This is a genomic window from Deltaproteobacteria bacterium (assembly GCA_035063765.1).
GTDB lineage: Bacteria > Myxococcota_A > UBA9160 > UBA9160 > PR03 > CAADGG01.
The window spans coordinates 1-113,816 of sequence record JAPSFT010000005.1; the positions used below are offsets into that span (position 1 = coordinate 1).

The 113,816-nt window shown below is 73.6% G+C and carries 98 protein-coding genes, 4 tRNA genes and 3 pseudogenes (1 of these 105 running past the window's edge); 59 read left to right on the forward strand and 46 right to left on the reverse strand.

Going from position 1 to position 113,816, the window contains the following annotated elements; translation table 11 throughout:
* The 5 genes from OZ948_03950 to OZ948_03970 form a co-directional block, all read left to right on the forward strand.
* A partial coding sequence (locus OZ948_03950) for an extracellular solute-binding protein (protein MEB2343875.1) occupies window positions 1-1,542 on the forward strand: 1,542 nt, incomplete at its 5' end.
* A 9-nt stretch (window positions 1,543-1,551) separates the two neighbouring features.
* Window positions 1,552-2,655, forward strand: coding sequence for a microcin C ABC transporter permease YejB (locus tag OZ948_03955; GenBank protein MEB2343876.1), 1,104 nt, complete (start codon window positions 1,552-1,554; stop codon window positions 2,653-2,655).
* Window positions 2,656-2,658: 3 nt separating this feature from the next.
* Window positions 2,659-3,726, forward strand: coding sequence for an ABC transporter permease (locus OZ948_03960; GenBank protein ID MEB2343877.1), 1,068 nt, complete (start codon window positions 2,659-2,661; stop codon window positions 3,724-3,726).
* Window positions 3,723-5,339: an ABC transporter ATP-binding protein gene (locus OZ948_03965; GenBank protein MEB2343878.1), complete on the forward strand. Its 1,617-nt coding sequence runs from the start codon at window positions 3,723-3,725 to the stop codon at window positions 5,337-5,339. Before OZ948_03960 ends, OZ948_03965 begins: the two co-directional genes overlap by 4 nt.
* A gap of 34 nt (window positions 5,340-5,373) precedes the next feature.
* Window positions 5,374-6,846: a M20 family peptidase gene (locus OZ948_03970; GenBank protein MEB2343879.1), complete on the forward strand. Its 1,473-nt coding sequence runs from the start codon at window positions 5,374-5,376 to the stop codon at window positions 6,844-6,846.
* Between the two features lie 93 nt (window positions 6,847-6,939).
* Here OZ948_03970 and OZ948_03975 read toward each other — a convergent pair whose 3' ends face one another.
* Genes OZ948_03975 through OZ948_03985 form a run of 3 tightly spaced genes read right to left on the reverse strand, consistent with a single transcriptional unit; the run spans window position 6,940 to window position 9,184 of the window.
* A complete protein-coding gene (locus OZ948_03975) occupies window positions 6,940-7,332 on the reverse strand; it encodes an MAPEG family protein (GenBank protein ID MEB2343880.1) in 393 nt (130 codons plus the stop codon).
* Between the two features lie 42 nt (window positions 7,333-7,374).
* A complete protein-coding gene (locus OZ948_03980) occupies window positions 7,375-8,325 on the reverse strand; it encodes an alcohol dehydrogenase catalytic domain-containing protein (GenBank protein ID MEB2343881.1) in 951 nt (316 codons plus the stop codon).
* A gap of 13 nt (window positions 8,326-8,338) precedes the next feature.
* Window positions 8,339-9,184 (reverse strand): SMP-30/gluconolactonase/LRE family protein, encoded by an 846-nt coding sequence (locus tag OZ948_03985; protein MEB2343882.1) that lies wholly within the window; start codon window positions 9,182-9,184, stop codon window positions 8,339-8,341.
* A gap of 76 nt (window positions 9,185-9,260) precedes the next feature.
* On the opposite strand from OZ948_03985, the gene OZ948_03990 reads away from it, so the two are divergent.
* Window positions 9,261-9,605 (forward strand): superinfection immunity protein, encoded by a 345-nt coding sequence (locus OZ948_03990; protein ID MEB2343883.1) that lies wholly within the window; start codon window positions 9,261-9,263, stop codon window positions 9,603-9,605.
* A 26-nt stretch (window positions 9,606-9,631) separates the two neighbouring features.
* Here the strand turns inward: OZ948_03990 and OZ948_03995 are convergent, their stop codons facing one another.
* From OZ948_03995 to OZ948_04020, 6 genes are all read right to left on the reverse strand, one after another.
* Window positions 9,632-10,309: an SDR family oxidoreductase gene (locus OZ948_03995; GenBank protein ID MEB2343884.1), complete on the reverse strand. Its 678-nt coding sequence runs from the start codon at window positions 10,307-10,309 to the stop codon at window positions 9,632-9,634.
* The gene (hutX, locus tag OZ948_04000; GenBank protein MEB2343885.1) at window positions 10,306-10,842 is read right to left on the reverse strand and encodes a heme utilization cystosolic carrier protein HutX; all 537 of its coding nucleotides are present in this window, start codon (window positions 10,840-10,842) and stop codon (window positions 10,306-10,308) included. Before hutX ends, OZ948_03995 begins: the two co-directional genes overlap by 4 nt.
* Window positions 10,839-12,173, reverse strand: coding sequence for a heme anaerobic degradation radical SAM methyltransferase ChuW/HutW (gene hutW / locus OZ948_04005; GenBank protein ID MEB2343886.1), 1,335 nt, complete (start codon window positions 12,171-12,173; stop codon window positions 10,839-10,841). The genes hutX and hutW overlap by 4 nt, the downstream gene beginning before the upstream one ends.
* Window positions 12,174-12,307: 134 nt before the next feature.
* Window positions 12,308-13,081: an SDR family oxidoreductase gene (locus OZ948_04010; GenBank protein ID MEB2343887.1), complete on the reverse strand. Its 774-nt coding sequence runs from the start codon at window positions 13,079-13,081 to the stop codon at window positions 12,308-12,310.
* Window positions 13,082-13,086: 5 nt separating this feature from the next.
* A complete protein-coding gene (locus OZ948_04015; protein MEB2343888.1) occupies window positions 13,087-14,076 on the reverse strand; it encodes an NAD-dependent epimerase/dehydratase family protein in 990 nt (329 codons plus the stop codon).
* On the reverse strand, window positions 14,076-15,818 hold the full coding sequence (locus OZ948_04020) for a thiamine pyrophosphate-binding protein (GenBank protein MEB2343889.1): 1,743 nt from the start codon (window positions 15,816-15,818) through the stop codon (window positions 14,076-14,078). The genes OZ948_04015 and OZ948_04020 overlap by 1 nt, the downstream gene beginning before the upstream one ends.
* A 258-nt stretch (window positions 15,819-16,076) precedes the next feature.
* Here OZ948_04020 and OZ948_04025 point away from each other — a divergent pair, with 258 nt between their 5' ends.
* A complete protein-coding gene (locus tag OZ948_04025; protein MEB2343890.1) occupies window positions 16,077-17,246 on the forward strand; it encodes a site-2 protease family protein in 1,170 nt (389 codons plus the stop codon).
* Here OZ948_04025 and OZ948_04030 read toward each other — a convergent pair.
* From OZ948_04030 to OZ948_04050, 5 genes and pseudogenes are all read right to left on the reverse strand, one after another.
* Window positions 17,243-18,487 (reverse strand): aminotransferase class III-fold pyridoxal phosphate-dependent enzyme, encoded by a 1,245-nt coding sequence (locus tag OZ948_04030; protein MEB2343891.1) that lies wholly within the window; start codon window positions 18,485-18,487, stop codon window positions 17,243-17,245. The genes OZ948_04025 and OZ948_04030 overlap by 4 nt on opposite strands.
* A gap of 32 nt (window positions 18,488-18,519) precedes the next feature.
* Window positions 18,520-19,866 (reverse strand): NADP-specific glutamate dehydrogenase, encoded by a 1,347-nt coding sequence (gdhA, locus tag OZ948_04035; GenBank protein ID MEB2343892.1) that lies wholly within the window; start codon window positions 19,864-19,866, stop codon window positions 18,520-18,522.
* 260 nt (window positions 19,867-20,126) lie between these two features.
* Entirely contained in the window at window positions 20,127-22,739 is a 2,613-nt protein-coding gene (locus tag OZ948_04040; protein MEB2343893.1) for a carboxypeptidase regulatory-like domain-containing protein, read from the reverse strand.
* A 258-nt stretch (window positions 22,740-22,997) separates the two neighbouring features.
* Window positions 22,998-23,225: pseudogene (locus tag OZ948_04045) on the reverse strand (PKD domain-containing protein).
* A gap of 18 nt (window positions 23,226-23,243) precedes the next feature.
* Window positions 23,244-24,344: pseudogene (locus OZ948_04050) on the reverse strand (PKD domain-containing protein).
* Between the two features lie 330 nt (window positions 24,345-24,674).
* On the opposite strand from OZ948_04050, the gene OZ948_04055 reads away from it, so the two are divergent.
* Window positions 24,675-27,338, forward strand: coding sequence for a LuxR family transcriptional regulator (locus OZ948_04055; GenBank protein ID MEB2343894.1), 2,664 nt, complete (start codon window positions 24,675-24,677; stop codon window positions 27,336-27,338).
* A 195-nt stretch (window positions 27,339-27,533) separates the two neighbouring features.
* The gene (locus tag OZ948_04060) at window positions 27,534-29,609 is read left to right on the forward strand and encodes a tetratricopeptide repeat protein (GenBank protein ID MEB2343895.1); all 2,076 of its coding nucleotides are present in this window, start codon (window positions 27,534-27,536) and stop codon (window positions 29,607-29,609) included.
* A gap of 136 nt (window positions 29,610-29,745) precedes the next feature.
* Here OZ948_04060 and OZ948_04065 read toward each other — a convergent pair whose 3' ends face one another.
* The 5 genes from OZ948_04065 to OZ948_04085 all read right to left on the reverse strand — a co-directional run bounded on the left by OZ948_04065 (window position 29,746) and on the right by OZ948_04085 (window position 33,008).
* Complete coding sequence (locus OZ948_04065) at window positions 29,746-30,561, reverse strand: SDR family oxidoreductase (GenBank protein MEB2343896.1); 816 nt, start codon at window positions 30,559-30,561, stop codon at window positions 29,746-29,748.
* Between the two features lie 82 nt (window positions 30,562-30,643).
* Window positions 30,644-31,057, reverse strand: coding sequence for a hypothetical protein (locus tag OZ948_04070; GenBank protein ID MEB2343897.1), 414 nt, complete (start codon window positions 31,055-31,057; stop codon window positions 30,644-30,646).
* Complete coding sequence (locus OZ948_04075) at window positions 31,057-31,461, reverse strand: hypothetical protein (protein MEB2343898.1); 405 nt, start codon at window positions 31,459-31,461, stop codon at window positions 31,057-31,059. Before OZ948_04075 ends, OZ948_04070 begins: the two co-directional genes overlap by 1 nt.
* A 34-nt stretch (window positions 31,462-31,495) precedes the next feature.
* Window positions 31,496-32,515, reverse strand: coding sequence for a class I SAM-dependent methyltransferase (locus tag OZ948_04080; GenBank protein ID MEB2343899.1), 1,020 nt, complete (start codon window positions 32,513-32,515; stop codon window positions 31,496-31,498).
* A gap of 34 nt (window positions 32,516-32,549) precedes the next feature.
* A complete protein-coding gene (locus OZ948_04085; protein MEB2343900.1) occupies window positions 32,550-33,008 on the reverse strand; it encodes a carboxymuconolactone decarboxylase family protein in 459 nt (152 codons plus the stop codon).
* 147 nt (window positions 33,009-33,155) lie between these two features.
* Here OZ948_04085 and OZ948_04090 point away from each other — a divergent pair, with 147 nt between their 5' ends.
* The 3 genes from OZ948_04090 to OZ948_04100 all read left to right on the forward strand — a co-directional run bounded on the left by OZ948_04090 (window position 33,156) and on the right by OZ948_04100 (window position 38,432).
* On the forward strand, window positions 33,156-33,569 hold the full coding sequence (locus OZ948_04090; GenBank protein MEB2343901.1) for a nitroreductase family deazaflavin-dependent oxidoreductase: 414 nt from the start codon (window positions 33,156-33,158) through the stop codon (window positions 33,567-33,569).
* A 99-nt stretch (window positions 33,570-33,668) separates the two neighbouring features.
* The gene (locus OZ948_04095; GenBank protein ID MEB2343902.1) at window positions 33,669-36,575 is read left to right on the forward strand and encodes a hybrid sensor histidine kinase/response regulator; all 2,907 of its coding nucleotides are present in this window, start codon (window positions 33,669-33,671) and stop codon (window positions 36,573-36,575) included.
* A 48-nt stretch (window positions 36,576-36,623) separates the two neighbouring features.
* Window positions 36,624-38,432 (forward strand): hypothetical protein, encoded by a 1,809-nt coding sequence (locus OZ948_04100; protein ID MEB2343903.1) that lies wholly within the window; start codon window positions 36,624-36,626, stop codon window positions 38,430-38,432.
* Here the strand turns inward: OZ948_04100 and OZ948_04105 are convergent.
* From OZ948_04105 to OZ948_04115, 3 genes are all read right to left on the reverse strand, one after another.
* The gene (locus tag OZ948_04105) at window positions 38,429-39,061 is read right to left on the reverse strand and encodes a response regulator transcription factor (protein MEB2343904.1); all 633 of its coding nucleotides are present in this window, start codon (window positions 39,059-39,061) and stop codon (window positions 38,429-38,431) included. The two genes, OZ948_04100 and OZ948_04105, sit on opposite strands and share 4 nt — an antisense overlap.
* Window positions 39,062-39,187: 126 nt before the next feature.
* Window positions 39,188-40,060, reverse strand: a complete 873-nt coding sequence (gene arsM / locus OZ948_04110; protein MEB2343905.1) for an arsenite methyltransferase — start codon at window positions 40,058-40,060, stop codon at window positions 39,188-39,190.
* 376 nt (window positions 40,061-40,436) lie between these two features.
* Entirely contained in the window at window positions 40,437-41,276 is an 840-nt protein-coding gene (locus tag OZ948_04115; protein MEB2343906.1) for a sulfotransferase, read from the reverse strand.
* A 426-nt stretch (window positions 41,277-41,702) separates the two neighbouring features.
* On the opposite strand from OZ948_04115, the gene OZ948_04120 reads away from it, so the two are divergent.
* The 3 genes from OZ948_04120 to OZ948_04130 all read left to right on the forward strand — a co-directional run bounded on the left by OZ948_04120 (window position 41,703) and on the right by OZ948_04130 (window position 44,827).
* Entirely contained in the window at window positions 41,703-42,371 is a 669-nt protein-coding gene (locus OZ948_04120) for a TetR/AcrR family transcriptional regulator (protein ID MEB2343907.1), read from the forward strand.
* Between the two features lie 91 nt (window positions 42,372-42,462).
* Window positions 42,463-44,169 (forward strand): thiamine pyrophosphate-binding protein, encoded by a 1,707-nt coding sequence (locus tag OZ948_04125; protein MEB2343908.1) that lies wholly within the window; start codon window positions 42,463-42,465, stop codon window positions 44,167-44,169.
* A 133-nt stretch (window positions 44,170-44,302) separates the two neighbouring features.
* The gene (locus OZ948_04130) at window positions 44,303-44,827 is read left to right on the forward strand and encodes a VOC family protein (protein MEB2343909.1); all 525 of its coding nucleotides are present in this window, start codon (window positions 44,303-44,305) and stop codon (window positions 44,825-44,827) included.
* Window positions 44,828-44,865: 38 nt separating this feature from the next.
* Here OZ948_04130 and OZ948_04135 read toward each other — a convergent pair whose 3' ends face one another.
* Window positions 44,866-45,855: a hypothetical protein gene (locus OZ948_04135; GenBank protein MEB2343910.1), complete on the reverse strand. Its 990-nt coding sequence runs from the start codon at window positions 45,853-45,855 to the stop codon at window positions 44,866-44,868.
* A 67-nt stretch (window positions 45,856-45,922) separates the two neighbouring features.
* Between OZ948_04135 and OZ948_04140 the strand changes: the two genes are divergently transcribed.
* From OZ948_04140 to OZ948_04160, 5 genes are all read left to right on the forward strand, one after another.
* Complete coding sequence (locus OZ948_04140) at window positions 45,923-47,644, forward strand: hypothetical protein (protein ID MEB2343911.1); 1,722 nt, start codon at window positions 45,923-45,925, stop codon at window positions 47,642-47,644.
* Between the two features lie 95 nt (window positions 47,645-47,739).
* Entirely contained in the window at window positions 47,740-48,129 is a 390-nt protein-coding gene (locus OZ948_04145; GenBank protein ID MEB2343912.1) for a hypothetical protein, read from the forward strand.
* A complete protein-coding gene (locus OZ948_04150) occupies window positions 48,126-48,926 on the forward strand; it encodes a hypothetical protein (GenBank protein MEB2343913.1) in 801 nt (266 codons plus the stop codon). Before OZ948_04145 ends, OZ948_04150 begins: the two co-directional genes overlap by 4 nt.
* A gap of 265 nt (window positions 48,927-49,191) precedes the next feature.
* Window positions 49,192-49,521 (forward strand): type II toxin-antitoxin system RelE/ParE family toxin, encoded by a 330-nt coding sequence (locus OZ948_04155; GenBank protein ID MEB2343914.1) that lies wholly within the window; start codon window positions 49,192-49,194, stop codon window positions 49,519-49,521.
* A gap of 1 nt (window position 49,522) precedes the next feature.
* The gene (locus OZ948_04160; GenBank protein ID MEB2343915.1) at window positions 49,523-49,846 is read left to right on the forward strand and encodes a transcriptional regulator; all 324 of its coding nucleotides are present in this window, start codon (window positions 49,523-49,525) and stop codon (window positions 49,844-49,846) included.
* A gap of 27 nt (window positions 49,847-49,873) precedes the next feature.
* On the opposite strand, the gene OZ948_04165 is transcribed toward OZ948_04160, so the two are convergent.
* Entirely contained in the window at window positions 49,874-50,362 is a 489-nt protein-coding gene (locus tag OZ948_04165; protein MEB2343916.1) for a hypothetical protein, read from the reverse strand.
* A 649-nt stretch (window positions 50,363-51,011) separates the two neighbouring features.
* Between OZ948_04165 and OZ948_04170 the strand changes: the two genes are divergently transcribed.
* The 7 genes from OZ948_04170 to OZ948_04200 all read left to right on the forward strand — a co-directional run bounded on the left by OZ948_04170 (window position 51,012) and on the right by OZ948_04200 (window position 52,656).
* A complete protein-coding gene (locus OZ948_04170) occupies window positions 51,012-51,326 on the forward strand; it encodes a type II toxin-antitoxin system RelE/ParE family toxin (protein ID MEB2343917.1) in 315 nt (104 codons plus the stop codon).
* The gene (locus OZ948_04175) at window positions 51,313-51,615 is read left to right on the forward strand and encodes a putative addiction module antidote protein (protein MEB2343918.1); all 303 of its coding nucleotides are present in this window, start codon (window positions 51,313-51,315) and stop codon (window positions 51,613-51,615) included. The genes OZ948_04170 and OZ948_04175 overlap by 14 nt, the downstream gene beginning before the upstream one ends.
* 14 nt (window positions 51,616-51,629) lie before the next feature.
* A tRNA-Ser gene (locus tag OZ948_04180) sits at window positions 51,630-51,719 on the forward strand.
* Between the two features lie 162 nt (window positions 51,720-51,881).
* Window positions 51,882-51,971, forward strand: a tRNA-Ser gene (locus OZ948_04185).
* An 84-nt stretch (window positions 51,972-52,055) separates the two neighbouring features.
* Window positions 52,056-52,145, forward strand: a tRNA-Ser gene (locus OZ948_04190).
* Window positions 52,146-52,189: 44 nt separating this feature from the next.
* Window positions 52,190-52,266: transfer RNA gene (locus OZ948_04195), tRNA-Arg, on the forward strand.
* Between the two features lie 219 nt (window positions 52,267-52,485).
* The gene (locus OZ948_04200) at window positions 52,486-52,656 is read left to right on the forward strand and encodes a hypothetical protein (GenBank protein ID MEB2343919.1); all 171 of its coding nucleotides are present in this window, start codon (window positions 52,486-52,488) and stop codon (window positions 52,654-52,656) included.
* A gap of 108 nt (window positions 52,657-52,764) precedes the next feature.
* On the opposite strand, the gene OZ948_04205 is transcribed toward OZ948_04200, so the two are convergent.
* Window positions 52,765-53,853: a Zn-dependent alcohol dehydrogenase gene (locus OZ948_04205; GenBank protein ID MEB2343920.1), complete on the reverse strand. Its 1,089-nt coding sequence runs from the start codon at window positions 53,851-53,853 to the stop codon at window positions 52,765-52,767.
* Between the two features lie 226 nt (window positions 53,854-54,079).
* Between OZ948_04205 and OZ948_04210 the strand changes: the two genes are divergently transcribed.
* From OZ948_04210 to OZ948_04230, 5 genes are all read left to right on the forward strand, one after another.
* The gene (locus tag OZ948_04210) at window positions 54,080-55,156 is read left to right on the forward strand and encodes a hypothetical protein (GenBank protein ID MEB2343921.1); all 1,077 of its coding nucleotides are present in this window, start codon (window positions 54,080-54,082) and stop codon (window positions 55,154-55,156) included.
* 162 nt (window positions 55,157-55,318) lie between these two features.
* Window positions 55,319-55,972, forward strand: a complete 654-nt coding sequence (locus tag OZ948_04215; GenBank protein ID MEB2343922.1) for a DUF642 domain-containing protein — start codon at window positions 55,319-55,321, stop codon at window positions 55,970-55,972.
* A complete protein-coding gene (locus tag OZ948_04220) occupies window positions 55,914-56,597 on the forward strand; it encodes a PEP-CTERM sorting domain-containing protein (GenBank protein MEB2343923.1) in 684 nt (227 codons plus the stop codon). Before OZ948_04215 ends, OZ948_04220 begins: the two co-directional genes overlap by 59 nt.
* 106 nt (window positions 56,598-56,703) lie before the next feature.
* Complete coding sequence (locus OZ948_04225) at window positions 56,704-57,081, forward strand: metalloregulator ArsR/SmtB family transcription factor (GenBank protein ID MEB2343924.1); 378 nt, start codon at window positions 56,704-56,706, stop codon at window positions 57,079-57,081.
* Between the two features lie 49 nt (window positions 57,082-57,130).
* Window positions 57,131-57,724, forward strand: a complete 594-nt coding sequence (locus OZ948_04230; protein MEB2343925.1) for a histidine phosphatase family protein — start codon at window positions 57,131-57,133, stop codon at window positions 57,722-57,724.
* A gap of 48 nt (window positions 57,725-57,772) precedes the next feature.
* Here the strand turns inward: OZ948_04230 and OZ948_04235 are convergent, their stop codons facing one another.
* The 5 genes from OZ948_04235 to OZ948_04255 form a co-directional block, all read right to left on the reverse strand.
* Window positions 57,773-59,401, reverse strand: coding sequence for a bifunctional 3-(3-hydroxy-phenyl)propionate/3-hydroxycinnamic acid hydroxylase (locus OZ948_04235; protein MEB2343926.1), 1,629 nt, complete (start codon window positions 59,399-59,401; stop codon window positions 57,773-57,775).
* A gap of 23 nt (window positions 59,402-59,424) precedes the next feature.
* Window positions 59,425-60,384, reverse strand: a complete 960-nt coding sequence (locus OZ948_04240) for a fumarylacetoacetate hydrolase family protein (protein MEB2343927.1) — start codon at window positions 60,382-60,384, stop codon at window positions 59,425-59,427.
* A gap of 44 nt (window positions 60,385-60,428) precedes the next feature.
* Window positions 60,429-61,541 carry a VOC family protein gene (locus OZ948_04245; protein ID MEB2343928.1) on the reverse strand — a complete coding sequence of 371 codons (1,113 nt, stop codon included), beginning with the start codon at window positions 61,539-61,541 and terminating at the stop codon, window positions 60,429-60,431.
* Window positions 61,538-62,224 (reverse strand): helix-turn-helix domain containing protein, encoded by a 687-nt coding sequence (locus OZ948_04250; protein MEB2343929.1) that lies wholly within the window; start codon window positions 62,222-62,224, stop codon window positions 61,538-61,540. Before OZ948_04250 ends, OZ948_04245 begins: the two co-directional genes overlap by 4 nt.
* Before the next feature lie 127 nt (window positions 62,225-62,351).
* Window positions 62,352-62,987 (reverse strand): hypothetical protein, encoded by a 636-nt coding sequence (locus tag OZ948_04255; protein MEB2343930.1) that lies wholly within the window; start codon window positions 62,985-62,987, stop codon window positions 62,352-62,354.
* A gap of 265 nt (window positions 62,988-63,252) precedes the next feature.
* On the opposite strand from OZ948_04255, the gene OZ948_04260 reads away from it, so the two are divergent.
* The gene (locus OZ948_04260) at window positions 63,253-65,814 is read left to right on the forward strand and encodes a thrombospondin type 3 repeat-containing protein (protein ID MEB2343931.1); all 2,562 of its coding nucleotides are present in this window, start codon (window positions 63,253-63,255) and stop codon (window positions 65,812-65,814) included.
* A gap of 112 nt (window positions 65,815-65,926) precedes the next feature.
* Here OZ948_04260 and OZ948_04265 read toward each other — a convergent pair whose 3' ends face one another.
* Together OZ948_04265 and OZ948_04270 are read right to left on the reverse strand one after the other, a co-directional pair.
* Complete coding sequence (locus tag OZ948_04265) at window positions 65,927-66,295, reverse strand: DUF1304 domain-containing protein (GenBank protein MEB2343932.1); 369 nt, start codon at window positions 66,293-66,295, stop codon at window positions 65,927-65,929.
* Entirely contained in the window at window positions 66,292-67,746 is a 1,455-nt protein-coding gene (locus OZ948_04270) for an FGGY-family carbohydrate kinase (protein MEB2343933.1), read from the reverse strand. The genes OZ948_04265 and OZ948_04270 overlap by 4 nt, the downstream gene beginning before the upstream one ends.
* Window positions 67,747-67,908: 162 nt before the next feature.
* Here OZ948_04270 and OZ948_04275 point away from each other — a divergent pair, with 162 nt between their 5' ends.
* A complete protein-coding gene (locus tag OZ948_04275) occupies window positions 67,909-68,970 on the forward strand; it encodes an alpha/beta hydrolase (protein ID MEB2343934.1) in 1,062 nt (353 codons plus the stop codon).
* A 131-nt stretch (window positions 68,971-69,101) separates the two neighbouring features.
* Complete coding sequence (locus OZ948_04280) at window positions 69,102-70,289, forward strand: FAD-dependent oxidoreductase (protein MEB2343935.1); 1,188 nt, start codon at window positions 69,102-69,104, stop codon at window positions 70,287-70,289.
* A gap of 6 nt (window positions 70,290-70,295) precedes the next feature.
* Here the strand turns inward: OZ948_04280 and OZ948_04285 are convergent, their stop codons facing one another.
* The gene (locus tag OZ948_04285) at window positions 70,296-72,104 is read right to left on the reverse strand and encodes an NAD(P)/FAD-dependent oxidoreductase (protein ID MEB2343936.1); all 1,809 of its coding nucleotides are present in this window, start codon (window positions 72,102-72,104) and stop codon (window positions 70,296-70,298) included.
* A 165-nt stretch (window positions 72,105-72,269) separates the two neighbouring features.
* On the opposite strand from OZ948_04285, the gene OZ948_04290 reads away from it, so the two are divergent.
* The 7 genes from OZ948_04290 to OZ948_04320 all read left to right on the forward strand — a co-directional run bounded on the left by OZ948_04290 (window position 72,270) and on the right by OZ948_04320 (window position 79,484).
* Window positions 72,270-74,099: a CocE/NonD family hydrolase gene (locus OZ948_04290; protein ID MEB2343937.1), complete on the forward strand. Its 1,830-nt coding sequence runs from the start codon at window positions 72,270-72,272 to the stop codon at window positions 74,097-74,099.
* Between the two features lie 62 nt (window positions 74,100-74,161).
* Window positions 74,162-75,616, forward strand: coding sequence for an ATP-binding protein (locus tag OZ948_04295; protein ID MEB2343938.1), 1,455 nt, complete (start codon window positions 74,162-74,164; stop codon window positions 75,614-75,616).
* A complete protein-coding gene (locus OZ948_04300) occupies window positions 75,613-76,968 on the forward strand; it encodes a sigma-54 dependent transcriptional regulator (protein ID MEB2343939.1) in 1,356 nt (451 codons plus the stop codon). The genes OZ948_04295 and OZ948_04300 overlap by 4 nt, the downstream gene beginning before the upstream one ends.
* A gap of 121 nt (window positions 76,969-77,089) precedes the next feature.
* Window positions 77,090-77,593, forward strand: coding sequence for a response regulator (locus tag OZ948_04305; GenBank protein MEB2343940.1), 504 nt, complete (start codon window positions 77,090-77,092; stop codon window positions 77,591-77,593).
* Window positions 77,594-77,606: 13 nt separating this feature from the next.
* Complete coding sequence (locus OZ948_04310) at window positions 77,607-77,822, forward strand: hypothetical protein (protein MEB2343941.1); 216 nt, start codon at window positions 77,607-77,609, stop codon at window positions 77,820-77,822.
* Window positions 77,823-77,905: 83 nt separating this feature from the next.
* Window positions 77,906-79,075: a serine hydrolase gene (locus tag OZ948_04315; GenBank protein MEB2343942.1), complete on the forward strand. Its 1,170-nt coding sequence runs from the start codon at window positions 77,906-77,908 to the stop codon at window positions 79,073-79,075.
* 166 nt (window positions 79,076-79,241) lie between these two features.
* The gene (locus OZ948_04320; protein ID MEB2343943.1) at window positions 79,242-79,484 is read left to right on the forward strand and encodes a hypothetical protein; all 243 of its coding nucleotides are present in this window, start codon (window positions 79,242-79,244) and stop codon (window positions 79,482-79,484) included.
* 19 nt (window positions 79,485-79,503) lie between these two features.
* Here the strand turns inward: OZ948_04320 and OZ948_04325 are convergent, their stop codons facing one another.
* Window positions 79,504-81,651, reverse strand: a complete 2,148-nt coding sequence (locus OZ948_04325) for a response regulator (GenBank protein ID MEB2343944.1) — start codon at window positions 81,649-81,651, stop codon at window positions 79,504-79,506.
* Between the two features lie 157 nt (window positions 81,652-81,808).
* On the opposite strand from OZ948_04325, the gene OZ948_04330 reads away from it, so the two are divergent.
* Entirely contained in the window at window positions 81,809-82,060 is a 252-nt protein-coding gene (locus OZ948_04330; GenBank protein ID MEB2343945.1) for a GlsB/YeaQ/YmgE family stress response membrane protein, read from the forward strand.
* A 53-nt stretch (window positions 82,061-82,113) separates the two neighbouring features.
* Window positions 82,114-82,689, forward strand: a complete 576-nt coding sequence (locus OZ948_04335) for a hypothetical protein (GenBank protein ID MEB2343946.1) — start codon at window positions 82,114-82,116, stop codon at window positions 82,687-82,689.
* Window positions 82,690-82,729: 40 nt separating this feature from the next.
* Here the strand turns inward: OZ948_04335 and OZ948_04340 are convergent, their stop codons facing one another.
* Window positions 82,730-84,505 (reverse strand): EAL domain-containing protein, encoded by a 1,776-nt coding sequence (locus OZ948_04340; protein MEB2343947.1) that lies wholly within the window; start codon window positions 84,503-84,505, stop codon window positions 82,730-82,732.
* 336 nt (window positions 84,506-84,841) lie between these two features.
* Between OZ948_04340 and OZ948_04345 the strand changes: the two are divergent.
* Window positions 84,842-85,288, forward strand: a pseudogene (locus OZ948_04345) (nitroreductase family deazaflavin-dependent oxidoreductase).
* Between the two features lie 9 nt (window positions 85,289-85,297).
* Here OZ948_04345 and OZ948_04350 read toward each other — a convergent pair.
* Together OZ948_04350 and OZ948_04355 are read right to left on the reverse strand one after the other, a co-directional pair.
* Entirely contained in the window at window positions 85,298-85,999 is a 702-nt protein-coding gene (locus OZ948_04350; protein MEB2343948.1) for a hypothetical protein, read from the reverse strand.
* A gap of 5 nt (window positions 86,000-86,004) precedes the next feature.
* Window positions 86,005-86,406 (reverse strand): hypothetical protein, encoded by a 402-nt coding sequence (locus OZ948_04355; GenBank protein MEB2343949.1) that lies wholly within the window; start codon window positions 86,404-86,406, stop codon window positions 86,005-86,007.
* A gap of 99 nt (window positions 86,407-86,505) precedes the next feature.
* On the opposite strand from OZ948_04355, the gene OZ948_04360 reads away from it, so the two are divergent.
* On the forward strand, window positions 86,506-86,823 hold the full coding sequence (locus OZ948_04360; GenBank protein ID MEB2343950.1) for a PilZ domain-containing protein: 318 nt from the start codon (window positions 86,506-86,508) through the stop codon (window positions 86,821-86,823).
* Here the strand turns inward: OZ948_04360 and OZ948_04365 are convergent.
* The gene (locus tag OZ948_04365; GenBank protein MEB2343951.1) at window positions 86,820-87,173 is read right to left on the reverse strand and encodes a DUF2834 domain-containing protein; all 354 of its coding nucleotides are present in this window, start codon (window positions 87,171-87,173) and stop codon (window positions 86,820-86,822) included. The two genes, OZ948_04360 and OZ948_04365, sit on opposite strands and share 4 nt — an antisense overlap.
* A gap of 26 nt (window positions 87,174-87,199) precedes the next feature.
* The gene (locus OZ948_04370; protein MEB2343952.1) at window positions 87,200-87,601 is read right to left on the reverse strand and encodes a VOC family protein; all 402 of its coding nucleotides are present in this window, start codon (window positions 87,599-87,601) and stop codon (window positions 87,200-87,202) included.
* A 518-nt stretch (window positions 87,602-88,119) separates the two neighbouring features.
* Between OZ948_04370 and OZ948_04375 the strand changes: the two genes are divergently transcribed.
* From OZ948_04375 to OZ948_04390, 4 genes are all read left to right on the forward strand, one after another.
* On the forward strand, window positions 88,120-88,269 hold the full coding sequence (locus OZ948_04375) for a hypothetical protein (protein ID MEB2343953.1): 150 nt from the start codon (window positions 88,120-88,122) through the stop codon (window positions 88,267-88,269).
* Window positions 88,270-89,076 carry a sulfite exporter TauE/SafE family protein gene (locus OZ948_04380; protein MEB2343954.1) on the forward strand — a complete coding sequence of 269 codons (807 nt, stop codon included), beginning with the start codon at window positions 88,270-88,272 and terminating at the stop codon, window positions 89,074-89,076.
* Between the two features lie 151 nt (window positions 89,077-89,227).
* A complete protein-coding gene (locus OZ948_04385) occupies window positions 89,228-89,554 on the forward strand; it encodes a hypothetical protein (GenBank protein MEB2343955.1) in 327 nt (108 codons plus the stop codon).
* Between the two features lie 21 nt (window positions 89,555-89,575).
* Entirely contained in the window at window positions 89,576-91,237 is a 1,662-nt protein-coding gene (locus tag OZ948_04390; protein ID MEB2343956.1) for a formate--tetrahydrofolate ligase, read from the forward strand.
* 100 nt (window positions 91,238-91,337) lie between these two features.
* Here the strand turns inward: OZ948_04390 and OZ948_04395 are convergent, their stop codons facing one another.
* The 4 genes from OZ948_04395 to OZ948_04410 form a co-directional block, all read right to left on the reverse strand.
* The gene (locus OZ948_04395; GenBank protein ID MEB2343957.1) at window positions 91,338-92,675 is read right to left on the reverse strand and encodes a hypothetical protein; all 1,338 of its coding nucleotides are present in this window, start codon (window positions 92,673-92,675) and stop codon (window positions 91,338-91,340) included.
* A gap of 2 nt (window positions 92,676-92,677) precedes the next feature.
* Entirely contained in the window at window positions 92,678-93,448 is a 771-nt protein-coding gene (locus tag OZ948_04400) for an AAA family ATPase (GenBank protein MEB2343958.1), read from the reverse strand.
* Between the two features lie 524 nt (window positions 93,449-93,972).
* Window positions 93,973-94,713, reverse strand: coding sequence for a hypothetical protein (locus OZ948_04405; protein ID MEB2343959.1), 741 nt, complete (start codon window positions 94,711-94,713; stop codon window positions 93,973-93,975).
* 130 nt (window positions 94,714-94,843) lie between these two features.
* Window positions 94,844-95,428, reverse strand: a complete 585-nt coding sequence (locus OZ948_04410) for a nuclear transport factor 2 family protein (protein MEB2343960.1) — start codon at window positions 95,426-95,428, stop codon at window positions 94,844-94,846.
* A gap of 89 nt (window positions 95,429-95,517) precedes the next feature.
* Between OZ948_04410 and OZ948_04415 the strand changes: the two genes are divergently transcribed.
* Together OZ948_04415 and OZ948_04420 are read left to right on the forward strand one after the other, a co-directional pair.
* A complete protein-coding gene (locus OZ948_04415) occupies window positions 95,518-95,967 on the forward strand; it encodes a helix-turn-helix domain-containing protein (GenBank protein ID MEB2343961.1) in 450 nt (149 codons plus the stop codon).
* Window positions 95,964-97,868 (forward strand): chloride channel protein, encoded by a 1,905-nt coding sequence (locus tag OZ948_04420; protein ID MEB2343962.1) that lies wholly within the window; start codon window positions 95,964-95,966, stop codon window positions 97,866-97,868. Before OZ948_04415 ends, OZ948_04420 begins: the two co-directional genes overlap by 4 nt.
* Before the next feature lie 9 nt (window positions 97,869-97,877).
* Here the strand turns inward: OZ948_04420 and OZ948_04425 are convergent, their stop codons facing one another.
* Window positions 97,878-98,315, reverse strand: coding sequence for a CBS domain-containing protein (locus tag OZ948_04425; protein ID MEB2343963.1), 438 nt, complete (start codon window positions 98,313-98,315; stop codon window positions 97,878-97,880).
* 119 nt (window positions 98,316-98,434) lie between these two features.
* Window positions 98,435-98,665 carry a hypothetical protein gene (locus tag OZ948_04430; protein MEB2343964.1) on the reverse strand — a complete coding sequence of 77 codons (231 nt, stop codon included), beginning with the start codon at window positions 98,663-98,665 and terminating at the stop codon, window positions 98,435-98,437.
* A 109-nt stretch (window positions 98,666-98,774) separates the two neighbouring features.
* Between OZ948_04430 and OZ948_04435 the strand changes: the two genes are divergently transcribed.
* Together OZ948_04435 and OZ948_04440 are read left to right on the forward strand one after the other, a co-directional pair.
* Complete coding sequence (locus OZ948_04435; protein ID MEB2343965.1) at window positions 98,775-99,713, forward strand: LLM class flavin-dependent oxidoreductase; 939 nt, start codon at window positions 98,775-98,777, stop codon at window positions 99,711-99,713.
* Between the two features lie 146 nt (window positions 99,714-99,859).
* The gene (locus OZ948_04440) at window positions 99,860-100,873 is read left to right on the forward strand and encodes a hypothetical protein (protein ID MEB2343966.1); all 1,014 of its coding nucleotides are present in this window, start codon (window positions 99,860-99,862) and stop codon (window positions 100,871-100,873) included.
* Window positions 100,874-100,886: 13 nt separating this feature from the next.
* Here OZ948_04440 and OZ948_04445 read toward each other — a convergent pair whose 3' ends face one another.
* Entirely contained in the window at window positions 100,887-102,374 is a 1,488-nt protein-coding gene (locus OZ948_04445; GenBank protein ID MEB2343967.1) for an NAD(P)/FAD-dependent oxidoreductase, read from the reverse strand.
* A gap of 153 nt (window positions 102,375-102,527) precedes the next feature.
* Between OZ948_04445 and mgtE the strand changes: the two genes are divergently transcribed.
* From mgtE to OZ948_04470, 5 genes are all read left to right on the forward strand, one after another.
* A complete protein-coding gene (mgtE, locus tag OZ948_04450) occupies window positions 102,528-103,862 on the forward strand; it encodes a magnesium transporter (protein ID MEB2343968.1) in 1,335 nt (444 codons plus the stop codon).
* Between the two features lie 93 nt (window positions 103,863-103,955).
* Complete coding sequence (locus OZ948_04455) at window positions 103,956-105,278, forward strand: virulence factor family protein (GenBank protein MEB2343969.1); 1,323 nt, start codon at window positions 103,956-103,958, stop codon at window positions 105,276-105,278.
* Entirely contained in the window at window positions 105,275-107,833 is a 2,559-nt protein-coding gene (gene mprF / locus OZ948_04460; GenBank protein MEB2343970.1) for a bifunctional lysylphosphatidylglycerol flippase/synthetase MprF, read from the forward strand. Before OZ948_04455 ends, mprF begins: the two co-directional genes overlap by 4 nt.
* A 129-nt stretch (window positions 107,834-107,962) precedes the next feature.
* Window positions 107,963-108,445, forward strand: a complete 483-nt coding sequence (locus tag OZ948_04465; protein MEB2343971.1) for a YbhB/YbcL family Raf kinase inhibitor-like protein — start codon at window positions 107,963-107,965, stop codon at window positions 108,443-108,445.
* 334 nt (window positions 108,446-108,779) lie between these two features.
* On the forward strand, window positions 108,780-113,816 hold the 5' end (the start) of the coding sequence (locus OZ948_04470; protein MEB2343972.1) for an Ig-like domain-containing protein. Its footprint extends 8,004 nt past the window's final position; the window shows 5,037 of its 13,041 coding nt (coding positions 1-5,037); the start codon lies at window positions 108,780-108,782; the stop codon falls past the right edge of the window.

The following is a 113,816-nucleotide window of genomic DNA, read 5'->3' on the forward strand; positions in this document are numbered from 1 at the left end:
GTGGCCTCCGCCGACGAGCCCTTCAGCCAGTACGGCCTGCTCGCCGAGAGCGTGCAGACGCCGGCCGACCGCTCGTGGGTGCTCTTCACGCTGCGCCCCGAGGCGCGCTGGCACGACGGCCGCCCGATCACCCCCGCGGACGTGATCTGGACCTTCCAGACGCTCCTCGACAAGGGCCAGCCCTTCTTCCGCTTCTACTACGGGAGCGTCGACCAGGTCGAGCAGCGCGGCGAGCGGGGCGTCTACTTCCACTTCGCGCCGGGCACGAACCGCGAGCTGCCGCTGATCCTGGGCCAGCTCCCGGTGCTCCCGAAGCACTGGTGGGCGACCCGCAGCTTCGACGCCGTGAGCCTCGAGCCGCCGCTCGGGAGCGGCGCCTACAAGATCGCGAAGTTCGAGGCCGGACGCTTCGTCGAGTACGAGCGGGTGCCCGACTACTGGGGCCGGGACCTGCCCGTGAACCGCGGCCGCGAGAACTTCGACGTGCAGCGCTACGAGTACTTCCGCGACGCTACCGTCGCCCTCGAGGCCTTCAAGGGCGACCAGTACGACTTCCGGCTCGAGAACAGCGCGAAGGACTGGGCGACCGGCTACGACGTGCCGCCCGTGCACGACGGCCGGATCGTGAAGCAGGAGGTTCCGCACGAGCGGCCGGCCGGCATGCAGGGCTTCGCGATGAACCTGCGCCGGCCCGTGTTCCAGGACGCGCGCGTGCGCGAGGCGCTCGCCTTCGCCTTCGACTTCGAGTGGGAGAACCAGACCCTCTTCTACGGCCAGTACACGCGTACGCGTAGCTACTTCGAGAACTCGGAGCTGGCCGCACGCGGGCTCCCCGGGACGGCCGAGCTGGCGCTGCTCGAGCCCTTCCGCGGGAAGATCCCCGAGGAGGTGTTCACGACGGAGTACCAGCCGCCGGCGACGGACGGCTCGGGCAACAACCGCGACAACCTGCGCCGCGCCGCCGAGCTCTTCAAGGCGGCCGGCTGGCAGGTGGCCGGCGGGAAGCTCGTGAAGGACGGCCAGCCGCTGGCCTTCGAGATCCTGCTCCCGAGCGCGCAGTTCGAGCGCGTGGTCCTGCCCTACAAGGCGAACCTCGAGAAGATCGGGGTCACCGCCTCGGTCCGCACCGTCGACACCGCGCAGTACAAGCGCCGGATGGACACCTTCGACTACGACATGACGCTCTCGGTGTTCCCCCAGTCCGACTCGCCCGGCAACGAGCAGCGCGACTTCTGGGGCAGCGAGGCCGCCGGGCGCGAAGGCAGCCGCAACACGATCGGGATCCGGGACCCCGCCGTCGACGCGCTGGTCGAGCAGGTCATCGCGGCACCGGACCGGGCGAGCCTCGTGGCCGCGTGCCGCGCGCTCGATCGCGTGCTCCAGTGGGGCCACTACGTCGTGCCGAACTGGTACATCGCGAGTGACCGGATCGCCTACTGGAACCGCTTCGGGATGCCCTCGCTGGTTCCCAAGAACGGCCTCCAGCTCGACGCCTGGTGGTGGGACGCGGGGAAGGCGGCGGCGCTGGAAGCGAGGCGCTAGCCCGCGCGCATGGGGGCCTACGTCGTCCGCCGCCTCCTGCTCGTGATCCCGACCCTGTTCGCGATCATGCTCGTGAACTTCGCGGTCGTGCAGGTGGTGCCGGGGGGGCCGATCGAGCAGATCCTGGCCCGTCTCGAGGGCACCGCGGTGGGCGCCACCTCACGCGTCTCCGGTGGCGGCGGCGAGCTCGCTCCGGCCGGGCCGGCCGCGCCGGGCGGCGGCGGCCCCTCGCGCTACCGCGGCGCCCAGGGCCTCGACGCCGAGTACATCGCGCGTCTCGAGAAGGAGTTCGGCTTCGACCAGCCGCCCTGGAAGCGCTTCCTCGAGATGATGCGCCGCTACCTCCTCTTCGACTTCGGCAAGAGCTACTTCCGCGACAAGCCGGTGATGGAGCTGGTGCTCGAGCGCATGCCGGTGTCGATCTCGCTGGGCCTGTGGACGACGCTCCTCGTCTACGCGATCTCGATCCCGCTCGGCGTTCGCAAGGCCGTGCGCGACGGCTCGCGCTTCGACGTCTGGACCAGCGGTGTCGTGATCGCCGGCAACGCGATCCCCTCCTTCCTGTTCGCGATCTTCCTGGTCGTGGTCTTCGCCGGCGGGCGCTACCTCGACTGGTTCCCGCTGCGCGGCCTCGTCTCCGAGAACTGGCGCGAGCTCTCCTTCCCGCGCCTGGCCCTCGACTACCTGTGGCACATGGTGCTGCCGGTCACGTCGATGGTGATCGGCGGCTTCGCCTCGCTCACGATCCTGACCAAGAACTCGTTCCTCGACGAGATCCACAAGCAGTACGTGACGACCGCGCGCGCCAAGGGGCTCGGCGAGCGGCAGGTGCTCTACGGGCACGTCTTCCGCAACGCGATGCTGATCGTGGTGGCCGGCTTCCCGGCGGCCCTGATCGGGATCCTCTTCGCGAGCTCGCTCCTGATCGAGGTGATCTTCTCGCTCGAGGGGCTCGGGCTCCTCGGCTTCGAGGCCGCGATCAACCGCGACTACCAGGTGATGTTCGGGACGCTCTACGTCTTCACCCTGATGGGCCTGGTGCTGGGCCTCGTCGCCGACCTCACCTACACCTTCGTGGATCCCCGGATCGACTTCGAAGGGCGCGAGGTCTAGCGCGTGCTCGGCGAGCTCGGGCGCCGCCGCTTCGAGGCCTTCCGCGCGAACCGACGCGCCTGGTGGTCGTTGTGGATCTTCGCGGCCCTGTTCCTGGGCACGCTGCCGGCCGAGCTCGTCGCGAACGACAAGCCGCTGCTCGTCCGCTACGAGGGCCGCTTCTACGTGCCCGTCCTGCGCAGCTACCCGGAGACCACCTTCGGCGGCTTCTTCGAGACCGAGGCGCAGTACCGGGCGCCCGAGGTGCAGGAGCTGATCCGGGCCAAGGGCTGGCTCGTCTGGCCGCCGATCCCGTACTCCTACGACACCCACGTGCGCGACCTCGCGGGCCCCGCGCCCTCGCCGCCGAGCGCGAAGAACTGGCTCGGCACCGACGACCAGGCCCGCGACGTGGTGGCGCGCCTCGTCTACGGCTTCCGGATCTCGGTGCTCTTCGGGGGCATCCTGACCCTCCTCTCGTCGCTGGTCGGGGTCACGGCCGGCGCGGTGCAGGGCTACTTCGGCGGCCGGATCGACCTCTTCTTCCAGCGCTTCATCGAGATCTGGTCGAGCATGCCGACACTCTTCCTGCTGATCATCCTGGCCAGCGTCGTGCAGCCGAGCTTCTGGTGGCTTCTCGGGCTGCTGCTGCTCTTCTCGTGGATGAGCCTGGTGGCGGTGGTGCGCGCCGAGTTCCTGCGCGCGCGCAACTTCGACTACGTGCGCGCGGCCCGCGCGCTCGGCGCGCGCGACCTGACGATCATGTTCCGCCACATCCTGCCCAACGCGATGACCGCCGCGCTCTCCTTCCTGCCGTTCATCCTGTCGGCGGCGATCACCTCGCTGACGGCGCTCGACTTCCTGGGCTTCGGCCTGCCGCCGGGGAGCCCCTCGCTCGGCGAGCTCCTGAACCAGGGCAAGAACAACCTGAACGCCCCCTGGCTCGGGCTCTCGGGCTTCTTCGTGATCGCGATCCTGCTCGCGCTGCTGGTCTTCGTCGGCGAGGGGGTGCGCGACGCCTTCGACCCGCGGCGGACCTTCCGCGCTGCGCCGCCGCCGCCGGAGCCCGGCGCCGTCGCGGAGGCCGCGTGAGTCTCCTCGAGGTGCAGGACCTCGCGGTGCGCTTCGAGGGTGGCGGCAAGCCGGTCGACGCCGTACGCGGCGTCTCGTTCACGGTCGAGCGCGGAGAGACGGTGGCGCTCGTCGGCGAGAGCGGCTCGGGGAAGTCGGTGACGGCGCTCTCCGTGCTCCAGCTCCTGCCCCCGGCCGCGCGCCATCCGGCGGGCCGGATCCGCCTCGACGGCCGCGAGATGATCGGGGCGCCCGAGCCCGTGCTGCGCGAGCTGCGCGGCAACCGCGCCGCCATGATCTTCCAGGAGCCGATGACCTCGCTGAATCCGCTCCACCGGGTAGGGCGCCAGATCGGCGAGATCGTGACCCTGCACCGGAAGGCCTCCGACACCGAGGTGCGGGTACGCGCGGTCGAGCTGCTGTGCCAGGTGGGTCTCGACGAGCCCGAGCGCCGGCTCGAGGCCTACCCGCACGAGCTCTCCGGCGGCCAGCGCCAGCGCGTGATGATCGCGATGGCGCTCGCGAACGAGCCGGACCTGCTGATCGCCGACGAGCCCACCACCGCGCTCGACGTCACGATCCAGGCCCAGATCCTGGCGCTCCTGCGCGAGCTGCGCGCGAGGACGGGGATGGCGCTGCTCCTCATCACGCACGATCTCGCGATCGTGCGCCGGATGGCGGATCGCGTGTGCGTGATGCAGGGCGGCCGGATCGTCGAGCAGGGCCACGCCGAGCGCGTCTTCACGGCTCCCGAGCACCCCTACACGCGACACCTGCTGGCGTCCGAGCCGCGGGGCGCTCCGGCCCCCGTGGCGCCCGATGCGCCGACGGTGCTCGAGGCGCGGGACCTGCGGGTCTGGTTCCCGATCCGGCGCGGAGTCCTGCGCCGGGTGACCGGCCACGTGAAGGCGGTGGACGGCGTCTCGCTCGCGGTCCGGGCGGGCGAGACGGTGGGCATCGTCGGCGAGAGCGGCAGCGGCAAGACGACGCTCGCCTTCGGGCTCCTGCGCCTCGAGCGCAGCGAGGGCTCGATCCGCTTCCACGGCCGTGAGCTCCAGGGCCTGCCCTGGGCCGCGACGCGGCCGCTGCGCCGCGCGATGCAGATCGTGTTCCAGGATCCCTTCGCCAGCCTCTCGCCGCGCCTGCCGGTCGGGCGCATCGTCGGCGAGGGGCTCGAGATCCACGGCATGGGCTCCCCGGCCGAGCGCGAGCGGCGCGTGATCGAGGTGCTCGAAGAGGTCGGCCTCGACCCCGCGAGCCGCCATCGCTACCCGCACGAGTTCTCGGGCGGCCAGCGCCAGCGCATCTCGATCGCGCGCGCGCTGGTGCTGCGACCCGAGCTGGTCGTCCTCGACGAGCCCACCTCGGCGCTCGACGTGTCGGTGCAGGCGCAGATCGTCGAGCTGCTCCGCGAGCTCCAGCGCCGCCACCGGCTCGCCTACCTCTTCATCAGCCACGATCTGCGCGTCGTGCGCGCGATGAGCCACCAGATCCTCGTCCTGCGCGGCGGCCGCGTGGTCGAGCAGGGTGCGGCGGAGGTGCTCTTCGCGGCTCCCCGCGAGCCCTACACCCGGGCGCTCCTGGCGGCGGCGATCGACCTCGAGGCGGCGCCGGCGGGGGCGGTGGCGACCTGAGGCCTTCGGGTGCACGATCGAAGGGGGAGGACCGATGACCCGAACCATCCTGCGCGCCCTGGGTCTCCTGCTCTCGTTGCTCGTGCTCGCGGCGGTCGTCCTGACCCTGCGCGCGCTGCGCCTGCCCTCGCGCCAGGTCTCGGTGCCGCCGGCACCCGCGCGCGCGGTCGACGCCGAGCGGGTGGCCGCGCACCTGGCCGAGGCGATCCGGATCCCGACGGTCATCACCTCACCCGACCCCGCAGAGCTCGAGGCCGAGCCCTTCCGCGCCTTCTCGGCCTGGCTTGCGGCGACCTACCCGCGCCTGCACGGGGCACTCGCGCTCGAGCGCGTCTCCGGCCACTCGCTCCTCTACACCTGGCAGGGGAGCGACCCCGCGCTCGCGCCGCTGCTCCTGCTCGCGCACCAGGACGTCGTGCCCGCTGGCAATCCCGAGCGCTGGACGCATCCGCCCTTCTCGGGCGCGATCGCCGAAGGCCAGGTGTGGGGGCGCGGCGCGATCGACGACAAGGGGGCGCTCGTCACGATCTGCGAGGCGGTCGAGGCGCTGCTCGCCGAGGGCTACGAGCCGCGCCGCACCGTGATCCTGGCGTTCGGCCACGACGAGGAGGTGGGCGGGCCGAGCGGCGCGGTGAAGATGGCCGAGCGCCTCGCCGCGCGCGGCGTGCGCCCGGCGCTCGTCCTCGACGAGGGCTACGTGCTGCTCGAGCCCGGTACGGTGCCGGGCTTCGACGGCCCGGTGGCTCCGATCGGTGTCGCCGAGAAGGGCTATGCGACGCTCGCGGTGGTGGCGCGTGCGGCCGGCGGCCACTCCTCGACGCCGCCGCGGCGGACGGCGACCGGCGCGCTGGCGCGTGCGATCACGCAGCTCGAGGAGCACCCGTTCCCGATCTCGGTGGGCGGCGTCACGGGCTCGTTCTTCGCGTGGCTCGCCCCCGAGCTGCCGCTCCCCGGCCGGGTCGCGCTCGCGAACGCCGACCTGCTGGCGCCGCTCCTGTCGGAGGCCGTCCGCCGCGAGCCCGGCGTGAACGCGCTCCTGCGCACGACCACCGCGGTCACGATGCTCTCCGGCTCGCCGAAGGAGAACGTCCTGCCGGTCGAGGCGCGCGCGCTCGTGAACTTCCGCATCCTGCCCGGCGAGACGGGTGAGAGCGTGCTCGCACGCGTCCGCGAGACGGTCGCGGCGCCCGACGTCGAAGCGCGCTTCGAGGGCGAGCACCGCGATCCGAGCCCGGTGTCCCCGAGCGACGGTCCTGCTTTCACGCTGCTCCAGCGCACGATCGGGGAGCTCTTCCCCGGCGCCGTCGTGGCGCCCGCGCTGGTCGTGGGCGGGACCGACGCGAGGAGCTACCACGTCGTCGCCGACGCCGTCTACCGCTTCGGCCCCTTCCGCTTCGGCCCCGCCGACATCAAGCTCCCCCACGGCATCGACGAACGGATCGCCATCGACAACCTCGGCACCGCCGTCCGCTTCTACGCCCGCCTGATCGAGAACGCCAGCCTCTGAGGGGGACAGACCCGGCGATCCGGCGATTCTCTGGACGCTTCCGCCCTCGGCTCGGCTCCTCGTAGAATCGCCGGATCGCCGGGTCTGTCCCCCTCAGGCGAGCCAGAGGAGGCCGATGCCGCAGGCGAGGCCGGCGAGGAAGGCGAGGGAGCGGAGGACGTCGAGGTTCGCGAGGTAGGCGATGGGGTGCACGATGCGGGTGGCGAGGAAGCCGAGCGAGAGGTTGGCGGCCGTGGCGCCGCGCGCGGCCTCGGGGTTGGCGAGGTGGAGCACGACCACCGCCGCCGTGAAGAAGCCGAGCGCCTCCCAGGCGTTGGCCTGGGCGGCGTAGGCACGCGCGCCGGCACCCTCGAGCTTCATGGCCTGCAGGCGCGGGTGCTTGTTGTCGATCCCACCGAGCTGACGCATGCGGAAGTAGCCGCCCGAGAAGGAGAGCACGTAGGGCAGCAGGGCGACGATCACGAGGCACCAGAGCGGGGTCGTCACGAACGATCTCCTTCGAGGCGGGTGCGAAGCACGATACACCGTTCAGGCGCAGTCGATCAGCACCTTGAGCGCGCCCGGCCGGGCCGCGTGCTCCAGGGCGAGCGCCCCGTGAGCGAGGGGAATCCGCTCCGACACCAGCGGGTCCACGTCCACGCGGCCGGCCGCGAGCGCCGCGAGAGCGGGCGGGAAGGGGCCGCAACGCGAGCCGACCACGCTGATCTCGTGGATCACGAGCGGCGCCAGGTCGAGCGGCTCGCGGGCGGCGACGGTGCTCTTCAGCACCAGTGTGCCGCGCGGCTCGGTGAGCTCGACCGCGCGCCGGAAGCCCGAGAGGGTCCCGGTGGCCTCGACCACGATCGGAGCCCGCTCGCCGTGGAACTCGGGGCCCGGGAAGGTCTCGATGCCGCGCGCCGCCAGCACCGCGAGCTTCCCGCGATGGCGCCCGATCGCGGTGACGCGTGCGCCGGCGTCGTGCAGCACCTGCGCGATCAGGAGGCCGAGCTTGCCGTCGCCGAGGACCAGCGCGCGCGCGCCGGCCGGCACCTCCACCTGCGCCAGCACCTCGAAGGCCGCCGCCAGCGGCTCGACGAAGACGGCACGCTCGTCGGGGACGCCGTCGGGCACGCGGTGCAGGTTCTCGACCGGCACCCGCACGGCCTCGGCGAAGGCGCCGTCGGCCTCGTGGATACCCATGACGCGGCGCTGCGGGCAGTGGCGGCGCAGGCCCCTCGCGCAGGTGGGGCAGCGCCCGCACGCGAAGTTGATCTCGCCGACCACGCGCTGGTCGCGCCACTCGGCGGGCCCGTCGAGGACGCGGCCCACGAACTCGTGGCCCAGCACGCCGCGAAAGGCCATGTAGCCGCGCACCAGCTCGAGGTCGGTGCGGCAGACGCCGGCGAGCGACACCCGCACCAGCGCCTCGTCGGGGGAGGGCTTGGGGTCGGGCCGCTCGACCAACGCGGCGCGCTGGCCGTCGAACGCGAGCGCGCGCATGCCTTCCCTCCCCCTAGCCCGGCCAGCCGGCTCCCGGCACCTCCACCTCGATCGCCTCGATCCGACCCTGGCGGTCACCGGTCTCGGCGGGATCGTGCGCCCGGGCCGTGCAGACGAAGAGGGTGCGTCGCTCCGGTCCGCCCAGCATGCACGCGATCGCGGAGCGGTCGACGGCGATGCGCTCCGCCACGGCCCCGCCCTCGCGCACGCGCAGGACCTCGTTGCTCACCGGCGACGCCACCCAGATCGCGCCCTCCGCGTCGAGGCAGATCCCGTCGGGCACGGCCTTCTCGAGCGGTGCCCACACGCGCCGGTTCGAGAGCCGCCCGTCGCCGGCGACGTCGAAGGCCGTGAGCCGCGCGCCGAAGCTCTCGCCGACGATCAGGGTGCGGCCGTCGGGCGTGATCACGGTGCCGTTCGGGAACTGCAGGTCCGAGGCGGCGATCTCGGCGTGCCCGCCGGGATGCACGAGGACCAGGTTCGCGGGAGCGGGCTTCGCTCCACCGTGCAGGTCGAAGCCGAAGTTCCCGACGTAGGCGCGGCCGCCCCCGTCGACGACCATGTCGTTGCAGTGGAAGCTCGCGAAGGGCGCGAGATCGGCGACCCGGGCGAGACCGCGAGCCTCGAGCCGCAGCAGGCGGCGGTCCTTCATCGAGACGACCAGCAGCCGGCCCTCGGGATCCCAGCCGAGCCCCGACGGCTGGTTCGGCACCGCGACGATCGTCTCCACGCGACCCGCGAGGTCCACCGCGAGCACGACGCCGGCGTGCATGTCCGAGAGCCACAGCCGGTCTCCGCGCCAGCGCGGGCCTTCCGGGAAGCGCAGGCCGTCGAGCAGGACGCGGGACGCGCGGGGCATCGCGGTAGGATCCCCCCGCTCGCGCCGGCGCGCCAGCACCGCTCGGCCAGGCTTGGGCCGACATCGGGAGGCGACCGTGGACCTCGTGATCTGCCTGCTCTTCGTCGCCTACCTCTTCCCCTTCGCGGTGGCCGCGCGCTACGAGCACGAACGCCTCGGGCGGATCCTGGTCGCCAACCTCGTGTTCGGTGGGACGGCGATCGGCTGGCTCGCCGTGCTGGGCTGGGCGCGCACCCGGCGGTGCGGCCGCCCGAGCCGGTCATGCACGGCCACCTGCGGCGCCCTGCCGCCCCAGGTCACCGCCTGCACGCCCGCGCCCCCGCCCGGCACCACCGGTCCCGTCACCTGGTCCTTCAGCGGCGCGCTCGCTCCGGGCGCCAGCGGCACGGTCACCTACTCGGTCACGATCGTCCCGCCCTGAGGCCGGCGCCCGGGCCTCGCGCCCCGTCAGGACGCGAGCGGGAAGGGCTCGATCGGGGCCTCGCAGCGCGCCTCGCCGGCGTCGACGGCAGCGAGCGCCCGGCCGAGCGTCGCCGGATCGCGCAGCACGCGCTCGATCAGGAGCGCGAGGTCCGCCCGCCGGAGGAAGCCGTGGATCCGGGGGTCGCTGCTGAGGAGGCCCTGCCCGGTCGGCTCGCCGTCGCGGAGTCCACCCGGTCGCAGGATCGTGTAGGGCAGGGCGCTGCCGCGGAGGTGCTCCTCGGCGCGCGTCTTGGCGTCGACCACCGCGCCGAAGGCCGCCCGCGCCCGCTCGGATCGATACGCGGCCATCTCGCCGCAGCCGATCGCGGTCACGAGCACGAATCGTTCCGGGCGCGCGGCGAGCGCCTGGTCGATCACGATCCGGTTGCCGGCCTCGTCGACGGCGCGCGCGCCGCCGCCCCGGCTGCCGAGGGTGGAGACGACCGCCGCCCCGGCGGGCGTGAGCGCGAAGGCACGCCCCACGTCCTCCGCCGCGAGCGCGTCGCCGCGCACGATGCGGACGCCGAGGGCGTCGAGCGCGGCGGCGTCCGAGCCCGGCCGGACCAGCGCCGTGACGCCCACGCCCTGCGCGCGCAGCCGCCGCGCGAGCTCGAGGCCGGCGCCGCGGCTCGCGCCGAAGACGAGGACGGAGCGCCCGCTCATGCGGGCGCCCGTGCGGCGAGCCGGCGCTCGAGGGCGTCGAAGCGCGCGAGCTGGTCCGCGCACAGCTCGCCCGCGTCGTCGCGCCCGACGAAGAGCTTGAACATCGCGCCGCCCGCGGCGTTGAAGAACTGGATCGAAGCGGTCTGCTTGCCCATGAAGGGCCGGCGCAGGAAGACGATCGAGCGGCAGCGCTCCGCCCGCAGGTGGCCCGAGAGCGCCCCCGCGCCCTGCAGGTTGAAGAACCCGTGGCCGAGCGTGCCGGCGGGAAGCGGGCCCGAGAACTCGAAGACGCCGTCCTCGGTGTGCACGATCAGCCGGACCGGGCCCCACGCAGCCACCTCGGCCATGACCTCGCAGAAGTGCTCGCCGCCGGCCTCGCTCCAGAGCTCCTCCGGCAGGCAGCCGATCACGGTGCGCAGCGAGACGCCGTGCTCCGCCGCCACGCTCTCGAGGACCCCGCCCACCCGGCTCGCGAGCCTCGCGCGCAGTGCCTCGAGGGCGCTGCCGTTCGTCCCGGTCTGGATCTCGCTCATGTCGTCGTCCTCCTGGGTTCGTCGGGATGCAAGACGTCGCGCAGGCCGCGCGCGAGGTTCGGCGCCCAGAAGCGGCCCGCCACCGTGAGGCGGAGGCGCGGGCCGGCGCCTTCGAGGAGACCCGCGCGCTGCCACTGGCCGACGAGCGCGCCGGCGCGCTCCCGCGCGTCCGGCCCGAGCGTGGCGAGGTCGAGTCGCCCCACCTCGAGCTGCGCCGCGAGGTGCTGCTGGAGGCGCTCGTCGGCGTCCGGCTCGCGGATCGCGCGCAGGGGCTTGCGGCCCGCCCGCACGAGCGCGGCGTAGGCCTCGAGCTCCGCCGCCAGCGCGTAGGAGTGCTCGGCGAGGGAGCCGCCGGCGCCGGCGCCGTAGCCGAGGCAGTCGGCGCCCTGCTTGATCAGCAGGTTGTAGAGGTTCCGCTCGCGCGTGGCGCGCGCCCAGTGGCTGTTGCTGATCTGGCGCCAGCCCGCGTCCTCGAGCACGCGCGCGCCCTCGCGGTACAGCGCGCCCTGCTCGGGGAGCGGCAGGGCGGGGCCCGACTTTCCGGCCGCGATGGCGCCGGCGAGCGGCGTCGCCGGATAGACGTTCAGCGGGTAGAGGTCGACCCCGTCGAGCTCGAGGTCGATGCAGGCCCGCAGGTCGTCCTGCCAGGTGTCCGGCGTCTGGCCCGGGAGCCCGATCAGGAGATCGGCGACGATGGCGGCGCGGTCGCGGTCGACGAGCTCGGCGAGGAAGCGCAGCAGCTCGTCGCGCGAGGCGCGGCGCCCCTGGCTTCGGCGCACCGCGGTGTCGAAGCTCTGGACCCCGATCGAGAAGCGGTTGGCGCCGGCCTCCAGGCACGCGTCGACCTTCTCGGCGTCGAAGCCGAGCCAGCGGCCCTCGACCGTGATCTCGCAGTCCGGCGCGAGTGGCAGGGCGCCGCGCAGGGCGCGAAGCAGGTGGTGGAGCTCGCCGGCCGGCAGGGCGCTCGGCGTGCCGCCGCCCAGGTAGAGCGCGTGCACCGGCGCCCGGGCGACGCCGGCCGCGGCGCGCTCGCGCTCGAGCTCCTCGATCACGAGCGACGCGTACCCCGCGATCCTCGCCGGCTGGGCCGGACCCCGGTAGAAGCCGCAGAAGAGGCAATGGTTCGCGCAGAAGGGGACGTTCACGTAGGCGACGCGCTTGCCGCGCGGCGCGGGCGTGCCGATCAGGCGCTGCCACGCCTCCTCGAGGGCGTCCGCCGGCACCGGGCGCTGCCCCCGCCACGGCACGAGCGGGGCGCGTCGCGCGAAGGCGTCCCGGATCGGATCGCCGCCGAGCCGCGCGTGGTGGTCGCCGAGCCTGCCTGTCTGCATCGCCAGCCCGCCCCTCGTCGGGTCATCACGCAGCTGGCGGGTGGCTGGCTCGCGCGTAACGGCGGGCAGGATGGGCGCGGCGGCGGCGTCGCGACATGACGGAGATCATGTCGCCGGGCGGACTCCGCCCCCAGTCAGCCGAGGGTCCGGCGCACCATGAGCCGCTCGTAGGCTCCGGGCCAGAGCGTGGCCAGCCAGAAGGAGGCCCGCGCCTCCCGGCCGACCCAGACCGTCCGCCGGCCCGCCGTGACGCCGCGGAAGATGACCTCGGCGGCGGCCTCGGGGCCGAGCTCGCGGCCCACGCCCGTGCGGGCCCCGGCGCCGGCCGGGCGGCCGTCGGCGCCGAGCGCCCGCGCGCCGATGTCGGTGCGCACGAACGAGGGGCGGACCAGCGTCACGCCGAGCCCGTCGGCCGCGTGCTCGGTGCGCAGCGTCGCGAAGAAGCCCTCGAGCGCGTGCTTGCTCGCCACGTAGCCGCTGCGGGTCGCGAGCGGCGCGAAGCCGGCCACGCTCGAGAGCGCCACCACCCGGCCGCGCCGGGCGAGCAGCGAAGGCAGCGCGGCCTTCGTGCAGTGGACGGCTCCGAAGAAGTTCACCTCGACGACGCGCCGCAGCACCTCGACCGCGGTCTCGCGGACACGGCCCACGTGGGTGATCCCGGCGTTGTTCACGAGCAGGTCGATGCCGCCGAAGGCGGTGAGCACGCGATCGATCGCCGTAGTGCACTCGTCGGGAACGGTCACGTCGCAGCGGAGCGCGAGGCTCCGGGCGCCGGCGCGGCCGAGCTCGTCGGCGGTGGCGGCGGCGGCCTCGGCATCGAGGTCGAGCACGGCCACGGCGTAGTCCGCCTGCGCGAAGCGCTTCGCCAGCGCCGCGCCGATGCCGTGCCCGGCGCCCGTCACCACCATCTGCCTCACGATCCGCTCCCGAAGCGGACGCTGCGATAGTGGTCGAAGCACTCGCTGCTCGTGAAGCGCGGACGGAAGCCGAGCTCGCGCACGAGCGCGTCGTTGGCCAGCACCGGGCGGTAGCGCAGGAAGTCCACCTGCTCCGCGCCCCGCGACGAGAGGCCGAGCCGCCGCGCCAGCCCGAGCGCGCCCCCGAGCAGCGGGGCGGGGAGCGGGAGGTAGGGCCGGCCCAGGCGCCGTGCGATCTCGGGCAGGGCGATCGCCCCGTCGCCGCACAGGTTGTAGATGCCCGCCCGGCGCTCGAGGATCCCCTTCGCGATGGCGGCCGCCACGTCCTCGTCCCAGATCAGCACGAAGGGCGCGTCCGAGCCGGCCACCCCGATGATCACGCGCCGCTCGAAGAGGGCGCTGATGGGGCTCGCGACGCGCGCGCCCAGGATCGTCCCCACCCGGAACACGAGCTGGGAGAGGGCGGGGTGCGCCCGGCGGGCCTCGGCGATCGCCTCCTCCGCCAGCCGCTTGTGCCAGGCGTAGGCGAAGTCCTGGTTCCCGCGCAGGGGGTCCGTCTCGCGCAGCGGGACCGGGTTGTCGGCGTGGTAGCCGTAGGCCGCGCCGCTGCTCGTGTAGACGAGCTGGCGGACGCCCGCCGCCACGCAGGCCTCGATCACGTTGCGGGTGCCGAGCACGTCGATCGAGTACTCGAGCTCGCGCGAGCTCTCGGGGCCGGCCACCACCACGGCCGCCAGGTGCACCACGGTGTCGGCCGCGTGGTGCTCGAGCCGCTTCACGAGCCCGGCTTCGCGCACGTCGCCCGTCTCGTAGACGACGCCCGGCTGGCGATCGGCGGCCGCCGGCTCGCGCAGGTCCACGGCCACGATCCGGCCGACCGCGTCGCGCTCGCGCGCGAGGCGCGCCACCACCTGCCGCCCGACGAGCCCGGAGGCGCCCGTCACGAGGACCGAGCGGGCGCCTCCGTCGCGCGCAGGGGCGGCCATCAGGCGGGCTCGAGGTGCATCTTCTTGAAGACGTCGAGGCCGGGCGCCCACATGTGCGCCACCGGGTCCACGTCCACGTGCACGACGGCCGGCCCGCCGCTCGCGAGGCAGCGCTCGAGCGCCGGGCGCAGCTCGCGCCCGCGCGACACCCGCTCGCCGTGCGCCCCCATGCTGCGCGCGAGCTCGTCGAAGCGGATCTCGCAGAGGTCGGTGTTGAGGTTGGCGCCGGGCGGGAGCACGCGCTCGCGCGCCATCGTCTCGGGGTCGAGCCCCATCGACTGGCTGAACTTCACCATGCCCCACTGCCGGTCGCACAGGACCAGGAAGACCACCGCGAGCCGGTGGCGCACGGCGGTCTCGATCTCCTGCACGTGCATGCCCATCGCGCCGTCGCCGAGGATCGCGTAGACGGGCCGTTCGGGGCAGGCGATCTTCGCGCCGAGCGCCTGGCCGGGGCCGGCCCCGAGCATCCCGAACTTGAAGGTGCTGAGCACCGCGCCGGGCGTGCGGTGCTCGTGGTAGAGGTTCGCCCACACGGCGGTGTTCCCACCGTCGATCACGAGCACGGCGTCGTCGCCGAAGAACTCGCGGCACACGAGCGGGACGAAGGCGGAGTGGAGGGGAGCTGCGTCCTCGTCCTTCGCCGCGCCGCGCAGGAAGCTGCGGAGCTGGCCCACCCGCCCGGCCCACTCGTCGATCCGCCGCTGGCGATCGGCGAGGCCGCCGGCGGTGAGGCCCTCGAGCTCGGCGAGGAGCGCCTCGAGGAAGGCCCCGACGTCGGCGAGGACCGCGAGCTCGAGCGGGCGGTTGAGCCCGAGGACCTCCTCGTCGCAGTCCACCTGGACGACGCGCTGCACCTCGGGATCGCCCCAGTAGGGCGGCTTGCCCCACCAGTCGGTCTCGCCGAAGCGCGCGCCGAGGGCGAGCACCAGGTCCGCCTCGCGCCGCACCTCGTCGATCAGCGGCGGGAGCATCGGGATCTTGTTCGGGAGCCGCTCGTCGACGGCGGCCCGGCCGCCCCAGCTCGTCGTCACCGGCGCGCGCAGGATGCGCGCCAGCTCCTCCACGAGCGCTCCCGCGCCCGCGTGCACGGCCCCGCTGCCCACCTGCAGGAGCGGCAGCCGCGCGCTGGCGAGCAGGGCGGCGGTGCGGCGCACGGCGTCGGCCGCGGGCACGAGCCGCTCCGTGCGGCGGTACTGGGCGGGACGCAGCACCGGGGGGGCGTTCTCGAAGCTCCCGTTGAGGACGTCCTCGGGGACCGTCACGTGCACCACCCCCGGCCGCCCCTCGAAGGAGCGCCGGAAGGCGCGCTGCATCGCCTCGGGAATGCGCTCGAAGCTGCGGGCCGCGCCGCTCCACTTCGTCATCGGGCGCATCACGCCCACCTGGTCGAAGTACTGGTAGGTGCCGCCACGGTCAGGCCCGACGATCGGGCCCCGCCGCCAGCTCGTGAGCACGAGCACGCGGTTGCCCTCGCCGTTCTCCACCGCCACGCCCGGGAGCACGTTGGCCGCGCCGGGCCCGTTGCTCGCGATGCAGACGCCGAGCCGCCCGGTCAGGCGCGCGTAGGCGCCCGCCATGTGCGCCGCGCTGGTCTCGTGGCGCGGTGACACCAGCCGGATCCCCTGGCTGCGCAGGCCCTCGGTGAGCCCGAAGTAGGACCCGTCCACGATCCCGAAGACGACCTCCACGCCCTCCGCGCGGAGCATCCGTGCCACCAGCTCGCCGCCGGTCGTCGCCACCGAGGTCTCCTTCCGGACCCCGACGGGCCCCGCCAGTGCTCCGTTCCCGCTCCGGGCCCCTTCGGGCCACCGCCGGACGCCGGGCCGCCCGGCGTCCGAACGGACCCTTGGTAGCGCAGCCCGGTGGACATCCGGAAGCCGGGCGCGCTTTGCACAATCGCCAGGGCCCTTCCGTGCTCGAGGCACCCCGATCGCGCCTGGCCGGGCACTTCCCTTGCAGGACATCTGCTCGACCCGTCGATTCCGGGAGGGACCGCGATGGCCGCCGCCGGCGCCTCGCCGCGTGGCTTCACGCAGCGAGGCATCCCGCTCTTCTCGATCCGCGACATCCAGGTGCGCCTCGATGCGTCCTGGTTCCTGATCTTCCTGCTGATCCTCGCGAGCCTGTCGCTCGGCTACTTCCCGCGCACCTACCCCGGCGCCGGCCTGGCTGGCTACTGGGCCGCCGGCCTGGTCGCCACCCTGCTCTTCTTCCTGTCGATCCTCGCCCACGAGATCGCGCACGCGCTGATGGCCGAACGCGCGGGGATCCGCGTGCCGGCGATCACGCTCTTCCTCTTCGGCGGGGTCTCGCAGATGGAGGCGGAGGCGACGTCACCGGCCACGGAAGCGCGGGTCGCCGCGGCCGGCCCGCTCGTGAGCTTCGCGCTCGCGGCGCTCTTCTGGGCCGTGCATCGCTCGCTCTCCGCCGAGCTGTTGCCACTCGCCGCCGCGGTGCTGCTCTACCTCGCCTGGATCAACGCGGCGCTCGGCGTCTTCAACCTGTTGCCGGGCCTGCCGCTCGACGGCGGCCGCCTGCTGCGCGCGGTGACCTGGCACCACACCGGCTCGCTCCGCCGGGCGACGCGGATCGCCGCCAACGCCGGCAAGGGGCTGGCGGTGGGGATCATCCTGCTCGGCGCGATCGAGCTCTTCACGGGCGCGCTGCTCGGCGGCATCTGGCTGATCCTGATCGGGATGTTCATGCGTTCGATGGCGGAAGCCAGCTACCAGGACCTGGTCCTCGTGCAGGCGCTCGAGGACGTACGGGTGGCGGACGTCGCCGTCGAGAACCCCGTCACCGTGGAGCGCCGCCTCTCGCTGCGCGCGCTCGTCGACGACCACCTGCTCCAGCGCGGCTTCCGCGCCTACCCGGTCGTGGACGGGGGGCGGCCGGTGGGCCTGATCTCGATCGAGGACGTGCGCGGCGTCGCGCCCGAAGCGCGCGACGCGACGACGGTGGGCGAGCGCATGCACCCGCTCGAGCCCGCCCTCCAGGTCGAGCCCGACCTGCCCCTGCGCGATGCCCTGCGCCGGCTCACCCAGGCCCCGGGCGGCCGGCTCCTCGTCCTGCACGACGGCGAGCTGCGCGGTCTGCTCACGAAGAGCGCGCTCCTGCGCTTCGTGCAGATCCGCAACGCGCTCCAGGAAGCCGGAGCGGCCTCCTAGGCCCCGCCGCCGAGGTCGCGCAGCAGGCCGTCGGCCCGCTCGGCGAAGAGCGCGATCTCGTCGTCGCCGAGGACGAGCGGGGGGTAGAGCTTCGGCACCGCGAGGTTCTGCGCCGAGGCCACGACGATCACGCCGCGCTGGAGCATGCCGAGGACGAAGAAGGCGCCGCGGATCTCGTCGGGGAAGTCGAGCGCCCACAGGAGCCCCGTGCGCCGCACGCCGAGCAGCAGCTTCGGGTGGCGGGCCTGGAGGTCCTCGAGCACGCGGCCGAGCCGGTCGCCCATCGCGTTCGCCTGCGGAAGCAGCTTCGCGGTCTCCTCGAGCGCCGTGCGCGAGACCACCGCGCCGACGTTGGACCACGCGTAGGACGAGATGATCCGGTAGGGGTCGTCGCCCCAGAAGTCGAGGACGCCCGGGCGCATCACGACCGCGGCCATCGGGAACAGGCCGCCCGAGAAGCCCTTCGCCGTGACCAGCAGGTCGGGCTCGATGCCGAAGCGCGCGCTGCCCCAGACGTGGCCGAGCCGGCCCATGCCGGTCACGACCTCGTCGATGATGAGCTTGGCGCCGTGCGCGTCGCACAGCCGCCGCACCTCGGCGAAGTAGCCGGGTGCCGGTGCGCGCCCGTCGTAGTCGGTGCGGACGGGCTCGAGCACCACCGCGGCGGTACGCTCGCTGATCGCCGCGGCGAGCGCGCTGGCGTCGCCGTAGGGGACGGCGCGGAAGCCCGGGATCAGCGGCTCGGCCCAGGCGCGCATCGACTCCGAGCCCATCATCGTGAGCGCGAAGCCGGTGACGCCGTGGTAGCCGTGGTCGGCGTGGAGCACTTCGGCCCGTCCGGTGGCGCCTCGCGCGAGCTTGATCGCCTGGTCGATCGCCTCGCTCCCGGTGACGCAGGGCCAGGTCACCTCGAGCCCGGGTGGGGTCGTGTGCGCGAGCGCCTCGGCGAGCCGGGCCTTCGCCTCGCTGAAGAAGAACAGCGAGCCGAAGTCCTGCTCGCGCATCGCCTGCTCCATGGCCGCTACGAGCGCCGGATGGCGGTGGCCGAGGCTGTTCACGCCGCCCACGCCCCAGAGGTCGAGGAAGCGCCGGCCCTCGGTGTCGGTGATCCAGCAGCCCTCCCCGGAGGCTTCGACGACGAGGTAGCCGAGCTTCTCGATCGCCTGGACCCGGCTCACGCCGAAGTAGCGCCCGTACTCGGCGAGGAACCGCTCGCGGGTCAGGGATGCGTTGCGTTCCATCTCGTCTTCTCCTTTGGACGAAGGGCCTGCGGTCAGATGACGCCGAGCGCGCGCACGGCCCTCGCGAGCTGCACGAAGGACGACGTGTTGGCACCGACGACGTAGTTGCCCGGCGCGCCGAACTCGTCGGCCGCGGCGGCGCAGCGGTCGTGGATGTCGCGCATGATGCCGTCGAGCCGCTGCTCGGTGTAGTCGTGGCTCCACGAGTCGCGGGACGCGTTCTGCTGCATCTCGAGGGCGGAGGTCGCGACGCCCCCGGCGTTGGCGGCCTTGCCGGGCGCGAAGAGGACCCCGGCCTCGAGGAAGGTGCGGGTGGCCGTCGGCGTGCACGGCATGTTCGCACCTTCGGCGACGACGCGGACCCCGTTCTTGACCAGCACGAGGGCTGCGTCGCGGTCGAGCTCGTTCTGCGTCGCACACGGGAGCGCGATGTCGGCCGGAACGTCCCAGAGGCTTCCGCCGGCGACGTAGCGCGCGCCCTCGCGCTCGTCGGCGTAGACGCTGATCCGGGCGCGCCGGTCCTCCTTGACGTCCTTGAGCAGGTCGAGGTCGATGCCCGCCTCGTCGACGACGTAGCCGGTGGAGTCCGAGCAGGCGACGACGCGGGCGCCGAGGGCCTGGGCCTTCTCGATCGCGTAGATGGCGACGTTGCCCGAGCCGGAGACGACGACCCGCTTGCCGTCGAAGGACTCCCCTCGCACCTTGAGCATCTCGGAGACGAAGAAGACGGTTCCGTATCCGGTCGCCTCCTTGCGGACACGCGAGCCGCCCCAGCCGAGGCCCTTGCCGGTGAGGACGCCGGACTCGAAGCGGTTGGTGATGCGCTTGTACTGCCCGAAGAGCCAGCCGATCTCGCGCTCTCCGACGCCGATGTCACCGGCGGGCACGTCGGTGTACTCCCCGAGGTGACGGTAGAGCTCGGTCATGAAGGACTGGCAGAAGGTCATCACCTCACGGCGGCTGCGGCCCTTCGGGTCGAAGTCGCTGCCGCCCTTGGCGCCGCCGATCGGCATGCCGGTCAGGGCGTTCTTGAAGATCTGCTCGAAGCCGAGGAACTTGATGATGCCGAGGTTGACGCTGCCGTGGAATCGCAGGCCGCCCTTGTACGGGCCGAGCACCGAGCTGAACTCGACGCGGAAGCCCCGGTGGATCTCGATCCGGCCCTCGTCGTTGACCCAGGGCACGCGGAAGATGATCTGGCGCTCGGGCTCGCACAGGCGCTCGAGCACCTTCGAGTGGACGAACTCGGGGTACTTGTCGACGACCGGCGCGAGCGACTCGAAGACCTCGAGGACGGCCTGGTGGAACTCGGCCTCCCCGGGGTTGCGCCGGAGCACGACCTCGTAGATCTCCTGGAGGTGGGGGGAGAGGGTGGGCATCGGGTCTCCTGGGGCATGGGCACGGAGCGAGCGAGCCTCGCCCCGCTTCGTCGGCACCCCGATCGCATGCAAGGGCGGCGGGAGTGTGCCACGGGATGATCCAGGGCGAGACGGCAGCTCGGCGCGAGAATGCCGGGTGGCCGGATGGAGACCATCGTTGCGCAGGACCCGAGACGGAGACAAGACCTCGGGTGAGGCGCCGCGCCCGCCCCCTCGGGCTTAGCCGTGAAGTCGTCTACCCGACGATCCAGCTCGAAGGATCAGCTCCGCCGGGCGATCGCGGTCCTCTCCGCCCGGGTGCGGCGGCGGCGCCTCCCGATCGCAGCGAGCACCAGGGCGAGCTCCCCACCGAAGCCGCAGGCGGGCGGCGTCTCCCAGTACGGCCAGCCGCTGGCGCACTTGGGATCGGCGCTGTCGGCGAGCCCGTTGCCGTCGTCGTCGCGACCGTTGTCGCATTGCGGGTCCTCGGGCGCGCCTTGCGGGAACGGGCAGCCGGGATCGCCTGCGTCGACGAGGCCGTCGCCGTCGTTGTCCGCACCGTCGTCGCAAGCGTAGGCGGAGCTCGTCTCGTCGGGGTCGAAGACGTCCTCGCAGCCGGGATCCTGCGGATAGGCCGCCAAGCCGTCGCCGTCGTCGTCCGCCGTGTCGTCGCACGGGCCGGAGCCGCGCTCGCTGAGCCAGCTCTCGACGCCGCAGCTCGGGTCGTCGAGGTCGGCGAGCCCGTCGCCGTCGTCGTCGATCCCGTTGCCGCATTGCGGCTCGAGCGAGCCCGGGCCCCAGCTCGGCTCGCGATCGGCGCCGCTCGTCGTGAACACCTGCGACCGCGTGCCGTCCGCCGTGCTCCAGAAGAGGAAGCTCTGGCCACCGCCGAACGAGTAGGTGCCGGCCAGGCTCTGCCCGTCCGGCGACCATGCCGGATCGCGTCCGCCGAGCTGCGCCGTGATCGATCCCGCACCGTCGAGGACGGCGATGATGCCGTCCTCCGGCGTCAGGTCGTCGTAGGTGTACGCGAGCCCCGCGCCATCGGGCTTCGCGGCGGGATCGCCGACGAAGAGGACGCCGCCGCCGCCGGTTCCGAGCAGCGTCTCGACCGGCGGGCTCTGCCCGAGATCGAGCTCGTAGAGGTCCACCTGCACGAGCGTGCCGGCGCCATCGTCCACGCCACGCTCGAAGTAGAGGCGCGTGCCGCTCGGATCGAAGGCGGGGCTCGCGTCGCGCGGGTCGTTCGTCACGTCCTGCGGCGCCGCGCCGTCGAAGGTGACGAGGCGCAGGCCATTGGCGGTGGCGACCGCGAGCCGCGTGCCGTCGAAGGACCATGCAGGCTCGCGCCCTTCGAGCGGAGTCCCGCTGCCCGCTGCCGACTCGACGGGCCGCACGTCGAGGCCCGTGAGATCGGTCGTGTAGACGTGCCACGAGCCGTCGCGATCGCTCGCGAATGCGATCCTCGCGCCGTCCGGCGACACGGCCGGCTCGACGTCGCTCGACGCCGCGTTCGTGAGATTGCGCTCGTAGCCGCCGTCGAGCTCCGCGACGTAGATCTCGTCGTTGCCGTCGCGGCTGCTCGTGAAGGCGACGAAGCCGTCGGCGCGGAAGCGCGCCTCGATGTCGGCGAGCTCGACGACGGGAATCGCGTTCACCGTCACGTCCTGGCTTCGCGGCGCGAACCCGTAGCCGGCCAGCTCCGCAGTGAGCATGTACGTCCCCACCACGGGAACCGCGAGCTGGTAGCGACCGTCCGCATCGGTCACGGCCTGCGCCGAGAAGCCCGGGGCCTCGGCGCGCACCGTGACACCCGCGAGCGGAGCGCCCGAGCCGAACACGGGCGCCGTGACGACGCGACCCGTGATCTGCACCGTGCCGGTGGCGCCGAAGAGGTTCACGCCGTCGGTGCTGCCCGTGAGCTCCGGCACCACGCGGAACTCGAAGCTGACCTTCGCACCCGGCACCGAGAGCAAGCTCACGCCCCAGACCCCGCCGTTCGGAAGGCCGGTGAACGAGTAGCGGCCGTTCGCGTCGGTCGTGGTCGTCTGGTAGACGCCGACGCCGCTCAGCGCGACGACGGCGCCGGCGGCGGGAGTGAGCGCACCGCTCGGCGAGTCCACGACGTAGATCGTCCCGTTCACGCTGGCGAGCGCCTGCGTCGCCGTGCCCGTCTCCCAGTCGAGCGGGGAGAGGTACCCGCCGGGCTGGCCGGGGACGTGCTGCACGTCGCATCCGCCGGCATCGGTGAGCGCGAGATCGGCGTTCTCGTCCGAGAAGGCGAGCTCGCGGCCGTCGGGCGACCAGACGACGCCGTCCAGCTCCGTATGGGTCACCGCGCGCAAGAGCGGACGCGGCGGACCGAGGTCCGGGTCGAAATCGATGGCCTCGGGCGCGCTCGGCACGTTCGAGACGAAGATGCTGTAGAGCGGCCGGGCGTTGATCGGGTGATAGTCCCCGAGCCAGTACAGGAAGGCGATCTTCTGGCCGTTCGGCGAGAAGCGCGGCGAGAAGATGCCGTACGCGGTGAGCAGCACGCGCGCCCCGCTGCCGTCGCCGCGGATCGTCGAGACCTCGTCGAGTTCGTTCCCGAAGATCGGACGGGGCCGGAATCGCAGCAGCGTGTAGCAGCCGGGCGTGCGCTGCGCGGGCGCGATCGCCGCGCAAGCGGGATCGATCTCCGGCGATACGTCTTCGAGGTTGTGATCCGCCACGCGTACGAGGTCCGTGCCGTCGGGCCTCACGAAGTAGATGCCGCGCTCGCCGATGCTGCCGGGGATCGACGGGATCGCGTCGTTCGTGAACGCGATCCACTGTCCGTCCGGCGTCCAGCGCGGCTGGAGGTGGCCGGGGCCGGTGACGATCTGGCGGCGGCCCGTGCCGTCTGCGTTCATCAAGAAGACGCCGGCCGTGAAGTTGTTGGCGTGCACGTAGACGATCCGCGTCCCGTCCGGCGACCAGCGCGCGTGGGCCCCGCCGCTCAGGGTCGCGGTCGAGTTCTGCGTGACGCGAACGAAGCTCTGGGCGGGCGTGTTGAGAACGAGCAGATCGGGATCGAACCCGAACTGCATATCCCCGAAGAGCAGCTTCCCGCTCGCCGTGCCGACCGTCCCGCACACGCGGAAGGTCCGGAACGCGACGTCGGAGTCGCCGTCGTCGTCGGTCACGGTGAGGCTCGCCGTGTACTCGCCGGGCTCCGCGTAGACGTGCACGGGGTTCACGTCGGTCGAGGCTTGTCCGTCGCCGAAGTCCCAGACGTGCGAGACGATCGTGCCGTCGGCGTCGGTGCTCGTGTTCGCGAAGGCGGCCGGCTGGCCCACGAGGGGATCGGCGGGCGGCACGAAGGCGGCGACCGGCGGGAGATTGGGCGGATCGGCCACCTGCGCGCTGCGCGTCGTCGTGGCACTCGCGCCGTCGTCGTCGGTGACGGTGAGGCGCACGGTGTAGGTGCCCGTCGCGGCGTAGACGTGCTCCGGGTTGCGATCGTTCGAGGTGCCGCCGTCGCCGAACTCCCAGCTCCACGCGACCACCGTCCCGTCGGGATCGGAGCTCGTGTCGGTGAAGCGCGCGGGGCCGCCGGCGTAGAGCGTGGCGGGCGGCGTGAACAGCGCGTTCGGATCCTGGTTCGTCACCGGACAGGCGTCGTAGGCTGCGTTCGGCGCGATCGGCGTCTCAGCGCCGCCGAGCAGGCCGAAATGGTCGTCGGCGTTCGTGCCGAGCTCGACGCTTTCGAACGCGAAGGCGACGGCGCCCGTGAGCGCGGTCGTGCTCGGCGCGAAGGTGTCGTAGAGCAGCGCCGACGCGCCCGGATCCGCGAAGAACTGCTTGTAGACGATGCCGAAGACGTCGCCGCACGGGCTGAAGCCCCACTTCGCGCTCGGGTGGTTCAGGTAGCGGGTGGCGGACCCGCCGGTGCGCACGTTCACGAGCGTCTGCGCGAATTCGTCGGGGCTCGTGCCGGTGCGCCACGAGTAGACGAAGCGGGTCGGGTCCGGTCCCCAGCCCCAGCCCGCGATGGAAGGGTTCTGGTTGCGATCCCACTCCCCGTCGAGATCCTCGTCGACGTCTCCGGGCAGGTTGTCGACCGGGAAGGTCTGCGCGTGGACGGCACGGGTCGGGATGTCCACCACGTTCAGCGTGATCTGGTCGACGTTGCGCACGCCGGCGAAGAGATAGGAGCTTCCGTTGTCGCTGAAGCGGTGGCGCACGCTTGCCCAGACCGAGCCGCCGAGCGCCCAGATCTCCCTCGCGCGGCCGTTCACGCTGAGGTCCGTGAGGTCGAAGAGCGCGAAGGACTGGAGCGCGCTCGCGTCCTGATCGGTGGTGGCGAGGCGGTGGTCGTCGGGGCTCCAGGTGAAGTCGTCGGCGACGATGCCGGGATGCAGCAGCGCGCCGTCCGACACGCGCTCGACCCGCCAGGGATCGTGCGGGTTGCTGCCCTGCCGCACGAGCCGGTACCGGCCGCCGGGCGAGGTGATCACGTCGAACGACGGGTTCATCGGACCGATGGCCGGCCGCACGCCGGGGTCCGGCACGAGGTAGGCGCCGGTCTCGGTGCAGCCGCAGTCGGTGCCGTCCAGGGCCGCAGTCGCCGGCGGCACGGGGAGGAGGGCGAGCAGCACGAGGAGAGGGGCGACGCGGAAGAGGGACGCTCGGGGATCAGGCATCGGTCGGGTTCTCCGAAACGGGGTGCGTCGGGCGGATGCTCCCACCCGAGAGTGCTCGCGGTGCTCCCCCGGTGCTTCGGTGGAATCGCCTAGACTCGCAGCCCGCTGCCAGGGAGCGGGTCCAAGGGCGAGCGCGTCGCACGCAGTTGCCGGGGGAAGCGGTTGCTGGGACGGAAGCAGGAGCTCGCCGAGCTCGACGGGACGCTCGAAGCCGCGCGCGTCGGCTCGGCGACGGTCCGTGTGCTCGAGGGGCCCGCGGGTATCGGCAAGACCACGCTGCTCGATGCAGCCTGGGATCGGGCCCAGGGCTTCGAACGACTCCGGATCGTGGCGCGGGAGGCCGAGGCGGAGCTGAGCTGGGCGGGCCTCGCGAGCCTCCTGCTCGCCTGGCCCGACGCCGCCGACCCGGTCCTCGCGCCGATCCGGGCCGTCCTCGATGGCGAGCCGCGGAGCCTCCTCGCGGTCGGCTCGGCCCTGCACGGAGCGCTCACGAGGCGCGCCGAACGGGCGCCGCTGCTCCTCGTCGTCGACGACGCGCAGTGGCTCGACCCTCCGTCCACGGCGGCGCTGGCCTTTGCCGCGCACCGGCTCGGTGCCGATCGTGTCGCCGTCCTCGTCGCCCAGCGCTCGGGCACGCCGCGGCGCTTCGGCGAGGCTCCCGTGCTGCCGATCGGCGCGCTTGCCCGGGACGATGCGCTCGAGCTCGTACGCTCGCGTTTCGCCCTCGGCCGGGACGTCGCTGGCCGCTGCCTCGAGCTGACCGGCGGCAATCCGCTCGCGCTCCTGCATCTCGGGGCGGCGCTCGCCCCGGCCCAGCGTCGCGGCGCTCGCCCGATCGACCCGGTGCAGGCGCTCCCGAAGCGCCTGGCCGACGTCTTCACCGCGACGCTCGCGGCGCTCCCGGCAGCGACGCTGCGGGCGCTCGCCGTGCTTGCCGCCGGCGGCGCGGAGGCACGACTCGAGAGCGTGCTCGCGTCCGTCGAAGCGAAGCCGGCCGATCTCGCCGCGGCCGAGGAGGCCGGCATCGTCGCGATCGACGGCCGGCCGGAGCTCGTCCATCCGCTCTGGGCGGCGGCGGTTCTCGAGCACATCGGCCCGGTGCAGCGCCGGCGCGTGCACCGGGCGATCGCCGAGCATACGAGCGACCCCGACCGGGCCGCGTGGCAGGCGGCGCTCGCCGCCGAGCGGCCCGACGAGGGCGTCGCGCGGGCGCTCGAGGAGGTCGCGCGGCGTTCCGCGTCCCGTGGACTCTCGGTGATGGCTGCGCAGGCCTGGAGCGCTGCGGCACGGTACAGCGAAACGCAAGCGGCCTCGTGCCCACGCGAGATCGCGGCAGCCCAGGCCTCGTGGGACGCGTCGCTGCCGGGAGCCGCGCGCGAGCTCCTCGACGCCGTGATCCCGCGTCTCGAAGACGCACGCGAACGGGCCTCGGCGGTGATGCTGCGCAACCAGGTCCGCGCGTTCACCGAAGATGCACGGGGCGCGGCACTCGCCCTGCGCGACGAGGCCGATCGCGTGCGCGGCGCCGCCCCCGATCTCGAGGCACCGCTCCTGTGCGAGGCCACGATTGCGGCGCTCCTTGCCGCGGATGGGACGCTCGCCCTCGAGCTCTCGTCGCGCGCCGCGGATGCCGCCGTCGACGATGCCCAGCTCGGCACCGCGCGCGTCCTGCGAGGAGTGGTCGCGACGAGTCGGGGCCAGGGCGTCGAACCCACGTCGCTGCAGCTTCTCGAGCGCTTCGGGAGCGCGCCGCCGGTGGATCCCGGCGACCCGGAGATGGAGATCCTCCAGCTCGCGGGCTACCTGCTCCTCGTGAGCGAGCGCTGGCCGGCGGCCGAGCGCGCGCTGCGCGCCGCCGTCGGCGCTGCGCGCCGTCGCGGGCGCGCCTCCGTCGAGGCGTACTCGAGCGCCTGGCTCGCCGAGCTCGAGTTCCGGCGGGGTCGTTGGCTCGACGCGCTCACGGGTGCAACCGTCGACATCGCGCTCAGCGAGGCTCGCGAGGAGGCGCGGGGCGCGCTCGGCCACGCCGTTGCGGCACGCGTGCTCGGCCACCTCGGAGACACCGAGGCATGTCGTGCGCGTGCAGGTCACGCGCTCCGCACCGCGCGGGCGCTCGGCCTCGACAGCATCACCGCGTTTGCCCACGCCGCGCTCGGGGCCGGCGCGCTCGCGGCCGGCGAGGTCTCCACGGCCGCCGCCGAGCTCGGCGCGGTGTGGGAGATCCGTCTCCGTGGGGGCCTCGCCGAGGCGGGGATCACGTGGTTCCAGGCGGACCTGGTCGAGGCGCTCGTGGCGACCGGACGCACGGTCCAAGCGGAGGAGATCGTACGCGACGTCGCGCGCAACGCGCGGGCGACGGGCGGTGCGTGGGCGGCGGCAGCCGCCGCCCGCGGGCGCGCGCTGCTCGGGAAGGGCTCGGCGCGCGAGGCCGTTGCCGCCGCGGAAGCGCTGCCCGCACCGTTCGAGCGCGCGCGGACCCGGCTGGCCCTCGTCGAGCACGATCGGGCAGGCCCGGACGAGGTGGGCCTCGGCGAGGCGCTCGCGACCTTCGAGCGGCTCGGTGCACGGCCGTGGGCCGAGCGCGCGCGAGCACGCCTCGGCCGGGGTGGCGAGGCGGTGTCGTCGCTCGCGCGCCAGCTCAGCGATGCCGAGCTGCGGGTGGCGATGCTGGTCGGCCGCGGTGCCACGAACGCCGAGGCCGGCGAGCAGCTCGTGCTCTCCGTGCGGACCGTCGAGGCGCACCTGCGTTCGATCTTCCGCAAGCTCGGCCTGCGCAGCCGCAGCGAGCTGGTGATCCGCGTGACGCGCGAGGAGGGCGGTGCCTGACCGCCGGGCGCCCCCGGCCCGGCGCCCGTCGCGGGCCGGGGCCCGCCGGCCGTCTCGTGCATGGCCGCGCCGGCGCGGGGCCGGCTCCCCGAAGGGCGGCGCTCACAGGAGGGTCGCGAGGGGCCGCGCGTCGCGGCGCGCCGGCTCCCCGGGGCCTCCAGCAGCCGGTGCGGATCTGCGATACTCGCGCGCCCGATGGACCCCCAGGCCGCACCGCGCCCCTTCCCGCTCCCGAAGCTGCTGCTCTTCTCCACGGTCGTCGTCGTCGGCTTCTTTGCGATCGTCGAAGGCCTGCTGGCCCTGGCCGGCGTCTCGACCCGGCTCGAGCGCGAGGACCCGTTCTGGGGCTTCTCGGGCCTCGTGTCCGTCTTCGAGCGGCACGGCGACGAGTACCGCACCCGCTTCCTCGAGCCGAACCGCGTCTTCAACGACCAGCAGTTCGCGGCCGAGAAGCCCGGCAACGGACTGCGCATCTTCACGCTCGGCGGCTCGAGCGCCTACGGCTACCCGTGGAGCGCCGACGCTGCCTTCAGCGGCGTGCTCGGCGACGTGCTGGCGGAAGCGCTCCCCGAACGGCACGTCGAGTCGATCAACGCCGCCGGCATCTCCTATGCCCTGCACCGCCTGCGCTTCGTGGCACGCGAGGTGGTGGAGTACCAGCCCGACGTCCTGATCCTCTACAGCGGACACAACGAGTTCATCGAGCCGGACTTCTTCGCGGCGCTGAAGAAGCAGACGCCCCGGCGCAACCGGCTGCTCGAGCTGCTCTGGCACTCGCGGCTCTACTCGGGGATGGAGCTGCTGGCGTCGCGGTTCTCGCCCGAGGATCCGGCGAGCGCCTCCGCCGCTCGCTTCGACATGTTCGTCCGGCGCAACGAGACCGTCGCCTACGACGCCGCGCAGAAGCAGGCGATCGTCGATGCGTTCCGCGACGGGCTGCGCGAGATCGCCGGGCTCGCGCGGGCTCACGGCGCGCATCTGGTCCTGATGCCGGTGGTCGCCAACCTCCGCGACTGGCGCCCGGTCCGTTCGGTGGTCTTCGAGAAGCTGTCCGAGGCCGAGTACCAGGAGTGGGCCCGAGCGCTGGCCGAAGGCCGGCAGCAGCTCGCCGGCGGACACCCGAAGGAGGCGGTGGACGCGCTCGAGCGAGCCCGCCGCCTGGCGCCGTCGTACGCAGAGACCTGGTTCCTCCTGGGCCGCGCCTACGAGGCGCTGCAGCGCTGGGACGACGCGCGCTCGGCCTACGCCCGCGCCGCCGACCTCGACGCATCGCCGGTGCGCCGCATCTCGGGCACCAACGATGCGGTGCGCGCCGTGGCGGCCGAGGAGGGCGCCCTGCTCGTGGATGCGGAGCGCCTCTTCGAGGCGCAGAGCGAGCACGGGCTGGTCGGCTTCAACTGGATCGAGGACTACGTGCATCCGACGCGGGAGGGGCACCAGCGGATCGCCTGGAAGCTCTGGCAGGCGATGGCGGAGGCGGGCTGGCTCGGCGGGCAGCCCGCGCAGCGCGAGGTGTTCGATCGGGTGGTTGCCCGGCGCCAGGTGTCGGGCTCCGAGCACAACGCCGTCTGGCTCTTCAACCAGGCCTCGGTGCTGCGCCACCAGGGGTACCTCGACCAGGCGACCGCTCGCTACCGGGATGCCGTGGAGCTGCGTCCGACCTACGCGCCTGCGCAGGCAGGCCTCGGCTACGCCCTCCAACAGAGCGGTCACTACGAGGAGGCGCTCGTGCATCACGAGCGCGCCCTCGCCCTCGGCCTCGACACCGCCGAGTCACGCACCAATCTCGGCACCACGCTCTTTGCGATGGGCCGCCTGGACGAGGCGCTGCGCCACCTGCAGCGCGCCGTCGAGCTCGACTCCGGCTTCGCTCCCGCCCAGATCAACCTGGGCGCGCTCCTCGAGGCGCGCGGGGAGCCGGCGCAGGCGGTCCCGTTCTACCGGCGCGCCGTCGCGATCGACCCGACCGGCGTCGAGCAGGTCAACAACCTGGCCTGGGTCCTGGCGACCGCGAGCGACCCTGCGGTACGCGATGGAGCGGAGGCGGTACAGCACGCCGAGGAGGCTGCCCGCCTGACCGAGCACCGCAACCCGCAGGTGCTGGACACCCTGGCCGCCGCCTACGCCGAAGCCGGCCGCTTCGACGACGCGACGCGCACGGCCGGCCAGGCGATCGAGCTGCTGGCGGGAAGCCCTGACGCGGCGCCGGTCGCCGAGCGTCTCGCGGGCTACCAGGCCGGCCGCCCGTACCACGCCGCGGCTGCCCGGTAGCCAGGCGCTGTGCAGCACGCTCCCTCCTCACGCGGCGCTGGACCTTGGCCCGCTTTCGCGAGGAGGCTGGCGGAGCAGTAGCGGCGCCCATCCGATCGCCCCGGGTCCCAGCCGGGGGGACGCGCCTGCTCGGTCGCTACTGGATGGACCAGCCTCCGTCGCTCGTGAGGATCGCCCCGTTGACGTTCACGCCGTCGTCCGACAGCAGGAACGTGATGGACGCGGCGAGCTGCGCCGCCGTCGCGAGGGTCGGGATCTGGGAGTAGAAGGGCTGCAGCCGAGCCAACCCGGCCGCGGACACCTTCGCCGGGAACGGGATGCCGGTGGCGACGGCGCCGGGTGCGACGGCGTTGACGCGGATGCCCGTGGGACCGTACATGAAGGCTGCGCTCCGGGTCATGCCGATCACGCCGTGTTTGGAGACCGTGTACGCGGTGCCGGATGCGTTGCCGCGCAGGCCGGCCTCCGAGGCGACGTTCACGATCGCGCCGCGGCCGGCCGCGACCATCGCGGGAAGCACGGCGCGCGTCAACTTGAACGCTCCACTGAGGTTCACGTCGAGGACGCGATTCCAGATGGCATCCGTCGTCTCGGCCAGGGGCGAGAAGTCGTCGTTGATGCCGGCCACGTTGGCGAGCCCGTCGATCCGGCGACCCGCCGCGGCGACGATCGCGTCGATGGACGCCTGCTCGGTGATGTCACCGGTGACGAGCACGAGGTCGGCGCCGGGAAGGGACGCTGCGAGCTCGCGGAGGCGCTCGCCGGAGACGTCGAACGCGACGACCCGGCCCCCCTCGCGTGCGATGCGCGACGCGCTCGCGCGCCCGATCCCGGAGCCTGCGCCGGTGACGATCACCGTCTTGCCGGCGAAACGGCCGGCGGTGACCTGCTCCTGCCAGGCCGTGCTCGCGTCCTCGGCGGGCAGCGCGGTCAGCACCTCGTTCTCGGACATCGGCTTCCTCTCTCGCCCCAGCGCCTCGCCGGGGTCCGCGCACACGGTCGCCGATCGGCAGGCCGATGCGCGAGGGCGGACATCAGGAGCGGGTCTTCGCGATCCGGAGCGCCAGCACGCGCGGCGCCGCGTGGAGCGCAAAGGCTCCGAAGCCCGACAGCCACGCGGCGGCCTCCAGGGCCGGTGGGAGCGCCGGGGCCAGGAGCACGCGTGCGGCCTGCAGGGCCAGGCCGGCGTCGAGCAGGACGATCGCGGCGATCGCCGGCACCGGATGGCCGCGTGCCCCGCCCCTGCCGCGGGGGAGGATCCAGTAGGCGACGGCGAACGCGAGCTGCGTGATGCCCCCGAAGAGCATCCACGAGCCATGGAGCTGCGCCCACGCGGGCGAGAACGCCACGAATCCGCTCCTGGCCGTCGCGAGCAGCGCGCCCACGAAGGCGGCGGCGACCACGACCACCAGGGCCGACCGGATCCCGATGCGCGTGAGCGGAGGCATCAGCGGATCCGCGGCCAGAGCGAGACCGCCATCGCGGTGCAGGCAGCGAGCTGCAGCCACGCGGCCAGGGTCAGCGCGACCGCCGCCCAGGGCGCGGGGCCGGCCTGCGCGAGCCACGGCTCGGAGACGGCCCGCAGGGGCACACCGGCGTTGAGCCCGGCGAACGCCAGCCAGTTGAGCGCCGCCGGGCCGCGCGGGTCGGCCCCGGGGTGCTTCGGGAACAGCCACAGGGCGACACCGAAGATGAGCTGGGTGATCCAGCCGACCGTGAGGGCATGGAACAGGCCCAGCCGGACCGCTCCGAGCCAGGCGGGCGCGAGCAGGGCCACGCCGAGCCACCCCGCCAGACCCCCGAGCAGCCAGCCCAGCGCCGCGCGGATGAACCAGCGGGAGACCGGCGGCATCAGGATCCCGGGGTGATCGCCGCGCGCTGCACGATCACGACGGCTTGCGGCCGTAGAAGGCGTGGAAGCTGTCGCCGGGGACGAGCGAGCGGCTGTGGGCATCCTCGAAGCCCGCTTCGCGGAGCTGCGCCACGAGCTCCGGCGGCGCCGGCAGGCGCCCGCAGCCCTGGGTCCCGGCGCTCCAGATGTCGAGCGCCACGGTTGCCGGGCTCCCGCCACGGCACGCGGTCGTGAGCAGGATGCGCCCGCCCGGGACGAGGAAGCGCGCCGCATGACGCAGGAGCGCAACGCGCTCCGTGACGGGGAAGTAGTAGATGTTGTTGTGGAAGGTGACGACGTCGAAGACCGGCTCCGGAGCGCGGTCGCGCACGTCGCCCTTGTCGACCGAGGCGCGCGCCGCGCAGCCCCAGGCGTGCAGGTTGGCGTTGGCGAGCTCTGCGACCTCGGGCTGGAGCTCGAGGCCGAGCGCCGTGAGCTCGCGGTTCCGCTCGGCCGCGTAGCGGATGTAGGTGCCCGAGCCGGCGCCGACCTCGAGAAGGCGGAGCACGCCTCGCGGCGGCACCACCCGGTCGATCGCCTCGTGGACGAAGGGGCGCACGAGGGGCGAGGAGCGTGCGATCAGGACGCCGTCCTGGTCGGCGAGCGTGAAGCGCCGCCCGGCGGCGAAGCGCTCGGGCGACTCGAGCACGAGGCGGTGGTGCAGGGTCGCCACCTCCTCGAGGATCGCCGCGATGGCGTCGTTCCCGGGCCGGGCGAGCGCGCGCGCGAGGCGGCTGCGCAGCCCATAGCACGAGCCGTCGGAGCGGAGCGCGCCCGTGCGCACGCCGAGCTCGAGCCACGTCTCGAGCCAGGCGCGGTCGGCCTGGTCGCGCAGGGCTTCGCCGGCGAGCGTCTCGAGCGAGGCGGGCCCCCGCGCGAGCCGCTGCAGCACGCCCGCGCGGAAGGCGGAGGCCAGCCAGACGACGCGGTAGTACGGGGTCGCCAGGCGCAGGACTGCGAAGAGGGGGCCGAGCTGGCCTCCGCGGACCAGCTCGAGAGCGGTTCGGACTCGCACGATGCCTCCAGGGTGGATCCGCGCGGCGCGCCGCTCAGGGTACCGGCCGCCGATAGCTGCCCGCCTCGGCCCGGAAGGCGATGGCCAGGCGGTTCCAGCCGTTGATGGCCACGATCGCCAGCGTGAGGTCCACGAGCTCCTTCTCCGTGAAGACCGCGCGGGCCGATTCGTAGGCTCCATCGGGAACGTGGGTCTCGGCCACCCGCGTGACGGCTTCGGTCCACGCCAGGGCGGCGCGCTCTCGCTCCGTGAAGAACGGCGCCTCCTCCCAGGCCGACAGCGTGTAGAGGCGCTGCTCGGTCTCGCCCTGGGCACGCGCGTCCTTCGTGTGCATGTCGAGGCAGAACGCGCAGCCGTTGATCTGCGAGGCGCGCGTCTTGACCAGCTCCAGGAGCGACGCCTCGAGGCCGCAGTGGTGGACGTATCGCTCCAGTCCCCGCATGGCCTCGATGCCCTCCGGAGCCGTGGCCTTGTAGTCCATTCGAGCCTTCATCTCCGAGTCCTCCACGCGGCGCTTCCGCCCGCGCACGGCGGCCGCGATCCCCCGCCCCGTGGCAGGGTAGCCCCCCGGGCCGAAAGGTCGGTCGCCAGGGGCCCGCGTCGAGGCAGGCCGGCCCGCGCGCGGAGTAGAATGGGCGCCATGAATCTCCCCTACTTCCTGCGCCGGGTGAATCGCGTCTTCACCAATCCCCTGATGCGGACCTTCGCGTGGCTCGTCCCGCCGCTCGCCGTCGTGCACCACGTCGGGCGCACGAGCGGCCGGGCGTACCGCACGCCCGTGGTCGCCTTTCCTTCGCCGAAGGGCCTCGTGATCCCGCTGACCTACGGCCGCGACGTCGACTGGGCGCGCAACCTCCTTGCCGCACGCGGTGGCGAGGTCGAGCGGACGGGGCGGCGCGTGGCCCTGCGCAACCCGCGGATCGTCGCCTTCGCCGCCGCCGAGGCCCACCTGCCCGCGCCGCTGCGCCCCTTCTTCCGCACCCTGGACCTCCCCGGCTACGTGCTCCTCGACCGCCCCGGCGGCGGGCGCACGCACGCCGCCCGCAGGGCGTGAAGCCCCAGACCAGCGGCCCCGGTCGGGGGGCTGGCTGCATCCGCGTCCGTCCCCGTCGCCCGGTGGACTACGTTCGCTCCGGACGGAGGCTCGATCGCGATGCGGAACCCGACCCGCCGCGGCCGGCTGCTCTTCTGGGGCCTCACGCCCCTGGCACTCGTGGCCTTCGGCCTGCACGTGCACGAGGTCGCGCGCTCGGGGCTCGCGCAGCTCCCGGTCTGGGCGCTGCGGGACCCCGACGGAGGCTACCCGCGGGTCGGCGGCTACCGGGTCGAGACCGACAGCTCGGGAAGCCGGCTCCTGCCCGGCGACCGCCTCCTCTCGGTGGGTACCACGGATCTGCGGGGAGCCGGCTTCATCGGCTTCGACGCCGCGGCGCTCGCTGCGACCGGGCCGCTCGGCGAGGCGCGCCTCGTCTTCGAACGCGACGGCGTCCGGACCGAGGGCTCGATCCGGGCGCGCGCGCGGCCCTATCCATGGTCTCGCGTGCCTCCGCTCGTCGCCTCCTTCCTGTTCTGTGCGCTCGTGCTCCTGCGTGCGCCCGGAAGTCCCGATGCGCAGCGCTTCTTCGCCGCCGTCATGAGCTACGGCATCGTCCAGGCGCAATTCTACGGCGGGCCGGCCTGGCAGACCTGGCTCTCGCTCGGCATCTGGAACCTGGGCGCGCCGATCGCGTCCGTGCTGATGCTGCGCTGGGCCACCTACTTCCCGGCGGAGGTTGCCGCGTCGGCACGGCCCTGGTGGGGCTGGGCATGGCTCGGCCTCGCGCTGTGGATTCCGATCCGGCTCAGCTACCTGCGCGGAGGGCCGCTCCCGCCCGCGTGGCTGCCCCTGGTCTCGCAGGCGCTCCACGCGCTCTTCATCGTCGGCACGATCGCGCTCCTGCTCCGCAACTACGCACACGCCGACCCGGTCGGACGGCGCCGGCTCAAGTGGGTGCTCTGGGGCTGCGCGGTGGGCAGCGCGCCGCTCGTGCTGGCGCAGGCGAGCCTGCTGCTCTGGCCCGGGTGGCAGGGCTTCCCGGCCGCCTTCGCGCTCGGCACCACGTGGACCACGCTCGCCGTGGCCGGCATGCTCGTCGCGATCGCCCGCTACAACATCTTCGACATCGATCGGCTGCTGACGGCGACGGCGTCCTCCACGCTGGTGGGCGCCGCCTTCCTGGGCGGCCTGCTGTTCGTGCTGCCGGAGCTGGCGCGCGCGCTCGCCGCGTGGGCACCGATCGGCGAGGGACCGGCGAGAGCGCTCCTGGCGCTGGCCCTCGCGGCGCCGCTCGTCCCCGCCTACCGGCGGCTGCGGCCGGGCATCGAGCGGATCTTCTTCCCGGAGCAGCGCGAGCGCGAGCGCGGCATGGAGCAGCTCCTGCACGATCTTTCGCAGTGCGCCGCGCGCAGCGAGGTCCTCGACCTGGTCTCCGAGCGGCTGCCGGGCGTGATGCGGCCCCGGAGCTGCGTGGTGTACGCGGCGAACGGAGAGCGGCTCGAGCCGGTTCCGGTGCGCGGCACCGCGCCCTCCGGCTCGCTGCTGCGGCGCGGTCCGCTGACGCTGGCCCTCGAGCGCGATCCGCGGCCGGTCGTCGTCGACGAACGTGCCTTCACGCGCGCGGTCCCGGATCTCGCGCCCGCTGAGCGCGACGAGCTGCTCGCGCGCGAGGCCGCCGTGCTGGTGCCGCTCCGGTGTGGGAAGGATCTCGCGGGCTTCGTGGTGCTGGGTGCCCCGCGCTCGGGCGACGTCTACACGAGCGGCGACCTCACGCTGCTCGCTGCGCTTGCGCAGAAGGCGTCGGCGGAGTTGCTCCATCTGCGCGACGCCGAGACGATCCGCTCCGAGCGGGGCCGGGCCGCGGAGCTGGCGCGGCTGCGCGTCGAGGCGGAGCAGCTCCTCGCGCGCCGTTCGCGCTTCCTGGCCGCCGCGAGCCACGACCTGCGCCAGCCACTGCATGCGCTGCGGGTGCTCGCGAGCCTGCTCGAGGAGCGGATCGGTGCCGGAGAGACCCGGGCGCTCGTCGAACGGCTGCAGCAGTCCGCGGAGGCGCTCTCGGAGATGTTCTCGTCGCTGCTCGATCTCTCGCGCCTCGACGTGGGGGCCGTGGAGCCGCGCCCCGTTGCGCTCGCGCTCGATCCCCTGCTCGAGGGGCTCTGTGCGGAGCTCGCACCGTCCGCGGAGGCGAAGGGGCTCGAGCTGCAACGGGAGGAGAGCGGTCTGGCCGTGCACAGTGATCCCGTGCTTCTCGGCCGCATCGTGCGCAACCTGTTGACCAATGCCGTCCTCTACACCGAACGAGGGAGGGTGCGGGTGGTGGCGCGACCCCGCGGCTCCCGGGTGACCGTCGAGGTCTCCGACACGGGGCCCGGCATCGCGCCCGAGCGCCAGGCGGAGGTCTTCCGCGAGTTCGTCCGTCTCGAACGCGGGACGGGCGGGGGTGGCGGGCTCGGCCTCGGGCTCGCAATCGTCGAGCGGCTGGCGCAGGCGCTCGGCCACGAGGTGGCGGTCGAGTCCGAGCCCGGGCGCGGCTCCACGTTCCGGCTGACGCTCCCGGCGCGCCGCCTCACCCGCCGCGCGCCCGCCGTGGCGGCGGCTGCCGGCCTCGAGGGGCGGGTGGTGCTGCTCGTGGACGACGATCTGGAGGTCCTCGCGGCGACCCGCGACCGGATCACCCGCTGGGGCTGCCGGGTGGTCGCGGCGGCCAGCACGGCCGAGGCCCTCGAGGCGCTCGAGCGTCGCGGCGTCCGGCCCGAGGCCCTGCTCGTCGACTACCGGCTGGCGGCGGCCACGACCGGGCTGGAGGTCGTGGCCGCGATGCGGGCTGCGTTCGGAGCCGCACTCCCCGCTGCGCTGCTCAGCGGCGAAACCACCCCGGAGGCGATGGGGCGCATCCGGGCCAGCGGCCTCCCGCTGCTCCTCAAGCCCGCCGCCCCGGCTCGCCTCCGCGCGCTCCTCGCCGAGCTGCTGCGGCGCGGCGCGAGCCCACCCTCCTCCGAGCCCGGCTCCGCGCGCCCGGACTAGTCCGATCGGGGGAGGCCGCGGCGCGCAGGGCAGGCGTATCGTGGCCCCATGCACGTCGCTTTGCTGCGTCCCGGGATGGTGCGCCTCCTCGCGCTCGGCCTCGTCTTCGGTGCCGCCGGCCTCGTCGCCGCTCCCGCGCAGGCGCGCACGCGCACCTTCTGCGGGGTCGTGAATCGCTCCTGTGGCGGCCACCTCGAGCCGGTCTGCACCTCGGGCGCGGCCTGTGATCCGGGACACACGCGCTACAGCGGGAGCCCGTTCCCGATCACGATCAACTGCCCGTGGCCGGTCCCGGACGTGCGGGTGAGCGCCGGCTGCTACGACGAGCGTCCCGACTGCGGCGACTGCAGCGCCAACGGCCAGATCCCCTGCCCGGAGGAGGCGGAGCCCTGGTGCACCGCCGGCTGCGACCCCGGGCTCGCCGTGCACCCGATCACCACGCTCTGCTCCGATGGCAGCATCGAGCTGCCCGACGCCGGGCCCAACGAGACCTGTGCGCCCGGCCTCGTCGATTGCGAGGAGGGGCTCCAGTGCACGCTCGCGCTGCTCTGCTCCCACGAGCCGGTGCAGGAAGGCGAGACCTGCGACGCCACGGCCCCGTGCGCGTCCGGCCTCTACTGCCAGGCCGGCGTCCCGCAGGTGTGCCGGAGGAAGCGGACCGTCGGCGAGGGCTGCTCCGCCTTCCATCCGTGCGCCGAGGGCCTCTCCTGCGAGGCCTGCTTCACCGAGCTGTGCAACGCGCCGCTCCAGTGCTTCCCGAACGCCAACGAGGGCGCGATCACCGAGCAGCAGTGTCGCAAGCTCTACAGCCCGGTGATCGGGGACGGCGTCACGGGCGGCGACGTCACCCTCACCTGGGCCGGCGGCAACGGAGCCTCGGCGGTCGTCTCGGAGTCGCAGGCCTTCGGCGTGGCCTACGGCCAGAACGGTGAGTACGGCTGCTTCACGAGCCTGTGCTTCGGGGTGAACAGCGACGTCGAGATCACGGGCGCCTTCAGCTCGGTGGGCCTCTCGACCACCTTCGAGGCGGTAGGAGGCAAGTCCTACGTCGTCACCGAGACGGCGCAGACTCCGGCCTCGCTGCTGAGCTTCTCCACCTCGCAGATCTGGGAGCGCCTGAGCGGCGACACCGACTTCCCGCCGGTGCTCGGCGCCCTGAACGGCACCGAGAATGCCCTGGCGGTCGGTGGCGGGCTGAACCCCTCGCCCTTCACCGCCGGGACCCTGTACTGCGACACCGTGCTCGACCCGGTCGCGGTCGACCCCGGCCAGAACCAGCCCCCGCCGCTCGGCCTGCCCCCGCTCGAGTTCGTCGTCAACCCCGACTTCGAGACCGACACCTTCGGCTGGGCCTGTCGCGACGGCGGAGTCTGCGGCTGGGCCTGGGACTCGCCCTTCGCTCCGGGCAGTACGGGATCGGGGCGCGTGACGAGCTCGCCCGCGGGCTCGCCCTCCGAGGTCGGCCGCATCGAGTCGAGCTGCGTGCAGGTCCAGGGCGGCCTGCCGTATCGGCCGTCGGTCTGGATCAAGACCACGGGGGCCGCCGCCGGAGGGGCGAACGTGCGGTGGAGCGCGAGCGAGAGCTGCGCGGGAGAGGAGGTCGGGAACGATCCGCTCGGCTCCTCGCCCGCCGATGGGATCTGGCGCCGGCTCTCGGCCGATCTGGTGGCGCCGGTGGATGCGCGCACGGCGAAGCTCGAGGCGTTCGCCGTGCGCGGCGCCGCGGGCGCGGCGAGCGAGACCTTCGTCGATCACGCCTACGTCCCCGAGCCGGCGTCCGCGGCGGCGGCCGCGACGGCGGCGGCGGTGCTCGCGGTCCTCGCCCGCCGGCGGCGCGGAGCGCGGGCCCGGCGCTAGCGGGGATCCTCGAGGCCCAGCTCGCGCATCACGAGCACCGCCTCGGTGCGGTTGCTCACGTCGAGCACCTCGAAGAGCGTCCGCAGATGGGTCTTGACGGTGCCCTCGGCGATGCCGAGGACCCCGGCGATCTCCCGATTCGTGAGCCCGCGCGAGAGCAGGCGCAGGACGTCGAGCTGGCGCGCCGTCAGCTCGGTCCCCCGGCCTCCCCGCGGCTCCGCCCCGGGAGCGGGGTCCGCCGCCGAGAGCGCGGCGACCGGGACGAAGACGCCGCCGGCGATCACGAGCGCGAGCGCCCGCCGCAGGACCTCGGGGGTCGACGACTTGGGCACGAAGCCGGCGGCCCCTCCCTCGAGAGCACGCCGCATGTCGGCGGGATCCTCGGAGCCGGAGACGATCACCACCGGCACCGTCGGGTGTCGCTCGCGCAGCCGCCGGAACGCGGTCCAGCCATCCGTCCCCGGCATGGCGAGGTCGAGCAGCACCAGCTCGATCTCCGGATCAGCCGCGACCCGTTCCAGGGCGGCGCTCGCGTCGGGTGCCTCCGCGATCCCGGCGGCGAGCTCCGCGAGGACCTCGCGCAGTCCCTCGCGAAACACTGGATGATCGTCACAGATCAGGATCTTCACGCTCGCGGCGAGCCTACCGCAGCAGGCGCAGCGGGACTCGGCACCGGGCACCGGCCGCCGTGCCACACCCCGGCCAGCCCCGCCGCCGGAGCGGGCACGGCGCGACGAGCCGCTTCGTGGCCGGCCTCAGGCGGGCTTGACGGCGAAGACCCGTACGCTCGCGGCGTACTCGTTGAGGTCGTAGCGGCCGAGCAGCTCGCGCAGGTCGCCCTCCCGCGGCGCCGGCGAGGAGCAGCCGCACGACGGGGCCGGCACGGGCGGCGCCGGATCCGCGCACGAGCGCGCCGGTGCATCCAGCGCACGGTAGATGTCGAGATCCGAGCCGGTATCGAGGACCTCGGCGTGGGCGAAGCCGGCGTCGAGCAGCCCGCGGCGATAGGCGTCGATCGGGATCGCACCGGCGACGCAGCCGACGTACGCGAGCAGGTCCGCACCGATCCCTTCGGGGAGCGGCTTGCGGAGCGCGATGTCGCTGATCGCGACGCGGCCTCCCGGCCGCAGCACGCGCGCGATCTCCCGGAACACGGCCTGCTTGTCGGGCGCCAGGTTGATCACGCAGTTCGAGATCACGCAGTCCACCGAGGCGTCGGGGAGTGGCAGCCGATCGATCGTGGCCAGGTGGAACTCCACGTTGGCGAAGGGCCTGCCGTCCGCGCCGCCGCGCGCGGCGTTGCGGCGCGCGCGCTCGATCATCTCGGGCGTCATGTCGATCCCGATCGCCTTCCCGCTCGGCCCGACCTTCGGCGCCGCGAGGAAGACGTCGAGGCCGCCGCCGCAGCCGAGGTCCACGACGGTCTCTCCCGGCCGCAGGTGCGCATGGGCCGTGGGGTTGCCGCACGACAGGCCCATGTTCGCCTCGGCCGGAATCGAAGCGAGCTCCTCGGCGGAGTAGCCGAAGGCACGGGCGACCTGTGCGATCGACGCGTTCTCGCTCGACAGGCTGCTCTTCGCGAACGAGCCGTAGCGCTCCCGGACTGCACGTTCGAGGTGGCTGGACACGATGGTGGTCTCCTTGTGAGTGGATCGGCACGGCGCGCAGTGCACATTCCATAAATCCAAGTTTCTATGATCATAGAATCTTGTCAATGGGGCGGTCCCCCGTGTCGGCCGACAGAGGGCGAAGGCCCCTCCGGGGAGAATCCCTCGGGATCCCCTTGCCCGCGGCCCCGGACCGGACACAGGATCGCGCGCGACGGCGGGCGTGTCGGTGAGCCGTGCCGGCGCACCTTCGCCACGGTGACTACGAGGGCCCCTGCGAGACCGGCGGCGCCGAGGACTGACCGGGCCGTACCCCCGACCGGCGAAGGCGCGGGGAGCCGCGCGCGGGCTGGAGGAGATCACCCCGTTCGCTGCACCCGCCTCCGACTCTCCGCGATCAGGTCGGAGCGGAGAGGCAGGTCCGGGATCGCGCCTGCAGGCGGGCGTAGAGGTCGCCGAGGCGCGCGCGCAGGAAGTCGGCATCCGCCTGCGCGAGGGGCCGCTTGTTCGGAGCGGCGGACACGCCGTCGCCGAGGAGGCCAAGCTGGAAGCCCGGGAGTCCGAGATGGACGCACAGGCGCTCCACCGCACCGCGGTCCCGTAGATCGGTGTCCTCGAGGAAGAAGCCTTCCTGCTCCAGGTACCAGCCCCCGAGCGTCTCGACCTGAGCGGCGAAGAGCTCGATGTCCTCGGCTTCGGGCCATCCCTTCTTGGTCTGCACCGAGGGCCATTGCGCCAGCGGATCCCGGAACAGGAAGACGAATGCGCAGTTCGGGAACAGCTCGCGAAGGGCACGGAAGGTGAGCGGGCTGCGGACGCGGATCTCCTTGAAGCCCAGGCGCCGGGACGGAATCGGCGGGGCGAGCAGATCGAGCAGGGCCTGGCGTACCTGCGTCAAGCTGCTCTGCCAGTCGGCGCGAGCCATGGCGGTCTCGATGCTGAAGTCGTCGCGGCGAAAGGATTCGCTGACCGCCCGCACCCGGTCGCTGCTTCGCTCGGCATCGAGGCGGTGCAGGATCTGATGGTGAGCCTCGACGAGGTTGTCCACGAGGAACTGCCCCGGCTCTCCCCAGATGCAGATCGCGCGCGTCGAGTTCAGGATCCGTTGCAGGGCGGTGGTCGAACTCCGGCCCCAGACACCGAACACGAAGACGTGCCGTTCCTCGCGCACGTCCTCGTAGGCGACGGAGTGATGGCTTGGTCGGGGACGCAGCAGCCGCCGGGCGAGTTTCTTCACGGGTCACGATTCAGGAGGTGGCCGCATCCGGCACGGGACGGCATTCTAACCGGCGAAGCTGCGGCGGCAAGCACGCCGGCTCGCTGCGAGCGGACGCCTCCGCACGGCCACGCCTCGGATTCGCCTGAGCCGGATCGGTGACGGGCATCGCCCGCTTCGGTGGCCGCCACTTCGGGGATCGCTACGCAGCGCGCAGCGCGCAGCGCGAGCGCCGATGGCCGGCGCCTCGCCCCGGCACCGAGCCTGCCGGCATCACGCTCGCGGTGATCCCGCTCGACGGCGCGCTGGCGAGGCGCCACCTGCGACCCGACTCCCGGGCGACGTGCAGGAGCGGCCGCACGCGCTCGCCGGGAACCCCGTTGACGGGCCCCGGGAGCACCGATAACTTGCTTGTTGAATAACAAGCGGCTGTCGGAAGGAGGGCCCATGCGCCGCCTCGCGGCTGCCGCGCGCGGCACGCAGGAAGAGCGCCGCAGCGAGGCGGAGCGACGCCTGGTGGAGGCCGCCGCCGAGCTGATCGGCGAGCTCGGTGTGGCGCGCGTCACGCTGGCCGGGGTGGGCGAGCGCGCCGGCTACAGCCGCGGCCTCGCGACCCACTACTTCGGCTCGAAGGGCGCGTTGATCCAACGCGTCGTCGACCTCGCCACGGCGGAGTTCCGCGCGGCCCTGGGCCGGCGGCGCCGCCCCGCCGCCGCGCTGGACGAGCTCCGGGCCCTGGTGCAGACCTTCTTCGAGATCGTCTCCGCGCTCCCGCCGGTCCATCGCGCCTGCCTGGTTCTGGGCGCCGACGCGGTGAGCGCGGGCGCCGCGGAGGTGCGACCCGCGATGGTGTCGTTCGACCGCAGATTCCGGGAGGAAGTTGCGAAGGGCATCGAGCGCGGGATCGCCGCCGGCGCCTTCCCGCGCTCCACGGACCCCACGGGTCTCGCGGCCGTGGTCGTCGGCATGCTGCGCGGCGTCGCCTTCCAGTCGATGATCGACGGCGAGCTCGACCTGGACGCCTGCCGCGTCGAGGTCGAGCGGCTGCTCGCTGCCCGCCTCGGCCCGGCCGCTGCGCCACGGCCGAAGCGCCCGCGGAAGGGGCGCCCGCGCTGACCCGCGCCGGCGCGGCCGGCGCAAGGACGGAGCGGCCACGGGCGCCGTCGAGCGGCGACCGGGACGCACCCGCAAGGAGAGAGGAGTCACCATGGAAGCGATCACCGGGGGAGAGCTGCTCGCGCGATGCCTGGCGGCGGAGGGCGTCCGCTTCGTCTTCGGGCTGCCGTCGCCCGAGATCGACCCGCTGCTGCCCTGCCTCGCCACCCACGGCATCCGGCTGGTGCCGATCCGGCACGAGGCTGCCGGCGTCCACATGGCGGAGGGGCTCTACAAGTCCACGGGGCAGGTCGCGGCCGTGATCGGGAATCCCGGGCCCGGCTCGGCGAACCTGCTGCCCGGCCTGATCACGGCTCGACACGAGGGCGTGCCGGTCCTGGCGCTCACCTCGCAGCACCGGCTCGGCATCGTCTACCCCTCGACGCCCGCGACCTTCCAGGGCCAGGACCAGCTCGACGTGTTCCGGCCGATCGTGAAGTGGGGCGGGCCCGCGCTGTCGTGGGAGCGGATCCCGGAGGTGCTGCGCCTCGCGTTCCGCGAGATGTGGACCGGGCGCCCCGGCCCGGTCCAGGTGGAGCTGCCGGCTCCCGTCCTCTACGCGACCGGGGATCCCGCGACGGCACCGGTCCTCGCGCCCGGCGCCTACCGCCCGCCGCAGCCGCAGGCTTCCGAGCAGCAGCTCGCCGCGGCGGCCGATCTGCTCGCGTCGGCGAAGCGGCCGCTCGTGGTCGCGGGCTCGGGCGTCGACCGTGCCGGTGCGAACGCGGCGCTGCTCGAGCTCGTCGAGCTCCTGGGCTGCCCCCTCTTGCCGACGATGGCCGCCCGCTCGGTCGCTCCCGCGGACCATCCGAACGCCGTCATGGGCTACTCGCCCGCCGGCGACGCCGCGCGCCGCGAGGCCGACGTCATCCTGGTCGCCGGCTCGCGGCTCGGGAACCTCGATCTTCCCTTCGACAAGTACTGGGGCGATCCGGGCGGCCAGCGGCTGATCCAGATCGATCTCGATCCCCGCAACATGGGCGTCACGCGGCCGCTCGCGCTCGGCATCGTCGCGGACGTCGCCGACGCGCTGCCGGGCCTGCTGCGGGTGCTGCGCGCGCGCGGCCTGCGCCCGCGCGACGCGGCGCGCGCGCACGAGCTCCATGCGGCGACCGAGGCGTGGAAGCTCGAACAGGCGGGATCGGTGCTCGCGTGGTCGGGAGCCGGCATCCACCCGGCGCACGCGATCGGCACGATCGGTGCCGCCTTCGGCCGCGACGCCATCTACGTCGCCGACGGCGGCAACACCTCGCTCTGGGCGTCCGCCGTGCTGCCGCCCACGCGGCCGCGCTCCTATCTCTCGATCCTCGAGCTCGGCATGCTCGGCACGGGGATCCCCCAGGCCATCGGCGCGAAGCTCGGGGCGCCGGAGCGCGAGGTCGTCTGCATCACCGGCGACGGAGCTGCCGGCTTCAACGTGATGGAGCTGCAGTCGGCCGCCCGCGAGGGCCTCGAGGTGACGGTCGTGGTCTGTGCCGAGGGCTCGTGGACGATGGAGATCCCGAACGAGCGCGCGCTCTACGGGAAGACCTTCGGGACCGACATGGGCCTCGTGCGCTGGGACCGCGTGGCCGAGGGCCTCGGCGCACACGGCGAGCACGTCGAGAAGATCGACGAGCTGCCGGCCGCGCTCGAGCGCGCGCGACGTGTCCGGGGCCCGCGCCTGCTCTGCGTGCGCACCGATCGCGAGGCGAACCTTGCCGTCCCGGACGAGATGATGAAGCGCTTCTTCGAGGTCTACGCGGGGGCGACGCCCTGAGCGCCGCGGCGCAGCCCGGCTGTCCGCGCGCTCGCCGCCGGGATCCACGCGGGGCCCGGCCGGCGAAGGCCGGCGCCGCCCCTTCTGGGAGCATCCGGCGCGCCGCCTCCGGCGCGTCGCGCAGGAGGTCGAGATGAGCCGGATCTTCGGGGCCGTGCGCCAGAACGGCTACGTCGTGCGCGACGTGCAGGCGGCGATGCGGCACTGGGTCGCCCGGATCGGCGTGGGCCCGTGGTTCTACTTCGATCGCGTGCGGATCGACTGGTTCCGCCACCGCGGGCAGGACTCCGCCGTCGAGCTCGGCATCGCGCTCGCGAACTCGGGCGACCTCCAGATCGAGCTGATCGAGCAGCGCAACGCCGCGCCGTCCCTGTACCGGGAGTTCCTCGACGCCGGCCACGAGGGCCTCCAGCACGTCGCCTACTGGACGACCGACTACCAGGCGCTCTACGACCGGGCCCTCGCGGCGGGCCACGTCGTGGGGCACGAGGGCCAGATCGGCGGCGCCCAGGGCCGCTTCGCCTACTTCGACACGGGCGGGCCTCCCGGGACGGTCGTCGAGATCTCGGACGTGAGCGGGCCGAAAGGTGCGTTCTTCGAGCACGTGCGGAAGGCGTCCCTCGGCTGGGACGGATCGGATCCGATCCGCGCGATGTGACGCTTCGCGCGGAGCGGAGCGCTCGCCGCCGATCCTGGTCAGCGCCGTCGCCTCGAGTGCAGCACCGCGAGACCCAGCGCGAGGAGTGCCGCCAGACCGGGCTCGGGCACGAAGGTCACCCGCCCGGCGCTGTAGAGCGCGCTCGTGTCCCAGAAGCCGCTCCCGCCGAGCTCGGGAAGGTCGAGCTCGGCGAAGGCGCCTCCGACCCCTGCCGGTCCGAAGCCCAGGATGTCGAAGGAGTCGCCGGGCGCCGGCACGAAGCCGTCGGTCAGGATCATCTCGAGCACGCCGCCGAGCTCCGCACGGCCGAGGACCGAGAGCACGTCGTGCTCGACGCTCGGCTGCGTGCCGCCGAGCTCGATGCGCAAGCGTCCCGTCTGTGTGTAGTCACCGTCGATCGTCAGCATGCCGGGCGACGAGCCCGGCGCGACCACGCCCTCGTTGATCACGTCGACGCCCAGGACGGCCGCGCCTTCGAGCCGCGCCCGCTCGTCGACGATCAGATCCCCGTCGCCGCTCCAGAGCGAGCCGTCCTCGATCGTCGTGACGCCGCGGACGCGAAGGTCGCCGAAGAGGGTCGTCTCGGAGCCCGACTCGAAGCGCAGCGTCTGGGTGGCGATCTGCGATTCGCCGCCGATGCCGAAGGTCGTGATCTCGCCCGCCTGGACGAAGTTCGACGCGATCACGGGCAGGGTTCCGAGCAGCGCCTGCCCTTCGTGTCGCACCGTGCCGTCACCGCTGAACTCGCCGCGGTAGCCGTTCGAGCCGGTGAGCTCGAGCGTCGCGCCGGCGGCGACGGCGACGGCGCTCGTGTCGGCGAAGCTCACGTTCGAGTCGATGCGTGCGAGGCCGCCGGTCACGGCCACGTCGTCCTCGATCGTCAGGTCCTGGCCGGCGATGCCCTCTCCCTCGGAGAACCGGCCGGTCCGAGCCGCTGGCGTGGCCCGCGCCCGCGCGACGCGCTCGGGGCGCCCATCGCGCGGGCGAGCTCGGCGCAGCAGCTCCTCGAGCTCGGGCTTCCAGCGCATGGCGAGAAGGTGGCTTCGCCTTCCGCGCTACGCGCCTGCGTGGTAGGATCCTCGTGCGAGGCTCCCCTTGTCGCACCGGTACGTCACCCTCCTCGCCGTGGTCCTGCTCGTCCGACCAGCGCTGGCCACTGCCTCGCCGTGGATCACGATCGCCGCCGAGGGCGAGGACTCGCCCGACGGGCGCCCGTACGGACCGCTGGTCCTCGCTTCGAGGATCTCCGACGACGGCGCCGTGTCCTTCGGTGACGCGCCGGAGGGAACGCCGCCGAGCCCGCCGTTCACCCTGTGGCGCTGGTCGGAGGCGAGCGGCGCCGAGCACGTGGCCGCGATCGAGGGGGTCGCCTGGAGCTCGTGGGCGCGCCCTGAGCTGTTCGCCAACGGCGCCGGCGACCTCGCGCTGCGCGAGGGCAGTGGTCCGGCCCCGGTAGCCTGCGGCGCGGGGGGCACGAGCGAGCAGGTCCGGGAGCGTCTGCACGGCGCGCCGCGCGGCGGCGATCCGGCGCTCGTGACCGCGACCGGGGCGCCGGCGCCCGGGGCGCCGGACCTCACGATCGCCCGTCTCATCCAGTTCTCCTGGGAAGGCGGTGGCTTCGGTAGGCGGGCCTGGCTCTTTCCCTTCCCCGCTCCTTCGCTCGATCCGGGCGGCGCCCTGACCTTCTATGCCCATACCGCGCACGATCCCTGCTTCCTCGACGACCCGGGGGCGAGCCTGCCCGCGGCGGTGTTCGCGCCCGACGGGGCCGGCGGCAGCGCGCTGGTGGCGCGCGACGGCGATCCGCTGCCCGGCGCCGGCGACGGGGAGGTGATCCGGCTCGATTCGTTCGAGCGCGTCGCCGCCGCGGACGCCGTGTTCGTGTCGTCGTTGCTCGGGGAGATCGAGCGCGGGGAGCCCCAGCCCGGGGCGCTGCTGCGCTGGCGGGGGGGTCTGCTCGAGACCGTCGTGCGCCCGGGCGAGCCGTCCGCCTTCGCGGGCGGCGCGGTCCTCGCCGACGTGGGCCTGCCCGCGAGCAGCCCCTCCGGGACGATCGCGCTCGCGGCCAAGCGTGCGGCCGAGGACGGCACGACCCCCGACCCGGCGGGCGCCGGCATCTGGCTCGGCGATGCCGACGGCGTGGCCGAGCGCTGGCCCCTGGTGGGCGCCGTGCCGGGCGGGCCGGCGGGCGCCGTCTTCGTCGAGGCGAGCGCCGAGAGCGCGCTGCCGGGCGCGATCCGCGTGAACGACGCGGGAGAGGTCGCCTTCGTCGCGAAGTTCCGGACGGCGCCCGGAGCGGAGCCGACCTCCGGGCTCTTCGGCCCCGGGGCGGACGGCTCGCCGGTGTTGCGGCTCACCGCCGGCGCCAGCACGTCCGGCGGGAGCACCCTCCTCTGGTTCGAGCCGCTGCACCTGGCCGAGGACGGGACCCTGCTCGTGCGGGCCGGTCTCCCGGTCGGCCCGGGCGTGTGCTGCCGCTCCTCGGACTACTCCTGGCATCTCCTTCCGCGGGCAGGCGGACCGCGGCTCCTGCTCCGCGAGACGGATCTGGTCGAGGTCGCCCCCGGCGACCTCCGCTCCATCGGCAGCTACCGGATGGCCTACGATACGGCGCTCACCCGCTTCGGCATGGTCTTCGGCGTTGTCGGCCGGCTCTCGCGCGAGCCCACCGCCATCGCCGTGCTCACGGTGCCGGAGCCCCGCGCACCGCTTGCCGGCGCGGGGGCGCTCGTTGCGCTCGGCCTGCGGGCCTCGCGGCGGCGCGCGCGCCGGCCGATCCGTAGGGGAGGCTCCGCACGCACTCCGCTCGCCTCCTGATCCGCTCCGCGGCGCTGGCCCTCGCGGTCGCGCCCGCAGCCTTCGCCGACCGCTTCGACGTCGGCCCCGGCCAGCCGCTCGCCGCGATCGGCGACGTGCCCTGGGACCTGCTCGAGCCGGGCGACCTGGTGCGCATCCACTGGCGCGCCGAGCCGTATCGCGAGAAGTGGGTGATCGGGCGCAGCGGCACGGCCGAGGCGCCGATCGTGGTGCGCGGTGTCCCGGGGCCGAACGGCGAGCGGCCGGTGGTCTCCGGCGACGGCGCGACCACGCCCGAGCTGCTCGACTTCACGGGGAAGGCGCGCGCCGTGATCAAGATCGGCACGGCCAACGTGCCCGACGCGTACGTCCCCGAGCACGTCGTGGTCGAAGGCTCGAGGTCCGCTCCGGCCACGAGTCGTACTCGTTCCATGACGACCACAGCGCGACGCAGGCCTATGCGAAGAATGCCGCCGCGATCTGGGTCGAGAGCGGGCGCCACGTGACGATCCGCGACTGCGTCATCGCGGACTCGGGCAACGGGCTCTTCGCGTCGGCATTCGACGGCGAGACCCGGGACATCCACATCGAGCGCAACCGGATCTTCGTGTACGGCAACGTCCTGGTCGAGCCCGACGGCGCCGGCAACAGCCAGATCGTCCACTACGGCGGTGACAGCGGCGATCTCTCGATCTATCGCAAAGGCATGCTGCACTTCTTCCACAACACGGTGGTGTCGAAGCGCAGCGGGCACACCACTCTCCTGCGCCTCTCCAGCGACGACGAGACCGCGGATGTGCGCGACAACCTGCTCTACGTGACGGCGGAGGGATCCGAGCTCGCACTGCTCGACGGGTCCGGCACCCTGCTGCTCTCCCACAACGGGTTGAAGTTCGGCTGGGTCGAGAGCCACTCCGGCTCGGTCGTCGACGTGGTCGACGCGGGCGGCAACCTGGAGGCTGCCGATCCCGGCTTCGCGGACTCCGCCGCGCAGGACTTCCGCCCGCTGCCGTGCTCGCGCTCGCCGCTGCCGCCCGCCGCGGAGCTCGCGGCTAGACTGCGTCCAGTCGACGACGCTCATGGCAGCACGAAGGAGCGCAGGAGCGAGACATCGAATGCACCGAGGCGTACTGGCGCGATTCCAGAGGCCAGGGTCGTGGCAAGGCCCAGGGTCTTTCGGGAGCACCTCCATCGGATGCTCTCCGAGAACGGGTATCCGGAGCTGCGCAGCCTCGAAGCGCTCCTCGACGCTCTCGGGTTCCGTCTGAGCGTCGAGCTGAAGCCGGCCGGCCCGGTATCGTAGCCGCCGGAGAGGTGGCCGAGCGGTCGAAGGCAGCGGTCTCGAAATTCGTCTCGGCGTCGCGGGGATTTCACGAGGTACTTCTGCAGCTTGCGTCGCTCTACTGCGCCGCGCGATGCCAGCAGGGCTGATCCCCGCAGATCCCTCGTCATCCCTGTTGATTCGAATGGATCCAGGATGATCTCTCTTGATCCCTCTTGATCTCCAAGGCTCCACGAATCCCGCTTGCGATTATGATGACGGATACGTTAGCATTCGACGACGCATGATCGAGGTTCGCGAGTACGTCCCGGAAGGAAGGACCGCGAGCCTCTTCGCCGAGTGGTTCCTCGCCCTTGATTCCCGCGGACGTCAGCTCGTGGACGATGCCGTTGCGCGCATGCGCCTCGGCAATCTCGGTGACTGCAAGCGGGTCGGCGCCGGCGTCGTCGAGCGCCGGATCGACAGCGGGCCCGGCTATCGCATCTACTTCGGAAGAGACGGAGACAAGCTGATCCTGCTGCTCGCGGGCAGCACGAAGCGCCGTCAGCAGAAGGCGATCGCGACGGCCCAGGAGCTATGGCGCGATTACAAGCAGCGCAAGCGAAAGGGAGACTGACATGGCCCTCACCCGAGACTTCCGCGAGACCGTGATGGCCGCCGCTCAGAAGGACGCCGCCTATCGACGCAGCCTTCTGACCCGGGGATTCGCGCTCGCGCATTCGGCCGACGAAGAAGACCGGAACGTCGGCAAGTCGCTGCTCCGCGACTACGTCAATGCCACGCTGGGATTCCAGGCGCTGGCCAAGGAGCTGGACAAGAAGCCGGAGAGCCTCATGCGGATGCTGAGCGATTCAGGGAATCCCCGTCTCAGCAACTTCGCCGAGTTGGTGGAGTGCCTCTTCGAGCACGAGGGAATTTCGCTGCTGGACGAGGAGGCGTAGCGCCCGCCTTCTGGGTCGAGTCCCCGGTCACGATCGCGCCGCCCGCTCGTGGCCGAGGTCTGGGCGCTCCTCCGCCTCCCCGTGATCGCCATGGATCGCCTGCGCGATCACGCGCTCGGTGACCGCCTGGAGATGGGCGCGCAACGTGGTGTGGAGCTGCTGGAACTCCGGCCACAGCACCTCGTCTGCGAAGCGACGCGCCACGCGTGCCATCACCGTCGTGCGGCGCTGCCCGGCGTAGCGGTAGGGACGGATGCCGTAGCGGCGCAGCAGCGCGAGGAAGAGCGCCCGAGACCAGTCGTCGGGAAGCGAGAAGCGGATCTCGACCGGTGGCTCCGCGCGCTCCAGCCTGGCGAGGCGCTGCAGGATCCGCTCCCGCGCGCTTTCGGCCGCGAGCCGTTCCCCGTCGCTCCCGGGGCGGGCAAAGAGTACCTCGATCTTGCGGAGCTTCTCGACGAGCCGCCACTCCTCGTCCTCGAGGCCGCGGGCCCGCGCGCGATCCCTGGCTGCGCTCATCGGGCGTGGCGGCTCGTTGCGCGACGGGCGCGGCTGCGAGGCTTGCCATGGAAGCGTTGCAGCAGCTTGGTGGTGGCCTCGGCGTCGAACGACTCGGGGTCGAACCCGGCCGGTGTCCACTCGGACGCACTGTGGTGTTCGGGATGACGAGGATGCCGAAGTCCGTGCTGCATGGGCGGCGCGAGGGCAGGGCCGCCGGACGATTCGGCTCGCCTTGTGGGCATCCGGGCTCCTCCGCTGCGGGACGCTACCGCCTTCTCGGGGCCGACCGTCAGGCCTCCTGCATGGCCCTGCGAGTGGCCCATGGTCGACGCTGTGCTCGGCGTCTGATTTTGCTTGCATCACGGTCTCGGGCGATCCTGCACGCGGAGAGGTGGCCGAGCGGTCGAAGGCAGCGGTCTTGAAATTCGGCTCGGCCAGCGGGCCGATTCCGTCGCATCGACGGCGCTTTGGCGCCAACTTCGTCCCGTCCGATGCAAGCGGGTTCGATCCCTCCGAACCGTTCTTGCGCCATCGTGATCCGGGCTGCGCCCGATCGATTCGTCGTGATCCTGGATGATCCCTCGTGATCCCCGCCGACGACCGCTCCTGGCAGGACCTGTAGCGTTTAAGCTACGATTCCCCGGTGCCGAGAGAGATCGAAGTCCGGATCTACGTCACGGCAGCCGGCACCGAGCCCTACACCGAGTGGGAGCGAAGGCTCGGGGACCGGATGGCACGGGCCAGGATCCGGGCGCGGATCGGGCGGCTGCGCCTCGGCCACTTCGGGGACGCGAAGCGCGTGGGCCAAGTGTACGAGCTGCGGATCCACGTCGGGCCTGGCTACCGGGTCTACTACGGTCGAGAAGGAGACGCCCTCGTGATCCTCCTCTGTGGAGGAGACAAGGGATCGCAGGAGCGAGACATCGGACGCGCCGAGGCGTACTGGCGCGATTACAGGGGCCGGGGTCATGGCAAGGACTAGGGACTATCGGGAGCACCTGGACGAAGTCCTGAAGGACGACGCGGAGGCGGTCGCCTACCTGAACGCTGCACTCGGGGAAGACGATCCCGAGATCTTCCTCCTCGCGCTGCGCGACGTGGCGCGCACCCGCGAGGGTGGACTCGCAGGCCTGGCCGAGAAGGCACAGCTCAACCGGGAGCACCTCTATCGGATGCTTTCCGAGAACGGCAATCCGGAGCTGCGCAGCCTCGAGGCGCTCCTCGATGCCCTCGGCTTCCGCCTGAGCGTCGAGCTGAAGGCGACGGGCTAGGTATCGTTGCCGCCGGAGAGGTGGCCGAGCGGTCGAAGGCAGCGGTCTTGAAAACCGCCAGGCGCGCGAGCGCCTCGAGGGTTCGAATCCCTCCCTCTCCGCCAGCCCCCTCGCGGCCCTCGCGCGCTGCCCGGCGCCCGCGACCGCCGCCCTCCACGGGGAGGGGCGCCGCGCGGTCCGGAGGCAGGGTCGGCCGCCTCGGACGCGGGGCCGGACCGGCACGGCAGGGCCGGGCGCCGGCGGCTATGATGCCCGGCCCTGTGCGCGGAGAGGTGGCCGAGTGGCTGAAGGCACAGGTTTGCTAAATCTGCATACGGGAAACCGTATCGAGGGTTCGAATCCCTCCCTCTCCGCCAGCGTCACGCCGCGTCCGTGCCCCCCGGCCGCCCCGAGCGGCTCCCCGGCGGCCGGGCGCGCCCTGCAGGAGCCGGAGCTTCTCCGGAGAGATGGCCGAGCGGCTGAAGGCACGCGCCTGGAGAGCGCGTGTACCGGAAACGGTACCGTGGGTTCGAATCCCACTCTCTCCGCCAGCATTCGGATGGCCGGCGGGATTCGCTAGAGTCCCCGGCCTCGAGCGCCCGTAGCTCAGTTGGATAGAGCGTCAGGTTGCGGACCTGAAGGTCGCATGTTCGAGTCATGCCGGGCGCGCCAGTTCCAGGAGGCCCGACGCGGGGTTGCCGCGTCGGGCCTTTGCGCTTGGCGGCGGGACGTACCGCCGGGCGTCACCCAGGAGCGCAACCCGGAAGCCCGCGCGAAGACGACGAACCGCATCCCGCAGCAGGCGGTGGGCGGAGGCGCGATCCTGCGAGCGCCGGCCCCCGGCGAGCGATTCCTCTCGGGCCCGGCCCGGGCGGTGCCGATACCGGCGCCATGCCCGGTCTTCTCGCCATGGCGGTCGCCTCGGCGGCGGGATGGGCCGTTGCCGCCGTCGTGCGCCCGGTCGCAGGCGGCGCCGGATCCCTGGTCGGGAGCTTCGTCCTCGGCGCGGTGGTCTTCGTGATGGCGAAGCGCTGCTTCGCCGAGCTGCGCGGCGACCGGTAGCCGCCGCAGCCACGACATCCGTCCGCTCTCGCATCCGGCTCCCAGCGCCTGGAGGAGGGGTTCCCGGGTGAGCCCGCCTCCCGGCCCTTCGAAGAGCCGGGTCGCGCGCTACTCGAAGGCGATCACCTGGCGCGCGGCTTCGCCCCTGCGCAGGCGGTCGAAGGCGTCGTTCACGCCGTCGAGGCCGATGCGCGACGAGATCATGGCGTCGAGCTGGAGGCGGCCGTCGAGGTAGAAGTCGACGTACTTCGGCATGTCGAAGCGGAAGCGGTTCGAGCCCATGTAGGAGCCGATCACCTTCTTCTCCTGGAGCGTCAGGTCGGCGGCCGGGATCGGCACCATCTCGGTGACCGGCACGACACCGACGAGCACCGTCGTGCCGCCGCGGCCCGTCATCGCGATCGCCTGCTGCACGGTCGGGACGAGGCCGATGCACTCGAAGGCGAAGTCGACGCCGGCCGGGGCGAGTTGGCGCACCGCGGCGACCGGATCGCCCTTCTTCGCGTCGACACCGTGCGTGGCACCGACCTGGGTTGCGAGGTCGAGCTTCCACGCCTGGGCGTCCACGGCGATGATGCGGCTCGCACCCGTGATGCGCGCGCCCTGGATCGCCGCGAGCCCGACGCCGCCACAGCCGATCACCGCGACGGTGGCACCGGCTGGAACGTCCACGGTGTTGAGCACGGCGCCGAGGCCCGTCGTCACGCCGCAGCCGATCAGCGACGCGCGGTCGAGCGGCATGTCGTCGCGGATCTTCACGAGCGAGCGCTCGGGGCAGAGCATGCGCTCGGCGAAGGAGGACAGGTTCGCAAACTGGAGGATCGGCGAGCTGTCGGCCGCGGTGATGCGCGGCTTCGCCCCGAGCGGGCGGCCCGTGAACTGGGTCAGGCACAGGTAGGGTCGCCCCTCGGTGCAGAACGAGCAGACGCCGCACCACGAGGTGATGCAGCCGATCACGTGATCGCCGGGCGAGAAGTCGGTCACGCCCTCGCCCACCGCATCCACGACGCCCGCGGGTTCGTGGCCGAGGATGCAGGGCGGCGGCATCGGCAGGTGGCCCTCGACCACGTGCAGGTCGCTGTGGCAGATCCCCGAGGCGACGGTCCGGACCAGCACCTCGCCGCGGCCCGGTGCGTCGATGGCGACGTCCTCGAGCACGAGCGGGGCCTTGTTCGCGCGCATCACGGCTGCTTTCACGTCGATCTCCTCTCGTGATCTCCCACGATACATGGGCTTGCATCGATCGGCGAAGGCGCGCGGTCCCGCGCACGCGGTCCCCGGCGGCGGCGAGGAGCCCGCCGGTCTCGAGCTCGTGACGACGAGGACGCGACCCTCGCGCTCGACGCGTCGGTGCTCGGGGTTCCTCGGGCCGGCGTCCGGTACGGGGTCGCCGCTTGCGTCGGCGGCGGGGGCCGGGCCGAAGGTGCCCTGTTCGGCGAAGGCGGCGACGCTGGCGGGCGAGGACGGGATCGCGAGCGTGTCCACCGCGGGCTCTGGACACCCGTCTCTACCGCGTGCAGGTGCGGCGCGCGGCCAGCTCCTGATCGGCCTCGGCGACCTCGCGGGAGGTCCCTTCGAGAGCGTAGCGAGCGCCGTGTCCGACGACGGCTCGGTCGTGGTCGGCGAGAGCATCGGGAGCATCAGCCAGTACGAGATCGGCCGGAGCGCGGTCCGATGGACGCTCGCGGGCGACGTCGTGACGGGCATGGCGAGCCTCGGCTGGCTCGCGCCGAGCTCCCACGAGAGCCACGCCTACGCCGTCTCCTCGGACGGTGGGATCGTCGCAGGGACCAGCACGGACCCGGCGGACTCCCTCGCCTTCCGCTGGACCCAGGCGGACGGGATGCGCCGCATCGAGGATCTCGCGGGGGGTATGGTCCGGAGCAGTGGCCTCGGTGTCTCGGACGCGGGCCGCGTCGTCGGCGAATGCTACGACGCCGGTGGTGCGAAGGCGTGCTTCGCCGACGAGGAGCAGTTCGCCACGCTTGCCGACCCGTTCTCCGCTCCGATCACGGGCAGCGCGGAGGCCATCACGCCGGACGGGGTCTTCGTCGCGGGCACGCGCGACACGCAGGAAGGTCGCGAGGCCTTCCGCTGGTCAGCGACCGACCTCGCTCGGGGCGAAGGTGCGATCACGGAACTCGGCGACCTCGAGGGTGGTGCCTTCGCGAGTACGGCGCACGCCATCTCGGACGACGGCTCGACGGTCGTGGGCAGCTCGGAGGTGGGCGGTGGGACCGAGGCGTTTCGCTGGACCGAGGCCGGCGGGATCGTGAGCCTGGGCGATCTGCCGGGCGGCAGCGTGAACGCGGTGGCCACTGCGGCCTCGGCGGACGGCTCGCTCATCGTGGGCCGCGCAAACGACGCATCCGGCTCGCGCGCCTTCGCGTGGGACGCCGCGCACGGCATGCGGCACCTCACCGACCTGCTCGACGATCGCGGCGTCGAAACCACCGGCTGGAGGTCAGGAGGGACGGCGCCTCGTCACCAGGACAGGTGACACCCATTCGATTCGGCTGACACGCCGAGCCTCTCCCGGCCACCTCGCGTGCAGGCAGCGCAGCGGAAGGGACCGCTCGGCAGGGAGCCGGGAGGCCTGGTGGGTCCCTCGTGCGCACCCGGCCCCGGCCGGCCCTTCCACGGTTCGGCCTGGAGGATCGTGATGGCACCCGTACGGACCTCCGTCCTGCTGGCTCTCGTCCTCCTCGTCGCGGCGCAGCCCGCCCGCGCCGTGTCCCTCGTCAACGGCAGCTTCGAGGACGACGCGCTGGCCGCCGACTCGTTCTGCGTCTCGTTCGCCGCGCCGCTCTGTGCATCGCTCACGGGCTGGAGCGGCGACGTCTACCTGGTGAACGGAAGCCCCGGCCCGATCGCGCCGCAGCTTCCGATCCCGGATGGCGAGCAGTTCGCGATGATCCAGTCTACCGCCGTGATGCAGCAGTCGGTGACGATCGACGTCGCCGGCTCCTACCGGCTGACGTGGTCGGATGCCGGACGGGCGCACTACATCGGGGCGAACGGCAACGCGAGCTACGACGTATCGTTCGACGGGACCGTGCTCGGCTCGTACGACACCGTGACGGGCTCTCCGTGGGCCTCCCACTCGCTGACGTTCCACGCGAACGCGGGCGTCTTCACCCTGGAGATCGCCGGAACCACGCCGGCCAGCGCAGGAGACAACTCCGCCCTGCTCGACGCCTTCGTCCTGGTGCCCGAGCCGAGCGCCCTCTGCCTCGACGCCGCGGCGCTGGCCCTCCTTGCCTGCCGGAGCGCCGCGCTTCGTCGGCGAGCGCGCCGGGGCGGACGAGGACGGTAGGAGCGGCCTTCCCCCGGAGATCGCTCCCGGCACGGCGCTGCTCACCGGCGTCCAGGGCTATGCGGGACTCGGTGCGACGGGCAACGCGTTCGGCGGCCAGTTCCTCCGCAGCATCCCGGCCAACCACGCCGTCCTGACCCTCACGAACCTGCCCGAGCACACCACGCTGGATCTCGCCTTCCTCTTTGCCGCCATCGACTCGCTGGACGGGACCGGCACCTTCCCGGCCGGCGACTTCTTCGAGGTGCACGTGGACGGAGTGGTGGTCTTCAGCGAGTCCTTCGCGAACGCCACCGCGGGCCAGATCCAGAGCTACGAGCCCCCGGCCGGGGTCGAGCTCGCGCGCCATGCCGATCTCGGCTTCAGCGGGCCCGGCAGCTACTACACCGACAGCGCGTACGATCTCGGCGCAGACCCGATCTTCCAGGACATCCCGCACACCGGATCGTCCCTGACCCTCGACTTCTTCATGCAGGGCCCCGGCAACCAGGCGCTCGAAGACGAGTCCTGGGCGATCGACAACCTCTCGGTGCGGGTGGACACCGTGCCCGAGCCCGGCTCCGGTGCCCTGATGCTCGCCGGCCTCGCCGGTCTCGCCTTCTCTGCGACGCGGCGGCTGGGCTAGCCCGCCACGCCCCGGCGGTCGTTCGAGGGAGACCAGGAGCGGCCCGCCCCGCTCCCGAACGCATGCTGCTCTTGACCGCCCTCGATGGATCCAGGAGCTTCGAAGCATGCGCAACGAGGAGGTGATCGCGGCGCTCGCCGCGCTGGCGCAGGAGACGCGGCTCGGGGTGTTCCGCCTGCTCGTGCGGGCCGGCGCCGGAGGGCTGCCGGTGGGCGCGATCGGCGACGAGCTCGGGATCCCGGCCGCGACGCTCTCCTTCCACCTGAAGGAGCTGCGGAACGCCGGCCTCGTGAGCTGCCGCTGCGAGGGGACCTCGCGGATCTACACGCCGAGCTTCGCGAGGGTCTCCGAGCTGATCCGCTTCCTGACGGCCAACTGCTGCGCGGGCGTCTCGGGCTCGGGCCCCGCGCCGGGTGCCCGCCGCGGGGCTGCTCGCAAGACGGCGGCGAGCGCCCGGAGGGCGGCGGGAGGGAGGCGCCCGTGAGGCGCGGGCGTCCCGGCGCTCGCGGCCTTCGACGCCGGGGATGCGAGCCATGGCCAGCGGCAGCGCCGCCGATCGCCCGGGCGAGGTGTGGCTCGTCCGTCACGGCGAGACGCCCTGGAGCCGGGACGGGCTCCACACCTCGCACAGCGATCCGGATCTGACCGAACGCGGCGAGGCGAGCGCCCGGGCGCTCGCCGGGCGCCTGCGCACCGAGCGCTTCGACCTCGTCCTCACGAGCCCCCGGCTGCGCGCCCGGCGTACCGCCGCGCTGGCGGGCTTCGCCGCGGCCGAGGCCGACGGCGACCTGGTCGAGTGGGACTACGGGCGCTACGAGGGCATCTCGACGCCCGAGATCCGACGGTCCGTGCCCGGCTGGACGGTGTGGACGCATCCCTGTCCCGGCGGCGAGACGGCGCAGGAGGTGTCGGAGCGGCTCGACCGGGTGATCGCCCGGGCCCGGGCCGCCGGCGGCCGGACCCTCCTCTTCGGACACGGACATGCGTTGCGCGCCCTCGCCGCACGCTGGATCGGGCAGGAGGTCACGCTGGGCCGCTCGCTGCGGCTCGACACGGGCACCCTCTCGACGCTCGGCTGGGAGCGGGAGAGCCCCGTGATCCTGTGCTGGAACGCCGGGGCCCGGTAGCGGCGGCGGGAGGCCCGGCGCCGGAGGGCGCCCGGGCCCGGCGACGGGCTACGCGCCGATCCCCGCCTCGTGCAGGAGCGTGCGCCAGCGCGCGAGCTCGGGACGGGGGGCTGCGGCCAGGATCGTGCGGTCCGGGCGCACGAGCAGCGCGTGGGCGCCGCCGGCGGCGAGCGCCGCGCCGATGCGGCCCGAGCGGTCGACGAGCGTCGTCGTCTCGTCGCTCGCGTGCGCGCTTGCCTCGGCCTCCGAGGCGACGACGCGCACGAAGCGCGTGTCGAGGCGCTTCCAGAACGAGCGCTCCTCCGCCCCGGGCGGCCCGAGCGGGGCATGGCCGTCGCCGAGCACGACGAAGCCCGTGCCGAGGGCGTCGTCGAGGAGGTGCTCCGCGCCGTCGCGGGTCGTGACGGGCCCCTGCGGCAGGAAGCGCCCGGCGAGATCGCCGCGCCGGCGTGCCGGACACACGAGCGCCCCCCGGCCGAGCCGGCCGAAGAGATGCTCGGCGAGGAGGTCGTCGCTGCCGAGGAGCCCCCCGGCCGCGCGGGCGAGCCGGTGCTGCCAGGCGAGCCGGCCGGGCGTCCCCCGCGTCATCGAGCGGCCGATCCGCACGGCCGCGTGGATCACGCGGCGCGCGTGCGGGCGGCGCTCGCTCTCGTAGCTGTCGAGGATCCGCGCATCCGCATCGCCGCGCAGGTGCAGCGCGAGCTTCCAGGCGAGGTTCGCGGCGTCGCGCACGCCCGCGCACAGGCCCTGCCCGAGGAAGGGCGGCGTCTGGTGCGCCGCGTCGCCGAGGAGGAAGACGCGGCCGCGCCGCCACGGCCGCGCCACGATCGAGCGGAAGGTGTAGACGGCGGCGCGGAGCAGCTCCAGGGTGGACGGATCGCGATCGCCGAGCCAGGGCGCGACGAGCGCGCGGACCCGCTCGGGCCGCGTCATCTCGGCCGGTACGTCGCCGGGCATGAGCATGAACTCCCAGCGATGGCGGTCCTCGAGCACCGGCATGTAGGTCGAGGGCCGCCCGGGATCGCAGACCTGCTGCACGCCGGGGAAGGCGACGAAGGGTGCCGGCGAGCGTACGTCCACGACGAGCCAGGTCTCGTCGAAGCCGAGGTCCTCCATCGCGACACCGACGAAGCCGCGCGTGCGGCTGCGCGCGCCGTCGCAGGCGAGCACGGCCTGCGTCCACACCTCCGAGAGCACGCCGCTCTCGCGATCGCGGAAGGTGACGCGCACGGGGGCCGGCCCGTCGTCGCGGTCCTGCTCGATGGCCTCCATCTCCGTGCGCGCGAGGAGCGTCACGTTCGGGCGCCTCGCAAGGCCCTCGCGCAGGACGAGCTCGAGCTCGGGCTGGTCGAAGAAGCTCGATTCGGGCAGGCCGTGGGGCCCGCTCTCCGCCCGGCGCGGCAGCTCGAAGACCGGCCGCAGCGAGCGGTCCACGAGCTGCATGCCCGGGATCGCGCGCGAGCGCGCGGCGATCTCCGCGTGGAGGCCGATCGCCTGGAAGACGCGGAAGGTCTCGTCGTCGAAGTGGACGGCGCGCGGCAGGGGGTACGGCGCCGCCTCGCGCTCGAGCAGCAGGACGTCGATGCCGCGCTGCGCGAGGAGGTGCGCCGCCACCACGCCGGTGGGCCCGGCGCCCACGATCACCACGGAGACGGGACGGTGCTGCGCGATCGGCATGGGGCTCCTCCTCGGGAGGGGATTCAGCGGACGAGGTTCTCCTGCCCGCCGAGGTCGATCGCGCCATCCGGCGTGCGGATCGTGGCGGTGACGCGATCGCCCGGCTGCAGGTACGCGCGGCGCCGGGCCTGCGCGCGCAGGAAGAGCTCCCAGCGCCGGGCCTCGGGCAGGAGCGAGACGAGGCGCTGCACGAGCGCGGGCGGCGACCGGAGCGCGACGCCGCCCGGTGTCCCCGTCAGGATCAGGTCGCCCGGGTCGAGGTCCTCGATCTGGGTCAGCTCCGTGAGCGTCGCCGCGGGGTCGAAGACCATGTCGCCGGCGCTCGCGTCCTGCCGCACCTCCCCGTTCACGCGCAGCGTGAGCCGCAGCTCGCGCCAGCGCGCGAGCTCGGCCGGCTCCGGGACGAAGAGCACGGGGCCCGCCGGGCAGAAGGTCCGGTAGCTCTTGCCCTTGTAGAACTGGGTCTGCGGGAGCTGCACGTCGCGGGCACTCACGTCGTTGGCGACGACGAGCCCTGCCACGAAGCGCGGCAGGGTGGCGTCCTCCACCACGGTCGGGCCGCGCGTGGCCGTGCCGATCACGAGGCCGAGCTCGACCTCGTAGTCGAGCAGCCGCACGTGCGGCGGCCGCACGATCGCGTCGCGTGGCCCGGTGATCGCGGCCGACGACTTGCGGAAGAGCACGTTGAAGCGCTTCGCGTCCGGGTCGAGTCCGATCTCCTCGAGGTGCGAGCGGTAGTTCATGCCCTGGGCGATCACGCGGCAGGGGTGGGTGACGGGCGCGAGCAGCTCGAGCTCCGCGAGCGGCCGGGCGCCGCCGCCGGGCGTGCGCGCGAGCGCGCGCGCCGCGTCGAGGCCCTTCGCCAGCAGCCGGGCCGTGGTCGGGTAGGAGCCGGGAAGCCGGCGCACGCCGTCCGGGGCGAGCACGCCCCAGGCGCCCTCGGCGTCGTCGGCGTCGCGGAAGTGAACGAGCGAGAGGCCCATCGGTCTCCTCCTCCGCAGCGGGACCGCGCCCGCGCGGCGAATCCTCAGCGCGCGAGCGCCCGCCGCTGTGCGGCGAGGCGGCCGAGCCGCAGCTCCTCGTGGCCTAGGCGGCGGCGCAGCAGGTCCACGAAGAACCGGGGCCCCGGCGGCGGGCCCACGAAGTCCGCGGGCAGCGGCGGGCCCCACTGGTAGAGGGTCGTGCCGCGGAAGGGCGTGCGGCCCGTCCCGGCCGGCGCCGTCAGCACGTCACCGTCCGCGTAGTGCTCGAGCGTCCGGCCATCGGGGTCGCGCCAGTAGTCGAAGAGCTGGCTGCCGAGGATGTGCCGCCCGATGCCCCAGACGTGGCGCCAGCCGCGCTCGCGCAGCCAGGCGCCGCCGGCGGCGATGGCGTCGAGATCCTCGGTCTCGAAGGCGGCGTGCGCGAGGCCGTCGCCCGCGCCGGCGGCGATCGCGATCGTGTGGTGATCGCTCGGCTGCTCGCCGCGATCGCAGCGGGTGAACGCCATCACCGGACCGCGCCCGGGCGCCTCCTCGAGCCACTGGAAGTCCGACACGATCATCCCGAAGGTGCGCATCCAGAAGAGCAGGGTGCGCGCGAAGTGGGTGGTCTCGAGCGCGACGTGCCCGAGGCGGGCGAGCTCGGCGGGCGCGCGCGCGGGGCGCTGCGTGCCGTCGACGCGGGGCTTCTCCGCGGGCCGGTTCGCGGCGAGTGCCGGGCGGCGCGGGAGCGGCGCCACCTCGGCGATCCCGTGGACCGCGTGCACCGCGAGCCCGCCGGGCGCGGCGAGGCGCACGCGCAGCCCGCCGCCCGGCTCGGTGATGCGCTCGATCGGCGCGGCCCCGGGGAGCGAGGCGAGCCGCCGCAGGGCGAGCTCCGAGTCGACGCGCATCGCGACGGCCTCGAAGCGCGCGCGCGGCCCGCGCCGCAGGATCACGGCGTGATGCGCCGGCCCGTGCGCGCGCAGCCAGACCGCGTCTGGCGAGCAGGCCGACGGGAAGAGGCCGAAGTCCTGGTAGAAGCGCTCCGCACGCTCGAGATCGGGCGTCACGAGCGCGACGTGCGCGACGTCCTCGGCCCGCACGAGCGGGTCGAGCACCCGCCCGCGCTCGACGTCGGCCCGATCGGTGGACGAGAGGAACGGGAAGGGACGGCTCATCGGCTCTCCTCCGCGGGCGCAAGACCCTCCCGGACGCGGCGCCCGCCCGCACGCGCGATCTCCGCGGCGTCGGCCACGCCGAGCAGGCGCAGGACGTGGGTCACGAAGGCGACGTCCGCGTCGGGGCCGAGCCGTCCCTCGAGCCGTGCCGCGAGCGCGCGCATCACGCCGCCGCTCACCATCTCGATCACGACCTCGAGCGCCTCGACCTGGAAGCGCCCGGCCGCGCGGCCCCGGCGCAGGTCGGCCTGCATGCGCCGGCGGAGCGCGTGCCAGAGCTCGGGATGCCCGCTCATGGTGAGCGCGAGGGCGAAGGACGCCGTCGCGGGATCGCGCCCGGCGAGCGCGAGCACGTTCGCAAGGCCGATCGCGAGCAGCTCGGCCGGGTCTTCGAGCCCGGCCGAGAGCGCGTCGTTCTCGGCGGCCACGCGGTCGAGGACGTGGCGGACGGTCGCGAGCAGCGCCGCCTCGCGCGAAGGGAAGTACGAGTAGAAGGTCCCGAAGCCGACGTCCGCGGCCTCGGCGATGCGCGCGATCGTCGCGGCCTCGAGCCCGCTCTCGGCGATCACGCGGCGCGTGGCGTCGAGCAGGCGCTCGCGGGTCTCGCGGCGGCGGCGCTGGCGGCGGCCCTCGGGCGCGGCCGGCGGCGCGGGAGCGGCGTGGCGGGCGGGCAGGCGGGCCATCGGTCCTCGGCGGGCCGCACCCCGGCGACCCGGAGGCAGGTTAGGCGAAATCCGATGGGATCGTCAAGTTCGATTTATCGATCGGATTCTATCGGCTTGCCTCCGTCCCGGGTCAGGGGCTTCCGCGTCAACCGCGGACCTCGATGACCGCCGGGTCGTCCGCGTGCTCGAGCAGCAGGCGGCGCACCCGGTCCTGCCAGAGCGCCTGGAAGGTCGAGGCCTCCTCGCCGCTCGCCTCGCCGCGCAGGCAGCGCCCCATGAGCTGCGAGGTGCGCGGATCGCCGCCCACGCGCTCGAGGTGCGCCGCGACCTCGACCGGCGTCCCGGCCCCGTCGACGCGCGAGAAGCGGAGCTCGCCGAAGGCGAGGGGGCGCCCGAAGAAGAGCCGCTCGCGCCGGCCGAAGCGCCCGCCGATCCCCGGGAAGCCGCTGTCCCCGGTCGCCCCGGTGACGAAGGTGCAGACCGCGGCGACCACGCCGGTCACGCCCGCGTCGCGCGCCTCGCGGAGCTCGACCCGGATCCCGCCCCGCTCGGGCGCCCCGCCCCCGTACAGCCGGCCGAGCGCCGCGCGCGTCATCAGGAAGGCCGACGCGACCGTCGGGCAGGAGTGGCCGGCCATCCGCACGACGTCGGCGTAGCGGTAGCGGAGGCGCCCCGCGCCGGCCGCGCCGAGGAAGCCGGCGAGCGGGTCGACGACGTCGATCACCGGCGCGTCGTCGAAGAAGGACGGGAAGGACTCGTGCGAAGCGGACCCGGCGGACATGGTGGCGGAACCTCTGGCTGGGGGGAGCCGCGATCGTAGCGGCCGGCCCCGGGGCGGGTCGGCCCGGGGCGCGGCGCCCGCGCCGTCTCGCGGCCCGGGCCCCGGCCTCCGGTATGACCGCGGTCATGCCGGGACAGCGCCTCCGGTCCCTACCTATTTCTGCGTTCCCTCCAGGACCCGCTCGCGTGCGCGGGGGTCGCGATCGCGCGGGGGTGACGGCAAGGGTCCGCGCCCCGTGGCCGGGGTACGGGCCGGAGGTCGCACGATGGCGGCTCGTCCCGGCCTGCGCTGCGCCGGCGCCGGCCTGCTCGTGCTCGGTCTTGCCCCGCTCGCGGCGCCGGCCGTGGTCGACGTCACCTACGACCTGCACTTCCGGGTCTACTGCGACCCGCCGAGCGGCCCGGAGCTCTGCTTCCAGGGATCGGGATGGACGAGCGTGGCCGACATCCGGGCGGCCTACGCGAAGCGCGTGGTCCCGGTGCTGAACCGGATCTACGAGCCCACCGGGATCTCGTTCCGGCTCCATGCGCTCGACTACGACGAGTCGCGGCCCGACTTCACCGCCGTCGAGCGGCCGAGCAAGCTCGACCCGCCGACGACCGCCGACGACGCGATCCGCGACATGCGCGAAATCGCGCGCCTGCCCGCCAACGCCGGGCGCATCCAGGTGTTCGCGCTGCCACGGCTGAAGACCGCGTTCTCGGCGGTTGCGCCCGAGTCCGCGTGCAGCGGCGGCACCGACGACCTGCGCGCGTGCAACCCCGCCGATCCCGGCGCCTGTCCGGGCGGCAGCTGCGACTCCCTGCCCAACTACGGCGTGTTCGTCGGTGTCGGGCTGCCCGGCGATCCGATCCTCCTCGCCCACGAGCTCGCGCACCACTTCTGCCTCGGGCACACGCAGTCGGGCGCCGATCGCGGGGACCAGGGCGGCGTCTGCGGGCCCCCGGTGAACCACAGCGGAGACGGCATCGCCGACACGCCCCCGGATCCGGGGCCGATGGAGCGCAAGAAGCGCAGCGAGTACGACGCCGCCAGCCCCGCCGAGCAGGCCGAGATCGCGACGCTCTTCGACGCCATCGTGCCGGATGCGAAGGCCCATCTCCGCCACCCCAGCTACCTGGACCTCGACTTCTTCGGCTGTCACCAGTGGTGCGACTGGAGCCGTTCGAGCGTGGGCTTCTCCTCGCCGGTCAACGAGATCCTCGGCGAGCCGAAGCGGGTCCAGCAGTGCAGCCCCGTCTGCTACGAGACGGGCCCCGGGCCCGCACCCGCGCTCCAGGTGGACCTCGGCCACGCGCCCGACACCGCGCTCGTCATCTCCTACTACTTCCGGGAGTGCAGCGGGCCGTGGGTGATCGGAGGCAACGTGGTCCCGGCCTTCACGCCCCAGCAGGCCGCGCACGTCGAGAGCTGCATCGGGGACGTTCCCGAGCGGGTGGGCTACGCCGACGTGTGCGAGACGCGCGGCGGCGACAGCGACCGCGACGGCATCTGCGACCAGGACGACGGCTGCAAGCTGGCCTTCGACCCCGCCCAGACCGACAGCGACGGCGACGGCAAGCCGGACGCCTGCGACCTGGCGCCGCTCTACGTCGGAGACATCGGGATCGACCACGACCTCGACGGCTTCGGCGACCTCGTCGACCCGGATGCCGACAACGACGGCTGTCCGAACGGGGGCGACCAGCACCCGCACGACGCCCAGCTTCCGGTGGCGACAAGGCTCCAGCCCGGCTGCGAGCCGCCGTCCGTGACGCTCTACGCCTTCGAGGGCGCCGATGCCGACGCCGACGACCTGCCGAACTGCGCCGACGCCGACGACGACCAGGACGGCATTCCCGATCCGCAGGACCCGTGCCCGCTCGTCCCGGGCACGAGCGGCTGCGTGATCGACGGCGGCATCTGTCCGCCGCCCTGGCTCACGCTCTGCCTGGGTCCCGGCTGCCTGCCGATCTTCGACCTCGTCGTGGTGTCGCTCGTGAACCCGGCCGAGGCGCTGCACTTCGACTTCCAGATCGTGGGCGAGCAGCTCGTCGTGGCGCCGCTGCCCGGGCGCAGCCTCGGCGAGACCCTCTACGCGCTCCAGGGAGGCTTCTTCACGGGGTCGCGCGGCGCCCCGCCGAGCCTCCAGCTCGAGATCCGCTCGCGGGCGAGCGGCGCCACCGAGGCCGTCGTGCTCTCGGGCTTCGACGCCGGGGACGTGACGATCGACTTCGACCGCACGGGACGCCTCCTCGCGCTCACGCCCGACGGTGTCGGAGGTCTCCTCCTCGAGCCGACCTTCGCGGCCGGGGCCCCCGCCGGCCTCGCCTTCCCCGACGGCGACGCCGACGGCGTCCCGGATCTCGCCGATCTCTGCCTGGAGGTCGCGGATCCCGATTCGCGCGACACCGACCACGACGGCTTCGGCGACGCCTGTGACCTCGACCTCGACCAGGACGGCGTCGTGTCGGCCGCGGAGCACGCGCTGGTCGGCGCCTGCGACGGCGTGGACCTCGCAAGCCCCGTGGCGCTCCTCGCGGCTGGCGAGGACGGCGAGCCCGAGCCCTCGCGGAGCGAGCTCGAGCGGCTCGGGCTCCAGGCCCGCTGCGGGCCCGCCGACCTCGACGGCAGCGGGTTCGTCGACCTCGCCGACGCGCGCCTCGCCGGCGCGCTGCTCGGGCGGCCGCCCGGGCCGTCCGGCGTGACGGCGATTCCCGAGCCGGCCGGGCAGGCGCTGCTCGCCCTCGCGACCCTCGCCGGGATGGCGTGCGGGCGGCGCGGCCCGGGCCGGCGGCACAGGGCCTGTGAAGGAATCGGCGACCGAGCAGCGCGCCGTCGCCGGTAGGCCAGATGCAAGGCGCGACGACGAGTCCCATCGAGAGAGGGCGAGGAGGAGCAACGCAGCAGATGGCCTGCCGCCGCAAGCGATGCGACCGAGCCGATGTCTTCACAGGCGCTCAGGAGCGCCGGCGCGCGAGGAGCACGAGCGCGAGCGCGGCGAGCGCGGGCAGGGCCTGGACGAACAGGATCGCCGGCTGCGCGCTGAGGGCGCCGAAGACGCCCGCGACCGCGGCACAGCCGAGGAAGAAGATCTGGGTCGCCCGCCGATCGCCGGCGCGGAGCAGGCCGAAGACCAGCCCCGCCGCCAGGAAGCCGTTGTAGAGGCCCTGGTTCGCCGCGAGCACCCGGGACGCCTCCGCGAACGCGGGGGTCAGCCCGAAGGTCCGCAGGCCGAGCGGCTCCGTCCACAGGAACATCTCGAGGACCAGGAACCCGAGGTGCTGGAGCGCCACGAGCGCGACCCCGAGGTCTGCCCAGCGGCTCATCGGGTCGCCGCCGGGGGTGGTGCGGCGAGCTTCGCCGCCCGGCGGCAGGCCTCCCGCCAGCGGGCACGGTCGAAGGAGCCGGCGGGCTCGACGCGGCGCGCCGGCGGCAGGGCGGCGGCGACGTCGTCCCAGCCCTTCCAGGTGCCGATCGCGAGGCCCGCCAGGAAGGCCGCGCCGAGCGTCGTGGCCTCGGGCTCCGCCGAGACGGCGACGGGGCGGCCCGTCGCGTCCGCGACCGCCTGCACGAAGGTCGGGTTCGCGCTCATCCCGCCGTCGATCCGGAGCGTCGCGATGGCGCGCCCGCCGTCCACCTCCGCCGCTTCGACGAGGTCCGCCGCGCGCTGCGCGATGCCCTCGAGCACGGCGCGGACCACGTGGGCGCGCCGCGTCGTCCGGCTCAGGCCGAGGAGCGCGCCGCGCGCCTCGTAGTCCCAGTACGGCGTGCCGAGCCCGAGGAGCGCGGGGACGAAGACGACGCCCTCCGACGACGCGCACGACGCGGCGACGGAATGACAATCATCGGTGTCGGCGAGGAGGCCGAGCCCGTCGCGCAGCCACTCGACGTTCGACCCGGCCGCGAGGACGAGGCCTTCGAGGAGCCAGGTGAGGGCGCCGCGCACGCGCCAGGCGACGAGCGGCACGCAGCCCTGCGGGCCGGTGAGCTCGAAGCCCGGGCGCTCCGGGCCGAGACACACGTCGAGCATCGCGCCGGTCCCGAAGGTGATCTTCGCCATCCCCGGCGCGACGCAGCCCTGGCCGGCGAGCGAGGCCTGCTGATCGCCGGCGATCCCGGCGATCGGCGGCGCGCCGGGGAGCGCGCGCGCCGGCCCGAGGATCCCCGAGGAGTCGACGATCGCGGGCAGCGCGTGCCGCGGCACGCCCACGGCCCGGAGGAGCTCGCCGTTCCAGTCGCCCGCCGCGGCCGACCCCATCCCGCTCGCGGAGGCATTGCTCGCGTCCGTGACGTGCAGGGCGCCTCCGGAGAGGGTCCACGCGATCCAGGCGTCGACGGTCCCGACGCACACGTCGTCCCGGTCGCGCACGCCGGCGTGCTCGAGCAGCCACGCGGCCTTGGTCGCGGTGCCGTTCGGCGTGACGGGGAGGCCGGCGGCGTGGAGCCGCCTGCAGTGCTCGATCGTCCGCAGGTCCTGCCAGCCGAGCCCGGGGCCCACGGGCGCGCCCGTCGCGCGGCTCCAGGCGACCGCCGACGCGCGCTGGTTCGCGATGCCGACGGCGGCGACGGGGCCCACCGCGGCGATCGTCGCCCGCGCCACCGCGAGCGCCGCCCGGGCGAGCTCGTGCGCGTCGAACTCGACGAGCCCGGGGCCCGGCGAGGACGGCAGCACCTCCCGCCGCTCCTCGTGGACGATGCGCGCGTCCTCGCCGACGGCGGCCGCGCGCACGCCGCTCGTTCCGACGTCGACGACGAGGATCTGCGTCCGGGCAGCCATCCGGGGCCGATCCTACACCCGCCCCGAGGTGCCCGGCCGCTGCGGGTCGCGGGGCCCTCTCCTCCTCGGGGTCCGTTATCGTTCCCCGTCGCGGGTCGCGATCGTCGCGCGGCCCCGCGGCGGCTGGCCGGCCGCCGTCCTCCGTGACGAGGGGAGCAGGAGATGACCGTCGAGCCGAGCCTTGCCGAACGCGTGGAAGGCCTCGTCGCCCGGGGTGTGCTGAGGCTGCCGGTCTCCGTGCTGCGCTGGATCGCCGGGAGCCAGCCGATCTCGATCGACGGGCAGACCCTCGACCTCGAGGTCCAAGTGCTGCTCCGGCTGCTCGCGGTCGCAGGAGGGCGCCCGCTCGACGAGATGACCCCGGCCGAGGGGCGCGAGTCGATCCGTTCGACGACGCGCGCGCTCGCGAGCGAGAAGCTCGAGGTGGCGCAGATCGAGCCGATGAGCGTGAAGGGCCCCGCCGGCGAGATCGGCGCGCGCCTCTACCGGCCCGACCGCGGGCGCGAGCCGCGGCCGCTCGTCGTCTACTACCACGGCGGCGGCTGGGTGGTGGGCGACCTCGACACCCACGACGATCCCTGCCGCTTCCTCGCCGTCTACGCGGGCGTGAACGTGCTCGCGGTCGACTACCGGCTCGCGCCCGAGCATCGCTTCCCGGCGGCGGTCGACGATGCCGTGGCGGCGTTCCGCTTCGCCGCCGAGCAGGCCGGGGATCTCGGCAGCGCGGGGCAGCCGATCGCGGTCGCCGGCGACAGCGCGGGCGGGAACCTCTCGGCCGTCGTGGCGCAGCGCACGGTCCGCGACGGAGGCCCGGCCCCCGCCTTCCAGCTCCTGATCTACCCGGTCACGGACCTCTCGAAGAAGCACGAGAGCTACCGGCTCTTCTCCGAGGGCTTCTTCCTCACCGAGAAGACCATGGACTGGTACCGGGACCACTACCTCCCGGACCCCTCCGCGGCGCGCGATCCGGCGGTCTCCCCGCTGCTCGCCGCCGATCTCTCGGGGCTTCCCCCGGCGCACGTGGTGACGGCCGGCTTCGACCCCCTGCGCGACGAGGGCGAGGCGTACGCGCGGCGCCTCGAGGCCGCCGGCGTCAAGGTCTCGCACCGCCGCTACGCGGGCCTCGTGCACGGCTTCGCGAACGTGACCTCGCTCGGCAAGAGCGCCCCGCGCGCGATGGAGGAGGTCGCGACGGCGCTCCGCGAGGGGCTCGCCGCGCGCTGACCCGGCCTCGCCGCGGCGCGTCCGGCGCGCCTGCGCTTCCGCCCCGGCCCTCGTCGTCGCGCCCTCGTCGTCGGGATGGCGCGAAGCGTTAGGCTCGGGGAGCGGGCGCGCCCGCTCGCGAGGAGGCCGCCATGGAGCACGCGCACGACTACCTGATCGTCGGTGCCGGGATGGCCGGCGAGGCCGCCGCGCAGGCGCTGCGCAGCGCCGACGCGAAGGCCCGCATCGCGCTGCTCGGCGCGGAGCCCCACCCGCCCTACGACCGCCCGCCGCTCAGCAAGAAGCTCTGGAAGGACGGCCAGGAGGCGGAGATCTGGCGGCCGATCGAGACGGTGCGCGCGGACCTCGCGCTCGGCCGCCGCGCCGTCGGGATCGACCGCGCGGCGCACGTGGTGAGCGACGACCGGGGCGACACCTGGCGCTACCGCAAGCTCCTCCTCGCGACCGGCGGCACGCCGCGCAGGCTCCCCTTCGGCGGCGACGCGATCCTCCCCTTCCGCACCGTCGACGACTACCGGCGCCTGCGCGAGCGGGCCCGGCCGGGGGCGCAGGTCGCCGTCATCGGCGGCGGCTTCATCGGGAGCGAGCTTGCCGCGGCGCTTGCGACGAACGGCTGCCGGGTGACGATGCTGTTCCCCGAGGAGGCGATCGGCGCGCGCGTGTACCCGAAGGCGCTCGCCGCGGCGGTCACCGCCTACTACCGGGAACGGGGCGTCGAGGTGCGGAGCGGCGTCACGGCCACCGGCTGCCGGGCCGGCGGCCACGGCGTGGAGCTCGCATGCTCCGACGGCGCCTCCCTGCGCGCCGACGCGGTGGTGGCGGGCCTCGGGATCGTCCCCGACGTCGAGCTCGCGAAGGACGCAGGGCTCGCGGTGGACGACGGCATCGTGGTCGACGCCTGCCTGCGCAGCTCCGACCCCGACATCCACGCGGCCGGCGACGTGGCCTCGTTCCCGGCGCCCGCCCTCGGCCGGCGCATCCGCGTCGAGCACGAGGACGCCGCGAACACGATGGGAGCCCGGGCCGGCCGCTGCATGGCGGGCGCACACGCGCCCTACGAGGAGCTGCCCTTCTTCTACTCCGATCTCTTCGACCTCGGCTACGAGGCCGTGGGTCTCCTCGACGCGCGCCTCGAGACCGTCGAGCAGTGGGTGACGCCCTTCCGCGAGGGCGTCGTCTACTACCTCGAGGCCGGCCGCGTGCGCGGGGTGCTGCTCTGGAACACCTGGGGCCGGGTCGAGGCCGCCCGCCGCCTGATCGCGGCGCCCGGCCCCTTCGACGCCCGCAGCGTGCGCGGGCGGCTGCCCGTGCCCGGCTGAAGGCCCTCAGGTGCGCTTGCGGAACTCGAGCCCCTCGAACTTCCCGGAGCTGCGCCAGCCCTCGATGTAGGAGAAGTAGGCGACCGGCCCGGCCGGGTACCCGCTCGCGTTGAGCCGCTCGCGCCGCCCGATCGGCCCCCCTTCGTTGTTGTAGTAGCCGGGCGTGCAGTCGGGACTGCCGAGGAAGGCCCGGGGGCTGCTCTCGAGCAGCTTCACCCACTCCTCCTCGGCGACCTCCGTGGTCTCGACCTCGTCGGCGCCCGCCGCGAGGGCGTGGCCGATCACGGCGGCGATCGTGCTGCCCGCCTCGGTCAGGTTGTGGGTGATGTTGGAGATCAGGTTCGCGCCCTGCGCGAGGCTCACGACGAAGAGGTTCGGGAAGCCCCGGACGTGGATCCCGTGCAGCGTCCGCATGCCCTCGGCCCAGTGCTGCGAGAGCGTCTCCCCGCCGCGGCCGATCGTCGGGAAGCCCGATCGCCGCGCCGTGTCGGTACCCACCTCGAAGCCGGAGGCGAAGACCAGGCAGTCGAGCGGGTAGTGCCGCCCCGCGACCCAGACGCCCGCCGCGTCGATGCGCTCCACGCCCTTCCCGTCGGTGTCGACCAGGTGCACGTTCGGCCGGTTGTAGGCCTGCAGGTACTCGTCGTGGAAGCAGGGCCGCTTGCAGAGCTGGCGATACCAGGGCTTCAGCGCCTCGGCGGTGGCGCGGTCCTTCACGATCGCGTCCACGCGGGCGCGGATCTCGTCCATCTTCTCGTCGTCACTGTCCTCGTAGGCGCGCTGGATGAGCTCCATCCCGGGCTGCGCTCCCGGTACCCGCAGCGCCTCCAGGACGCGATCGCGGATGCGTTGCGCGATGTCGGTCCAGCCGTCCTTCACCAGGTCCTGGTCGGCGAAGCCCCCCGTCTGGAGCGTCGCGAAGTTGAGCAGCCACTCCTTCTGCCAGCCCGGCGCGAGCGTCGCGAACCACGCGGGGTCGATCTCGTGGTTGTTGCGCACGTCGATGGACGAGGGCGTGCGCTGGAAGACGAAGAGCTCGCGCGCGTCGCGCCCGAGCGGGGGGATGCACTGCACGGCCGTCGCGCCCGTGCCGATGATGCCCACGCGCCGGTCGGCGAGCTTCGTCATCGGGGCACCGGCTGCGTCGCCGCCGGTGTAGGTCCAGTCCCAGCGGCTCGTGTGGAAGGCGTGCCCCGCGAAGCTCTCGATGCCGGGGACGCCCGGCAGCTTCGGCCGGTGCAGGGGCCCCGTGCCCGTGCACACGAAGCGGGCGCGGATCTCGTCGCCGCGGTCGGTGCGGAGGACCCAGCGCGCCGCGGCGTCGTCCCAGGTGAGCGAGGTGACCGCGGTCGAGAAGAGGGCCTTCTCGTAGAGGCCGAAGTGGCGGGCGATGCGCTGGGCGTGCTCGAAGATCTCGGTCGCGAAGGTGTACTTCCGGCTCGGGCGGTGGCCGGTCTCCTCGAGCAGCGGCAGGTAGACCATCGCCGCCGTGTCGCACATCGAGCCCGGGTAGCGGTTCCAGTACCAGGCCCCGCCCACGTCGCCGCCGCCTTCGACGATGCGGAGGTCGTCGATGCCGCGCTCCACGAGGCGCGCGCCGACGCACAGGCCGGAGAAGCCGCCGCCGATCAGGGCGACGGTCACCTCCTCCCGGATCGGCGCACGCTCGACGCGCGGGGTGTAGGGGTCGTCGAGCAGGTAGGCGTAGCGGCCCTTCGGCTCGAGGTACTGGTCGTTGCCGTCGGGCCGCAGGCGCTTGTCGCGCTCCGCCCGGTACTTCGCGCGCAGGGCCTCCCGATCGCTGGGGCTCGACATGTTTCCTCCTCCGCGGGCGCGCGCGCTGGCCCGGGGGAGTATCCTCGGCCCCCGGCCGTGACGCACCCTCCTGCTCCCGCCGCCACCGACGCCCACTGGCTCGGCGTCCTGCCCGGGCCCGCCCGCGCGGCCGCCCCGGTCGCGCGCGGCTCGCGAATGATTCCGATGCGAGACGGCGTCTCGATCGCCATCGATCATCACGTGCCCGGCAACGGCCCCGCGCCGGCGATCCTCCACCAGACCCGCTACCTGCGCTCGCTCGCTCCGCGGGGTCTCCTCGGCCGGCTCCTTCCCGTCGGGACGCTCTTCGACGTGCACCGCGCGATCCGCCGGCGCTTCCTCGCCGCGGGCTACGCCTGGGTCGACGTCGACGTGCGCGGCACGGGTGCCTCGGGCGGGCGCTGGGTCACGCCCTGGCACGCCGGCGAGGTGCGCGACGGCGGCGAGGTCGTCGAGTGGATCGTCCGGCAGCCCTGGTCGAATGGCCGCGTGGGCTCGCTCGGGATCTCCTACGACGGCACCTGCGCGGACCTGCTGCTCATGGCGGGGCATCCCGCGGTGCGCGCCGTGGCGCCCCTGTTCTCGCTCTACGACGCCTTCACCGACGTCGCCTTCCCGGGCGGGATCCAGCTCGCCTGGTTCACCGCCGCGTGGGCCGCGTACAACCGCGCCCTCGACGAGGACGCCTTCCACCGCGCCGCCACCTGGCCGCTCTGGATCGGCCTGTGCTCGGAGCGCGCGGCGCCGCGCCCGGGCCCGCTCGGCTGGCTCGCGGCGGGTGCCGGCCGGCTCCCGGAGGACCGCGTCCGCCGGCTCCTCGCGGGGGTGATCGGAGGGCTCGTCGCCGGCGGCTCGGCGGTGTCGGGTGCCGGCAGCGCTGCCGACCGGGCGCTGCGCGCGCGCAACCTCGACGTGGACCGGATCGGCTCGCAGGTGGTCCATCGCGACGACGCCGGCTTCGATCCCGAGTGGCCTGCGCTCACGATCGACTCCTTCAGCCCGCACCGCTTCGCCGAGGCGCAGCGGCGCTCGGGCGCCGCGGTCTACTCGTACAGCGGCTGGCGCGACGGCGCCTACGCGCGCGCCGCGATCGAACGCTTCCTCACCGTCGGGACGCCCGGCTCGCGGCTCACGCTCGGGCCCTTCACGCACGCCGGCCTCGCGCGCGTCCACGCCTTCGCGCGCAGCGCCCCCTCGCGCTTCGACCACGCGGGGGAGCTGCTCGCCTTCTTCGACGAGCACCTGGCCGGGCGCCCCGCCCGCGGCGACGGGCGAACCGTCCACTACTTCACGACCGGCGCGGAGCGTTGGAACGCGGCGGACACCTGGCCGCCGCCGGGCCACGAGCCCCGGACGCTCTTCCTGTGGCCCGAAGCGCTGCGCTCCGATCCGCCCGCCGCCGAGACCGTCCTCGCGCGCCCCGTCGACCGGACCACGGGCTCGGGCATGCGCTCGCGCTGGCGGGCGCTGCTCGGCCCGTCCGCGGGCGACTACGCCGATCGGCCCTGCGGCGACCCCCGCCTCGTCGCGTTCACGTCGCCGCGCTTCGCCGAGCCCTTCGAGTGCACCGGCCAGCCCGTCCTGGTCCTCCGCGTCTCGTGGGACCGCGGCGACGACGGCCACGTCTTCGCCTACCTCGAGGACGTCGCGCCCGACGGGCGGGGCTGGCTCGTGAGCGAGGGCCAGCTCCGCGCGCTCCACCGCGCGCTCGCCCCCACGCCGCCCGCGGCGTGCGCGACGCCGCCGCGCAGCTTCGAGCGCGCCGCCGCGCGCCCGCTGCGCGCGGGCGAGCTCGCCGAGCTCGTCTTCGACCTCCTGCCCTTCTCGCACCGCTTCGAGGCCGGCCACCGCCTGCGCCTGGCGCTCGCTTCGACCGACCGCGACCACTTCGCCCCGCCGCCGCCGGCTGCGACCGAGCTGCGGCTCCACCTGGGCGGCGCCCGGCCCGCCCGGTTAGATCTGCCGGCGCGCGCAGCCCCGCGCTTCGCCGGCTGACGGCCGCCCGGCGGCGCCCGACGCCAGGGGCTTCGCGGGCTAGCGTCGAGAGCATGCGGCTCGTGCCCCGCCTCACGCTCTACCTCCTGGTGCCGATCGGCCTCGTCTTCGCGCTCGACACCGCGCTCAACCTGCGCGCCGATCTCGCGCTGCTCGACGCCGACACCCGGCGCGACACCGGTCTGCTCGCGCGCGAGCTGGCGATCGCGGTGGGAGAGGTGTGGCAGGAGAGCGGCGAGCAGGCGGCCTCCCGGCTGGCCGAGCGCTGGGACGAGCTCACCGCCGGCGTCGAGGGCCGGCTCGTGTTCCTCGACGCTCCTCCCGGCGCGCCGGACGCCCCGGAGGTCGCGATCGCCGCCTCGCGGTTCGGCGCTTCCGATCGTCCTGTGCAGGTCCGGAGCCTGCGGGGCGGCGAGCCGCGGCTGTTCACCTACATGCGGATCGACGCGCCCGGCGGGCGCCCGGCCGCGCTCGAGGTCTCGGAGCCGCTGCGCTTCGAGGAGACGCACGTGGCGGAGCGCATCCCGCCCAAGCTCGCGACGGCCGCGATCATGGTGCTGCTGTGCGGGATCGTCGCCTGGTGGGTGGGCCAGCGGGTCGTGGGCCGGCCCGTCGAGCAGCTCATCGCGAAGGCCCAGCGCATCGGCGCGGGGGACTTCACGGGACCGCTCCGGATCCCGGGACACGGCGAGCTCGCCGCGCTCGCGGGCGCGCTCGACCGCACCGCCGAGATGCTCGCCGAGTCCGGGCGCCGGCTCGCCGCCGAGTCCGACGCTCGCATCGAAGCGCTCGAGCAGCTCCGGCACGCCGACCGGCTGACCACCGTCGGCAAGCTCGCCGCCGGCATCGCGCACGAGCTCGGGACGCCGCTCAACGTGGTCTCGGGCCGCGCGCAGATGATGGCGACGGGCGAGACCGAGGGCCCCGAGGACGTCCTCCACTCGGCGCGGGTGATCCGCGAGCAGGCCGAGCGGATGGCGCAGATCGTGCGCCAGCTCCTCGACTTCGCGCGTCTCCGCACGGGCGAGCGCAAGGCGACGGAGGTCGGCCGGCTCGCGCGCGACGCGATCGGCCTCCTGTCCTCGTTTGCCGGCAGGCACGGGGTCCGGCTCATCGGCCTTCCCGCGGACGAGCAGCTCACGGTGCGCGCCGACGCCGACCAGATCCAGCAGGCGCTGACGAACCTGATCGTGAACGCGGTGCAGGCCTCGCCTCGCGGCTCCGAGGTCGCGGTACGGGTCTTCGCGCGCAGGTGCGACGCGGCGGACGGCTCGGCCCGCGCCGCCACGCGCTACGCGGCGATCGAGGTCGCCGACGAGGGCACCGGCATCTCCGCGGAGCAGATGCCCACGATCTTCGACCCCTTCTTCACGACCAAGCCGGCCGGCGAGGGAACCGGCCTCGGGCTCTCGGTCGTGCTCGGGATCGTCGAGGAGCACGGCGGGCGGGTCGAGGTGGCCAGCGAGCCGGGGCGCGGGAGCCGCTTCACGCTGCTCCTGCCGGCGGAGGACGCATGAGCCGCCGCGTCCTGATCGTGGACGACGAGCTCGAGATGCGCGACCTCCTGTGCGCCCGCCTCGCGCGGCGCGACTTCGAGGTGGCCGCCTGCGACGGTACGGACGCCGCCATCGCGGCGCTCGGCGCCGGCACCTACGACGCCGTCGTGACCGACCTGCGCATGCGCGGCCCGAGCGGCATCGAGCTGTGCGAGTGGCTGCAAGCGAACCGGCCCGACGTACCGGTGGTGGTGATCACCGGCTTCGGGAACCTCGAAGCGGCGATCGCGGCGATCCGCGCCGGCGCGCACGACTTCCTGCCGAAGCCGCTCGAGGTGGAGGAGCTCGCGTTCCGGCTCGAACGCGCCCTGCGCCACCGGCACCTGCTCGAGGAGGTGAAGCGCCTGCGCGACGCCCGGGGGCCGGACGACGCCGGCGAGCTGATCGGCGAGAGCGCCGTGATGCGGCGGCTCCGGCAGCTCGTGCAGCGCGTCGCGGCGGCGGACGGAGCCGTCCTGGTGCAGGGGGAGACGGGGACCGGCAAGGAGCTCGTCGCGCGTGCGATCCACCGGCTCGGGCCGCGGGCGGCGGCGCCCTTCGTGGCGGTGAACTGCGCCGCCCTGCCGGAGGCGCTGCTCGAGAGCGAGCTCTTCGGCCACGCGAAGGGCGCCTTCACGGACGCCCGCGAGGCCCGCGCCGGCCTGTTCGTACAGGCCCGCGGCGGCACGCTCTTCCTCGACGAGATCGGCGAGCTCTCGCCCGCCCTCCAGCCGAAGCTGCTGCGCGCGCTGCAGGAGCGCCGCGTGCGCCCGGTCGGCGCCTCCGAGGAGATCGCCTTCGACGCGCGGCTGGTCGCCGCCACCAACCGGGACCTCGAGTCGGCCGTCGAGGAGGGGCGCTTCCGGGGCGACCTCTTCTTCCGCCTCGACGTGCTCCCGGTCGAGGTGCCGCCGCTGCGCGCGCGCGGCGGTGACATCCTGCTGCTCGCGCAGCACTTCGCGCGCCGGCTCGCGGAGCGCAGCGGCCGCCCCGTGCTCGGCATCTCGCGGGGCGCCGCCGAGAAGCTCGCCGACTACCACTGGCCGGGCAACGTGCGCGAGCTCGAGAACGCGATCGAGCGCGCCGTCGCGCTTGCGGACCACGACCACGTCCTCGCGGAGGACCTGCCGGAGCGGATCCGCGCGCATCGCCGGAGCGACCTGCTGCTCGCGGGCGACGATCCCGCGACGCTCGTCCCGCTCGAGGTGATCGAGCGCCGCTACGTCGCACGCGTCCTCGAGGCGACCGCGGGCAACAAGACGCTTGCCGCGCGCATCCTCGGCGTCGACCGCAAGACGCTCTACCGCAAGCTCGACCCCGAGCCCGGCGCCTGACCGCCCGTGGAGAAACGCCACGCGGGGCGTTTCTCCACGGTGAGGACGGGCCGCCCGGCGCGGAGGAGGCCGCACAGCGGCACGCGGCGTGCAGTGGCCCTCTGCGCGAAGGGAGGCCACGATGCTCACGAGACGTGACTGGGCGCTTCGCCAGCGCTTGCTCGAGGAGGAACGCAAGCAGCTCGTCCCGGTGGCGGGCGGCGCGACGATCCTGCTCGTCGAGGACGACCACGAGATGCGCGAGATGCTCGCGCGGACGCTGCGCCGCGACGGGTACATCGTGATCGAGGCGGCCGACGGCGACGACGCGCTCGAATGGCTCGGCATCGGCGCACTCGCGGGCGAGCCGGCGCGCCGGCCGGCGCTGCTCGTCTCCGACATCCGCCTGCCGCGGATCTCGGGCTTCGATCTCGTCGAAGGGCTGTCGCTGGCGGGCGAGCGCCTGCCGATCGTCCTGATCACCGGCTTCGGCGACGCCGAGACCCATGCGCGCGCGAGCGAGCTCGGCGCGAGCTGCGTGCTCGACAAGCCCTTCGACCTGACCGAGTTCCGCTACGCGGTCCGTGCCGCCCTGCGCCACCGCACCCGGCCCGCACCCTCCTCGCGCGACGGCGATGCGCTCTGAGAGCAAGCGTCCGGTGACGATCCGCGGTGCGCACCCGGACCGCCTCGGGGCGGGCTACCGGCTCTCGGCGCCCGGCCTCTACCTCTGGGAGGAGCGGCTGGCGGAGGTCCTCGTCGCGGGCGCCGAGCTCGGAGCGCTCCCCGCGCGACACGCCTGGCGCCGGGATCGGCAGCCCGCCCCGGTCCCGGCGCGCCGGGGCGAAGCCCGCTCCGGCCGGTCGCACGCCTGACGGGGACCGGCGCTCGCGCCGGCGCGTGGCGTGCGGGTCCGCCGCTGGAGTAGCGTCGCCCGCGCCCGCCTCCGGAGGCCGCCATGCCCCCCAGCGTCCCGATCCACGGCACCTGCGACGAGCGCTTCGCGCGCGTGCGCGAGGTCTTCACCGCACAGCTCGAGGAGCCTGCCGAGGTCGGCGCGTCGCTGGCGGTCACGCTCGAGGGCCGCACGGTGGTGGACCTCTGGGCGGGCCACGCGGACACCGCACGCACCCGTCCCTGGGGCGCCGACACGCTCGTGAACCTCTTCTCGACCACGAAGGGCATGACGGCGCTCTGTGCGCACCGGCTCGCCGACCAGGGCAAGCTCGACCTCGACGCGCCGGTGGCGCACTACTGGCCGGAGTTCGCGCAGGCCGACAAGGGGACGCTCCCGGTGCGCTGGCTGCTCGATCACAGCGCAGGCCTGGTGGCGGTGGACGCGCCGCTGCAGCCGGCCGCGCTCTTCGAGTGGGACACGATGTGCGCCGCGCTCGCGGCGCAGACACCCTGGTGGGAGCCGGGCACGGCGCACGGCTACCACGCGATGACCTTCGGCTGGCTCGTCGGCGAGGTCGTGCGCCGCGTGAGCGGCCGGAGCGTCGGCGCCTACTTCCGCGACGAGATCGCCGGCCCGCTCGGGGCCGACCTCTTCATCGGCACCCCTGCCACGTACGACGCGCGGATCGCCGAGCTGATCCCGAGCACGCTCGCCCCCGACGGCGGCGGGGAGGACCTGATCGGGAGGATCCTGGCCAGCGCGAAGCCCTACGCGCTGAAGGCGTTCCTGAACCCGCCGATCTCGGCCGACACCTTCAACGGGCGCGCGTGGCGCGGTGCGGAGATTCCGGCTGCGAACGGACACGGCAGCGCGCGCGGGATCGCGCGCGTCTACACCGCACTCGCCAACGGCGGCGCCGCCGGCGGCGTGCGGGTGCTCTCGCCCGGGCAGATCGAGCGCGCGCGCGCGGAGCAGCGCAGCGGGCCGGACCTCGTGATCCCGCTGCTGCCGACCCGCTACGGGCTCGGCTTCCAGCTCGGTACCGAGGCGGAGCCGATCGGCACGGCCCCGGGTGGCTTCGGACACGCGGGCGCGGGCGGGTCGCTCGGCTTCGCCCATCCCGAGGCGCGCGTCGCCTTCGGCTACGCCATGAACCGGATGGAGGCGGGCCTGTTCCTGATCGGCCCGCGTGCGACCGCGCTGATGGAGGCGGTGTTCGCGAGCCTCTGACCGGCGCCAGCCGCCCGGCGGATCCCGGCGTTCGCGCCGGTCGTCGGCGCGCGCGGCGCCCGCCACGCGCAGGGCGTGCGCGCGCCCGGTCCTCGCCGGCCTCCTGGCAGTGGCGCTCGGCCCGGTCCTCGCGCTACGTCCGGGTGGCACCCCGGAGGAGAGGTCGATGTCCGACGAAGACCTGAAGGTGGAGCTCGAGCGGCTGCGCGCCGAGAACGCGGCCCTCAAGAGCCGCGGCCAGCGCAGCGTCTCGCTCAAGGTGAGCGAGAAGGGGGGCGTCTCCGTGTACGGCCTCGGCCGCTTCCCGGTGACGCTCTACAAGGAGCAGTGGGCCAGGCTGCTCGACATGGCCGACGACATCCGCGCCTTCATCCGCGAGAACGAGCCCCGCTTGAAGACGAAGGAGTGACACGGCGCCTGCCCGCGCCTCAGCTCGCGCGGTGCCCGGACTTCTTCCGGCCGTCGCCGGGCCGGCGCAGGATCCGGCCGACGATCCCCTGCTTCGGCTTGCGCATCGCGAGCAGGCGCAGCTCGCGCAGTGCCTCGGTCGAGTCGGGGCGGCGCTCGACCGCTTTCGTGAACATCTTCTCGGCCATCTCGAGGCGCCCCGCCGCCTGGCACAGCCGCCCGAGGAAGAGGTAGGGCTTGTCGCGCTCGGGGGCGAGCTTTGCGCCCCGCCTCACCAGCTCGAAGGCCTTGCGGAAGACCTGCTCGTCGTGGCCGTGGGTCAGGTAGTAGGACCAGCCGTAGAAGGCCAGGTACTCGCCCTCGTCCGGGTAGAGCTCGCAGGCGCGCTCGAAGTGCGCGAGCGCACCGGCCCAGTCGTAGGCGCGCAGGCGCGCCTCGCCGCGCTGGAACTCCTGCTCGGCCGCGAGCGCGCGCTGCGCCTCCTCCTGCGCCTTGGCGTTTCGGGCGTCGCGGATCGGGTCCGCACGGTAGGCGGCGAGATCGCTCGGGTCCGAGAGCGCCTGGTAGGCGCGCGTGATCTCCCGGAAGGCCTCCTCGGCGAGGTCGCGGACGACCTCGCTGGCGGCGGCGAAGCGATCGGGGTGGGCGCGCTTGGCGAGTTCCGTGTAGGCGGTGCGGATCTCGAGCGCCGTGGCATCGGGACGCAGCCCCAGCTTCTCGAAGGGGCTCGGCGATCGCAGCCGTACCAGGAGGGCGGCGAGCGCGGCGCGCTGCTCGTGGTCGGCGGCGTAGTGGGCGTGCTCGGCGGGCTCGCCGGCGGCGGCGGTCCTCGCGGTGGCTGCCGTGGCCGTTGCTCGCGGGGTCGGCCTCGGGGCAGGCGCCTGCGCGGGCGCGGGATCGGCGGCGGGGCTCGCGGCCGCCGCGCGGGCGCCTTGCTGCGCAGCCGGCGGCGCGGCGCCTGCGCCGGCCCTGGGGGGCTGTCCGTGCAGGCGCACCCGAGCGGCGGGCCCGCGGCTGCGGACCGACGCACCGTCGCGCAGCTCGAGGAGGGCGGTCTCGAGCAGCGCGTACGCGCTCCGGCGCACCTCGATCGGCCGCACCAGCAGCGAGCGCAGGGCGATCCCGCGCTCGCCCTCGACCAGCAGCTTCACGTCGGCGTCGTCGAGCTCGATCTCCTGGAACGAATAGAAGGGGTTCGAGCTCGCGAACGCGAAGTGATCGGCGTGCGAGCGCAGCACGGCGTCGATCCGCTCGATCGGGAAGCGCGTTGCGACCCCCACCCGGATCACGTCGGCAGGGCTGCGCCGCACGGCGAGCGTGCTGGCGCGCTCGAGGCGTGCGCCCAGCGTCAGCTCGTAACGGCCGCGGCGCCAGGCGAAGATCTCGAAGAGCTTCTCGTCGGCGTGCTGCTGGAGCGCGTCGGCCAGCTCCTCCTCGGTGAGCGCCTGCATCGCGCGCAGCACCTCGCCCTGGAGGCCCTCGCCGCGGTGCATGCGGCGGATCGACTCCTGGAAGACCGTGCGGTCGATCCGGCCGCTGCGCAGCAGCCACTCCCCGAGCCGCTCGCCCGGCAGGTTGGAGCGCACCGACGCGGCGCGGCCGTCGACCAGCTCGATGTCCTTGCGCCGCGGGCCGTCCTCGAAGCGCAGGACCCCCGATGCCCGCAGTCCGTGCACCTCGTGGAGCAGCGCCGGGAAGGGCAGCGCCTCGAGCGCGCCCCGCAGCGGGGCGGTGCGTACGGCGCGGCCGCGCGGTGCTGCCGCGGGTTCGGCGTTCGCGCGCGGCAGCAGCTTGCCGATCCGGCCCGTCAGGTTGTCGAGCGCCACGGGCTTCATCAGGATCGCGCTCGCACCGAGCTTGCGTGCGCGCTCGACCTGCGGCGCGCTCGGCGCCGCGGCGGTGAGGAAGATCGCCGGCATGCCCGCGCACGCGTCCTGCCGCGCGCGGATCGCGCCGAGCACGGCGAGCCCGTCGCGACCCGGCAGGCCCAGGTCGATCACGACGAGCTGCGGCCGCGACTCGGCGACCACGCGCAGGGCCGCCGCCCCGTCGTGGGCAGCGTGCACCCGGATCCCATCTGCCCCCAGCGCACGCGCCAGGACCTGGCAGAGGTTCCGGTCGGGATCGGCGCACAGGATGGTGGGCGACATCACGGCGGTCCGGGGCACCTGATCGCACGGTCGGGGCCGCAGCTTGAGGGCTTCTGGGGGGTTGCGCCCTCACTGCCGCTGGCCTGCCGGCGGACGGTGCGGGGCTGCGCTGCGAGCGGGCGTGACAGGCGCAGGCGGAGCATGGGAAGATCCCGGCAGTGCAGGAGGTCGAGTCATGGGAATCCTCACGTGGATCCTGATCGGACTGCTGGTGGGCGTGCTCGCCAAGTGGCTGATGCCGGGGGACGACCCCGGCGGCCTCGTCGTCACGATCCTGCTCGGGATCGCCGGGGCCCTCGTGGGCGGCTGGATCGCGCGGCTGATCGGCCTCGGGACCTTCACCGGCTTCGGCATCGGGAGCCTCGTGATCGCGGTGCTCGGGGCGATGCTGCTGCTCTTCGTCCATCGCAAGCTGCGCGCGCGCTAGAGATTCCCGGGCCGGCCGGTTCAGCCCCTTCGCCGGCGTACCGATGAAGGGGCATGGAGCGGCGACCGCGCATCCTCGCGAGCTTCGTGAGGTCCGTGCTCGATGGCGTCGATCGTAGTGATCTGTGCCTGGGCGAGCGCGTGCGCGCCCGCATCGGCGAGGCCACACGGGACGCGCTCGCGGCGGCGGGCCCCATCTCCTTCGTACCGGTCGAGCTCGACGTCGAGGTGACCGAGGCGCTCTTCGCGGAGGCCGGCGAGGCGCGCGGTCGCGAGATCGAGCGCGAGAACCTGCTCCTCACCTTCGATGCGCCGATCCTCTCGTCGTTCATGAACGGCGCCCTGCGCCTGCTCGGCCGCGACCCCGCCCGCCTCTTCGGCTGGAGCGCCAAGGTGTGGGGCCAGCTCTATCGCGACTGCGGGACGATCCGCTTCGTGCCCGAGGGCGAGAGCCGCGGCCGGCTCGAGCTCGACGGGCTCCCGGCCTGCATCGCCGCGAGCCGGCCCTACCTCGCGGGCATGGAAGCCGCCTTCGACGCTGCCTTCACCCTGCTCGACGTCGAGGGCTCGGTGCGGCTGGAGAGCGCCGATTCGCGCGGCCGCGCGAGCTACGAGGTCGCCTGGAAGTAGGGCGCAGGCGTGCGGTGCACGCGGGCGGCTGCCCTCCGAGCTACCGCCCCTCGCGCATCCACCAGAACGGCTTCGCCTCGAGCAGGCGGCTGATCCGCTCCGGCTCCACGCCCTCGCTGAACAGGTAGCCCTGCATCCGGCTGCAGCCGTAGGAGGCCAGGAGCTGCATCTGCTCGATGTTCTCGACCCCCTCGCCGACGGTTGCGAGATTGAGCGCGTGCGCCATCTGCACGATCGTCGAGGTGATCGTGGCATCGGCGGGATCGGTGGCGAGCGCGCGTACGAAGGACTGGTCGATCTTGAGCGTGTCGACCGGAAGCTGCTTCAGGTAGGCGAGGGCCGAGTAGCCGGTGCCGAAGTCGTCGATCGCCATGCGCACGCCCAGGCCCTTCAGCATCGCGAACTGCGCGAGCGTCCGTTCCCCGTCGTGGAGCAGGCTGCGCTCGGTCAGCTCGAGCTCGAGGCAATCCGAGCGCAAGCCGGTGTCGAGCAGGGCCTGGCGCACGGTTGCCACGAACTCGGCGGGCTGGAACTGCTGGGGCGAGACGTTGACCGCGATGCGGAAGCCCGGGTAGCCGAGGGCCTGCCAGCGGGCGGCCTGGGCGCAGGCCTCGCGCAGCACCCACTCGCCGATCGGCACGATCAGCTGGGTGTTCTCGGCGATCGAGAGGAATTCGCCCGGCAGCACGAGGCCGAGCTCCGGGTGGCGCCAGCGCAGCAGCGCCTCGGCGCCGACCACGCGCCCGCGCCCGACGTCCACCACCGGCTGGTAGTGCAGGACCAGCTCGCCGCCCTCGAGCGCCTCGCGCAGGCGGCTCTCGCGCGAGATACGCTCGGCGCCCTCGGAGCTGCGCGTGCCCTCCTGCCAGCACGACACCCGGTCCCGGCCCTCCGCCTTGGCCTGGTACATCGCGGAGTCGGCGCGCTTCAGCAGCTCCTCGGCGCTGCCGGCGTCGCGCGGAAACGTGGCGACCCCGATGCTCGCCGACGTCTCGTACTGCTGGCCGCTCTTGACCGCCAGCGGCTCGCGCAGGAGCGCGCGCACCTTCTCGGCGATCCGCAGGGCGTCCTCCTCCTCGCCGAGGTTCGTGACCAGGATCGCGAACTCGTCGCCGCCCAGGCGCGCACCGGTGTCGCTCTTGCGCAAGCAGCTCCCGATGCGCTGCGCCGAAAGGCGTAGCAGCGCATCACCGGCCAGGTGGCCGAGCGTGTCGTTGATGCGCTTGAAGTCGTCGAGGTCCACGAACAGCACCGCCAGCCGCTGGCGGTTGCGCCGGGCCGCGGCCACCGCCTGCTCGAGCCGGTCCTGGAACAGCGCGCGGTTCGCGAAGCCGGTGAGCTGATCGTAGGTAGCGAGCTGGCGGGCGCGTTCGCGGGCGATGTTGAGCTCGACGAACATGCGCTGGTTGCGCATCGCGTGGTGCAGGCTCCAGACGAGCAGGCCCGGCGTGACGGCAGACTTCACCATGTAGCCGCGCGCGCCTACCTCGACGGCGCGCAGCGCCAGCGCCTCGTCGTCGGAGTCCACCGCCACCACCACCGGCACCAGCGGCGCCCGCACGCGTGCCTGGCTGACCGCCGCCATCTCGCGCGCGTCGCCGGGGCCGACGTCCATCAGGAGGACGTCGACCTCGTTGCGCTCGAGCACCTCGAGGGCCTGCGACAGCGTGTGGGCGTGCGCGAAGCGGAAGGGCGGGTCGGCCGCGCTCGACTCGAGCAGCACCCGGATCAGCTCGGCGTCCGCGTCCCGCCCGCTGACCAGCAGGATCCGGTGGGCCGACGGCTCGCCGGCGCGCGCCTCTTCGACAGCACCCATGGTTCGGGGGGACTCCTCGGTCGCTGGCTGCCGGCACCGTGCGCGCAGGCCCGGCTTCCTATCGGCTCCGGGGGCGGTGCGCCTGAACCGGATCCCCGGGCGGATCCGCTCGGAAGAGGGGTGTGTCCCCCCCGCCAGGCCGGACGGCTGCCGGGCCTCCCTCGGCGGGCGGATCCGTCGCGGGTGGAGTTCGACTACGATCCTGTCTCCGGCGACCCGCATGCGTCGTTCGATCCCGGTCTTCGCGGTCCGGGTCTCCGGCACGGCACTGCGAGAGGGGCGCAGGTCGAGATGCCCGAGCCCGTGAGCGCGCTGCCCACCAGAGGGCGCCGGAGGCTGCCGGCCTGGACGCCCCGCCAGGAGCGGGTCGCCAACGTCGTGATCCGCCTCCTGTCCACGGTCAACGTCTGGGTCTACCGCGCGAGCGGCGGGCGCATCGGCGGCCGCTTCCGGCACGGCGCGCCGGTGCTGCTGCTCACCACGCGCGGGCGCCGGAGCGGCGCACCGCGCGTGGCACCGCTGCTCTACCTCGCCGACGGCGAGCGGGTGGTGCTCGTCGCGTCGAAGGGCGGGATGGCGAACTCGCCGCTCTGGTACGGGAACCTCGTGGCGCACCCCGAGTGCGAGGTCGAGATCGGCGCGGCGCGACGAGCGATGCGCGCGCGCACCGCCGATGCTGCGGAGAAGGCCGCCCTGTGGCCGCGGCTCGTCGCGATGTACCGCGACTACGACGACTACCAGGAACGCACCGAGCGCGACATCCCGGTCGTGGTCCTGGAGCCGCGTCGACGGTCACCCGTAGCGCGTGCCCGGGTGCAGGAGATTCACGAAGAACAGGAAGATCGGCGGGAAGATCCCGTCGAAGAGCCGCCAGGCCACCAGGATCCCGATCCAGCCGAGCATCGGCTGGCTCCAGAGGAGCTGCTGGTAGCGGAGTGCCGCGCGCTCCGGGAGCACGAGCGGTACGGCGCCGCTGCCGTCGAGCGGCGGCAGCGGGAGCAGGTTCAGCGCGCCGAGCACCAGGTTCATCGAGAAGAACACGCCGAGCAGGAAGGCGAGCGCCGGCCAGATCCCGTGGGCAGCGGCCTCGGCGACGTGCCCGAAGCGCACCGACGCCGGCGCGCCGAAGACGCCCGCCTCGATCCCGATCCGGAGCGCCGTCATCGCGAGCACCACGAGGAGCAGGTTCGCGCCGGGCCCGGCGAGCGACATCCAGGCGGCGCGGCGCGGATGGCGCGCGGCCCAGTGCGGGTCGTAGGGCGCGCTCGCGAAGCCGAAGGGCCAGCCCGTCATCGCGACCGAGAGCAGGGGCAGCACCACCATGCCGAAGGGCTCGCGCCGGATGTGCGGGCGCGGATCGAGCGAGACCTGCCCGCCGGCGTAGGCCGTGAGGTCGCCGCCGCGCATCGCGGCCCAGGCATGGGCCGCCTCGTGCAGCGTCGTCGAGAGCAGGAACACCACGTAGAAGACGATCGCGTCGACGGGATCCGGCATCGTCGCTAGCCCTGCGTCCCCTGCAGCCACCAGGAGGCGGTGACGCCCCAGATCGCGTTGTAGAGCAGCACGAAGGCGGGGGTGAGCAGGCCCAGCTCGAGGCCCGCCACGCCCTGGCCCGCCCAGGCCGGGAAGACCACGAAGAGCTGGAACAGGGTCGGTGCGAGCGAGACCAGGAGCCCGCGCGGGAGCAGCGCGGCCTGGATCGGCAGCGCGAAGAGCAGCCCCCAGAGCCCTCCCCACACGAGGCGCGGATACAGCCAGCCCGCCGACCAGTCGGGCGCGAGCGCCACTCCGAGCGCACGCGGCACGCCGAGCTCGCCGAGGAGCCAGACCGCAACGCTGTTGGCGAGCGCGCCGACCACGCCGGCGGCGAAGAACAGGCTCAGCGAGCGGGCGGCCGACACGCGCGCATCCTAGCCCGGATTCCAAGGCCGTTGCTGCGGCGCCCGCTCAAGCCTCCCCCCCGGCGGGTCGAAAGGCCCTCCGATCGGACGGAGGGCGCCATGGAGCAACGTCGCAGCCCGCGCTTCCGCACCCGCTTCGACGCGCTGATCGCCGCCGACTCGCTGCAGGGGGCCGGCGAGCTCGCCGAGATCTCCTACGCCGGTGCGCGTCTCGACGACGCGAGCACGCGCCCGCCGATCGGAGCGCGCGTCACGCTCTACGTCTTCGTCGCGCCGGTGTCGCCCTTCGAGCTCTCCGGCCAGGTCGCACGCCACACCGAGTCCGGCTTCGCCGTCAGCTACGACCTCTTCGACCCCGAGATCCGCCGCCTCGTCGACGACGTCGCGGCGCTGGTGCCGAGCCGTCGCGCCGGTTAGGAAGGCCGGCCCTCCGCACCGAGCGCCTCGAGCCTCCGGTCGCGTGCCAGCAGGAAGAGCGGGTAGGCCACGGCGAACGCGACCAGGAAGGTCAGCGCCAGGTAGGGCCACCAGCGGCGCATTCCGAGCCGCCGCGCTTCGACCCGGGACCAGACCAGGAACGCCACGAGGGCGACCAGCAGATCCGTCGCGAGCGACGACGCGGCCGGGTTCGCAAAGCCACCGGCCAGGAACGCGAGGACGTCGAAGCCGCCGGCTTCGCGGGCGAAGCGCAGGTTGAAGACCAGCGTTCCGAGGAAGCCGGCGACGGCGAGCGCCGCGTAGAGCCATTGCCGGGGGGAGCGCGGCACGGCGGTGCCTCCGTCCTTCGACTCCGTCAGTCGAGATGGGGGAAGTGCGGGTTCCAGGCCACCTCCCAGAGGAACCCGTCGGGATCGGCGAAGTAGCCCGAGTAGCCGCCCCAGTCCGCGCGCCGCGCGGGCTTCACGATCCGCCCGCCGCGCTCGGCGATCGCGCCCAGGAGGCGGTCGACCTCCTCGGGCGAGGCGACGTTGTGGGCGAGCGTGAAGCCCCGGAAGCCGGACCCTGCCGCCGGCACCGTCGCGTCCTCGGCGAGCGCCTCGCGTGGGTAGAGCGAGAGCCACGTCCGGCCGAGCTCGAAGAACGCAATCGAGGGCGGCGAGGGAAGCTTCGGAAGATCGAGCACCTCCTCGTAGAAGCGCGTCGCTCGGGCCAGGTCCTCGACGCCCAGGGTCACGAGACTGAGGCGAGGCTGCATGGAGCGATCTCCTTGCAATCGGGGAACTCCCGTCTCCTTGTCGCACATCTGCTTCTCCGCCTTCAAGGGCCGGCTGCGTGGCGCCCTTCCTGGCGCCGGTCCCGAGCACCTCGCGCGCGATGTGCAGGTAGTCGTCCGGTGTCGTGCGACGGCTGAACTTCGCCAGGGAATTCGGTAGGCTGGCCGCGTTTCGATCACCAGAACGACGGCTCGGATGCAGGGACCGGAATGCATCCACGGGTCGTAGATCGGGGGATGGCGTGGAGAGCCTGGCGAGGTTCCTGGAAGTCGGGATCGTGGTCGTGGTGGTCACCGGCGCGGTGGTGTGGGCGATCGTCGGGGCGATCAAGAGCCGCAACGGCTAGGGAGCACCGGATCCGCGACACCGCGATCCGGACCCGCAGGCGCCTGCCCGTACGCGCCCGGACGCGCCGAGGACTCGGGGCCCGGGGGAGCGCGGGTCGAGAGCAGCTCGAGCCGGCGCCGGCCCTCGCGGGCGTGATCCACGAGATCCTGCCGTGACGGGGCGCGCGCTCGCGCTGGTGGTGGCGGCGATCGTCGTACCCGGCGCCTGGGGCTGGGCCGTGGCGATCGTGCTCCCCCGCCTGTGGCCGCGCCGCCCGCCCCGCCGCCCGCCGCACCCGCCGCTGCCCGACTACGAGATCTGAGTGGGCCCCGAGAGCCTCGACGCCTCGGGCTTCCTGCTGCTCACCGCGCTCGGCTTCGCGGTGGGCGCGCTCGGCACGCTCGTGGGCGCGGGCGGCGGGTTCCTGCTGGTGCCGGCGCTGATCCTGCTGCGGCCCGACGCCTCGCCCGCGGCGCTGGCGAGCACCTCGCTCGCCGTGGTCTTCTTCAACGCGTACAGCGGCACCCTGGCCTACATCCGGATGGGTCGGGTCGACTACTACGCCGCGGTGCTCTTCGCGCTCGCCGGCGTCCCCGGCGCCGTACTCGGCGTGCTGCTCGTGCACGAGGTTCCCCGCGGCGCCTTCGAGGCGCTCTTCGGCGTCCTGCTGCTGGGCGCGGGGGCCGAGATCCTGCGCCGGCCGCTTGGCGCCGAGCGCCGCCGCGCCGTCGAGGGCGCGGCCCCCGACCTGCGCGCCGATCCGCACGTCGCACGGCTCGGTGCGATCGGGAGCGCCTACGTGGCCGCGGTCGCGAGCCTCCTCGGCCTGGGCGGCGGCATCGTGCACGTCCCGTTCCTGGTCCGCGTGCTCGGCTATCCCGCCCACGTCGCCACCGCCACCTCCCACTTCGTGCTCGCGTGCACGGCGCTGCTCGCGACCGGCGTGCACCTCGCGACCGGCAGCCTCAGCGGTCGCCTCGACGACACCCTCTCGCTCGCCGTCGGCGTCATGATGGGCGCCCCGGTCGGTGCCGCAGCCTCGTCGCGCCTCGGCGGCGCGGCGATCGTGCGTGCGCTCGGCGCCGCGCTGTGCCTCGTGGGAGTGAGGCTGCTACTGCGGTTGTGGTGACGCTCTGCAGGCCGGCAGCGGACCGGCGAGTACGGTCGCCCAGCCGACGTCGAGAGCCTGCTCCTCGAGTACGCCTTGCCGTGTCGACTCTGCTCCTGCTAGTCGTGTCGGATGGGCCTACACGCGCGAGGGGCCCGATGGAGGTGTTCCCATGCAGCGCGAGACCCGGCGAGCCTTCCTCGGTCTGGTCGCATGCAGCCTCGGCATGGGCGCGACGAGCGCGCTCGCAGCCTCCCCGCACCCGGGCGGTGGCTCGAGCGAGGGCTTTGCCGTCGATGCCGACACCAAGGAGCGATGCGCCACGTGTCAGTTCTGGGGTGGCAGGCGCCGTGTCACGGTGGATGGCAAGACCGTGCTCGCCGAGAGCCTCGGCGTGTGCAACAACCCCGCGAGCCACAACCACCAGAAGGTGACGACGCCCGAGACGGGGCCGATGCCCCGCTCGAAGAAGTGGGAGGCCCTGACCGTCGCCCGCTAGCGGAGCGTGAGGAGCCCACTCGTGCCGACCGATCGCCAGCGCACCGGACCGCGGCCGCTCGCCGAGCTCGCTGCAGGACTCGGCCTCGCGCCCGCGGAGTGGCGGCCGTTCGGCTGGGATGCGGCGAAGGTCGATCCGGCGCTCCTGGGCGGGCCGCGCCGGCGGCCGGGCGCGGGGCGCCTGGTGCTGGTCTCGGCGATCACGCCGACACCCGCCGGCGAGGGCAAGACGACGACCAGCATCGGCCTCGCGAACGGCCTGGCGCGGCTCGGCGAGTCGGTGTGCCTGGCGCTCCGCGAGCCCTCGCTCGGCCCCGTCTTCGGCATGAAGGGTGGGGGCACGGGTGGCGGGTGCAGCCAGCTCGTGCCGAGCGAGCGCATCAATCTCCACTTCACGGGCGACTTCCACGCGATCACGGCGGCGCACAACCTGCTCGCCGCGCTGCTCGACAACCACGTGTACTGGGGCAACGCCCTGCGCATCGATCCGCGCCGCGTGCTGTGGCGGCGCGTCGTCGACTGCAACGACCGCGCGCTGCGCAACGTGATCGTGGGCCTCGGCGGCGCGACCCAGGGCGTTCCCCGCGAGACCGGCTACGACATCACGGCGGCATCGGAAGTGATGGCGGCGCTGTGCCTGGCGGAGGGCGAGGCCGACCTGCGCGCGCGGCTCGAGCGCCTGCTCGTGGCCTTCACCTACGACGGCGAGCCGGTGACGGCCGCGAAGCTCGGAGCAGCCGGATCGATGCTGGTGCTCCTCCACGATGCCCTCTGGCCGAATCTCGTCCAGACGCAGGAGGGTGTGCCGGCGCTCGTACACGGCGGTCCGTTCGCGAACATCGCCCACGGCTGCAACTCGGTGGTGGCGACACGCCTGGCGCTGCAGCTCGCCGACTGGGCCGTCACCGAGGCCGGCTTCGGCTTCGACCTCGGCGCCGAGAAGTTCTTCGACATCAAGTGCCGATCCGCCGGTCTCGACACCGCCGCGGTCGTGCTGGTGGCGACCGTGCGCGCGCTCAAGCTCCATGGCGGGGTGGCGCTGCGCGATCTCTCGACGAGCGACGCGGCGGCCGTCCGGCGCGGGCTGCCGAACCTCGACAAGCACGTCGAGAACATCCGCCACTTCGGCGAGCAGCCGATCGTGGCCTTGAACCGCTTCGGCGGCGATGCCGACGAGGAGGTCGCGGTCGTCGCCGAGCGCTGCGAGCGGCTCGGCGTCCCCTTCGCGGCCACCGACCACTTCGTGCGTGGCGGGGAGGGCGCCGAGGCGCTGGCGCGCGTCGTGCGCGAGCACGCCGCCGCACACGGAACGCCCTTCGAGCCTCTCTACCGGCTCGAGGAGCCGCTCCCGGACAACGTGCTGGCCGTCGCACGCAAGATGTATGGGGCGAACGGGGTGGTCTTCACGCGCGAGGCGGAGCGCGACCTGCGCGAGATCCGCCGGCTCGGCTACGAGTCCCTGCCCGTGTGCGTCGCCAAGACCCAGGCCTCGCTCTCCGACGACCCCGCCCGGCGCGGCCGCCCCGCGGACTTCGACGTCACCGTGCGCGCGATCCAGATCAACGCGGGCGCCGGCTTCCTGGTCGTGCTGACCGGCGACATCCTGCGGATGCCGGGCCTGCCGCGCCGGCCCCTCGCAGAGGCGATCGACCTGCGCGATGGCTCGATCGTCGGGGTGCACTAGCGGCGGGTCTGCCGCCACCTACCGTTCCCCGCCGGCGCGACGATCGTGCGGGCGCTCGGAGCCGCGCGGTGTCTCGTGGGGGTGCGGCTGCTGATGACCCTCAGCGGCTCACGCGGAGACCCGGTGCGCGTCGAGCGCCGCCTGCGACTGCCTCGCAGGCCTCCTCGAGGGTCGTGACGCGGCGGATCCGTGCGCGCCGGCGCAGCGCGCGGCAGCGTGCGGCCAGTTCGGCCGAAGGGCGATCTCCGACTCCCGTGACGCCGCCGTCGCTCACCCAGATCCGCGGAGCGCGCTGGCGAGCGAGCCACTCGAGCGCGGGCAGGTCCACGACGTTGCCGCTCCCGAAGCCACCGAGGTTCTCGATGGCGGCTCGCTGTCCGTTCTCGGCGACGATGCGCAGCTCGCCGGTGTCGTCAGCGCCCGCATAGAGTGCAATCCGAGTGCGAGTAGGTGCAGCAGCGAGGAAGCGATCGAGATCCCCGGCCGAGATCGACATGCTGCCGCTGACGTCCACGAGCACCGTGACGCCGTGCTCACGCCTGTGGCCCCGGAAGATCGCGCGATCCGTGGCCCAGCGGTGCACGTAGCGGACGACGCTGCCCTCACTCGCGGCGCGCCAGACCCGCCCGCCGCTGCGTGCGCGCAGCGTCACCGGAAGGGGCATCGTCCGGACCACGAGCCGCCCGGGACCGACGGCGGGGCCGCCGTCGGGGTCCGCGCTCGGGCGCGTGCGCAGGCCCCAGGCCTTGCCGTCTCGTTCGCCGACGGAGACGCAGCAGCGGACCACCGAGCGCGTCCGGGCCTTGCCCTCCGCGTCGAGGATGCCCTCCGCGCGCAGCTCCTCCGCGAGCGAACGTGCGAGCGCGAGGCCGGTTGCGAAGGGTGCCGCCACGAGTCTCCGGCGCTCGGCCGCCCTGCGAAGGGTGCGATCGACGCGTGCGACCCAGCCGCGGATCGCTTCGCCGAACGGCGTGTCGTCGCGCCGGAGCACGTGAGCCATCGCCGGCTCCACGCTCGTCCCGATCGACGCCACGGCACGCTGGAAGAGCGCGAAGGCGTCTCCGCGCTTGGCGTCGCCCGCAGCGAGCAGGATCACCCTTGCTTCCGACTCGAAGTCGAGCTCCTGCGGCAGGCCCGCGCGCTCGATCCCGAGGTTCACGCGCGCATCCTCGACGGCGGCGAGGACGCCGATCTCGAACGAGACCTGCGGCAGCACGAGCGGTGAGAAGCGGGCGTGTCCGAGCTCGTGGCGCCGGACGGGCCGGCCGTCCTCGCGCAGGGGGACCCACATGCGGCGCCCGGCGCGGTCGACGGCCCCGTCCGTGCCCAGACCGGGCTCGTGGGAGGAATCGCGGATCCGGTAGGGATGCGCCGGAGGTGCATCCTCGACGAGCTCCGGATACGGGAGGAAGAGCAGGGGATCGGCGGATCGGGTCATCGTCACAGATCGAGCTTCTGCTGCGCCATCGCAAGCAGGAGGGCATCGTGGATCTGCGTCCCCCGCTGGCGGCCGAACACCGCCATGCACGCGTCCTCGAGGCCGAGCGCGTGTCGCAGGACGTCGAGGACCAGGAAGGGGCGCACGCTGACCCGGCGCTCCTCGTCGAGGGCAACCGCGCGCCGCGCCGCCTCGCGCAGCAGGGGGGAGAGCGCAGCGAGGGCGGAGGGGTGTGGCTCGTCGATCTCGAAGCTGACATCGAAGCGATCGCGCAAGGCCGGCGGGAGCTCCGTCGGGGGTTGGTTGTCGGTCACGATCACGCGAAACCCGGGTGCAGGCCCGACGGTCTCGCTCGTCGGGAGCGTGATGGATGCGGTCTCCGGGCGTTCGAGTACCGGGTGCAGGAAGGAGAGCGCATCGTCGCTTGCGTGGAGCAGCTCGTTCAGCACGAGCAGCCCGCCTTCGCGCATGGCGCGGACGACAGGGCCGTCCATCCACACGAGCTCGCTTCCTCGCGGCGTCCAGTGGCCGCGCAGCTCGCTCGCGGGCATCTCCTGGGTGAGCGTCACCACGTAGACGGGCTCGGCGCCACGGTGTCCTTCGTGGATCGCGAAGTGGGTCTTGCCGATGCCGGGCGGTCCGTGCAGGTAGACGTGCCGCACGCACTCGCAGGCGATCGCGCGCCGAACCAGGTCCCAGGTCGAACGTGTGCCCCGCGCATCGTTCTTGCCCTTGTTCTTCGCCTCGCTCTTGTCGGTCTTCGCCGTGGCCATCGGATCGTCCTCCTCGTTCGCAGGCGAGGGGAACGGTCGCAGACGGCGAGGCGGATGGGGCGATGGCCCGAGCGCACGTTTCGGGCCGTCGGCTCGGGGGCGGAGCGGCACGGCCCCGGCGCTCGCACGCCGGCAGCCCCATCCCGGCGACCTCAGAGGCCCGGTACGAAGATGTGTAGGAGGAAGAGGAGGACCGGGAAGGCCACGAAGAGCAGCAGGAGCAACCACATGCCCTTTGGCGAGATCCCCTGCGCGGCGGGGTCTTCCGTCACCGGGTGCTCGCAATGGGGGCAGGCCCAGGCGCTGTTCGGGATCTCGGTCCCGCACTCGGAGCACCGAAGCGGCTTCATTCCGGCTTCCCCCAAAGCTCCCGTCCCGGTCGCGTACCCGCTGCGCTGCGCGCCACGCCTCCGGCGACCCTGGGATTCTAGGCCCTCGTCCAGGGGATCTACAGGGCCCGCGCGTGGAGCGGAGCCCAGGCGGCTCCACGGCCGCGCTCGCTGCGCGCCCAGCGGGTTGGCTTCTCAGCTCGTGTGCTGGAGGATGACCGTGGCGTCCCAGCTCTGCGCGAAGCCGAGATCCGGCGTCCGCGTCGGGATCACGCCCATCTCGAGCTCGGCCATCACGAAGCCGGGCTTCTCGGCGAGCTCGGGGAAGCGCGTGCGGAGCAGGTACGCCCAGATCAGCGTCGTGGTGCCGTCCATCGCGAAGATCCCGATGTAGCCGGGCTCGCCCGGTCCGAGCTCGTCGAGGTGCAGCAGGAATGCGGCGGTGCGATTCGAGCTGCGGTAGCGGGCCGCACCGAGCTCGTTGTAGCGCGATCCCTCGCGTGCGTAGAAGAAGATGTGCTTGCGGTCCTCGAAGCCGCGGGCGAGCTCGCCGTGGAACGTCGGGTGCAGGATGGCCTCTACGCGGCTCAGGATCGTGAAGCAGCCGCGCCACGCCTCGAGGATCCGCTTCTCGAGGTCGGTCTGGCCACGGTTCACCTGCTTGCGCCCGCACTCGTCGAGGGGCGGCCGGGTCGCGGTGAGGATGCGATCGCCGGGACCGGCCGGCACCGGAACCTCGAGGAGGCCGCCCGGACGGCTCCTCGGAGGCGGCGAGTGGTTGAGCAGGAGTCCGCCGTAGTGCCAGCCGAGGCGGGCGAGCAGCGCGAGCATCTCGAAGGTCGCAGCGCCGTCGCGGATCTGGAAGGGACGCACGCGGCGCGAGGAATCGTGCTGGGGAAGCGAGTAGGCAAAGGGAAAGACGAAGCGCGGACGCATCGGAATTTCTCCGCAGGGGAGGCCCCGGCGAAGGACACACCCCGCGCGCGCCGCCGCCGGGCCAGAGAAATCCGAAAGAGGGTACCGGGTCGATTCCGGCCCGGGGTTTCGGGCCGATTCCTCTCCGGCGTCACCCCTCGGGGGTGGTGGTCGATCCGGTCCGCGCGCCGGTGCCGCAGGCCCGCAGCTCGGCCGGGCGGTAGGGCTCGCGGCGCTCGAAGCGGGGCTCCCCGCGGATGCGAGCGATGCGCCAGGCGTTGCCCTCGCGCACGAACTCGTAGAAGTGCCGTCCCTCGGTGTGGCTGCGGGTGCCGGGCGGCGCGCCGCGGGGGTCGTAGCCGAAGTGGACGAAGTAGTCGGCGCCGGTGGCGTGCTCGCCCGCGACCTCGACGCGGAAGTTCGCGAGCACCATCGTCGAGCAGCGTACGAAGGGGAAGACGCCCGTGAGGAAGAGCTGGCGCACCGCGGCCTGGCCGATCGTCGGCGGGAAGCCGTAGGCGGAGAGGTCGTAGACCACGTCCTCGCTCAGGAGCGCCATCAGCGCGTCGATGTCCTTGCCGTCCACGGCCCACGCGAAGGCGACGGGCAGGCGCGCGATCTCGGCCGCGGCGTCGGTGGATCGGCCCGCGCGCGCGCCGGCGCAGCTCGCGCTGGCGAGCGCGAGCAGGCCCCACGCGACGAGCCACCCTCGCGTGCCGGTCCGGATCCGAGTCATCGGGAACTCCTCCTGGGTGCGAGAGCAGGCGGCGGCGCGGCGCTCCGAAAGGGTCGCGCCACGATATGATCGTGCTACGATCCATCGTCATGCGTCCGGCGGCCGCCCCGCGTTCCCGATCCGACCCGAGCCGGGCCGAGTACCGCGCCCTCGCGGAGCTACGCTACCGGATCCGGCGCTTCCTCCACTTCAGCGAGGCCGCGGCGCGCGAGGCCGGGCTCGAGCCGCAGCAGCACCAGCTCCTGCTGGCGATCAAGGGGCTGCCCGACGACCGGCTGGCCACGATCGGCGTGCTGGCGGAGCGGCTGCAGCTCCGCCACCACTCGGCCAACGAGCTGCTGCGCCGGGCCGAGCAGCGCGGGCTGATCTCGACCCGGCGCGCCGACGAGGACCGGCGCCAGGTCCTCGTGAGCCTCACCCGGAAGGGGGAGCTCGCGCTCCACGAGCTCTCGCTCGCCCACCTGGCCGAGCTGCGCTCCGAGGCGCGGGCACTGGTCGAAGGGCTCGAGCAGCTCCTCGGCGCGGGGGGGCGGCGGTGATCGACGGCGACGAGACGGCGCACCGCGCCGCCGCGGGCACCGAGACGCTCGGCGACTTCATCGCGAGCCCGCGCATCCTGGTCCTGGCGCTCCTGGCGATCCCCGTCGGCCTGGTCGGCGCGTTGCTCGCCTACCTGCTGCTCGCCCTGATCGGGCTCTTCACCCATCTCTTCTTCTTCGGCCGCATCGGCTTCGAGCTGGTCTCGCCCGCCGACGCGCCGTCCCGCCTCTCGATCCTGCTCGTGCCCGCCCTCGGCGGGCTGCTGGTCGGCTTCATGGCCCGCTACGGGAGCGAGCGGATCCGCGGCCACGGGATCCCCGAGGCGATCGAGGCGATCCTGATCCACCGCAGCCGGGTGGAGCCGAAGGTCGCGGTCCTGAAGCCGCTCTCGAGCGCGATCGCGATCGGGTCGGGCGGCCCCTTCGGAGCCGAGGGGCCGATCATCATGACCGGCGGCGCGGTCGGCTCGATGATCAGCCAGTTCCTGCACCTGACCAGCGTCGAGCGCAAGACGCTGCTCGTGGCCGGCGCAGCGGCCGGCATGGCGGCCACCTTCGATGCGCCGGTCGCCGCGGTCCTGCTCGCGGTCGAGCTGCTCCTCTTCGAATGGCGCCCGCGCTCGCTGGTCCCGGTCGCGGTGTCGGCGATCTGCGCCACGATGCTGCGCCACGTGATCCTCGGGGTCGGGCCGCTCTTCCCGGTGGCGGCGCATCCCGCGAACATCGGTGCACTCACCCTGCTCGCCTGCGCGCCGGTCGGGCTGCTGGCGGGCGGGCTCTCGACGCTCCTGACCCAGGGCGTCTACCTGACCGAGGACCTCTTCGAGAAGCTCCCGATCCACTGGATGTGGTGGCCGGCGATCGGCGGGCTCTTCGTGGGGCTCGGCGGCCTCGTCTTCCCGCACGCGCTCGGCGTCGGCTACGACACGCTGCGCGATCTCCTGAACGGCGACATGGCGACCGAGGTGATCCTCGGCGTGCTGGTCGTGAAGGCCCTGATCTGGACGATCGCGCTCGGCTCCGGCACCTCGGGCGGCGTCCTGGCTCCGCTCCTCATGATGGGCGCCGCGCTCGGCGGGGTGGAGGCCATGGTGCTGCCCGACATGGGACCAGGCTTCTGGCCGCTCGTCAGCATGGGCGCGATCCTGGGCGGCACGATGCGGGTGCCGTTCACCGCCATCGTCTTCACCCTGGAGCTGACCCACGACCTGCCCGCGCTGCTCCCGCTGCTCGTCGCGGTGACCACCGCCTACACCTCGACCGTGATGCTGATGAAGCGCTCGATCCTCACGGAGAAGCTCTCGCGCCGCGGCCACCACCTCTCGCGCGAGTACGCCGTCGATCCGCTGGAGGGGCTCTTCGCGCGGCAGGTGATGCGCACGAACGTCACCGTGCTGCCGGCCTCCACGCCGCTCGTGGATCTGGGTCGCTCGCTGAACGCCGGCGGCCGGCGGGGCTTCCAGGGTCTCTACCCGGTGACGGGCGACGACGGGCGGATGCTCGGGATCGTGACCCGTCACGACCTGGAGGCGCTCCTGGCCCAGGGCCCACAGGGCGCGACGACCCTGCGCGGCATCCTGCGGGCGAACCCGGTGGTCGCCCATCCCGACGAGCCGCTGCGCACCGTCGTCTACCGGATGGCGGAGACCGGGCGGACCCGCATGCCGGTCGTCGAGCGGGACGATCCGGCGCGTCTGGTCGGGGTCATCGCGCTGCGCGACCTGCTCGGCGCCCGCGTGCGCGCGCTCGAGGAGGAGCGCACGAGGGAGCGGACCCTGCGCGTCCGCACCTTCATCCCGCGTGCCTCGCAGCTCTTCGGTGCGCGCCGCAGCCGGACGGCGCCGGGCTCCGCCCCCGTGGAGCCCGGACCCGCGGGCGAGGTGCGCGACGTGGGGCGGTGAGCACGCAGCTCAGCGGCTTCCGCTGATGTAGTGCTCGAGCTGCTCGATGGTGAGCTGCTGGTCCTCGATGATCGTCGAGACCACGTCCCCGATCGAGACGATCCCGGCCAGCCGGCCCTCGTCGATCACCGGGATGTGGCGGATGCGGTGCTTCGTCATGAGTGCCATGCAGGTCTGCTCGGAGTGGTCCGGGCTCACGCAGACCACACCCGTCGCCATGATCTCGCAGACCGGCGTGTCCTTCGAGACGCGTCCCTTCAGGATCACCTTGCGGGCGTAGTCGCGCTCGGACACGATGCCGACGAGCGTGCCCCGCGGGTCGACGACGACGAGGGCGCCGACGTCGTGCTCCGCCATCTTCTGGAGCGCCTCGAAGACGGTGGCGTCGGGGCCGACGCAGTGGACGTCTCGGCCCTTGCGATCGAGGACGTGCTTGACGAGGCGCATGGTCGCCTCCTTCCCCGGCAGCCCCCCGGTCCAGAAGTACCACGCCGGCCCGGGCGGTGGCAATTCCGACCCCTGGCGGAGCGCAGGCGGCCGCCCGCCCGGCCCGCCTGGCGGTCCGTCTAGGGCTGGCTCTTCTCGGCTTCGTCGAAGCGCTCGATCTGCCGCTCCTGCATCCGCTGCTCGATGTCCTGCTGGCGCTCCTTCTCGGTCTCCGCCATGTCGGCTGCGGATTCGGGCGTGCTCACCTCGTCGCCCCTGGGCGGGGAGAGGCCGCGTTCGACCTGGTTCTCGCCACAGGCCGCGAGTGCGAGCGCGACGAGCACGATCGCGATGGGTGCGAGACGGTCCATTGCGTTCTCCTCCTCGATGTCCCGGGAGCAGTCTACCCGCTCGCGGCGATCCCGGAGCCCGTCGCGCCGGCGGGCGGCCCTGGAATAGACTGGGCGCCGGAGGAGCGCCATGGCGAAGCCGGTCCGATTCGGGGTCACCCTGCCGCAGATCAAGAGGAGCTGGCAGGAGGCCCGCGACACGGCCCTGGAGGCCGACGCGCTCGGCTACGACTCGCTCTGGGTCTGCGACCACCTCTACGGGGTGCCGGCGCCCCAGCTCCCGATCTTCGAGGCCTGGAGCGAGCTCGCCGCCGTCGCCGCCATCACCCGGCGGGCCCGGCTCGGCACGCTCGTCACCCCGCCCTTCTTCCGCAACCCCGCGCTCCTCGCCAAGCAGATCGCGACGATCGACCACGTCGCCGGGGGCGGCCGCGTCGTCGCCGGGCTCGGCGCGGGCTGGTTCCAGCCCGAGTTCGAGGGCACGGGCTCGCCGTTCCCGGGCCTGCGCGAGCGCCTGCGCGCGCTCGACGAGACCGTACGGATCCTGAAGGGCCTGTGGACGCAGGAGCGCTTCTCCTTCGAAGGGCGTCACTTCCGGGTGAAGGACGCCGTCTGCGAGCCCAAGCCGCTGCGCCCGCCCGAGATCCTGATCGGGGGTGGGGGTGAGCGCGTGCTGATGGGCATCGCCGCGCGGCACGCCGACATCTGGAACAACATGGCGGTCTTCCAGGCCCAGCTCGGCCCGAAGGTGGAGGCGCTCCGGCGCCGCTGCGACGAGCTGCAGCGCGACTTCGACGAGATCACGCTGTCGCAGCAGTGCGTCGTCGTGCTCGCGGAGGACCAGGCCTCCGCCCGCGCGGCGCTCGAGAAGGCCGCCAAGGTCTACGGCGGCCACATGGGAGCGGCGCTCGCGGAGCACGGCATCTGGGGCGACCCGGAGGGCGTGATCGAGCGCATCGAGCGCCACCGCCGGCTCGGTGTCAGCCTCTTCGTCATCGAGTTCTTCGGGCGCGACACCCGGGTGCCGGCGCGGCTCTTCGCCGAGAAGGTGATGCCGGCCTTCGCCTGACACCCGCGGCCGCTGCTGCCGGCGCTCGTCCACCGCGCGGATGGTCGTGGATCCAACACGGGCGCTGCATCACGTGCGTGATGGACGTCGCTCGGTGGTGGTCTAGGCTCGGGATCCATCCAGCGGATCGAGAGCATCTCGACCGCGTGGCGGAGCTCGAGTCCGACGTGCCTCCCACGATGCCCTCCGCTCGAGCCCGCGCGCTCCAGGCCACGGCTCCACCCGACGCTGGCGGGCGGCTCGCCGTCCCGGCGCCCTTCCATCTCGAGGCGACCGTCCGCGTGCTCCAGCGGCGGCCGGCGAACCGGGTCGACGTCTGGGAGGACGGGCGGTACCTGCGGGTCCTGGGATCGGCCGGCGGGCTCGCCCTGGTCGAGGTGGCCGACGCCGGAAGCGTCGACGAGCCCGGCCTCCGCTTCCGCGTGCTCCATGGCGACCCCGCCGCGCCGGGGCGCGCCGAGCTCGGCACGATGCTCCGGCGGATGCTCGGGCTCGACCTGGATCCGGAGCCCCTGCAGCAGCGGGCGGAGTCCGAGCCCCGGCTCCGCGAGACCGCGCTCGCCCTGCGCGGGATGCGCCCGCCGCGCTTCGCGGGGCTCTTCGAGGCGTTCGCGAGCGTGGTGCCCTTCCAGCAGCTGAGCCTCGACGCCGGCATCGCCGTGCTCGGCCGGCTGGTGGAGCGTTTCGGCCGGTCCCTGGAGCACGCGGGCCAGCGCCGCTTCGCCTTCCCGGCCGCAGCGGCCGTTGCCGAGGCGCGCATCGCCGCGCTCACGGCGTGCGGGCTCAGCCACAAGAAGGCCGAGACGCTGCGCCAGGTCGCGCGGTCGATCGGATCGGGCGAGCTCGGCGAGGAGCCGCTCTCGCGCATGAGCAGCCGCGAGGCGATCCGATGCCTCGACGAGCTGCCGGGCGTCGGCCCCTGGACCGCCGCGCTGGTGCTCCTGCGCGGCCTCGGCCGCCTCGACGTCTTCCCGCCGGGCGACGTCGGCGTCGCCCGCGGGCTCGGCGGGCTCCTCGGCCTGCGGTCACCGCGCTCGCTCGAGCGCGTGGTCGCGCGCTTCGGCGACCAGCGCGGCTACCTCTACTTCTGCTCGCTCGGGGCCGCGCTGCTCGCTCGCGATCTCGTCCACGCGGCGCCGCCGCCGGGCCGGTCCGCCTAGCCGATCGGCCGGCTCAGCGCAGCTCGAAGTCGGCGATGCGGGGCGTCGCCATCTCCTCGCGCAGGCGATCGAAGCTCCAGGGCCAGACGGCCGGCACGCCCTCGGCGTCGAGATACCAGCTCCGGCAGCCGCTGGCCCAGATCGTCTTGCGGGTCGCCTGGCGCCGTTCGGCGTCGAAGCGCTCCGTCGCCTCCCGCGAGGCCGACACCTCGCGGCACTCGCCCGCGCGGATCCGGTCCACGAGCTGGAGGGCGTAGCCGAGCTGGAGCTCGGCCACCTCGATCAGCGAGAAGTTCCCGACCGGGCCGTTCGGGCCGTTGAGCATGAAGAGGTTCGGGAAGTCCGGGATCGAGATGGCCATGTAGGCGATCGGGCCCTTGCGCCAGGCCTCCTCGAGCGCGAGGCCATCGCGCCCGACGACCTCCATCGGCCGCATGAAGCGGTCGACCCGGAAGCCGGTGGCGAGGATCAGCACGTCGAGCTCGTGCAGGCGGCCGTCGCGGGTCCGCACCCCCGACGGCTCGATCCGCTCGATCCCCTCGGTGACGAGCTCGGCGTTCGGGCGCTGGATGGCCTGATAGAAGTCCGCGGACATCACGAGCCGCTTGCACCCGGCCCGGTAGTCGGGGCGGAGCTTCTCCCGCAGGACGGGATCCCGGACCTGGCTCTCGAGGTTGGCGACGCAGGCCGCGTGGATGGCCTGGAGCTGCGGCGAGCTCGCGTCCACCACCGCGTTCGAGAACATGTCGGCGAACATGCGCGAGATGTCCGCCCGGAGCTGCTTCATCGTCTCCGGGTGCCGGCGGAACGCGGCCTTCTCGTCCTCGGTGTAGGCCGGGTTGTCCTGGGGCACGACCCACTGTGCGGTGCGCTGGAAGAGCGAGAGCTTCGCCACGTCGCCGATCACCGACGGGACGATCTGCACCGCGGTCGATCCGGTTCCGATGATCCCGACGCGCTGGCCCGCGAGCGGAACGGCGTGGTTCCAGCGTGCCGTGTGGAAGGAGACGCCGGCGAAGGAGTCGAGGCCGGGGATGTCGGGGTAGGCGGGATGGTGGAGGACACCCGTGGCCGCGATCACGACGTCGCCCACGTCGCGCGAGCCGTCGGAGAGCTCGATGTGCCAGCGGCCGTTCTCGAAGGCGCAGCGGCGCACCTCCTGGCCGTAGCGGATGACCCGGTCCACGCCGTAGCGGCGCGCGACGTCCTCGAAGTAGGTCTGGATCTCTCCCCCCGGCGAGAAGCGATGGCTCCAGTCGGGGTTCAGCGCGAAGGAGTAGCTGTAGAGGTGCGAGGGCACGTCGCAGCCGACGCCTGCGTAGGTGTTCTCCCGCCAGGTCCCGCCGAGACGATCGGTCTTCTCGTAGATCTCGAAGTCGTGGTAGCCGGCCTCGCGCAGCTTGATGGCGCTCAGGATCCCGGACATGCCCGCCCCGATCACGAGGAAGCGGAGTCCCGCACGATCGGTGCTCGGGTGGGCGGTCGCTGCGGTTCGGGTCATGGCATCTCCCTCTCGCGTGGCTGGTCGATCTTACGCCCGTTGCCCCTCCGGTGCATCGGCGCACGAGGCGCCGCGCGCCCGAGCGCGTAGACTGTCGGCCAGCCGGCATGGGGCCGCCCGCCCGGCATCGACGCGGTTGCTTCGCGGAGCGCGATGGACCCGGAACCGGACGCCTCCTCTGCCGAGCCGCTCTCGAGCGCCGACCTGCTCGACGCGTGGCCGATCACCTCCCGCGACGAGCGACTCGAGGGCTTCCGGCTGCTGTCGCGCAGCGAGGCCGAGGAGCTCTTCCTGGGGCTCGCGCCGGGCGCCCAGGCGGACCTCTTGCTCTCGCTGCCTCGCGAGGAGCGGCGCTCCTGGCTGCGCCTGCTCGCGCCCGACGACGCCGCGGACCTGCTGCAGGCGGCACCGGCCGGGGCGCGCCCGGAGCTGCTCGGCCAGCTCGACGCGCCCAGCCGCAAGGAGGTCCAGGCCCTCCTCGCCTACGCGGAGGACGCCGCCGGCGGCCTGATGAGCCCCCGCTACGCGCGGCTGCGCCCCGAGCTCAGCGTGGACGAGGCCATCCGCTACCTGCGCGAGCAGGCGCGCGAGCGGCTCGAGACCATCTACTACGTGTACGTGCTCGACGAGGGCCAGCACCTGGTCGGGGTCGTCTCCTTCCGCGAGCTCTTCGCAGCGGCGCCCGGCCGGACGGTGCGGGACATCATGCACACCGACTTCGTGACGGTGCGCGAGCACCAGGACCAGGAGGCGGTGAGCCGCGTGTTCGCGGCCACCGGCTACCTGGCGATCCCGGTCGTGGACGCCGAGCGCCGCATCCAGGGCATCATCACCGTCGACGACATCGTCGACGTGGTGCAGGAGGAGGCGACCGAGGACATCCACAAGCTGGGCGGCATGGAGGCGCTCGACGCGCCCTACCTCTCGGTCGCCTTCGGGCGCATGGTGCGCAAGCGGGCGGGCTGGCTGTCGGCGCTGTTCCTCGGCGAGATGCTGACGGCCACCGCCATGGCGTACTTCGAGGGCGAGATCGCGCGCGCCGTCGTGCTCGCCCTGTTCGTGCCGCTGATCATCTCGAGCGGCGGCAACTCCGGATCGCAGGCCTCGACGCTCGTGATCCGGGCGATGGCGCTCGGCGAGGTGCGGATCCGCGACTGGTGGCGCGTGATCCGCCGCGAGCTGGCGGCGGGGATGGTGCTGGGGACCGTGCTCGGCTCGATCGGCTTCCTGCGCATCGTGGTCTGGCAGTCGGTGAGCCCGCTCTACGGCGAGCACTACCTGCTCGTGGCCGTGACGGTGTGCGCGAGCCTGATCGGTGTCGTGACCTTCGGAACCCTCGCAGGCTCGCTCCTGCCCTTCGTCCTGCGCCGGCTCGGCTTCGACCCGGCCAGCGCCTCGGCCCCGTTCGTGGCGACGCTCGTCGACGTGACCGGGCTCGTGATCTACTTCTCGGTGGCGAGCGTGGTGCTGCGCGGCACGCTCATCTGATGCGGCGCCAGGCGCGGGCACGCGGGGGCGCGGCTCGGGAGGCACGGGCGGCAAGGCCGGCGTCGCGCCCCGGCGCTAGCCTGCGCGGGCTCGATGAGGCTCGTCCTCCATCTCGTCCTGATCGCGCTCGCGATCGCTCCGGCGCTCCTCGCCTGTGAAGGGGCCGGGCCGGCGCCGGAGACGCGCGCGGCGGGCCGTCTCGGCGAGGTCGAGCTGTTCCCGCCTGCGGGCGCAGCGCGCGCGCTGGTCTACCTGGTCTCCGACGCCGGCGGCTGGTCGCCCGCGTGGACGCACGCGGCCGGGCTCCTGCGCGCCCGCGGTGCCGCCGTCGTGGGGGTGGACCTCCGGCAGTACCTGGCAGGCCTGCGCGCGAGCCACGACGGCTGCCACTACGTGATCGCCGAGCTCGAGGACCGCAGCCAGCGCTGGCAGCGCGAGCTCGGGGGCAGTGTCTACCGCTCGCCGATCCTGGCCGGCGCGGGCGAGGGCGGCACGCTTGCGCTCGCCGCGCTCGCGCAGGCGCCGGCGGCGACGGTGGCCGGCGCGGTCGTCGCCGACCCCGCCCCCGCGCTCCCGACCCGGGTGCCGCTGTGCCCCGGCGCGCCGTCGCACCCGCTGCCGGAGGGCGGCTTCGCGTACGGCGAGCCGGCCGCCTGGCCGGGCTTCGTGCGCCGCGCCGCGCCGGGCCCCGCGCCGGCGCCGGAGCGGCTCGCCGCCGCGGTCGCCGCTGCGATCGACGCGAGCGACGGGGAGGGGGCGCTCCGCGGCCTCCCGCTCGTCGAGCTGCCGGCTGCCCGCCCGGGCCCCTTCCTCGCCGTCCTCTACTCGGGCGACGGGGGCTGGCGCGATCTCGACAAGACCGTGGGCGAGTGGCTGGCGGCGCACGGCGTCGCCGTCGTGGGCATCGACAGCCTGCGCTACTTCTGGAACGCGAAGACACCCGAGCGCGTCGCCTCCGACCTGGCGGAGATCATCCGCACCTACGGCGCGCGCTGGGAGCGCTCGCAGGTGGCGTTGATCGGCTACTCGTTCGGCGCCGGCATCGTCCCGTTCGCCCTCGAGCGGCTTCCCGAGGCCGAGCGCGCGCGGGTGGTGCAGATCTCGCTCCTCGGGCTCGAGCCGCGGGCCCCCTTCGCCTTCCACGTCGCGGGCTGGCTCGAGCAGGCGGGCGTGATCTCGGACGCCTACCGCGACGCGCCGCTCGTGCTCCCGGAGCTCGAGCGCATCGACCCGCGGAGGGTCCAGTGCTTCGAGGGAGCGGAGGAGCCCGACTCGCTGTGCCGGGCGCCCGAGCTCGGCGCGGTCGAGCGGATCACGACCCGCGGCGGGCACCACTTCGACGGCGACTACCCGAAGCTGGCACGGCGGATCCTCGACGGGCTCGAGCGGCGCGCCGCCGCGCGGGGCGCGCCGTGAAGGAACGCCTGCTGACGGCGCTGCCGGCCATCCTCGGTGTCGTGCTCTTCGCGGTGGCGGCCCTCATGCTCCACCACGAGCTCGCGCAGCACCCGCTGCACGACGTGGTCGCGCAGATCGCGCGGATCCCACGCGCGGACGTCCTGCTGGCGGTCGGCCTCACCGTGCTCGGCTACCTCTCGCTCACCGGCTACGACGCCCTCGCCCTGCGCTGGGCCGGCGCCCGGCTCGGCTACCCGCGCGTCGCGCTGGCGTCCTTCGTCGCCTACGTGTTCAGCCACAACATCGGGCTCTCGTTCTTCGGCGGGAGCGCCGTCCGCTACCGGATGTTCACGAGCTGGGGCGTCAGCGCGGCCACGCTCGCGCGCGCCATCACCTTCGACGTGCTGACCTTCTGGCTGGGCTTCCTCGCGCTCGGCTCGGCCACCTTCCTGCGGGCGCCGCTGCCGGTGCCCGGCGCCCTGCACTCGCTCCTCGCGACGAGCCGGCCGATCGGGTTCGTGCTGCTCGCGCTGCTCGCCGCCTACGCGCTCGCCACCCTGCGCCGCGACCGCAGGCTGCGCGTGAGCGGCTTCTCGATCGAGCAGCCCGGGCCTTGCTGGACCGCCGCGCAGCTCGCGCTCTCGTGCGTGGACTGGGCGCTCGCTGCGGGGGCCTTCTACGTGCTCCTGCCCTCCGCGCCCGGGCTCGGCTTCGCGACCGTGCTCGGTGCCTTCCTGCTCGCCCAGGTGCTCGGGCTCGTGAGCCACGTGCCCGCGGGTCTCGGCGTCTTCGAGACCGCCATGGTCCTGCTGCTCGCGCCGTGGGTGCGCGGCGACCAGGTGCTCGGCTCCGCGGTCGCCTTCCGGCTCGTCTACTACCTGCTGCCGATGCTGGTGGCCGTCGCGCTCTTCCTCGGCTTCGAGCTGGCGCAGCGGCGGCGGGCGGTCGCCCGGGCGCGCGCCGTGATCGCGGGGTGGATGCCGGAGCTGGTGCCGCGCGCCCTCGCGGTGGCCTGCTTCGCGGCCGGGGTCGTGCTGCTGCTCTCCGGTGCGACGCCGGCCGCGCCCGGCCGCATCGAGCGCCTCGGGGGCTGGCTGCCGCTCCTCTTCGTCGAGCTCTCGCACCTGCTCGGAAGCGTGGCCGGCGTCGGGCTGCTGCTGCTCGCGCGCGCCGTCCAGCAGCGCATCGACGCCGCCTGGTGGGCCGCGCTGGCGCTGCTGGTGGGCGGCGCGGCGACCTCGCTCGGCAAGGGGCTCGACTGGGAGGAGGCGTTGCTGCTGCTCGGGGCGGCCGCCGCGCTGGCGCCCTGCCACCGCTACTTCTACCGGCGCAGCTCGCTCGTCGGGCAGTCGTTCACGCCCACGTGGATGGCCGGCATCGCGGGGGTCCTGATCGGCACCGGCTTCGTCGTGCTGCTCGCGTACCGGCACGTGGACTACGCGCGCGAGCTGTGGTGGCAGTTCGCCCTCGACGCGAACGCGCCGCGCTCGCTGCGCGCGCTGGCGGCCGGCGCGCTCACGCTCGGGGCCTTCGCGCTGGCGCGGCTCCTCCGGCCGGCGCCCCCGCTGGCCGGGCTGCCCGGTCCGGCGGAGCTCGACCGCGCCGCCGCGCTGGCGGCCGGCGCGGCGCACGCCGACGCGCACCTCGCGCTGCTCGGCGACAAGCAGCTCCTCTTCTCCGAGAACGGTGAGGGCTTCCTCATGTACGGCGTGCACGGCCGGGGCTGGGTGGCGATGGGCGACCCCGTCGCACCGTCGCCAGCAGCGCGCCGCGAGCTTGCCTGGCGCTTCCGCGAGGAGGCGGACCGGCACGGCGGAACGCCGATCTTCTACGAGGTGGGGGGCGACGACCTGCCGATCTACGTCGACCTCGGCCTCCACCTGCGCAAGATCGGCGAGGAGGCGCGCGTGCCGCTCGCCGGCTTCTCGCTGGAGGGCAAGGCCCACGCCAAGCTGCGCCACGCGGTGCGGCGCATGGAGCGGGAGGAGACCGTCTTCGAGATGGTGCCCGTCGAGCGGGTAGCGGCGCTCCTCGACGAGCTGGCCGCCGTCTCGGACGCGTGGCTCGCCGCCAAGCACACCCGCGAGAAGCGCTTCTCGCTCGGCTGCTTCGACCGCGCCTACCTGCAGCGGCTCCCGGTGGCCGTCATGCGCCGCCAGGGGCGGATCGTGGCGTTCGCGAACGTGTGGGCCGGGCGCGCGCGCGAGGAGCTCTCGGTCGACCTGATGCGGCACACCGACGACGCACCGTCCGGCGTGATGGACGCGCTCTTCGCCGAGCTGCTGCTGTGGGGCCGCGCCGAGGGGTACCGTTGGTTCGGGCTCGGCATGGCGCCGCTGGCAGGCCTCGAGCGACACCGCCTCGCGCCGCGCTGGAACCAGCTCGGCGCACTTCTGTTCCGCTACGGCGAGCACTTCTACAACTTCCAGGGTCTGCGCGCCTTCAAGGACAAGTTCGACCCGGTGTGGGAGCCGCGCTATCTGGCGACCCCCGGCGGGCTGGCGTCGGCCCTGGCGCTGGGGCACGTGGCGGCGCTCGTGAACGGCGGGGTCGCGGGGCTCGTGAAGAAGTAGCCCGCGATCGTGCTGCGACCGGCTCGCGCTAGCTTCCGTGGCATGGCCCCCGGGCGATGGACACGAGCGCTGGGAACGCTGCTGGCGGCGCCGGCGCTCGCCGGTACACCCGCGCGAGGGGCCGAGCCGATCCCCTTCACCCTGCGATCGCCTGCCTTCGAGACGGGCGCCGGGATCCCGCGCCGGCACACCTGTCAGGGCGCGGACCTCTCTCCACCGCTCACGTGGGCCGATCCGCCGGCCGGCACGCGCAGCCTCGCGCTGACCGTGGTCGACCCCGACGTCCCGGACCCGGCCGCGCCGGAGCGCAGCTGGGTCCACTGGGTGGTGTACGACCTCCCGGCGGACGTCCGGGCCCTTCCAGAGAACGCCGGTGCGAGCGCAGCCTCGCTCCCCGCTGGCGCCCGCGCCGGCCGCAACGACTGGGGCCGGCCCGATTACGGCGGCCCCTGCCCGCCGATCGGCCGCCATCGCTACCTCCACCGTCTCCAGGCGCTCGACGTGGTGCTCGGGGACCTCGGCACGCCCACCCGCGATGCGCTCCTGCGCGCGACGGAAGGCCACGTTCTCGGCGAGGCCGAGCTCCTGGGGACCTACCAGAAGGAGCGCTGAGCGGGGGAGTGCGGCTGCGGTCTCTTGCCGCCGTGATACGCAACTCTTTTTCGGATCGGTTCCAGGTTTCAATCGCTTCTGCCGCCCACCTGTGTCGATCTGCCTCGCTCCGGCGCCTCCGGCGTGGTCCGTCCGGTCCGAAGTCCCCAACCGACGCGACTTCGCCGTCGGCGGCCACCCTATAGAGTCTCCCTGGATCGGCCCATTCCCCTCGTGACGGGCAGATCGGGCGCCAGCGTCCGTCTGCCGGCTCTGTGACCGGGCGGCGCGAGCCCGGAGCAGGCCTGACCGTGGGATCGGGGCCTCGTCCGCAAGTCGAGCAGAGATGGTCGTCGTGGCAGATCGGACCCGGAATACACGCGGAGGGGTTGCGCCCTGGCGCCGCTGGCTCGTGCCCTGCGCGGTGCTCGTGGCGACGCTTGCGCTCGCCTGCCGGGAGCAGGGCCGCGTCCTCTTCCAGCAGGCGAGCGTAGACGTCGAGAGCTTCGAGCTGGTCTCGGAGCGGGTGATCGCTCCGACCGTCACCGAGTCCACCTACCGTGCAAGGTGTAGAGCCAGGGCGGGGTCCTACGACGACGCGATCGTCTTCGTGAGCACGGAGGCGCTCGGCGTGGAGCTCGTCGATGCGGTGGCGCGCTGTGGCCCGCTCGGCGCTGGAGACACGCGGGACAGCGTCGAGACGATCGTGCTGGAGCGCGATCCCACGCGGCCCTTCGATCCGAACGTGCTCGACTGGATCGCGGTCGCCTACGGCCCCCACACGCGTGTGGCCGCGGAGCCAGCGCCCGGGGGAGCGCAGCGGCTCCGCTACGAGGTCGAGGTCACCGACTCGACCGGCCAGCAGGACATCGCCGTGGGCGTCACGAGCGTGAGCCCGTCGATCACCGTCGTGGACGGGCTCGTCACGGCCTCCACGCAGCGTTCCTCCACCAGCGTGCGCAACACCGAGACCTTCGAGGTCCTCGTGGAAGCCGGCGCGTCCTTCGATCCCGCAGGCCTTGCATGGACGCTGTCGCGCGGCATGCGCAGCGCCTTCGCGCTCGGCGTGACGCGCACCCTCGACGGTGCGGGCCAGCCCCTCGGCGCCGTGCAGATCGAGGAGGAGGGGCCCGCGGGGCCCGCGCTCGGGACGTCCGAGAGCGAGACGGGCCTTGCGACGCTCGCGCTCGCGGCGGGCACCTTCCACTGGAAGTTCTCGCACGACGGGCATCTGCCGGTCTGGCGCGAGGCCACGCTCGCGGCTGGCCAGGTGCTCTCCGTCCCGAGCCCGTGGCTGCCCGCGCGCAGCAGCGCGCCGCCGGCCGCGCTCAGCGTGCTGAACGGCGGAGAGGTCGCTGGTGACGGGGTGCTCGTACGCTTCGCGCCGGGCGCCTTTGCGGCCCCGGCGACCGGCACGCTGACCCCCGTCGGTGGCCAGGCGCTCCCGGGGCTGCTGCCCGCCGGCTGGAGCCCGCTCGCGGCGTTCTGGCTCGAGCTCTCGGCCGAGCCGCAGGCGCCGGGACAGGCGGAGCTCGTGCTCGGCGAGCGGCTCGTACCGGGCGAACGCGCCTTCCTGGTGCGTTTCGACCCGCCGACGCGCCGCTGGATCGAGACCGGCTCGCCGGTCACGGCGAGCGACACGCTCGCGACGGTGGCGCTCGCGGCGCCGGGCGCCTACGCGATCGTGGTGGCGGACGCCGGTCCGACGGCGCCGCCGATACCCGCCGCTGGTGCGGTGCTCGAGCCCACGGCGACGCCCTTCCCGCTGCCGGACGGTCTCACCGCGACGGGAACCGTGACGCCGCCCGTCGCGGCCGCGAGCGAGGAGCCCTCGCTCGTGACGGCCCGGAGCGAGGTCGTGGTGGCCCACACGGGCCCGCTCCCGAGCGGGCTCGTGCTGCGCGCCAGCGTGGACGAGCAGTACCTCCTCCGCGACGGCACGGCGCGCACCACCCCGAGCTACGAGACCTTCTTCGTCGCCTACCAGCGGCCGGGCGACGGGGATCCGCTGACCCTGCACGCGCGCTTCCCGCTGCGCCCGCAGCTCACCCTCGGCCCGGACGCGCTCGACGAGGCGCACGTCGCGCTCGAGGTCCTGCCGGTCACCGCCTTCCAGGGGGGCCTGTTCAGCCCGAGCGGTGGGCGGGTCTACGCGCCGGGCGTGCTGATCTCGGCCGGCAGCGACGCCGTCGATCGCGCGCGGGCCGTCGAGCTGCGCGCACTCGACCCCGCGCGCTTCGCCGGGGAGCTGCCGCCCGGCGCGGCGCTCGTCGCGTTCGAGCTCGGGATCGAGCTGCGCGACGGCGCGCGCGTGGAGGCCGCGTTCGACCAGCAGGCGCCGAACGCCCATTTCGTGCTGGCGCGCCTCGTGCAGTCCGGGGCGCGCTCGGGCCTCGAGCCCCGTGTCCGCTATGCGAGCGACGGGTTCGGCGTGCTGCGCAGCGTCGAGCCGGCCAGTGGCTCGAAGCTGCCAGGCATCACCTCCGCGGGAACCTACGTGCTCGTGCGTGTCGACGGCCCCCGCGCGCTCGTCGAGGGCGTCGCGCGTGATACCCGGGGCCAGCCGGCCGAGGGGCTCGCCGTCACCGTCGCGGGTGAGCCGTGGCTGACCTTCTCCGGGGCCGGCGGCCGCTGGCAGCTCGTCGCGCCGGTGGGGCAGGCGGAGGTCACCGTCACCGACCTGCGCAACGGCGACCGCGGCGCGCAGAGCGTGCTGCTCGCCGACGCCACGAGCGTGGGCAACGCCGATCTCGGTACCCAGCCTGCGGGGCCCCGCGTGGTGGAAACCGACCCCGCCGACGGCGCGACCGGCGTGCGCGCCTCGACGCCGATTCGCGTCGCCTTCAGCGAGCGCGTGGCGCCGCTCGCGCCTGGCGACCTCGTGCTCACGGACGACGGCGGTAGCCCTGTTGCGGCTACGCTCTCGGTCAACCTCGCGCGCACCGAGGTCACGCTGCTGCCGGTCGATCCGCTCCCGGCGGGCGCGCAGTTCACGGTGACGCTCGCGGACACCATCGCCGATCCGGGCGGCCTTCCGCTCGAGGGTCCGCGCGTGTTCCAGTTCACGACGCGCCAATCCGCCCCGCGCGGCGCCGGTGCACAGCTCGTCTCGTGGGAACCCGGCGCGCAGACCAGCGAGTGCAACGACGTGCCGGGCTTCGACCCGGCCGAGACCGACATCTCGTGTGTGGTCGGCACCCAGGGCGCAGCGGATCCCGATGTCGCGGTGATCGTCGTGAACGACACCCAGGGCACCACTGCGACCGTGCGCTCGCAGCTCGACGGGAGCTTCGAGACCTTCATTGCCGCCGACGTCGATGACTTCCTCTCGGCGGCCTTCGTGAACGCCAACGGGACGCGCATCACGCTCCCGTTGTCGCGCCAGAACTTCGACGACGGCTCGGTCGCGCTGTTCCCGAGCGGCGGCATTCTCGAAGCCGAGAGCGACGGCGGCCCGGTGCAAGTGATCGTCGAGCCCGATGCGGTCCCGACCAAGACCAAGTTCAAGCTGGACGTCTCGGACAGCCTCGCGGTGATCCAGCAGCTGCTCGCCGAGGCGCCGCCCGAGAACGGCGCCACGCTTCTCGACGCCGCCCGCGTCGAGATCGACGGCGAGCTGCGCGAGGCAGCCGACATCGCCTTCCCGCTGGACCCCGCCGACCTCGCGCTGCCGCCGGGTGAGACGCCCGAAGAGCAGAGCTACGTGATCGCCGAGCCGATCGAGGTCGACGGTGTGACCGTGTACCGCGTCGTCGACGAGGCGCGCTTCGAGGACGGCCAGGTGCGCACGGCCTCGCCGCCCTTCGAGGGGCTGCTGCCCTCCAGCGGCCTGCTCGTCGCGATGATGTTCCCGCCGATCGCGACCGCGACCGTCACCGTGAGCGGTCGCGTCGGCGCGGTGTCGGAGGCGCTCGGCCGGCCGCCGACGAGCGCGGAGATCCTCGGCGGCGCCGCAGGCCGGCTTCCGATCGCGCCCGTCGCGGGCGCGGTCGTGAGCGCAGTCCCGGCTGGATCGGAGCTAAGCGGAGACCGCTTGCGCCCGGGCGGCTTCGTCGCGCTCACCAACCGCGCGGGCTTCTACGCGATCAAGGTGGACGTTCAGGGCACGGCCGACGCGGTCGGCATGCGCGCCACGTCGCTGCGCTTCCCGGGACGCATCGCGCGCGGCTCGTTCCCGGTGTTCGAGGCGCAGAGCGTCGGCAACTTCGGCGTCGTCACGTCCGACTTCGCCTTCCTCCTGCCCGCCGGCTCGGAGGGCGGCGCCGACGGCTTCGCGCCGATCATCAATCCGCTCCCGCCGAGCTCTGTGCTGCCCGTCGGCCAGGACGTTTCGGTTCCCTTCGACCTGCGCGACGACCGCACCGCGCCGAGCATGGAGAGCGTCGTCTTCCGGCCCGAGCTCTCCGCATCGCTGGTTCCCGGCGAGCCGCTCGGGGCAGTGAGCGTCACCGAGGGCGCCACCACGCCGCTCAATGCGACGAGCGCCCGCACCGACGTGAACTTCCGCGTCGAGCGCGACGCGCTGGTCGCGGTCGAGGTACGGGCCAAGGACGCGGCCGGCAACGAGCGCACCGCGCTGCATCGCTTCCGCTTCGGCGCGCCGCCGCCGCCGCCGCCGCCGGGCGGGCTCCAGCCGAGCGATCCCGACGACGCGACACCACCCCGCGTATCGTCGATTGTACCGACCGACGGAGCGATGGTCGCGGATCTCGAGGCGATCGTCGTGCGCTTCAGCGAGGCCGTCGCCGAGGACATCGAGACGAACGGCGCGGTGACGATTCGTTCGTCGGCGCTCGGATCGATCGTCGCGGGCGTCGAGCTCTCGGCCGATCAGCTCACTGCGCGCATCGACCCGGGCGTGCTGGTCGCCGACGACGAGTACACGGTGACGATCGGGACGGCGGTCCGGGATCTCGCCGGAAACCCGATGGCGAGCTCCACCACGGTGACCTTCCGCACGCCGCCGATCGCGGGCGGTCCGCTGCCGGACGTGGCGGTTCCCGTCGCGACGGTGATGCAGGGCAACGTCGCCTATACGCTCGACCGTGGCACGGGCCAGAACGACGAGGGCATCTGGATCCACGGCGTCGCGGACCCCGAGCAGCCCGTCGTGCTCGGCCGCTACCTCGGGCTGCCCGACTACCCGCGCGCGCTCGCGATCGTACCGAAGTGGTCGTACCAGCAGACGCTCACCGCGCCGGCCCGCGAGGACCGCACGCTGCTCGTCGCGGCCGGCGGCCTCGTGGGCGACGGCAACGCCGGCCAGTGGATCCACGTCGTCGACGTGACCGATCCGGCGAGTCCCGAGCGCGTGGCGAGCCTGCTGGCGATCCCGGACTTCTCCTCGGCGATCGTGCTGCTGCGCGCGAGCGCGCCGCGCCTGTTCACGCTC

Coding starts and splice junctions, on each gene's coding strand:
- OZ948_03955 (MEB2343876.1), top strand. CDS start 1,552: ATGGGGGCCTACGTCGTCCGCCGCCTCCTGCTCGTGATCCCGACCCTG.
- OZ948_03970 (MEB2343879.1), top strand. CDS start 5,374: ATGACCCGAACCATCCTGCGCGCCCTGGGTCTCCTGCTCTCGTTGCTC.
- OZ948_03980 (MEB2343881.1), bottom strand. CDS start 8,325: ATGCGCGCGCTCGCGTTCGACGGCCAGCGCGCCGCGTTGGTCGAGCGG.
- OZ948_03985 (MEB2343882.1), bottom strand. CDS start 9,184: ATGCCCCGCGCGTCCCGCGTCCTGCTCGACGGCCTGCGCTTCCCGGAA.
- OZ948_03995 (MEB2343884.1), bottom strand. CDS start 10,309: ATGAGCGGGCGCTCCGTCCTCGTCTTCGGCGCGAGCCGCGGCGCCGGC.
- hutX (MEB2343885.1), bottom strand. CDS start 10,842: ATGAGCGAGATCCAGACCGGGACGAACGGCAGCGCCCTCGAGGCACTG.
- hutW (MEB2343886.1), bottom strand. CDS start 12,173: ATGCAGACAGGCAGGCTCGGCGACCACCACGCGCGGCTCGGCGGCGAT.
- OZ948_04010 (MEB2343887.1), bottom strand. CDS start 13,081: ATGGTGGTGACGGGCGCCGGGCACGGCATCGGCGCGGCGCTGGCGAAG.
- OZ948_04015 (MEB2343888.1), bottom strand. CDS start 14,076: ATGGCCGCCCCTGCGCGCGACGGAGGCGCCCGCTCGGTCCTCGTGACG.
- OZ948_04025 (MEB2343890.1), top strand. CDS start 16,077: ATGGCCGCCGCCGGCGCCTCGCCGCGTGGCTTCACGCAGCGAGGCATC.
- OZ948_04030 (MEB2343891.1), bottom strand. CDS start 18,487: ATGGAACGCAACGCATCCCTGACCCGCGAGCGGTTCCTCGCCGAGTAC.
- gdhA (MEB2343892.1), bottom strand. CDS start 19,866: ATGCCCACCCTCTCCCCCCACCTCCAGGAGATCTACGAGGTCGTGCTC.
- OZ948_04040 (MEB2343893.1), bottom strand. CDS start 22,739: ATGAACGCAGACGGCACGGGCCGCCGCCAGATCGTCACCGGCCCCGGC.
- OZ948_04060 (MEB2343895.1), top strand. CDS start 27,534: ATGGACCCCCAGGCCGCACCGCGCCCCTTCCCGCTCCCGAAGCTGCTG.
- OZ948_04065 (MEB2343896.1), bottom strand. CDS start 30,561: ATGTCCGAGAACGAGGTGCTGACCGCGCTGCCCGCCGAGGACGCGAGC.
- OZ948_04070 (MEB2343897.1), bottom strand. CDS start 31,057: ATGCCTCCGCTCACGCGCATCGGGATCCGGTCGGCCCTGGTGGTCGTG.
- OZ948_04075 (MEB2343898.1), bottom strand. CDS start 31,461: ATGCCGCCGGTCTCCCGCTGGTTCATCCGCGCGGCGCTGGGCTGGCTG.
- OZ948_04085 (MEB2343900.1), bottom strand. CDS start 33,008: ATGAAGGCTCGAATGGACTACAAGGCCACGGCTCCGGAGGGCATCGAG.
- OZ948_04090 (MEB2343901.1), top strand. CDS start 33,156: ATGAATCTCCCCTACTTCCTGCGCCGGGTGAATCGCGTCTTCACCAAT.
- OZ948_04095 (MEB2343902.1), top strand. CDS start 33,669: ATGCGGAACCCGACCCGCCGCGGCCGGCTGCTCTTCTGGGGCCTCACG.
- OZ948_04100 (MEB2343903.1), top strand. CDS start 36,624: ATGCACGTCGCTTTGCTGCGTCCCGGGATGGTGCGCCTCCTCGCGCTC.
- OZ948_04120 (MEB2343907.1), top strand. CDS start 41,703: ATGCGCCGCCTCGCGGCTGCCGCGCGCGGCACGCAGGAAGAGCGCCGC.
- OZ948_04125 (MEB2343908.1), top strand. CDS start 42,463: ATGGAAGCGATCACCGGGGGAGAGCTGCTCGCGCGATGCCTGGCGGCG.
- OZ948_04130 (MEB2343909.1), top strand. CDS start 44,303: ATGAGCCGGATCTTCGGGGCCGTGCGCCAGAACGGCTACGTCGTGCGC.
- OZ948_04135 (MEB2343910.1), bottom strand. CDS start 45,855: ATGCGCTGGAAGCCCGAGCTCGAGGAGCTGCTGCGCCGAGCTCGCCCG.
- OZ948_04160 (MEB2343915.1), top strand. CDS start 49,523: ATGGCCCTCACCCGAGACTTCCGCGAGACCGTGATGGCCGCCGCTCAG.
- OZ948_04165 (MEB2343916.1), bottom strand. CDS start 50,362: ATGAGCGCAGCCAGGGATCGCGCGCGGGCCCGCGGCCTCGAGGACGAG.
- OZ948_04175 (MEB2343918.1), top strand. CDS start 51,313: ATGGCAAGGACTAGGGACTATCGGGAGCACCTGGACGAAGTCCTGAAG.
- OZ948_04200 (MEB2343919.1), top strand. CDS start 52,486: ATGCCCGGTCTTCTCGCCATGGCGGTCGCCTCGGCGGCGGGATGGGCC.
- OZ948_04215 (MEB2343922.1), top strand. CDS start 55,319: ATGGCACCCGTACGGACCTCCGTCCTGCTGGCTCTCGTCCTCCTCGTC.
- OZ948_04225 (MEB2343924.1), top strand. CDS start 56,704: ATGCGCAACGAGGAGGTGATCGCGGCGCTCGCCGCGCTGGCGCAGGAG.
- OZ948_04230 (MEB2343925.1), top strand. CDS start 57,131: ATGGCCAGCGGCAGCGCCGCCGATCGCCCGGGCGAGGTGTGGCTCGTC.
- OZ948_04235 (MEB2343926.1), bottom strand. CDS start 59,401: ATGCCGATCGCGCAGCACCGTCCCGTCTCCGTGGTGATCGTGGGCGCC.
- OZ948_04240 (MEB2343927.1), bottom strand. CDS start 60,384: ATGGGCCTCTCGCTCGTTCACTTCCGCGACGCCGACGACGCCGAGGGC.
- OZ948_04245 (MEB2343928.1), bottom strand. CDS start 61,541: ATGAGCCGTCCCTTCCCGTTCCTCTCGTCCACCGATCGGGCCGACGTC.
- OZ948_04250 (MEB2343929.1), bottom strand. CDS start 62,224: ATGGCCCGCCTGCCCGCCCGCCACGCCGCTCCCGCGCCGCCGGCCGCG.
- OZ948_04255 (MEB2343930.1), bottom strand. CDS start 62,987: ATGTCCGCCGGGTCCGCTTCGCACGAGTCCTTCCCGTCCTTCTTCGAC.
- OZ948_04260 (MEB2343931.1), top strand. CDS start 63,253: ATGGCGGCTCGTCCCGGCCTGCGCTGCGCCGGCGCCGGCCTGCTCGTG.
- OZ948_04265 (MEB2343932.1), bottom strand. CDS start 66,295: ATGAGCCGCTGGGCAGACCTCGGGGTCGCGCTCGTGGCGCTCCAGCAC.
- OZ948_04270 (MEB2343933.1), bottom strand. CDS start 67,746: ATGGCTGCCCGGACGCAGATCCTCGTCGTCGACGTCGGAACGAGCGGC.
- OZ948_04275 (MEB2343934.1), top strand. CDS start 67,909: ATGACCGTCGAGCCGAGCCTTGCCGAACGCGTGGAAGGCCTCGTCGCC.
- OZ948_04280 (MEB2343935.1), top strand. CDS start 69,102: ATGGAGCACGCGCACGACTACCTGATCGTCGGTGCCGGGATGGCCGGC.
- OZ948_04285 (MEB2343936.1), bottom strand. CDS start 72,104: ATGTCGAGCCCCAGCGATCGGGAGGCCCTGCGCGCGAAGTACCGGGCG.
- OZ948_04290 (MEB2343937.1), top strand. CDS start 72,270: ATGCGAGACGGCGTCTCGATCGCCATCGATCATCACGTGCCCGGCAAC.
- OZ948_04300 (MEB2343939.1), top strand. CDS start 75,613: ATGAGCCGCCGCGTCCTGATCGTGGACGACGAGCTCGAGATGCGCGAC.
- OZ948_04305 (MEB2343940.1), top strand. CDS start 77,090: ATGCTCACGAGACGTGACTGGGCGCTTCGCCAGCGCTTGCTCGAGGAG.
- OZ948_04315 (MEB2343942.1), top strand. CDS start 77,906: ATGCCCCCCAGCGTCCCGATCCACGGCACCTGCGACGAGCGCTTCGCG.
- OZ948_04320 (MEB2343943.1), top strand. CDS start 79,242: ATGTCCGACGAAGACCTGAAGGTGGAGCTCGAGCGGCTGCGCGCCGAG.
- OZ948_04330 (MEB2343945.1), top strand. CDS start 81,809: ATGGGAATCCTCACGTGGATCCTGATCGGACTGCTGGTGGGCGTGCTC.
- OZ948_04335 (MEB2343946.1), top strand. CDS start 82,114: ATGGAGCGGCGACCGCGCATCCTCGCGAGCTTCGTGAGGTCCGTGCTC.
- OZ948_04340 (MEB2343947.1), bottom strand. CDS start 84,505: ATGGGTGCTGTCGAAGAGGCGCGCGCCGGCGAGCCGTCGGCCCACCGG.
- OZ948_04350 (MEB2343948.1), bottom strand. CDS start 85,999: ATGCCGGATCCCGTCGACGCGATCGTCTTCTACGTGGTGTTCCTGCTC.
- OZ948_04360 (MEB2343950.1), top strand. CDS start 86,506: ATGGAGCAACGTCGCAGCCCGCGCTTCCGCACCCGCTTCGACGCGCTG.
- OZ948_04370 (MEB2343952.1), bottom strand. CDS start 87,601: ATGCAGCCTCGCCTCAGTCTCGTGACCCTGGGCGTCGAGGACCTGGCC.
- OZ948_04385 (MEB2343955.1), top strand. CDS start 89,228: ATGCAGCGCGAGACCCGGCGAGCCTTCCTCGGTCTGGTCGCATGCAGC.
- OZ948_04395 (MEB2343957.1), bottom strand. CDS start 92,675: ATGACCCGATCCGCCGATCCCCTGCTCTTCCTCCCGTATCCGGAGCTC.
- OZ948_04400 (MEB2343958.1), bottom strand. CDS start 93,448: ATGGCCACGGCGAAGACCGACAAGAGCGAGGCGAAGAACAAGGGCAAG.
- OZ948_04405 (MEB2343959.1), bottom strand. CDS start 94,713: ATGCGTCCGCGCTTCGTCTTTCCCTTTGCCTACTCGCTTCCCCAGCAC.
- OZ948_04410 (MEB2343960.1), bottom strand. CDS start 95,428: ATGACTCGGATCCGGACCGGCACGCGAGGGTGGCTCGTCGCGTGGGGC.
- OZ948_04415 (MEB2343961.1), top strand. CDS start 95,518: ATGCGTCCGGCGGCCGCCCCGCGTTCCCGATCCGACCCGAGCCGGGCC.
- OZ948_04425 (MEB2343963.1), bottom strand. CDS start 98,315: ATGCGCCTCGTCAAGCACGTCCTCGATCGCAAGGGCCGAGACGTCCAC.
- OZ948_04430 (MEB2343964.1), bottom strand. CDS start 98,665: ATGGACCGTCTCGCACCCATCGCGATCGTGCTCGTCGCGCTCGCACTC.
- OZ948_04435 (MEB2343965.1), top strand. CDS start 98,775: ATGGCGAAGCCGGTCCGATTCGGGGTCACCCTGCCGCAGATCAAGAGG.
- OZ948_04445 (MEB2343967.1), bottom strand. CDS start 102,374: ATGACCCGAACCGCAGCGACCGCCCACCCGAGCACCGATCGTGCGGGA.
- mgtE (MEB2343968.1), top strand. CDS start 102,528: ATGGACCCGGAACCGGACGCCTCCTCTGCCGAGCCGCTCTCGAGCGCC.
- OZ948_04455 (MEB2343969.1), top strand. CDS start 103,956: ATGAGGCTCGTCCTCCATCTCGTCCTGATCGCGCTCGCGATCGCTCCG.